This window comes from Dechloromonas aromatica RCB, from assembly GCF_000012425.1.
This window is the reverse complement of the sequence record NC_007298.1, coordinates 4,372,131-4,483,716: the sequence shown is the minus strand read 5'-3', so window position 1 is coordinate 4,483,716 and position 111,586 is coordinate 4,372,131. Positions and strand designations below refer to the sequence as shown.

General features: G+C 61.3%; 110 protein-coding genes, 1 other RNA gene and 2 pseudogenes (2 of these 113 only partly in view). 36 read left to right on the top strand and 77 right to left on the bottom strand.

Annotation, left to right across the window (positions count from 1 at the left end):
• Positions 1-319: the start of a beta-ketoacyl-[acyl-carrier-protein] synthase family protein gene (locus DARO_RS21310; RefSeq protein WP_011289905.1), read on the bottom strand. The gene continues 896 nt to the left of window position 1, outside the view; 319 of the gene's 1,215 nt are visible here — the first part of the coding sequence; the start codon lies at positions 317-319; its stop codon lies beyond the left edge, outside the window.
• 110 nt (positions 320-429) lie between these two features.
• Between DARO_RS21310 and DARO_RS21305 the strand changes: the two genes are divergently transcribed.
• From DARO_RS21305 to DARO_RS21295, 3 genes are all read left to right on the top strand, one after another.
• On the top strand, positions 430-1,563 hold the full coding sequence (locus DARO_RS21305) for an ABC transporter substrate-binding protein (protein WP_011289904.1): 1,134 nt from the start codon (positions 430-432) through the stop codon (positions 1,561-1,563).
• Between the two features lie 85 nt (positions 1,564-1,648).
• Positions 1,649-2,506: a hydratase/decarboxylase gene (locus DARO_RS21300; protein ID WP_011289903.1), complete on the top strand. Its 858-nt coding sequence runs from the start codon at positions 1,649-1,651 to the stop codon at positions 2,504-2,506.
• Positions 2,507-2,750: 244 nt separating this feature from the next.
• Positions 2,751-4,076: an anaerobic C4-dicarboxylate transporter gene (locus DARO_RS21295; RefSeq protein ID WP_011289902.1), complete on the top strand. Its 1,326-nt coding sequence runs from the start codon at positions 2,751-2,753 to the stop codon at positions 4,074-4,076.
• Between the two features lie 15 nt (positions 4,077-4,091).
• On the opposite strand, the gene DARO_RS21290 is transcribed toward DARO_RS21295, so the two are convergent.
• From DARO_RS21290 to DARO_RS23425, 14 genes are read right to left on the bottom strand one after another with little or no spacing between them, the layout of a single operon-like run.
• On the bottom strand, positions 4,092-5,264 hold the full coding sequence (locus DARO_RS21290; protein ID WP_011289901.1) for a DUF1615 domain-containing protein: 1,173 nt from the start codon (positions 5,262-5,264) through the stop codon (positions 4,092-4,094).
• Positions 5,265-5,268: 4 nt separating this feature from the next.
• Positions 5,269-5,991, bottom strand: coding sequence for a class I SAM-dependent methyltransferase (locus DARO_RS21285; RefSeq protein ID WP_011289900.1), 723 nt, complete (start codon positions 5,989-5,991; stop codon positions 5,269-5,271).
• The gene (locus DARO_RS21280; RefSeq protein ID WP_011289899.1) at positions 5,988-6,788 is read right to left on the bottom strand and encodes a polysaccharide deacetylase family protein; all 801 of its coding nucleotides are present in this window, start codon (positions 6,786-6,788) and stop codon (positions 5,988-5,990) included. The genes DARO_RS21285 and DARO_RS21280 overlap by 4 nt, the downstream gene beginning before the upstream one ends.
• Positions 6,789-6,790: 2 nt before the next feature.
• Positions 6,791-7,426 (bottom strand): alpha/beta fold hydrolase, encoded by a 636-nt coding sequence (locus DARO_RS21275; RefSeq protein WP_011289898.1) that lies wholly within the window; start codon positions 7,424-7,426, stop codon positions 6,791-6,793.
• Positions 7,423-9,774 (bottom strand): MMPL family transporter, encoded by a 2,352-nt coding sequence (locus tag DARO_RS21270; protein ID WP_011289897.1) that lies wholly within the window; start codon positions 9,772-9,774, stop codon positions 7,423-7,425. The genes DARO_RS21275 and DARO_RS21270 overlap by 4 nt, the downstream gene beginning before the upstream one ends.
• Complete coding sequence (locus tag DARO_RS21265; protein ID WP_011289896.1) at positions 9,771-10,340, bottom strand: outer membrane lipoprotein carrier protein LolA; 570 nt, start codon at positions 10,338-10,340, stop codon at positions 9,771-9,773. Before DARO_RS21265 ends, DARO_RS21270 begins: the two co-directional genes overlap by 4 nt.
• A complete protein-coding gene (locus DARO_RS21260) occupies positions 10,337-11,242 on the bottom strand; it encodes an LpxL/LpxP family acyltransferase (RefSeq protein WP_011289895.1) in 906 nt (301 codons plus the stop codon). The genes DARO_RS21265 and DARO_RS21260 overlap by 4 nt, the downstream gene beginning before the upstream one ends.
• The gene (locus tag DARO_RS23210) at positions 11,239-11,538 is read right to left on the bottom strand and encodes an ApeI family dehydratase (RefSeq protein ID WP_011289894.1); all 300 of its coding nucleotides are present in this window, start codon (positions 11,536-11,538) and stop codon (positions 11,239-11,241) included. Before DARO_RS23210 ends, DARO_RS21260 begins: the two co-directional genes overlap by 4 nt.
• A complete protein-coding gene (locus tag DARO_RS21250) occupies positions 11,531-12,907 on the bottom strand; it encodes an AMP-binding protein (protein WP_011289893.1) in 1,377 nt (458 codons plus the stop codon). Before DARO_RS21250 ends, DARO_RS23210 begins: the two co-directional genes overlap by 8 nt.
• On the bottom strand, positions 12,904-13,569 hold the full coding sequence (locus DARO_RS21245; RefSeq protein ID WP_011289892.1) for a hypothetical protein: 666 nt from the start codon (positions 13,567-13,569) through the stop codon (positions 12,904-12,906). Before DARO_RS21245 ends, DARO_RS21250 begins: the two co-directional genes overlap by 4 nt.
• Positions 13,566-13,850: a phosphopantetheine-binding protein gene (locus DARO_RS21240; RefSeq protein ID WP_011289891.1), complete on the bottom strand. Its 285-nt coding sequence runs from the start codon at positions 13,848-13,850 to the stop codon at positions 13,566-13,568. The genes DARO_RS21245 and DARO_RS21240 overlap by 4 nt, the downstream gene beginning before the upstream one ends.
• Positions 13,851-13,868: 18 nt before the next feature.
• Entirely contained in the window at positions 13,869-15,119 is a 1,251-nt protein-coding gene (locus tag DARO_RS21235; protein WP_011289890.1) for a beta-ketoacyl-[acyl-carrier-protein] synthase family protein, read from the bottom strand.
• Between the two features lie 3 nt (positions 15,120-15,122).
• Positions 15,123-15,362, bottom strand: coding sequence for a phosphopantetheine-binding protein (locus DARO_RS21230; protein ID WP_011289889.1), 240 nt, complete (start codon positions 15,360-15,362; stop codon positions 15,123-15,125).
• Entirely contained in the window at positions 15,344-15,475 is a 132-nt protein-coding gene (locus DARO_RS23425; RefSeq protein WP_497463013.1) for a hypothetical protein, read from the bottom strand. The genes DARO_RS21230 and DARO_RS23425 overlap by 19 nt, the downstream gene beginning before the upstream one ends.
• Between DARO_RS23425 and DARO_RS21225 the strand changes: the two genes are divergently transcribed.
• Positions 15,465-16,178 carry a phosphatase PAP2 family protein gene (locus tag DARO_RS21225; protein ID WP_011289888.1) on the top strand — a complete coding sequence of 238 codons (714 nt, stop codon included), beginning with the start codon at positions 15,465-15,467 and terminating at the stop codon, positions 16,176-16,178. The genes DARO_RS23425 and DARO_RS21225 overlap by 11 nt on opposite strands.
• On the opposite strand, the gene DARO_RS21220 is transcribed toward DARO_RS21225, so the two are convergent.
• The 4 genes from DARO_RS21220 to DARO_RS21205 form a co-directional block, all read right to left on the bottom strand.
• Positions 16,175-17,935: a protein-disulfide reductase DsbD gene (locus DARO_RS21220; RefSeq protein ID WP_011289887.1), complete on the bottom strand. Its 1,761-nt coding sequence runs from the start codon at positions 17,933-17,935 to the stop codon at positions 16,175-16,177. The genes DARO_RS21225 and DARO_RS21220 overlap by 4 nt on opposite strands.
• Positions 17,932-18,249: a divalent-cation tolerance protein CutA gene (gene cutA, locus DARO_RS21215; RefSeq protein ID WP_011289886.1), complete on the bottom strand. Its 318-nt coding sequence runs from the start codon at positions 18,247-18,249 to the stop codon at positions 17,932-17,934. Before cutA ends, DARO_RS21220 begins: the two co-directional genes overlap by 4 nt.
• Before the next feature lie 9 nt (positions 18,250-18,258).
• Positions 18,259-19,029 carry an ABC transporter permease gene (locus DARO_RS21210; RefSeq protein WP_011289885.1) on the bottom strand — a complete coding sequence of 257 codons (771 nt, stop codon included), beginning with the start codon at positions 19,027-19,029 and terminating at the stop codon, positions 18,259-18,261.
• Positions 19,030-19,109: 80 nt separating this feature from the next.
• The gene (locus DARO_RS21205; RefSeq protein ID WP_011289884.1) at positions 19,110-20,009 is read right to left on the bottom strand and encodes an HDOD domain-containing protein; all 900 of its coding nucleotides are present in this window, start codon (positions 20,007-20,009) and stop codon (positions 19,110-19,112) included.
• 225 nt (positions 20,010-20,234) lie between these two features.
• Here DARO_RS21205 and DARO_RS21200 point away from each other — a divergent pair, with 225 nt between their 5' ends.
• The 3 genes from DARO_RS21200 (at position 20,235) to DARO_RS21190 (ending at position 23,384) form a co-directional block, all read left to right on the top strand.
• A complete protein-coding gene (locus tag DARO_RS21200; RefSeq protein ID WP_011289883.1) occupies positions 20,235-21,809 on the top strand; it encodes a B12-binding domain-containing radical SAM protein in 1,575 nt (524 codons plus the stop codon).
• Positions 21,810-21,820: 11 nt separating this feature from the next.
• Positions 21,821-22,507, top strand: a complete 687-nt coding sequence (locus DARO_RS21195) for a 2-phosphosulfolactate phosphatase (protein WP_011289882.1) — start codon at positions 21,821-21,823, stop codon at positions 22,505-22,507.
• Between the two features lie 109 nt (positions 22,508-22,616).
• A complete protein-coding gene (locus tag DARO_RS21190) occupies positions 22,617-23,384 on the top strand; it encodes a TIGR01458 family HAD-type hydrolase (protein ID WP_011289881.1) in 768 nt (255 codons plus the stop codon).
• Between the two features lie 6 nt (positions 23,385-23,390).
• On the opposite strand, the gene DARO_RS21185 is transcribed toward DARO_RS21190, so the two are convergent.
• The 8 genes from DARO_RS21185 to DARO_RS21150 form a co-directional block, all read right to left on the bottom strand.
• Complete coding sequence (locus tag DARO_RS21185) at positions 23,391-24,305, bottom strand: ATP-binding cassette domain-containing protein (protein WP_041224582.1); 915 nt, start codon at positions 24,303-24,305, stop codon at positions 23,391-23,393.
• Between the two features lie 17 nt (positions 24,306-24,322).
• Positions 24,323-24,961: an alpha/beta fold hydrolase gene (locus DARO_RS21180; protein WP_011289879.1), complete on the bottom strand. Its 639-nt coding sequence runs from the start codon at positions 24,959-24,961 to the stop codon at positions 24,323-24,325.
• Positions 24,962-24,964: 3 nt separating this feature from the next.
• On the bottom strand, positions 24,965-25,273 hold the full coding sequence (locus DARO_RS21175; RefSeq protein WP_011289878.1) for a (2Fe-2S) ferredoxin domain-containing protein: 309 nt from the start codon (positions 25,271-25,273) through the stop codon (positions 24,965-24,967).
• A gap of 133 nt (positions 25,274-25,406) precedes the next feature.
• Complete coding sequence (locus DARO_RS21170; protein ID WP_011289877.1) at positions 25,407-28,103, bottom strand: cation-transporting P-type ATPase; 2,697 nt, start codon at positions 28,101-28,103, stop codon at positions 25,407-25,409.
• Positions 28,055-29,110 carry a VanZ family protein gene (locus tag DARO_RS21165; protein WP_011289876.1) on the bottom strand — a complete coding sequence of 352 codons (1,056 nt, stop codon included), beginning with the start codon at positions 29,108-29,110 and terminating at the stop codon, positions 28,055-28,057. Before DARO_RS21165 ends, DARO_RS21170 begins: the two co-directional genes overlap by 49 nt.
• Before the next feature lie 138 nt (positions 29,111-29,248).
• Positions 29,249-30,796: a high affinity choline transporter 1 gene (locus DARO_RS21160; protein ID WP_011289875.1), complete on the bottom strand. Its 1,548-nt coding sequence runs from the start codon at positions 30,794-30,796 to the stop codon at positions 29,249-29,251.
• A 71-nt stretch (positions 30,797-30,867) separates the two neighbouring features.
• On the bottom strand, positions 30,868-31,524 hold the full coding sequence (locus DARO_RS21155) for a pseudouridine synthase (protein ID WP_011289874.1): 657 nt from the start codon (positions 31,522-31,524) through the stop codon (positions 30,868-30,870).
• Positions 31,525-31,526: 2 nt separating this feature from the next.
• Positions 31,527-31,670: a hypothetical protein gene (locus tag DARO_RS21150; protein WP_198134082.1), complete on the bottom strand. Its 144-nt coding sequence runs from the start codon at positions 31,668-31,670 to the stop codon at positions 31,527-31,529.
• A 229-nt stretch (positions 31,671-31,899) separates the two neighbouring features.
• On the opposite strand from DARO_RS21150, the gene recA reads away from it, so the two are divergent.
• The 8 genes from recA (at position 31,900) to DARO_RS21110 (ending at position 37,797) form a co-directional block, all read left to right on the top strand.
• Entirely contained in the window at positions 31,900-32,931 is a 1,032-nt protein-coding gene (gene recA / locus DARO_RS21145; RefSeq protein WP_011289872.1) for a recombinase RecA, read from the top strand.
• Between the two features lie 133 nt (positions 32,932-33,064).
• Entirely contained in the window at positions 33,065-33,481 is a 417-nt protein-coding gene (gene recX, locus DARO_RS21140) for a recombination regulator RecX (RefSeq protein WP_497463012.1), read from the top strand.
• Positions 33,478-34,212 (top strand): LPS export ABC transporter ATP-binding protein, encoded by a 735-nt coding sequence (lptB, locus tag DARO_RS21135; protein WP_011289870.1) that lies wholly within the window; start codon positions 33,478-33,480, stop codon positions 34,210-34,212. Before recX ends, lptB begins: the two co-directional genes overlap by 4 nt.
• Positions 34,213-34,239: 27 nt before the next feature.
• Entirely contained in the window at positions 34,240-35,709 is a 1,470-nt protein-coding gene (locus DARO_RS21130; RefSeq protein WP_011289869.1) for an RNA polymerase factor sigma-54, read from the top strand.
• Positions 35,710-35,724: 15 nt separating this feature from the next.
• Positions 35,725-36,051, top strand: coding sequence for a ribosome hibernation-promoting factor, HPF/YfiA family (hpf, locus tag DARO_RS21125; protein WP_011289868.1), 327 nt, complete (start codon positions 35,725-35,727; stop codon positions 36,049-36,051).
• A gap of 51 nt (positions 36,052-36,102) precedes the next feature.
• Positions 36,103-36,549 (top strand): PTS IIA-like nitrogen regulatory protein PtsN, encoded by a 447-nt coding sequence (ptsN, locus tag DARO_RS21120; protein ID WP_011289867.1) that lies wholly within the window; start codon positions 36,103-36,105, stop codon positions 36,547-36,549.
• A 9-nt stretch (positions 36,550-36,558) separates the two neighbouring features.
• Complete coding sequence (hprK, locus tag DARO_RS21115) at positions 36,559-37,494, top strand: HPr(Ser) kinase/phosphatase (RefSeq protein ID WP_011289866.1); 936 nt, start codon at positions 36,559-36,561, stop codon at positions 37,492-37,494.
• Between the two features lie 48 nt (positions 37,495-37,542).
• Positions 37,543-37,797: a hypothetical protein gene (locus DARO_RS21110; protein WP_011289865.1), complete on the top strand. Its 255-nt coding sequence runs from the start codon at positions 37,543-37,545 to the stop codon at positions 37,795-37,797.
• A gap of 49 nt (positions 37,798-37,846) precedes the next feature.
• Here the strand turns inward: DARO_RS21110 and DARO_RS21105 are convergent, their stop codons facing one another.
• From DARO_RS21105 to DARO_RS21090, 4 genes are all read right to left on the bottom strand, one after another.
• Positions 37,847-38,746, bottom strand: coding sequence for an adenylate/guanylate cyclase domain-containing protein (locus DARO_RS21105; RefSeq protein WP_011289864.1), 900 nt, complete (start codon positions 38,744-38,746; stop codon positions 37,847-37,849).
• A 77-nt stretch (positions 38,747-38,823) separates the two neighbouring features.
• Entirely contained in the window at positions 38,824-39,687 is an 864-nt protein-coding gene (gene ttcA / locus DARO_RS21100; protein WP_011289863.1) for a tRNA 2-thiocytidine(32) synthetase TtcA, read from the bottom strand.
• Between the two features lie 104 nt (positions 39,688-39,791).
• Positions 39,792-42,542 (bottom strand): response regulator, encoded by a 2,751-nt coding sequence (locus DARO_RS21095; protein WP_011289862.1) that lies wholly within the window; start codon positions 42,540-42,542, stop codon positions 39,792-39,794.
• Positions 42,543-42,546: 4 nt separating this feature from the next.
• A complete protein-coding gene (locus tag DARO_RS21090; RefSeq protein WP_041224580.1) occupies positions 42,547-43,695 on the bottom strand; it encodes an FIST N-terminal domain-containing protein in 1,149 nt (382 codons plus the stop codon).
• A 95-nt stretch (positions 43,696-43,790) separates the two neighbouring features.
• On the opposite strand from DARO_RS21090, the gene DARO_RS21085 reads away from it, so the two are divergent.
• Positions 43,791-44,951, top strand: a complete 1,161-nt coding sequence (locus tag DARO_RS21085) for an SAM-dependent methyltransferase (protein WP_011289860.1) — start codon at positions 43,791-43,793, stop codon at positions 44,949-44,951.
• 3 nt (positions 44,952-44,954) lie between these two features.
• On the opposite strand, the gene DARO_RS21080 is transcribed toward DARO_RS21085, so the two are convergent.
• Positions 44,955-45,926 (bottom strand): hypothetical protein, encoded by a 972-nt coding sequence (locus tag DARO_RS21080; RefSeq protein WP_011289859.1) that lies wholly within the window; start codon positions 45,924-45,926, stop codon positions 44,955-44,957.
• Between the two features lie 63 nt (positions 45,927-45,989).
• On the opposite strand from DARO_RS21080, the gene DARO_RS21075 reads away from it, so the two are divergent.
• Positions 45,990-46,181, top strand: a complete 192-nt coding sequence (locus tag DARO_RS21075; protein ID WP_011289858.1) for a YjfB family protein — start codon at positions 45,990-45,992, stop codon at positions 46,179-46,181.
• Here the strand turns inward: DARO_RS21075 and DARO_RS21070 are convergent.
• Positions 46,171-46,977, bottom strand: coding sequence for an alpha/beta hydrolase (locus DARO_RS21070; protein WP_011289857.1), 807 nt, complete (start codon positions 46,975-46,977; stop codon positions 46,171-46,173). The two genes, DARO_RS21075 and DARO_RS21070, sit on opposite strands and share 11 nt — an antisense overlap.
• A 60-nt stretch (positions 46,978-47,037) precedes the next feature.
• Here DARO_RS21070 and DARO_RS21065 point away from each other — a divergent pair, with 60 nt between their 5' ends.
• Entirely contained in the window at positions 47,038-47,235 is a 198-nt protein-coding gene (locus DARO_RS21065) for a DUF2905 domain-containing protein (protein WP_041224579.1), read from the top strand.
• Here the strand turns inward: DARO_RS21065 and DARO_RS21060 are convergent.
• The 4 genes from DARO_RS21060 to DARO_RS21045 form a co-directional block, all read right to left on the bottom strand.
• Complete coding sequence (locus DARO_RS21060; protein WP_011289855.1) at positions 47,200-48,438, bottom strand: multifunctional CCA addition/repair protein; 1,239 nt, start codon at positions 48,436-48,438, stop codon at positions 47,200-47,202. The genes DARO_RS21065 and DARO_RS21060 overlap by 36 nt on opposite strands.
• 17 nt (positions 48,439-48,455) lie before the next feature.
• The gene (locus DARO_RS21055) at positions 48,456-49,418 is read right to left on the bottom strand and encodes a complex I NDUFA9 subunit family protein (RefSeq protein ID WP_011289854.1); all 963 of its coding nucleotides are present in this window, start codon (positions 49,416-49,418) and stop codon (positions 48,456-48,458) included.
• A 97-nt stretch (positions 49,419-49,515) separates the two neighbouring features.
• Positions 49,516-51,579 (bottom strand): DUF1631 family protein, encoded by a 2,064-nt coding sequence (locus DARO_RS21050; RefSeq protein WP_011289853.1) that lies wholly within the window; start codon positions 51,577-51,579, stop codon positions 49,516-49,518.
• Between the two features lie 8 nt (positions 51,580-51,587).
• Positions 51,588-53,516, bottom strand: coding sequence for a lytic transglycosylase domain-containing protein (locus DARO_RS21045; RefSeq protein ID WP_011289852.1), 1,929 nt, complete (start codon positions 53,514-53,516; stop codon positions 51,588-51,590).
• Positions 53,517-53,530: 14 nt separating this feature from the next.
• Here DARO_RS21045 and DARO_RS21040 point away from each other — a divergent pair, with 14 nt between their 5' ends.
• Positions 53,531-54,109, top strand: a complete 579-nt coding sequence (locus DARO_RS21040; protein ID WP_011289851.1) for a 5-formyltetrahydrofolate cyclo-ligase — start codon at positions 53,531-53,533, stop codon at positions 54,107-54,109.
• Here the strand turns inward: DARO_RS21040 and DARO_RS21035 are convergent.
• From DARO_RS21035 to DARO_RS21015, 5 genes are all read right to left on the bottom strand, one after another.
• On the bottom strand, positions 54,093-54,380 hold the full coding sequence (locus DARO_RS21035) for a hypothetical protein (protein ID WP_011289850.1): 288 nt from the start codon (positions 54,378-54,380) through the stop codon (positions 54,093-54,095). The genes DARO_RS21040 and DARO_RS21035 overlap by 17 nt on opposite strands.
• A complete protein-coding gene (locus DARO_RS21030) occupies positions 54,377-55,507 on the bottom strand; it encodes a PatB family C-S lyase (protein ID WP_011289849.1) in 1,131 nt (376 codons plus the stop codon). Before DARO_RS21030 ends, DARO_RS21035 begins: the two co-directional genes overlap by 4 nt.
• Positions 55,504-56,436, bottom strand: coding sequence for a cysteine synthase A (gene cysK / locus DARO_RS21025; RefSeq protein WP_011289848.1), 933 nt, complete (start codon positions 56,434-56,436; stop codon positions 55,504-55,506). The genes DARO_RS21030 and cysK overlap by 4 nt, the downstream gene beginning before the upstream one ends.
• Positions 56,433-57,248, bottom strand: a complete 816-nt coding sequence (locus DARO_RS21020; protein WP_011289847.1) for an EAL domain-containing protein — start codon at positions 57,246-57,248, stop codon at positions 56,433-56,435. Before DARO_RS21020 ends, cysK begins: the two co-directional genes overlap by 4 nt.
• A 294-nt stretch (positions 57,249-57,542) precedes the next feature.
• Positions 57,543-58,550, bottom strand: coding sequence for a hypothetical protein (locus DARO_RS21015; RefSeq protein ID WP_011289846.1), 1,008 nt, complete (start codon positions 58,548-58,550; stop codon positions 57,543-57,545).
• A 227-nt stretch (positions 58,551-58,777) separates the two neighbouring features.
• On the opposite strand from DARO_RS21015, the gene DARO_RS21010 reads away from it, so the two are divergent.
• Entirely contained in the window at positions 58,778-59,479 is a 702-nt protein-coding gene (locus DARO_RS21010) for an AzlC family ABC transporter permease (protein ID WP_011289845.1), read from the top strand.
• Complete coding sequence (locus tag DARO_RS21005) at positions 59,476-59,802, top strand: AzlD domain-containing protein (protein WP_011289844.1); 327 nt, start codon at positions 59,476-59,478, stop codon at positions 59,800-59,802. Before DARO_RS21010 ends, DARO_RS21005 begins: the two co-directional genes overlap by 4 nt.
• Before the next feature lie 104 nt (positions 59,803-59,906).
• Here DARO_RS21005 and ilvA read toward each other — a convergent pair whose 3' ends face one another.
• On the bottom strand, positions 59,907-61,439 hold the full coding sequence (ilvA, locus tag DARO_RS21000) for a threonine ammonia-lyase, biosynthetic (protein WP_011289843.1): 1,533 nt from the start codon (positions 61,437-61,439) through the stop codon (positions 59,907-59,909).
• Positions 61,440-61,525: 86 nt separating this feature from the next.
• Here ilvA and DARO_RS20995 point away from each other — a divergent pair, with 86 nt between their 5' ends.
• The 7 genes from DARO_RS20995 to DARO_RS20965 all read left to right on the top strand — a co-directional run bounded on the left by DARO_RS20995 (position 61,526) and on the right by DARO_RS20965 (position 69,842).
• Complete coding sequence (locus DARO_RS20995; RefSeq protein ID WP_497463011.1) at positions 61,526-61,903, top strand: YqaA family protein; 378 nt, start codon at positions 61,526-61,528, stop codon at positions 61,901-61,903.
• Between the two features lie 89 nt (positions 61,904-61,992).
• Entirely contained in the window at positions 61,993-65,868 is a 3,876-nt protein-coding gene (locus DARO_RS20990) for a DUF3683 domain-containing protein (protein WP_011289841.1), read from the top strand.
• Positions 65,869-65,978: 110 nt separating this feature from the next.
• Positions 65,979-66,410 (top strand): HIT domain-containing protein, encoded by a 432-nt coding sequence (locus tag DARO_RS20985; RefSeq protein ID WP_011289840.1) that lies wholly within the window; start codon positions 65,979-65,981, stop codon positions 66,408-66,410.
• Positions 66,411-66,423: 13 nt separating this feature from the next.
• A complete protein-coding gene (locus tag DARO_RS20980; protein WP_011289839.1) occupies positions 66,424-68,031 on the top strand; it encodes a cyclic-di-GMP receptor FimW-related protein in 1,608 nt (535 codons plus the stop codon).
• A gap of 64 nt (positions 68,032-68,095) precedes the next feature.
• Positions 68,096-68,518: a gamma-butyrobetaine hydroxylase family protein gene (locus tag DARO_RS20975; RefSeq protein WP_011289838.1), complete on the top strand. Its 423-nt coding sequence runs from the start codon at positions 68,096-68,098 to the stop codon at positions 68,516-68,518.
• A gap of 4 nt (positions 68,519-68,522) precedes the next feature.
• Complete coding sequence (ubiE, locus tag DARO_RS20970; RefSeq protein WP_011289837.1) at positions 68,523-69,260, top strand: bifunctional demethylmenaquinone methyltransferase/2-methoxy-6-polyprenyl-1,4-benzoquinol methylase UbiE; 738 nt, start codon at positions 68,523-68,525, stop codon at positions 69,258-69,260.
• 12 nt (positions 69,261-69,272) lie between these two features.
• Positions 69,273-69,842, top strand: coding sequence for an SCP2 sterol-binding domain-containing protein (locus tag DARO_RS20965; RefSeq protein WP_011289836.1), 570 nt, complete (start codon positions 69,273-69,275; stop codon positions 69,840-69,842).
• 78 nt (positions 69,843-69,920) lie between these two features.
• Here DARO_RS20965 and DARO_RS20960 read toward each other — a convergent pair whose 3' ends face one another.
• The 14 genes from DARO_RS20960 to DARO_RS20895 all read right to left on the bottom strand — a co-directional run bounded on the left by DARO_RS20960 (position 69,921) and on the right by DARO_RS20895 (position 81,898).
• Positions 69,921-70,346, bottom strand: a complete 426-nt coding sequence (locus DARO_RS20960) for a F0F1 ATP synthase subunit epsilon (protein WP_011289835.1) — start codon at positions 70,344-70,346, stop codon at positions 69,921-69,923.
• A gap of 27 nt (positions 70,347-70,373) precedes the next feature.
• Entirely contained in the window at positions 70,374-71,774 is a 1,401-nt protein-coding gene (gene atpD / locus DARO_RS20955) for a F0F1 ATP synthase subunit beta (RefSeq protein WP_011289834.1), read from the bottom strand.
• Positions 71,775-71,805: 31 nt separating this feature from the next.
• Positions 71,806-72,666: a F0F1 ATP synthase subunit gamma gene (gene atpG / locus DARO_RS20950; protein WP_011289833.1), complete on the bottom strand. Its 861-nt coding sequence runs from the start codon at positions 72,664-72,666 to the stop codon at positions 71,806-71,808.
• Between the two features lie 14 nt (positions 72,667-72,680).
• Positions 72,681-74,219 (bottom strand): F0F1 ATP synthase subunit alpha, encoded by a 1,539-nt coding sequence (gene atpA, locus DARO_RS20945; RefSeq protein WP_011289832.1) that lies wholly within the window; start codon positions 74,217-74,219, stop codon positions 72,681-72,683.
• A 9-nt stretch (positions 74,220-74,228) separates the two neighbouring features.
• Complete coding sequence (locus DARO_RS20940) at positions 74,229-74,765, bottom strand: F0F1 ATP synthase subunit delta (protein WP_011289831.1); 537 nt, start codon at positions 74,763-74,765, stop codon at positions 74,229-74,231.
• A gap of 4 nt (positions 74,766-74,769) precedes the next feature.
• Positions 74,770-75,240 carry a F0F1 ATP synthase subunit B gene (locus DARO_RS20935; protein WP_011289830.1) on the bottom strand — a complete coding sequence of 157 codons (471 nt, stop codon included), beginning with the start codon at positions 75,238-75,240 and terminating at the stop codon, positions 74,770-74,772.
• Between the two features lie 38 nt (positions 75,241-75,278).
• Complete coding sequence (atpE, locus tag DARO_RS20930; protein WP_011289829.1) at positions 75,279-75,539, bottom strand: F0F1 ATP synthase subunit C; 261 nt, start codon at positions 75,537-75,539, stop codon at positions 75,279-75,281.
• Positions 75,540-75,606: 67 nt separating this feature from the next.
• Positions 75,607-76,407 carry a F0F1 ATP synthase subunit A gene (gene atpB, locus DARO_RS20925; protein WP_011289828.1) on the bottom strand — a complete coding sequence of 267 codons (801 nt, stop codon included), beginning with the start codon at positions 76,405-76,407 and terminating at the stop codon, positions 75,607-75,609.
• 13 nt (positions 76,408-76,420) lie between these two features.
• The gene (locus DARO_RS20920; RefSeq protein WP_011289827.1) at positions 76,421-76,777 is read right to left on the bottom strand and encodes an ATP synthase subunit I; all 357 of its coding nucleotides are present in this window, start codon (positions 76,775-76,777) and stop codon (positions 76,421-76,423) included.
• A gap of 119 nt (positions 76,778-76,896) precedes the next feature.
• Positions 76,897-77,751, bottom strand: a complete 855-nt coding sequence (locus DARO_RS20915) for a ParB/RepB/Spo0J family partition protein (protein WP_011289826.1) — start codon at positions 77,749-77,751, stop codon at positions 76,897-76,899.
• On the bottom strand, positions 77,748-78,509 hold the full coding sequence (locus tag DARO_RS20910; protein WP_011289825.1) for a ParA family protein: 762 nt from the start codon (positions 78,507-78,509) through the stop codon (positions 77,748-77,750). Before DARO_RS20910 ends, DARO_RS20915 begins: the two co-directional genes overlap by 4 nt.
• Complete coding sequence (gene rsmG, locus DARO_RS20905; RefSeq protein WP_011289824.1) at positions 78,506-79,123, bottom strand: 16S rRNA (guanine(527)-N(7))-methyltransferase RsmG; 618 nt, start codon at positions 79,121-79,123, stop codon at positions 78,506-78,508. Before rsmG ends, DARO_RS20910 begins: the two co-directional genes overlap by 4 nt.
• Positions 79,120-81,006 carry a tRNA uridine-5-carboxymethylaminomethyl(34) synthesis enzyme MnmG gene (mnmG, locus tag DARO_RS20900; protein ID WP_011289823.1) on the bottom strand — a complete coding sequence of 629 codons (1,887 nt, stop codon included), beginning with the start codon at positions 81,004-81,006 and terminating at the stop codon, positions 79,120-79,122. Before mnmG ends, rsmG begins: the two co-directional genes overlap by 4 nt.
• 109 nt (positions 81,007-81,115) lie before the next feature.
• A complete protein-coding gene (locus DARO_RS20895) occupies positions 81,116-81,898 on the bottom strand; it encodes an alpha/beta hydrolase (protein WP_011289822.1) in 783 nt (260 codons plus the stop codon).
• 107 nt (positions 81,899-82,005) lie between these two features.
• Here DARO_RS20895 and DARO_RS20890 point away from each other — a divergent pair, with 107 nt between their 5' ends.
• On the top strand, positions 82,006-83,718 hold the full coding sequence (locus DARO_RS20890; protein ID WP_497463010.1) for a tetratricopeptide repeat protein: 1,713 nt from the start codon (positions 82,006-82,008) through the stop codon (positions 83,716-83,718).
• 130 nt (positions 83,719-83,848) lie between these two features.
• Positions 83,849-86,071 carry a DUF6600 domain-containing protein gene (locus tag DARO_RS22050; RefSeq protein WP_011289820.1) on the top strand — a complete coding sequence of 741 codons (2,223 nt, stop codon included), beginning with the start codon at positions 83,849-83,851 and terminating at the stop codon, positions 86,069-86,071.
• Between the two features lie 7 nt (positions 86,072-86,078).
• On the opposite strand, the gene DARO_RS20880 is transcribed toward DARO_RS22050, so the two are convergent.
• From DARO_RS20880 to DARO_RS20865, 5 genes and pseudogenes are all read right to left on the bottom strand, one after another.
• A complete protein-coding gene (locus DARO_RS20880; RefSeq protein WP_011289819.1) occupies positions 86,079-86,834 on the bottom strand; it encodes an ATP-binding cassette domain-containing protein in 756 nt (251 codons plus the stop codon).
• Positions 86,834-88,576 (bottom strand): branched-chain amino acid ABC transporter ATP-binding protein/permease, encoded by a 1,743-nt coding sequence (locus tag DARO_RS23420; RefSeq protein WP_497463071.1) that lies wholly within the window; start codon positions 88,574-88,576, stop codon positions 86,834-86,836. Before DARO_RS23420 ends, DARO_RS20880 begins: the two co-directional genes overlap by 1 nt.
• Positions 88,577-88,651: 75 nt before the next feature.
• Positions 88,652-89,686 (bottom strand): annotated as a pseudogene (locus DARO_RS23415) (branched-chain amino acid ABC transporter permease); the annotation flags it as partial.
• Between the two features lie 139 nt (positions 89,687-89,825).
• On the bottom strand, positions 89,826-90,965 hold the full coding sequence (locus DARO_RS20870; RefSeq protein ID WP_011289817.1) for an ABC transporter substrate-binding protein: 1,140 nt from the start codon (positions 90,963-90,965) through the stop codon (positions 89,826-89,828).
• 83 nt (positions 90,966-91,048) lie between these two features.
• Positions 91,049-92,188, bottom strand: coding sequence for an ABC transporter substrate-binding protein (locus tag DARO_RS20865; protein WP_011289816.1), 1,140 nt, complete (start codon positions 92,186-92,188; stop codon positions 91,049-91,051).
• Positions 92,189-92,315: 127 nt separating this feature from the next.
• Between DARO_RS20865 and DARO_RS20860 the strand changes: the two genes are divergently transcribed.
• The 3 genes from DARO_RS20860 (at position 92,316) to ssrA (ending at position 93,792) form a co-directional block, all read left to right on the top strand.
• Positions 92,316-92,909, top strand: a complete 594-nt coding sequence (locus tag DARO_RS20860) for a riboflavin synthase (protein WP_011289815.1) — start codon at positions 92,316-92,318, stop codon at positions 92,907-92,909.
• Between the two features lie 9 nt (positions 92,910-92,918).
• Entirely contained in the window at positions 92,919-93,446 is a 528-nt protein-coding gene (locus tag DARO_RS22045; RefSeq protein ID WP_198134081.1) for a hypothetical protein, read from the top strand.
• A gap of 14 nt (positions 93,447-93,460) precedes the next feature.
• Positions 93,461-93,792, top strand: a transfer-messenger RNA (tmRNA) gene (gene ssrA, locus DARO_RS22595).
• A 16-nt stretch (positions 93,793-93,808) separates the two neighbouring features.
• Here the strand turns inward: ssrA and DARO_RS23410 are convergent.
• The 6 genes from DARO_RS23410 to DARO_RS20825 form a co-directional block, all read right to left on the bottom strand.
• Complete coding sequence (locus DARO_RS23410; protein WP_011289813.1) at positions 93,809-94,495, bottom strand: TonB family protein; 687 nt, start codon at positions 94,493-94,495, stop codon at positions 93,809-93,811.
• A gap of 4 nt (positions 94,496-94,499) precedes the next feature.
• Positions 94,500-94,970 (bottom strand): TlpA disulfide reductase family protein, encoded by a 471-nt coding sequence (locus tag DARO_RS20845; RefSeq protein ID WP_011289812.1) that lies wholly within the window; start codon positions 94,968-94,970, stop codon positions 94,500-94,502.
• On the bottom strand, positions 94,967-96,175 hold the full coding sequence (locus tag DARO_RS20840) for a sialidase family protein (protein WP_011289811.1): 1,209 nt from the start codon (positions 96,173-96,175) through the stop codon (positions 94,967-94,969). Before DARO_RS20840 ends, DARO_RS20845 begins: the two co-directional genes overlap by 4 nt.
• On the bottom strand, positions 96,169-98,283 hold the full coding sequence (locus DARO_RS20835) for a TonB-dependent receptor (protein WP_041224577.1): 2,115 nt from the start codon (positions 98,281-98,283) through the stop codon (positions 96,169-96,171). The genes DARO_RS20840 and DARO_RS20835 overlap by 7 nt, the downstream gene beginning before the upstream one ends.
• A gap of 137 nt (positions 98,284-98,420) precedes the next feature.
• A complete protein-coding gene (locus DARO_RS20830; RefSeq protein WP_011289809.1) occupies positions 98,421-98,996 on the bottom strand; it encodes a helix-turn-helix domain-containing protein in 576 nt (191 codons plus the stop codon).
• 64 nt (positions 98,997-99,060) lie between these two features.
• Entirely contained in the window at positions 99,061-101,313 is a 2,253-nt protein-coding gene (locus DARO_RS20825; RefSeq protein ID WP_011289808.1) for a TonB-dependent receptor domain-containing protein, read from the bottom strand.
• A gap of 226 nt (positions 101,314-101,539) precedes the next feature.
• Here DARO_RS20825 and DARO_RS20820 point away from each other — a divergent pair, with 226 nt between their 5' ends.
• Positions 101,540-102,115: a tetratricopeptide repeat protein gene (locus DARO_RS20820; RefSeq protein ID WP_198134080.1), complete on the top strand. Its 576-nt coding sequence runs from the start codon at positions 101,540-101,542 to the stop codon at positions 102,113-102,115.
• 15 nt (positions 102,116-102,130) lie between these two features.
• Here the strand turns inward: DARO_RS20820 and DARO_RS20815 are convergent, their stop codons facing one another.
• On the bottom strand, positions 102,131-103,450 hold the full coding sequence (locus tag DARO_RS20815) for an ATP-binding protein (protein WP_497463070.1): 1,320 nt from the start codon (positions 103,448-103,450) through the stop codon (positions 102,131-102,133).
• Here DARO_RS20815 and DARO_RS23405 point away from each other — a divergent pair.
• A pseudogene (locus DARO_RS23405) lies at positions 103,437-103,502 on the top strand (hypothetical protein); the annotation flags it as partial. The gene DARO_RS20815 and the pseudogene DARO_RS23405 overlap by 14 nt on opposite strands.
• Before the next feature lie 520 nt (positions 103,503-104,022).
• Here the strand turns inward: DARO_RS23405 and DARO_RS20810 are convergent.
• Genes DARO_RS20810 through DARO_RS20790 form a run of 5 tightly spaced genes read right to left on the bottom strand, consistent with a single transcriptional unit; the run spans position 104,023 to position 108,188 of the window.
• Positions 104,023-104,877: a phosphate/phosphite/phosphonate ABC transporter substrate-binding protein gene (locus DARO_RS20810; RefSeq protein ID WP_011289805.1), complete on the bottom strand. Its 855-nt coding sequence runs from the start codon at positions 104,875-104,877 to the stop codon at positions 104,023-104,025.
• Positions 104,870-106,612: a phosphoenolpyruvate--protein phosphotransferase gene (ptsP, locus tag DARO_RS20805; protein WP_011289804.1), complete on the bottom strand. Its 1,743-nt coding sequence runs from the start codon at positions 106,610-106,612 to the stop codon at positions 104,870-104,872. Before ptsP ends, DARO_RS20810 begins: the two co-directional genes overlap by 8 nt.
• Positions 106,613-106,618: 6 nt before the next feature.
• The gene (locus DARO_RS20800) at positions 106,619-106,888 is read right to left on the bottom strand and encodes an HPr family phosphocarrier protein (protein ID WP_011289803.1); all 270 of its coding nucleotides are present in this window, start codon (positions 106,886-106,888) and stop codon (positions 106,619-106,621) included.
• A 4-nt stretch (positions 106,889-106,892) separates the two neighbouring features.
• Positions 106,893-107,282 (bottom strand): PTS sugar transporter subunit IIA domain-containing protein, encoded by a 390-nt coding sequence (locus DARO_RS20795; RefSeq protein ID WP_011289802.1) that lies wholly within the window; start codon positions 107,280-107,282, stop codon positions 106,893-106,895.
• Positions 107,283-107,306: 24 nt separating this feature from the next.
• Positions 107,307-108,188 (bottom strand): DMT family transporter, encoded by an 882-nt coding sequence (locus DARO_RS20790; protein WP_041224576.1) that lies wholly within the window; start codon positions 108,186-108,188, stop codon positions 107,307-107,309.
• A gap of 100 nt (positions 108,189-108,288) precedes the next feature.
• Here DARO_RS20790 and DARO_RS20785 point away from each other — a divergent pair, with 100 nt between their 5' ends.
• The gene (locus DARO_RS20785) at positions 108,289-109,191 is read left to right on the top strand and encodes a LysR family transcriptional regulator (RefSeq protein ID WP_041224575.1); all 903 of its coding nucleotides are present in this window, start codon (positions 108,289-108,291) and stop codon (positions 109,189-109,191) included.
• On the opposite strand, the gene DARO_RS20780 is transcribed toward DARO_RS20785, so the two are convergent.
• The 3 genes from DARO_RS20780 to DARO_RS20770 form a co-directional block, all read right to left on the bottom strand.
• Entirely contained in the window at positions 109,175-109,741 is a 567-nt protein-coding gene (locus DARO_RS20780) for a Tll0287-like domain-containing protein (protein WP_011289799.1), read from the bottom strand. The genes DARO_RS20785 and DARO_RS20780 overlap by 17 nt on opposite strands.
• A 57-nt stretch (positions 109,742-109,798) precedes the next feature.
• Complete coding sequence (locus tag DARO_RS20775; protein WP_011289798.1) at positions 109,799-110,713, bottom strand: branched-chain amino acid transaminase; 915 nt, start codon at positions 110,711-110,713, stop codon at positions 109,799-109,801.
• 230 nt (positions 110,714-110,943) lie between these two features.
• On the bottom strand, positions 110,944-111,586 hold the 3' portion of the coding sequence (locus tag DARO_RS20770) for a LysR substrate-binding domain-containing protein (RefSeq protein ID WP_011289797.1). The gene runs 233 nt beyond the window's last position; the window shows 643 of its 876 coding nt (coding positions 234-876); the start codon falls outside the window, past its right edge; the stop codon is at positions 110,944-110,946.

The window sequence follows — 111,586 nt, the reverse complement described above, 5'->3', positions numbered from 1 at the left end:
CAACCCGGGTCTTGCCGTAACGGGCGATGGCCTCGCGGACGCGGTCGGCGAAACCGTCCGTTTCCAGCCCCATCTGCGTCAGCCGGTTGTTGCGGCAATCGTAATCGGCCAGCGCTGCCGGCAGTTTTTCGTCGTCGACCGCAGCGACTTCGCCGATCCAGGTGGCGAGCTGTACCGTTTCGAAAGCACACGGGACCAGCCCGCTTCGCCCATTGCGCAGTGCTTCGCGCGTGGCTTCAAGCCCCCGGCCGAGGCTGGTAGTGACGGTGTAAGCGGAAATAAGCAGCGGGTTCACGGTCAGGTCCGATACGGGAAGCATAGATTTTAACAGAGGCCCCGGAAATGCCGCCGACTGTCATCCAAACGACAATATTCCGGCTGGTTAAGGTCCAGACTGCCGGGCATATTCAATAATCATCAGGAGACAGCATGCCCAAGTTACTGAAATACATTCTTACCCCCCTGTTTTTGCTGGCAATGCTTTTCAGCGGTGCGACTCAGGCTCAGTCCACGTCACTTCGCCTTGGCCAGTCATTGCCGCTGAGCGGTGCGCTGGCTGAGCTGGGTACCGAATACCGGGACGGCATGCTGGCTTATTTCAAGGTGCTGAATGCGCGGGGCGGCATCCACGGTCGACGTATCGAGCTGGTGACGCTGGATGACGGCTATGTGGTCGAGCGCAGTGTCGAGAACGCGAAAAAGCTGCTCGATCAGGAAGACGTTTTTGCTTTCATCGGCATGTTCGGATCAGCCAATTACGGCGCTTTGATGCCGCTGATCAACGAACGCGGTATTCCGTCGCTGGCGCCCTATTCCGGTTCGGACGAACTGCGGGCACAGAAGTCGCCGACGACTTTCTGGCTACGCGCCAGTTATGGCGATGAAACGGAGAAAATCATCGATCAGCTGACCACGCTGGGCATCAACCGGATTGCGGTTTTCTATCAGGATGACGCCTTCGGGCGCTCCGGCCTGGCTGGCGTGGAAAAGGCGTTGGCCAAGCGCAACCTGAAGACGGTTGCCGTTGGCTCGTTCGACAAGACGAAGAACGATGTTCACGAAGCGGTGCGCGCAATCGGTGCGGTCGATCCACAGGGGGTTGTGATGATCAGCACTTACAAGCCGACCGCCGCTTTTGTGCGCGAGATGCGCCAGGCCGGCAAGCAGTCGCAGTTCTTTGCTTTGTCGGTCGTCGGTTACAAGGCCTTGCAGGCCGAATTGGGCCAGTCGGCTGCCGGCGTCGCGATTGCCCAGGTCATGCCTTATCCATGGAACGGCATAACGCCTGTTGCTCGGGAGTTTCTGGCCTTGCCGGCCGATGCGGCGCCGAAAAGCGGAACGACCTACACTTCGCTTGAAGGCTATATCGCTGCCAAGGTCATGGCGGAGGCGCTACGGCAGGCCGGTCCGCAGCCGACCAGGGAAAAACTGGTCGCCGCTCTTGGTGGGCTGCGCAATTACGATAGCGGCGGCTTTGTCGTTGATTACGGCAAAGGCAGTCATCTGGGATCACATTTTGTCGAGGTGACCATCGTCGGCAGCGCCGGGCGGCTGATGCGCTGAAGGCTTGCCGGCGATAGCTACAACAGTCGATTATGATGAAGCTACGGTCGGTACCCTGCCCCGGCCATCGCACAGGAGATTCCCCATGCGCCATGCCCTCTGTTTTTCCCTGATCTCGGTGGTCATCGGCAGCGCCCATGCCGCCTGTCCCTCGCCCGAAACCATGTCGGGTATTGCCCGCCAATGGCAGGAGATGACTCCGGCCAGCGGCCTGGACAAGGACAAGGACATGAGCATGGCCGACGCTGCCTGCGGGCGGCAACTGCTGATCGGTGAATTCGCCAGGAACCAGGGCCGGGTCGTCGGCTACAAGGCCGGTCTGACCAACACTGCCGTGCAGAAACGCTTCGGCACCGACGCCCCGGTACGCGGCACCCTGTTCGAGAAAATGCTGGTCAGTGACGGTGTCGAACTGCCGGCCAAATTCGGTACCCGGCCGGTGTTCGAAGCGGACCTCGTGGTCGAGGTCAAGGATGAAGGCATCAATCAGGCGCAGACGCCGGCTGAGGTGCTGCAACACATCAGCAGGATCATTCCGTTCATCGAACTGCCCGACCTGCTGCTCGACCCCAAGGAGACCATCAACGGGGCCACCCTGACCGCCATCAATGCCGGTACCCGCCTCGGCGTTCTTGGCCAGCCGGTGACACCCACGGCAGCCCACCTCGAGGCGCTGGCCAGCATGTCGGTCGTCGTTCGTGATGCGGCCGACGGCAACAAGGAACTCGCCCGCGGGCCGGGGACTGCCATCCTCGATCACCCGCTGAATGCCGTGATCTGGCTGGCCCGCGACATTGCCCGCGACGGCGGCAAACTCAAGGCCGGCGACCTGCTCAGTCTCGGGTCCTTCACCCCCTTGATGCCGCCCAGGCCGGGCATGCATATCCAGGTCAGCTACGAAGGTCTACCCGGCATGCCGAGTGTGGGGGTCAAGTTCAAGTAGGTTTGAAACTATTCACGCGATATCGCCATCAATGATTTGGCGAATGGATTGTGGCGTGCCTGAAAAATCCTGCAGTTTTCGCGCTATTCCCCGCTTGGCCTCTGGATCGCCTGCTTTGCCTGATCCAGGTCAACCGACCTGCAGATTTTCCCCCCGGCCTGCCTGTTGCGGCCTTTTCCCCTGTGGCATAGTGGCTTGAAAATGTTGCGCTGCAACATATAAGCGTTTGCTTAAGGGGAACATCATGTTTGATTTCTGGATTCAGTTTGCGCTGGTATTGACGGCGATCCTGATCGGTATCCGTCGTGGCGGGGTGGCCTTGGGTCTGATTGGCGGGCTGGGCGTCGCGGTGCTGAGCTTCGGCTTCCGGGTTGCACCATCGGAGCCGCCGATTACGGTGATGCTGATCATTCTCGCCGTGGTGACCGCCTCGGCGACCTTGCAGGTGGCTGGCGGACTGGACTGGCTGGTCCAGCAGGCAGAGCGTCTGATGCGCAAGCATCCGCAGCAGATCACCATTCTCGCGCCGCTGTCCACGTTCTTGCTGACGGTGTGCGTCGGCACCGGCCACGCCGTTTATTCGCTGCTGCCGGTGATTGCCGATGTCGCGCTGAAGACCAAAATCCGCCCGGAACGGCCGATGGCGATTTCCAGCGTGGCGTCGCAGATGGGCATCACGGCCAGCCCGGTGGCGGCGGCCGTGACGACCTTTCTGGCCATGACGGCGAAGACCGATGCGCCGGTGACGCTGGCGCAAATCCTGATGGTGACCTTGCCGGCTGGCCTGATCGGCGTGCTGGCCGCGGCCTTCTGGAGCATGAATCGTGGTCTCGATCTGGACAAGGATCCGGAATTTCAGGAGCGCATGAAGGACCCTGATTTCCGCGCCTCGGTCGAAATGTCGGTGACGACGCTGGACAAGACGCTGCCCAAATCGGCCCGTCTGTCGGTGGTGCTGTTCTTCACCGGCATCCTGACCATCGTGGCGCTCGCGCTTTACCCGGCCGTCTTGCCGCTGGCCAAGGGCAAGCCAATCCCGATGACGACGGTGGTTCAACTGGTCATGCTGGCCTTTGGCGCTTTCATCCTGTTCGCGGCCGACGTCAAGGCGGCGGCTATTGCCAGGTCGGAAGTATTCACTGCCGGCATGATCGCTGTCGTGTCGATCTTCGGGATCGCCTGGATGAGCGACACCTTCGTCAAGGCCAACGAGGCCTTCCTGGTCGATAACATCAAGCACATGGTCGAGTACGCACCATGGACTTTTGCGCTGGCCATGTTCGCGGTGTCGGCCTTCGTCAAGAGCCAGGCGGCGACGCTGACCATCATGCTGCCCTTCGGCCTCGCCCTCGGCTTGAGTCCTCAGCTCCTGCTTGGCCTGATGCCCTCCTGCTACGCCTACTTCTTCTTTGCCTTCTACCCAAGCGATCTGGCGGCAATCAACATGGACCGCAGCGGCACGACGCGCATCGGCAAGTACCTGCTCAACCACAGCTTCATGATTCCCGGCTGGATCGGCGTGATTACCTCAACCATCGTGGCCTACGGGCTGGCCCAGGTTTATTTTTGAAGCGGGAGCGGCGGTCTACCAGACGCCACGCGCCAAACAGGCCTTGTAGCGTCCTTCGACCCGCCGGGCGAACCATTCGGTCGTCAGCTTGCGGGTGATTTTCGGGCTCTTCAAGTCGATCTGGGGGATGGCCTGGCGGGGCATGGGTTTGCCCTGCTTTTCGGCAAGTTCGAAGAGGCGGTTGAACAACGGGCTACGGCTGAAGGCGGCGGTTTTTTCCAGCAGCAGGTCGCGGCGGATTTGCGGGCGGCTCATGTCGAGCTTGGCGGCCAGGCCGATGGCGGCTTCTTCGACGCTACTCGGGACAGCGGCCGGCTGGCCGTTTTCGTAGCGCAGCAAGTCGCCGTCCGGGGTCAGCGCTTTGCCGCTGACCTTGCCGAGTGCCAGCTGGAAGGCGGCGTTGCGGCTGCTGTAGCGGCCGGCATTGAAATCGGCGAAGCGATAGACGATGGCGTCGTAGGGCACTTCGTAGTCAAGCAGGATGGCGCTGCCGAAATAGACGCCGCCGCGCCGGGTGAATACCTCGTTGCGCAGCTTTTTGGCGATCGGGTACGGGTAGCTGCGTTCCTTGACATGCTGGCTGGCGAATTCGACGCTGACCTGCATCGGGCCGCCGGTGCGCACCGGGTTGTAGTCGGCGAACAGCTGGCGGCCGAAAGGCAGTTCGCCGATCATGTCCTCGAACAGGTCGTTGAGCTGGGTTTCGGTCTTCAGCGCGTCGATGCGATCGTTGTAGCTCTTGCCGCTTGGCGAGTTCTTGCTCAATGCGGCGGTGACGATCAGTGACGGCACGCCGTAGCGCCCGGCCCGCGTTTCCAGTTCGCGGCGCACGATGTTGGGCAGGCCGGGCACCACCGGGTCGGCCTGGAAACTGGATTCCTGCTCGATGATGGCCATTGCCGCGCAGTAGGTCTGTGTCGCGTGCGGCACTTCCAGCGTCTTGAAGGCGGTGTGCAGGTCTTCGGCCCAGCCCGCCTTGTCTTTGGCGGAGGCCGGCATCAGGCGCGTGATGCGCTTGCGGACTTCGGCCTCACCGAGCGAGGTCGGCCAGGCGGTGGCGGTCTTGCCGTCGGCCCGGCGGGCCATGTCGGGCGGCAGTGCCGGGCCTTCGCCCTCGCCTTCCTCGAAGGTCGAACAGCCGGCCAGCAGGACGGCCGTCAACAGGGCGGGAACGACGATACGGTGCATTGGATCAGGCAGGTACGCGGCAGACCAGCATGACGTTGGCGAAGGGCTTGATGTCGTTCATCGGGTCGGTTTCCACCGTGAAGCCCAGGCTTTGCAGCAGCGCGATCCATTCGGCCAGCGGCCGGCAATAGAGGCGCGGCAGGCGGTGGCCCCGGGCGAAGGTGACGGCGTGGTCGACCCAGTTGCACAGGTGGTACGGCAGCCCGGCCGAGGCGTCGCCGACGCGGGTGAGGAACAGGCCGCCGGGCGGCAGTGCGGCGCGGATACGCTTTAGCACGTCCTTCTGGTGGGCATGATCGAAGTAATGCAGGGCGTCGAGGATGGTGATCACGTCGGCCTGGCCGAAATCGGCCGTGGTCATGTCGCCTTGTTCTATGCGGACGACCGGATGATCGGCGCCGAAAGCGCGGGCGGCGCGATCGACGTCCTTCTGCATCAGTTCGATGCCGCGCAGGCGCAGCGCTTTCGGCGCCGCCGGCCAGTCCTTCGGCCAGTTGCCGGTATCGTACTGCTTGCGGGCGGCGAGCAGCCAGGCGAACAGGCTGCCCTGGCCGCAGCCGAGGTCGAGGTAACGGCCTTCGGCAGGGAACAGGCCGCGCTTGAGGATTTCGCGGAAGATGCTGTCGGAGGACAGCTTGCCGCGCGCGTAGTGGTAGGCGAAATGACCGCCGCCGATGAAGGGGCGACTGGCATCGTCGAGCAGGGTTCTGAGGAAACGCTTGGTCATGAGGTGGCGTCGTTCAGCGTGACGGGGTTGAGTTGTCTTTCGCGCAGCGTGGCAAGCAGGCGCGGCAAGACGGCAAGGATAACCGGCTGGCCGTCCGCCGTGCGGGAGGCATGGCCATCGTGCATGAGCAGGATGTCGCCGGGGCCGAGGTCGCGGGTCAGGCGCCTGAAAACCGTATCCGGGTCGCCGCAGCGGGTGTCGTAGGGGCGGCGCGTCCAGGCGGCGAGCTTGATCCCGAGTTGGTGCAGCACCGGGTCGAGGAAGGGATTTCTCAGGCCGGCCGTGGCGCGGAAATAGCGTGGTGTCTGGCCGGTGATGCCGGCCAGCGTGGCCTGCCCAGCGGCGATGTCGGCTTTCATGCGGCGCGGGCCGAAAAAGGCGAAGACCTTGGAATGGCTGTCGCCGTGGTTTTCAACCTGATGGCCGCGGGCGACGATTTCGCGACACAGCGCCGGATTCTCGCGGGCCCGCCAGCCGATGCAGAAGAAAGTAGCCTTGGCGCCGGCGGCGTCGAGCTGGTCGAGCACCTGCGGCGTGACTTCCGGATCGGGGCCGTCGTCGATGGTGATCGCTACTGCGCGATGAGCGATGGCGGCGGCCGGCAGGCGGGTGAGATTGGGACCGAGCAGCGCCGAGCGCGGCAGCAGGCCGGCTGTGGTGATCACCGCGTGGTTGATGAGCAGTGCGACGAGTGCCCACGGCCAGACGGCCGGCGCGATCAGGCAGCCGACGGCGGCCCCGGCGTGGATGGCCAGGGTGGCTTGAATGGCAGGAGTCGGCTTCCAGGGTGTCGGCATGGTCAGGCAGTAAAGTGGCCGTGATCGAGGAAATGTTCCCACAAATGGCGCCAGGCCGGCCAGTCGTGTTCGCCGGCCACAACGTGACGGGCGGCGACCGGGAAGCGTTCGGCGATGGCCTGCATGCCAGCGGCGAAACGGTCTTCGCTGCCGTGACCGACAAAGACAGGCAGGTCGGCCGGTGGTGCCTTGAGCCAGTGGTACAGGCGGAATTCGGGGTCGCCCTGTTCGGCAGGCGTCGGTTGCCAGGCGTCGAGGCCGCCGGCCCGGGCGATGGCGTTGGTCGTCAGGCGGCTGCCCGGATAGGGGGCGATCAGGCACAGGCCGTCGATTTCACCGGGGTGGTCGGCGTTCAGGCTGAGCGCCAGCAGGCCGCCGAGCGAAATGCCGCCGAGCCAGACGCGTCGGTAGGTCTGGCGGGCCGGACGGAGGATTTGTTCGATGATGGCCGGGATGGCGTCGCCAGCGGACACCGCATCGAGGCCGAGATCGACGGCGAGCAGGTCGAGCCGCACGCCCCGTTGTTCAATGGCAGGGAAGAAGTGTTCGGCGTAGTGCTCGGGCGTCATGTAGGCGCCGGGGAGCAGGACGAGCAGCGTGTCGGCACCGCTTTGTCGGGTCACGCTGCGCAGGCTCATGCCTCGGTTCCACGTGAAACGCCTGGCTGTTTTTTCCCGACAAAGCAGGCCGAGAGCAACAAGGCGAGTACCGCGCCCGGCCCGACCGTGGCGCCGACGGCGTGCAGCACCGGCACGTTGGATAAGGCCAGGGTGCCGAAGCCGATGGCCGTGGTCAGGTTGGCGACGGTCATCGAGACCAGCGTCGGGCTGTCCAGCCCTTCCCCGTTGGCGGCCCGGTCGAAGAACAGTGCATAGTTGGAGCCGACGGCGACGATCAGCAGCATGCCGATCAGGTGCAGCAGGTGTAGTCGCTCGCCAGCCAGATGCAGGCCGGCGATGACCAGCACGACGGCAATCAGCAGCGGCAACAGCACGGTGGCCAGCCGCCGGGGGGAGCGCAGCGTGATCGCCAGCAGCACGACGATGGCGGCGAAACCGGCCAGCGAGAGCAGTGTCGCCTCGTGCAGGTAGTCGTTGTACAGCGTGTCGAACTCGTTTTTCATGTCGATGAACAAGGCGCCGCTGCCGGCCAGCGCGGCACGTACCGGTTCGATGGCGAAATCGATCCCCTTCTCGCCACCGGGCGGGCGGAGCGGCAGCAGTACGCTCCAGCCGTTCGGGCGTTGGAGCAGCAGCGAATCGACCACCAAGGCCAGGCTGGTGCCATTCAGCGCTTCGCGGGTCAGGCTGCCTTGCTCCCGGGCTTTGGCCACGTCTTCAATGAAGCCCCCCAGCTTGTTGGCAGCCAGTGGCGAATCGGTCAGTGCCACTTGCAGGCGGGATTGCAGTTCGTCGCTCGTCGGCAGGCTGGCGCGGCGGCTGCTCTGCATGGCCTGGCTGGGCAGGAAGCGAGCCGGACTGTCGTAGCCACCGATAATGCCTTGGGCGATCAGCCCGTCGAGTTGCTGCCCGGCTCGTTCGGCTGCCTGCAGCGCGGCTTCGCGGTTTTCAGCAGTGATGACCGCCATGTAGCGGGAATCCGGGGCGGCAATGTCGGCGCGCAGGGCCTGGTCGACGGCGCCGTCTTCGGCGCTGACCGTACTCAGCGCCGACAGGTTCGGGTGCCACAGGTGATCGTGGTTGGCGGCGAGAAAGCCCGTCGCAACCAGGGTCAGGAGGAGTACTGGCCAGCGCAGTGCTTGCAGCATGGTGATGCAGCGCTTGAGCACCGGGCCGAGATGACTGAGGTCACGCATGGCAAAATTTTGTCCGGCCAGCGGCGGCAGGATGAAACGGGTGACCAGCGCGGCAGTGAGAACGCCGCTCAGCGAATAGAGTCCGAGCTGTGAAAGGCCGGGGAAGCCGGAAAAAAGCAGCGCGGCGAAACCAAAAATCGAGGCCAGTACGCCGAGCCGGATGGTTGGCCAGAAGCGTTCACGCCATTGATCGACGCCGAGCCGGCTGGACTGGACGAAAAAGTAGATCGAGTAATCGACTGCCTCACCGATCAACGCCGAGCCGAAGCCGACGGTGATGCCGAAGACCGTGCCATAAGCCAGGCTGACCGCGACGATGCCGGCCAGTGCGCCGCTGACGACCGGCAACAGGCCAAGCGTCATCAGGCGAGCCGAGCGATAGACGAAGAAGAGCACTGCGATGATGGCCAATGTGCTGATCGTGGATAGCCGGCTGACTTCCGCCTTGATGGTTTCCCGCGATTTGACCGCGAACAGGCCGGGGCCGGAGAGCTGCACCTTCAGTTCGCCACCGGGCGTGCCTGCCGAGAACTGGCTGCGGATCAGGTCGATGGCCTTTTCCTGACCGTCAGTATCGGAGCCGAGGGCGGCCGTCTGGATCAGCAGCATGGCGCGTTCGCCATCGCGCGAGGCCCAGACGCCATCACGGACATTCGGTTGGGCGCCGGCGTTGAGGCCGGACAGCATCTCGACCAGTTCGCCGGTCGGGTCGCGCGCCAAGAAGGGCTTCAGCATCATGCCGGCCGGTGAGGCGAGCAGGTCGATGCTGTTGGCCACGGCGTCGCGCAGGCCGTCCACCGTGAAACGCTCCGGCTTGACGGCCGGGCTGAGCAGGTAGCGGTGGTGGAACAGAAAATCGCGGTCGGCGTCCAGGCTGGCGGTCTCGCCGTTCTGCACCGAGGCGAAATCGGGCAGTTTTTGCAGTCGACCGCGCAGGTCGCGCGAGGCAGTGGCCCGTTGCCCTGCATCGCCGCCTTCGATAGCAACCATCAGCAGGCGGGAAACGACCCCTTCCTTGAGCTGGTCGACCAGCACCTGCTGTTCGGCACTTGGCTTGGCTGGCAGGAAGAAGGACATGTCGGCCGAGAAATGGCTGTTCCAGACGACCAGCCCCCCGGCCAGCATGGCCAACAGCCAGATCAGCAGAGCACGGCCGGCCGGTCGGGTCATTGGGTTTCGATCGGATCGATGCTCAGCACTGAGCGGTCACCGTCGGCCTGCAGATATTCGATATTGCGGACTTGATTCTTGCTGCCGCTGACCGTGATGCGCTGGACCATGGCGGCGATTTTTTGCTCGCTGGGCAGCAGCGTCAGCACCCACTTGTCCGAGTTGCCAGATAGATAGAGCGCATAATTTTTTTCCAGCGCCGCCCGGTTGCCGGCGAGAGTGCCGCGGATGCTGTCCACGAAGGCCAGTGCCTCGGGCTGATTGGCCAGGTTGATGCTCAGTTTCTGCTTCTCGCGCTCGATGGACAGGATGTCCTTGTCGAGCAGCAGGGTTTCGACTTTGGGCGTCAGCGTCCGTTTTTCCAGACGGTCGGGCGCGGTGTAGGTCATTTCGCCGGTCGAGACGACGGGCTTGTCGAGTAGCGAAATGTATTTCTTCTCAACGAATTTAGCCTTGCCACCCTTGTGTTTGGCCAGGTCGCTCATCAGCTGGCCGACATCGAATGCGGCGCTGGCCGGCAAGGCCAAGGCGCATAACAACAGACCGCCAAGTAGTCGTTTGATCATTTTTTCTGCCAGAAATCGAAGAAATTAAACCAGTTGTACGGCGCCAGATGGCAAAAATGGGTCAGCCGGTCGGCGTAGTGCTGCATGGCGCTGCGGATTGCCGCCTCGCGTTCTTCGCGCGGGGTCTGCGAAAAATCGGCCAGAGGCTCGAAGTGCAGCTGGTAGCGGTTGCCGCCAAGGTAGAGGCCGGTCATGAAGAAAACGGGTCGGCGCAGCATGGCGGCCATGCGGAAAGGGCCGAGTGGAAACGGGGCCGGTTTGCCGAGAAACTCGCAGTCGACCGTTGGGTCGCCGCCGAGCCCACGATCAGCCAGCATGCCGACGACGTAGCCCTCGTCCAGTCGGTCGCGCGCCTGCAACATCGAGTCCATGCGGCCAAGCGGGATGATGTCCTGGCTGGCCGCCGGGTTGATCGCTTCCAGCGTGGCGTTGATCTTGCGGGCGTTTTCCTCATACATCACCATCGCCACCTTCAGCCCTTCCCTGCCGCGGCCGACGGCGCGCAATACCTCGAAACTACCGAGATGAGCGCCGATCAGCAAGGCGCCAGGATGTCTGAGGGCGGCTTCATTGATCGCTTCGGCGCCGATCACCTCAATATCGAACAGGTCGAAACGATCATTGAGCAGGTAGATGCGGTCGTGGATCGTGCTCGCGAAGCTGAACACATGGCGAAATCCGTCCGCCCATTCGGCCCAGCGATTCAGTGCCAGGTGCAGGTAGTCGCGGCTGAAACGGCGGGCCTTGGGTGAGAACAGCACGAAATAGGCGGCGATCCCGTAGAGCACGATGCGCCCGATGGCCCGGCCGAAGGTCAGCGAAATCCACACCATCAGCTTCAGGATGACCAGATTGCTGCGCTCCTGCTGACGTAACCAGTCGGACTCGCTTTTCTCGCTCATGGCGTTGGCGGTTTCAGGCTGCCCGAGGCCACATCGCGGTCGGCGGTGCGAACGGTGAAGGCGATGCTGCCGCTGGCCTTCGCTTCCAGTGCGAAAATCAGGTTTTCGGCCGGGCCGACCGGACTGAAGAATTTGGCATTGCCGACCTGCCAGGCCAGATTGGGCTGGCCGAGCAGTTGTTCGGCGAACAGAATGGCCCGGTCGAGCAGCACGACGCCCGGCACGATGGGTTTGCCGGGGAAATGGCCGGCGAAGGCCGGGTGGTCGTTCGGGACGATCCAGTGAAAATCAGCCATGGCTGACCTTTTCGGCATACAGCGCCTGCAGTTCGCCGCGCGGCAGCTTGCCGGTGCTGTTGCGCGGCAGTTCGTCGACCAGCACCAGCGGTCGCGGCAGGAAGATGGCGTCGATCCGTTCGCGCAGGGCGATGGTGACTTGCCGCGCGCTCAGCCCTGGGGCCACGACGAAGGCCGTGAGGCGGGTAATGCCATCCGGACCTGCCTCGTCGGGCAGGAAGAAGGTGCCATCGATGACACCGGGCACGGCGCCGAGCTGGTGGTTCAGATAGGCCAGCGAGGTGCGTTTGCCGGCGATGTTGATCAGGTCGGCGTGGCGCCCATGCAGTAGGAAGCGGTGCTCGGGCAGCAGTTCGATCAGATCGGAAAGCGCGACACGTCCTTCTACATGGTCACCGCAGGCAATGGTCCTGTCGTCCGCTGTTTCCAGGCGGACGCCAGGCAGCAGCGTCCAGACCGGACCGTCGGTGGTGCGTCGACTGGCCAGCTGGCCGGATTCGGTCGAGCCATAGATTTCCAGCAAGGGAGCGCCGGTGCGGGCTTCGGCTTCGGCGGCCAGTGTCGTCGACAGTGGTGCGGTGGCCGAGAGCAGCAGGTCGACCGGTGGCAGGTCGAGGCCAGCAGCGAGCAGGGTCGACAAATGGAAAGGCGTGGTGACCAGCAGGCGCGGCTGCGGCACGGCGTCGAGCGCCGTGGCGATATCCTGCGGGAAGAAGGGTTTGCCGGCCCAGAAAGCCCCGCCACCGTGCAGGGCGAGCAGGAAGGTCGATTCAAAACCGTAGCTGTGCTGGACCGGCACGGTGCCGACGATGGCGTGCGGCTGGCGCTCGAGACCGAGCGCGATGGCCTCGGCCCGGCCGTTCTGTACCAACTTGCCCCAGGTCTTGGGCTGGGCTTGCGGCAGGCCGGTTGAGCCGGAGGTAAACAGGATGGCGGCAACGTGGTCGGCCGGAATCTGCGGGGCAGAAAATTCCGTTTTGGGCTCGTTTTTCCGGTTGTCTGCACCCTGCAGGAATTCCCCCCGGGGAACGGCCAGGTTGGGAAAGTCGAGGCGGGGCAGATCCAGCGTTTCAGTCTCCCCGTCGCACAGGCAGACGAGGCCCGGATAATCGGCCTGCAGGCGGCGCAGAGTCTCGGCCGATTGCGATGAGGGTTGCAGGCTGGTCATGCCGCGCAGCAGGCCGGCGGCAAAGCCAACCGCGAAGCGGTAACGGTCGTGGCACAGGTTGAGCAGGTAGCCGGTGGCTGGCAGTTGACCGGCCAGCGCCGCAGCATCGGCCAGATATTCGCCAACGCTGACCGGGCCGTCCGGGCGCCAGGCGAAGACTGCCTCGGGATCTTTGTGGGCGAGCAGCGGCGCGCTGGTCATGACGGCTTGGCCGGCGGTGTCTGCTTGCCGTGCATGCGATAGGCGCGGGCCACTTGGGCAATGCTTGGCCGCTCTTCCGGCGGCAAAGCGACTACCCGCCAGAAGTGCTCGGCGATGAACATGGCCGCCAGCAACGGCATCGACAGCAGGTTGGCGAAGACTGACCAGGTGGATTGCGACGCCAGCAACCAGAGGATGGTGGAGATCAGCGCGTTGCCGAGGAAAAACAGCGTCCAGGCTAACGTGGCCTTGCGCGTGTAACGCCGTTTGTGCTCGGAAATTTCACCGTGATGCACGGCTTTGGCCAGTTGGGTGATCAAGGCTTCGCCGCTACCCAGCAGGCTGCGACCAAACAGCGTGCCGAGCGCCAGATTGGTGCCCAGGTGCTGGATGAAGAAAAGTAGCGGGATGTTCTGACGCATCGTCGGCCATAGCCAGGTCAGTCCGCCGAGCATGAGCACGATGCCGCTGCCAATCAAGACAGGATGGGTGGTGCGCCAGAGCATCAGACAGAGGGCAGTAACAATGGGGGCGACGCCAAGCACTACGGAGAGATCGGCCGAGCTCTCGCCAGCGCTGCCGAAATGGGCCAGCACGGCCCACAGCACGAGAAAGACGACCACGGCCAGGCCGCGCAACAACTGGCCCGGGGTGATGGTCATTTGGTTCGCTGGCTGGCGATGTGAGCGGTCAGGGCGCGCAGCGAGGAAAAGATACGGATGTTGTCCTCGTTGTCGGACTTCAACTGGAAGCCATATTGCTTGGAAATGACCAGCGCGATTTCGAGCACGTCGATCGAATCGAGGCCGAGGCCATCTCCGAACAGGGGCGCGTCAGCCTCGATTTCACCCGGTGCCATGTCGAGATTGAGCGCCGAAATGATCAGTGCAGCGACTTCCGGCAACAGGGCTTCGACAGCTTCCGGGGTAAAGGCTTCAGACATGGTGGTACTTCCGTGGTTTTACTGGACGACGGCACGGAACGCGAGCACCGCGTTGCTGCCGCCAAAGGCGAAGGAGTTGGATAATGCAGCCCGCAGCGGCTGGCCGGTCCGGGCAGTGGTGACGTGGTCGACGCCAGTGCACGCCGGATCCAGTTGCACCAGATGGGCGGTGGGTGGAACAGTCTGCTCACGCAGCGCAAGCACGGTCGCAATGGCCTCGATGGCGGCAGCAGCGCCCAGCGAATGGCCGTGCATCGACTTGGTTGCACTGACTGCCAGACGCTCGGCATGATTACCGAAAACTGTCTTCAGCGCGGTGATTTCAACCGGGTCGCCCTCGGTCGTCGCGGTGCCGTGGGCATTCACGTAGTCGATATCGGCGGGGTTCAGACCGGCATCGGCCAGCGTCAGTTGCAGGGCGCGCACCTGGCCAGCGGCTTCCGGGCGAACCAGATGACTGTGGTCGCAACTGGTGCCATAGCCAACGATTTCGCCGTGAATCCGGGCGCCGCGAGCAATGGCGTGCTCCCAGTCTTCGAGCACCAGGGCTGCGCCGCCCTCGCCCAGCACCAGGCCGCGCCGGTCGACCGAGAACGGCCGACAGGCGACAGCAGAAGTCTCGGCGTCGCCAGGCGCCATGACGCGCAAGGCTTCCCAGGCGCGGGCAACGCCGTAGGCCTGCGGTACGTCGGAGCCGCCGGTGAGCATGATCGTCGCCTCGCCGCTACGGACGCGACGGAAAGCTTCGCCGATGGCGATGGCCGACGAGGCACAGGCCACGGTATGGCTCATGCTGACGCCACCCAGCCCGAGCTGGATCGACATGTGAGCATTGGCCGCATTGTTCATGCCGAGTATGACCGTCAGTGGCGACAGGCGTTCACGGCCTTGCTGCCACAGCTCGCGGTAGCCTTTTTCGTAAGCCAGTGTGCCGCCCAGTGCCGTCCCCCAGGCGACACCCCAGTCGTCGCGGGATTCGCCGTCCGTCTGGCGCGCCAGGCCGGCGTTGTCCCAGGCCTCGAAGGCCGCTGCCATGCCAAGCTGGGCGAAGCGGTCCATCATGCTGGCCAGCGGCTTGCCGAGCGCGACATCGGGATCGAAGCCAGAACAGCTGACAAAGGGGATGGACAGCGGGCGTGGCACATCGTCGGTCAGCAGATGACCGACCGCCGACTGGCCGGCGCACAGGCGCGTAAAGAAATCGTCGGTGTTCCCGCCATAAGGACTGACCAGCCCGAGGCCAGTGATCGCAACCCGCCGCTGGCTCATGCCTTAACTCTTCGACTGGGAATACAACCCGTCCATCAGCGTGACCATCTCGCCAACCGTCCGGGGGGTTTTCAGGTCACTGGAAAGCTTGATGCCGAAACGATCTTCGAATTCGAACATCAGTTCAAGCATCATTAGCGAGTCGACGCCCAGGTCGGCCAGCACCGCACCGGAAACAACGTTTTCCGGCTCGACACCAAGGCGGTCCTTGAGAAAATCGCGAATCAGGCCAATCGAATCCATAGCTTGCCAATTTTAGCTGAAAGCCCATGTTTTCCAAAGATTTGCCCGAAACGTCTTGTCCATTCACGGCAAATTTCGGTCATGGCGAAGTGATTTGCTACCATGCGGTTCATTCATTCCTCCAGGCTGTTCGAATTATCGATGCGCCCACTCTCCAGAACGCACTGGACACGCCAGATCGCTTCCCGCATGGTCTATCTGATGCCGCTCAAGGCCGTCGGTACGGCCGCCTTCATGATGCTCTTTTTCTGGGCCTATTTCGGGGTCTTGCGTAGTCCGCTGTTTCCACCGACGGTTATGCCTCTGACCGTGCTTGACCGGTGGATTCCGGTGACGGCGCAGGCTTTCCCGGTTTACGCTTCGCTGTGGATTTACGTTTCGTTGCCAGCGGCTTTGCTCAAGGAATTCCGGCCATTGATCATGTTCGGTTTGTGGATGGCGGCGATGTGCCTGTTTTGCCTCGGCATTTTCTGGCTGTTTCCGACCGGGGTGCCACCGGCCGGCATCGACTGGCGCCTTTATCCGCAAATGGCGATGATCAAGGATGTCGATGCCAGTGGCAACGCCTGCCCTTCCCTGCATGTCGCTGCAGCGGTATTTGCCGCCATCTGGCTTGATCGGCTGATCAGGGCGATCGGCGTACCGCTGGTGGCACGCTGGGTGATCTGGCTGCATTGCCTGGCGATTCTGTGGTCAACGGTGGCGACGCGTCAGCATGTGGTGCTCGATGTGCTGGCTGGTTCGGTGGTCGGCGCCGTATTCGGCATTGTCAGCCTGCGCCACGCGATTCGCAGTGCGCCGTCGCGGGAGCTTTAGCCGGCGCTGGCTGCCTGCTGCACCGATTTCAGGAACTGGGCGGCATCCTGGAAGCCGACAATGCGTACTTTCCTGCTTTCCTGCCCATTGGCATCGAAAAAGATGATGCCCGGCGGCCCGAACAGGCCGAAACGGGCGAGCAGCGCCTTGTCGTCCTCGCTATTGGCCGTGACGTCGGCCTGCAGCAGCTTGAAGCCGGCGAGTTTGGCCTGCACAGCGGGGTCGGTGAAGGTGAGCTGCTCCATCTCCTTGCACGACACACACCAGTCGGCGTAGAAATCGAGCATGACCGGTTGGCCGGCGGCCTTCAGTTTTTCTTCCAGTACCTGCAGTGAGGCGATGCGCTCGAACGGCAGGCGCTTCTCTTCGGCAGCCATGGCCTGGCCGCGCAAGCCAGCCAGCGGCTGCAGCGGGTTGCGGCTGCCGGACAGGGCGCCGATCAGCAGCGCGGCACCGGTCAGCAGCATGACGATACCGATGCCCTTCCAGAAACGCGACCAGCCCTTGGCGTGCGGCGGCAGCGGGTCGAGGGCATGCAGGTAGATGGCCGGGATGATCAGCAGCATCGACCAGGCCAGCATCGACACCACGGGCGGCATGACCGGCGAAACCAGCCAGACGGCGGTGGCCAGCAGCAATACGCCGAAAGCTTTCTTGACGCCTTCCATCCAGGCGCCGGTCTTGGGGAGCAGAGAACCACCGGCAATACCGACGGCGATCAGCGGGGCACCCATGCCGAGTGCCATGACGAACAGCGCCGTACCGCCGAGTACGGCGTCGCCGGTCTGGCCGATGTAGAGCAGCGCGCCGGCCAACGGCGCGGCGACACAGGGCCCGACGATCAGCGCCGACAGTGCGCCCATCAGGAACACGCCAATGCCGCGTCCGCCCTGCAGGTGGCCGGACTCCTCGGACAGTTTGCTCTGCAGCGAGGTCGGCAACTGCAGTTCATAGAAGCCGAACATCGAGAATGACAGCACGACGAAGACCAGCGCGAAGCTGCCGAGTACCCACGAATTCTGCAGGGCGCTGGAGATCAGCGTACCGGTCATGCCGGCGGCGACACCCGCGGCGGCATAAGTCACGGCCATGCCCAGCACGTAGGCCAGCGACAGCGCAAAGCCACGGGAATGCGAGTTCTTGTGGCCCTGCCCGGCGATGATGCCGGAGAGGATGGGAATCATCGGGAAGACGCAGGGGGTCAGCGACAGGCCCAGCCCGGCCAGGAAGAAGAAAGCGAGATTGGCCCAGAAGCCGGCATGTTTCAGCGTCGAGGCGATCTGGCCGCTTTCGTCGCCCTCGGTGGCCGCGGGGGTTAAAGCGGGCGCACTGGCCGGATCAGGCAGTTCGACGCTGAGCGGCTGGGTTTGCGGCGGGTAGCAGACACCGGCATCGGCGCAGCCCTGTGCCGTCACATTGAGCTTCAGCGGCAAGGGGCCGGAGGCATTGCGTTCGACCGGGATGCGGATGGCGACCGTCTTGTAATAGACCTCGACCTTGCCGAAATTCTCGTCGTTGTGCTCCTTGCCTTTGGGGAAGCTTGGCGTACCGAGCGTGACGGATTCACCCTCGACGCGAACCCGGAATTTGTCACGGTAAAGGTAATAGCCCTTGGCGATTTCGTAGCTGACCTCGATGGTCTGGCCATCAAGGGCGCGCACTGACGGCTTGAAGGCGACGGCCGGATCGAGGAACTCGTCGGCGTGGGCCAGCGAGATGAAAAAGGCAAAGACGAGAAAAAGGAGGCGCATGGTCATTGGATCGTTTCAGCCGTCACCCAGTTCAAATAGGCGGGCAAGCCGTGGGTAACCGGCAGGGCGATGATTTCCGGTAGTTCATGAGGGTGGAGTTGGCGAATCTTCGCTTCGAGGGCCGGGTAATTGGCACTGGTCGCCTTGATGAACAGAGGAATTTCCGCTGCCGATTCAACGACGCCTTGCCAGCGAAAGATCGACTGGACGCGCGGCAGGATATTGACGCAGGCAGCCAGCTTCGCCTCGACCAGCGCCAAGGCGATGGCGTTGGCGGTTTCTTCATCGGGGCAGTTGGTGATGATGAGCAAGGTATCCATTAGCGAATTCTACTTGAGCAGGCGGCGGCGGGTCAGGTGCAGCGCGATGGTGAAGGCTATGGCGGCGGTGCCGAGCAGCGCCATGATGTGGATCAGGGCGTTGGCTGGCACCTGCCCGGCCAGTAGCGGGCGGACCAGTGCGACACCTTGGGCCAGCGGCAGCCACTGGCCGATGAAGGCCAGCCAGCCGGGCAGCTGGTTAGTCGGGAAGAAGACACCGGAAATCAGTGTCATCGGCGTGATGAACAGCGTGAAGTAGTACATGAAGAAATCGTAGCTCGGTGCCAGCGCGTTCCAGATCAGGCCGAGCGCGGCGAAGGCCAGGCCGGTCAGCACGATGGCCGGCAGCGCCCACAGCATCAGCGGGCCGTTGGTCAGGCCCATGCCGGCGATGACGACCAGAATGGCGGCGCCGGAGAACAGCGATTTGGTCGCCGCCCAGAACAATTCACCGGCGACGACATCGCCCAGCCCGAGCGGCGTGTTGAGGATGGCTTCCCAGGTTTTCTGGACATGCATGCGTGAAAAGGCCGAGTACAGGGCCTCGAAGGTGGCAGCGTTCATGGTCGAGGCGCAAACGGTACCGGCCGCCAGGAAGGCGACGTAGGGCTGGCCTTCGATGCTCGGCAGCATGGCGCCCAGGCCGTAGCCGAGGCCGAGCATGTAGATCAGCGGGTCAGCCAGATTGCCGAGAATGGACGGCAGGGCCAGCTTGCGCCAGACCAGGAAATTGCGTTGCCAGACGGGCAGCCAGCCGGTGATCGAGAATTGAAGCAGCATTGGGTGCGGACAGAATGCAGGGGTGAGGCAGCATTCTAGCGCCTGCTTGTGTTGGCCGCGCTGCCGTCTGCGCGGCGGTCTTAATTGTCCTGGCGGGAGATGTGGAATTCGTCGCAGAGCGTCTGGAGTTGATCGCTTCCGATGTCGAGGCAGCTCAGGCTGGCCGGGCCCAGTTTTTCCCACTCGCAGCTCTGGCCGCGTCCGGCTTCCTGCTGCATCAAATATTCGGCCAGGTGGGCGATGGCGATCAGCGCCTTGGTACGTTCGGGGATGACCGCGGATCCATCGGCAAAGATACTGGCGTCGTGGTGATGACGAATCGCCAGGCAGGTTTCTTCCGGTAGCAGCCAGTTTTCAGCCAGATCGGCGCCAACGTTTGCATGGTTGAGGCCTATCGCCTGATCTTCAACATCGGTGAAGGAGCGCTCCCGCTCATTGTTGGCTTGGGACAGGATCGCCTGGTATTCCGGAAACGGGCTCAACAGAACGGGAATGCCACAGTCCCGGAACAGGGCAAAAGTGTAGGCATCCTCCAGGCGGATAGCCCATTTCTTGCCGAGTTGGCGAGCCAGCCAGCCGGATATCTGGGCATTGGTCGCCGAGCTGTCCCAGAAGCGTTCCATGTTGGGGAGGTGCTTGAAGACTTGCTGCAGCGCGAGCCCGGCCACGGTCTGGACGACAAGCTTGAGACCGAGGACGAGCATGGCTTCCTGGACGGTCGGTACTTTCTTGCCGAAGGAAAAATAGGGGGAGTTGGCGACCTTGATCAGGCTGGCCGAGAGACCGACATCCTGGCTGAGCAGCTTGGCCAGATTGATGAAATCCGGTTCTTCCTTGGCGGTTTCCTGCTCGATCTGGCTGAGGATGGTTGGTCGCGGTGGAATACCGATCTCGCGGATCTCGATCTTCATCCGTTTTTCGATATCGTCAGAGGGCACCTGTGCTTTCCGCAGGGCGTCGCCAGCAGCCTTGGATTCCATTCGAAGCATCTCCCTCTGTGACAGGACTCAAGATCCAGATATGTTACTTTGGTGAGCTGCGTTTTGTGCCAGCTTCCTGAGGATGCTGGTAATTTATAGCCGAGCGTTTTCGCTTCGCCATCGATGCCGGCCATCGGGGGGATCGGCAGCCAGCAGTTTTCCTGAAAGCATTGCTGTTGTTACCTGCGTTGTCGCATTTGGTCACTTGGCTGTCAAAATGCCGATATGCAGAAGCCGCCCTCCATCATTCTCAGTACCCTCAACGCCAAATACATCCATGCTTCCCTCGGCTTGCGCTACCTGCTGGCCAACATGGCCCGGCACGGTGGTGCCGATCTGCGGGCGCGGACGGTTTTACGCGAATTCACCATCGCACGGCCAGTACAGGAAATCGTCGATGCCCTACTGGCCGAACTGGCTGAGCCGGTCGATGGCATGCCGCAGATCATCGGTTTCGGCGTCTATATCTGGAATGTCGTGCCGACGACCGAAGTCGTTCGTCGGCTCAAGCAGGTTCGCCCTGCCCTGAAAATTGTCGTCGGCGGGCCGGAAGTCAGCCGCGAATGGGAGGATCAGGAAATCGTCCGGCTGGCGGACCATCTGATCACCGGCTGGGGCGATGTCAGCTTGCCCAAGCTGTGTCGCGCCCTGCTTCACGGGCCGCAACCCTTGATGAAAGTGATCCCCGGCGAGCAGCCGACGCTGGCCGAGATCGACTTGCCCTACGCCGAGTTCAGCGCCGACGATCTGGCCCATCGCCTGCTCTACGTCGAAGCCTCGCGCGGTTGCCCCTTCAAGTGCGAGTTCTGCCTCAGTTCACTCGACAAGACCGCCTGGGCGTTCGAGCAAGCGCCCTTCCTTGCCGCGCTGGACGGCCTTTACCAGCGCGGGGCGCGCAACTTCAAGTTTGTCGACCGCACTTTCAATCTCAAGATCGACAGCTCGCTGACCATCTTGCAGTTCTTCCTCGACCGCTTGACGCCAGACCTCTTCCTGCATTTCGAGGTCATCCCTGATCACCTGCCGGAGCGCCTGAAGGCAATGATCGCCCGCTTCCCGCCCGGCGTGCTGCAGTTCGAAGTCGGCATCCAGACCTTCAATCCCGACGTGCAGCAAGCCATCTCGCGCCGTCAGGACAACGACAAGACCTGTGAAAACCTCGCCTGGCTGGTCAATCACAGCCATGCCCATCTGCACACCGACCTGATCTTCGGCCTGCCTGGTGAAACGCTAAGCAGTTTCGCCGCCGGCTTTGACCGGCTATACGCTCTGGGGCCGCACGAAATCCAGCTCGGTGTCCTCAAACGCCTGCGCGGCACGCCAATCACCCGCCACAGCGCGGTCCACGGCATGGTCTACGATGCCGAACCGCCCTATACCGTCAAGCAAACAGCTGTCGTCGATGTCCTGACCATGCAGCGTTTCACCCGTCTGGCCCGCTACTGGGACCTGCTCGCCAACTCCGGCCGCTTTCCCCAGACCTTGTCCGTACTCCTTGGCGGCCCCTCGCCTTTCGCTGCCTTCCTCGCCTTCGCTGACTGGCTATGGCAAAGCACCGGCCAGACCAGCCGCCTGACGCCGGAAAAGCTGGTCGACCATCTGTTCGATTACCTGACCGGCGTCAGCGGCCGGGAAAAAGAAAGCATCCGTCAAACGCTGCTGGCCGACTACCAGTCCAGCGGTGCCCGGGCCAATCCGGCCTGCCTGCAGGGGCTGTTGAAGGATCGTGAGAAACCGATGCCCCGCACGGCAAGGGCCCTGGCACAACGCCAGGATCGCCATGTCAGCGCCGGTGAGTGACAATTATTGCCATGAAATTTTCTCGCCTCTTCCTGAACCGTCTGCAGAATCAGCCGCCAGCCACCGACACCGTCGTCGTGATCGATGTGCTGCGCTCATTTACCACCGCGGCGGTGGCGCTCGCCAAGGGGGCGCGGGCAATCTATCCGGTCGAAGGCCTGTCCCAGGCGCTAGCCTTGCAGGGCGGAATCCCGGACCCGGTCTCGATAGGCGCCATCGGTGGGGGCGATCCGGCGCCGGGATTCGACTTTGGCAATTCGCCTTCCCAGCTGATGCAGGTCGATCTGACCGGGAAGAATATCGTGATGAGTACGGCGGCCGGTGTGCGCGGCCTGCAGCGTTTTCGCCAGGCGCAGCGGCTTTATGCCGCCAGCTTCGTTTGCGCGCGAGCAACGGCCGAGGCGATTCGGATGGCAGGGGCGGAAGAGGTTTGTTTCGTCATCACCGGTGAATGGGTCGATCGGGATGGCGACGAAGACGTCGCCTGTGCTGACTACATCGAATCCCTGTTACGCGGCGATCCGACCGCGCCGGAAGCGTTCGCGCAGCGGATACGGGCGTCGGACTTCGGGCGGCGCTTCATGGCCGGCAGCTGGCCGAATCTGCCTCGGGCCGATCTTGATCTCGCGGCCCAGGCCGATCTTTTCGACTTTGCCATGCCGGTGCATTGCGAACAGGAACATCTGGTCATTCGCTGAGGTGCAACTTGGCATCGATCAGGACTCCGCCAAGGCCGGATCGCCATCGCCTAAACTTTAGTGACGAACGGTAATCGAATCTCTGTCGAGGTTCTTCAAGGGAGCGGAAATGGCGCCAATAATCTCACCAAAGGCCGTATTGATCGATCTGGCCGGCGTGCTGCATACCGGAGACGAGGCTTTGCCGGGAGCCGTCCGGGCCTTGGATCGCCTGCGTGCTTCGGGTTTGTCCCTGCGTTTCCTGACCAATACGACGCGGACGCCCAGCACCATCCTGTTTGCCAAGTTGCAGCGCATGGGTTTCACGCTGGCCGCCAACGAAATCCAGACGGCTGCCCTGGCTGCCCGAACGCTGGTGCGTAGCCGGGGTTTGCGTCCGCTATGGCTGGTTCACCCGGATATCGCCGGCGAAATGGGTGATAGCGACGCCGATCCGGATATCGTCGTGCTGGGCGACATGGGAACGCACACCACCTACCCGATCCTGAACCATGCCTTCCGGCTCCTGATGCAGGGGCTGCCGCTGATGGCCATGGCGCGTAATCGCTATTTCATGGAGCCGGACGGCCTGTCGCTGGACATGGGGGCCTTCGTCGCCGGGCTGGAGTATTCGGCCGGAATCAAGGCCGAGATTACCGGCAAGCCGGCGCCCTCCTTCTTCGATGCGGCGCTGGCTGAACTCGGTGTGGCTCCCGCCGAGGCGGTGCTGATCGGCGACGATCTGAGCGACGATATCGGCGGTGCGCAGGCGGCGGGTATCCCCGGCATTCTGGTACGAACCGGGAAATATCGGGCTGGCGATGATGCCCATCCGGACATTCGCCCGGCCGCTGTTTGCGATGACTTTGCCGCAGCGGTTGACGGACTGATTGGCTGAAAGACCTTAGTCGCGCAGTTCCCTGCCGGTCAGCTTGATGAAGACGTCTTCGAGGTTGGAGGCGCGGTGCACGTAACGCAGGCCTTCGGCGTCGGCCAGTTGGGCCAGCAGTTGGCGCGGATCGCGGCAGTAGAAGAAGGCGGTTTCGCCGCTGGTTTCGACGCGCTCGGCCAGATGCTTGTGGTTCTGGACGAAAGCTTCCAGTTGACCATGTGCTTCGTCAAACACCTCGACGACCTGCGGTTCGATCTGCTCGGCGATCAATTGCCGCGGACTGCCTTCGGCAATCTTGCGGCCATGGTCGATGACGATCAGCGTGTCGCACAGGCGTTCGGCTTCGTCCATGAAATGCGTGGTCAGGATCAGCGTCTTGCCGGCCGATTTGAGCTGTTTCAGTCGCTCCCAGATCAGGTGGCGGGCTTGCGGATCGAGACCGGTCGTCGGCTCATCGAGAAAGATGATGTCTGGGTTGTTGACCAGGGCGCGGGCTAGCGTCAGGCGACGCTTCATGCCACCGGACAGCGTGGCAATCCGTGCATCGGCCTTGCTCGACAGGCCGGCAAAATCGAGCAACTGCGGGATCTTGGCGCGGATGTCGGTGTCCTTCAGTCCGAAATAACGACCGAAGACGAGCAGGTTTTCGGCGCAGGTGAAATCCGGGTCGAGATTGTCGAACTGTGGCACGACGCCGATCCGTGCTCTCGCCGCTTGCGCATCATCCGGAATGACGTGGCCGTTCAGGACGATGTCGCCGCTGTCCGGCCCGGTCAGGCCGAGGCAGAGGCGCAGTGTCGTCGTCTTGCCGGCGCCATTCGGGCCAAGCAGGCCGAAGCAGGTGCCGGCTTCAACGGCGAAAGACAGGCCGGCAACGACTTCGTTGCCGGTGTAGGTCTTGTGCAGATTGCCGGCGCTTAGTGCCATGCAACCAGAGGCTGGTGCTAGTGCCGCCATGCGCGGGTCACGATGTCGCGAATCAGGTGCAGGCGACGGTGGAAGAAGTGATCGGCGCCGGGCACGACGACGACCGGCAGGTCGAGCGGTTGCGCCCATTCCAGCACGTTGACCAGCGGCACGGTGTCGTCGGCTGAGCCGTGGATGACGATGGTGTCGTGCGGCACGGCCTCGGTGTCGTATTGGCGGGTGCCTTCGACGAAGCCGGCGGCGGTGCCAACCAGCACCAGGCGCTGGGCCGGGTGACTGGCTTCGGTCAGCCGCTTGGCGACCCGGGTCTGGCAGAAGGCGCCAAAGGAAAATCCGGCCAGCGCAACGGGCAGGTTGCCGCAGCGGCACTTGGCGTCTTCGAGCACGGCGAGCAGGTCATCGACTTCGCCGTTGCCTTCGTCATGCACGCCTTCAGTGCCGCCCACGCCCCGGAAATTCGGGCGGAAAGCGGCATAGCCGAGCGCGACGAAGGTGCGGGCCAGCGTGTAGGCGACCTTGTTGGTGTTGGCGCCGCCACCGATCGGGTGCGGGTGGGCGATCAGCGCGATGCCTTTCGGGGCATCCGGGCGCTCCATGATGACTTCGATCTTGCCGACCGGGCCATCAACGAAAATTTTCTCTTCAACGACGCGCATGGTTCAGATCTTCAGGCGGTCGACGACTTTGCCGCCGATCAGGTGTTCCTGGATGATTTCCTCGACGTCTTCCTTGTCGATGAAGGAATACCAGGTTTCTTCCGGGTACACGACCATGACCGGCCCGTTGTCACAGCGGCCGAGACAGCCGGCCTTGTTGATACGGACAGCGCCGGCACCGTTCAGTTTCAGCGCGCCGATGCGGTCCTTGGCGTAGGCAAACATGTCGGAACCGCCGACGTTGTTGCAGCATTGCTCGCCGCCTTCGCGCTGGTTGGTGCAGACGAAAACGTGGTGTTTGAAATAGCTCATGCGGGGTCTCCTGTGCAGAGTCGCATTATAGGCGAGGCGGTTTCGCGTGGAGTGCGCTGGCGATATTTCGAATATTGGCGGTTGTTTGGGGGCCGCGGGAAGGGGCGCGGCAAGGCAGACTGTTTGGCAGGGTTCAGTGTGCGCTCAATTGCTTCTCGATCCCGATCACCAGCGAACATGAGAAGGCCACGGCGACAATTTCCAGCCATTCTGTCGGACCGATCGGTGCCGTCTGGAATAGCTGGTTCATTACCGGCAGGTAGGTCAGCGCCATTTGCAGGCAGAGCATCGTACCGACGCCGGCCCAGATCCATGGATTCGAAAACAGGCCTTGGCTCCAGAATCCGCGAGTGAGCGAGCGGCAGTTGAACAGGTAGGTCATTTCAACCATGACGAAAACGTTGACGGCGACGGTACGCGCTTCGGCCAGCGTATGGCCTTGCTTGAGTTCGAGCAGGAAGAGGCCGAAGGCGCCAGCCAGCAGCAGCAGCGAAACGAGCACGATGCGGCGGATCAGGTGGGCGTCGAGGACCGGCATGTCAAGTCGGCGGGGTTGCCGGTGCATGATGCCGCGCTCGATCGGCTCGAAGGCAAGCGGCAGGCCGAGCAATACGGCGGTGGTCATGTTGATCCACAATATCTGCAGTGGAGTGATCGGCAGCGTGGCGCCAAACAGGATGGCGGCGACGATGACCAAGCCTTCGCCGAAGTTGGTCGGTAGCGTCCAGGTGATGAACTTGATCAGGTTGTCCCAGACGCCCCTGCCTTCCTCGACTGCCGCCTCGATGCTGGCGAAGTTGTCGTCGGTCAGCACCATGTCGGCTGCCTCCTTGGCGACTTCGGTGCCGGCCAGCCCCATGGCAATGCCGATGTCGGCCTGCTTCAGGGCCGGGGCATCATTGACGCCGTCGCCGGTCATCGCGACCACTTCGCCACGGGTCTGCAGGGCGCGAACGAGGCGCAGCTTTTGTTCCGGCTCGACACGGGCGAAGACGTCGACGGTGTGTGCAGCTTCGGCCAGCGCACTGTCGTCGAGGCGGCTCAGTTCCCGGCCGGTCAGGGCGTGCTCGGCGTTCAGGCCGATCTGCCGGGCAATCGCCAGTGCCGTGGCCGCGTGGTCGCCGGTGATCATCTTGACCCGGATGCCGGCCGAATGGCAGTTGCGAATGGCCGAGATCGCCGCCTTGCGGGGTGGGTCGATCATGCCGACCAGGCCGATCAGCGTCAGCTTTTCGATGGATTCCGTGCTCAACCCGGCGCTTTGACCAAAACTCATATTCCGCCGCGCCAGTAGCAGCACGCGCATACCCTGCACCGCATAGGCGCTTGCCACCTTCTCGATGAGCCTATGGTCGATCGGAACCGGCTGGCCACTGGCCGACAGTTGATCGACGCAGAGAGGCAGTAGCCGTTCCAGGGCGCCCTTGACGTAAACAACTCCCTCGCCATCGCCGCCATGCGCCGTTGCCATGAACTGCTGGCTGGCATCGAAAGGCAATACGTCATGACGCGGGAAAATCGCCAGCAAGGTGTGCTCGTCCAGCCCCCCCTTGCGGGCCGCGACCAGCAGCGCGGCTTCGGTCGGGTCGCCGGTAATTTTCCAGTGCTGGCCTTCGCGGCTCAGGCTGGCATCGTTGCACAGCGCGCCGGCAACCAGGCATTCGCGTACGGCGCCGTCGATGACGGCGGGCATTTCGTCGTGGCTGATCTCACCTTCCGGGTTATAGCCATGACCGCCGAGCGCATAGCCTTCCCCGCCGCACCACAGGACGCGGACGGTCATTGCGTTTTCAGTCAGTGTCCCGGTCTTGTCGGAACAGATGACCGTCGTGCTGCCCAGCGTCTCGACCGCCGGCAAGTGGCGGATGATGGCCCGGCGCCTGGCCATGCGGGCGACGCCGATGGCCAGCGTGACCGTGACGGCGGCCGGAAGGCCTTCCGGAATGGCGCCGACGGCCAGTGCCACTGCCGCGATGAACATGTCGAAAGCCGAGCCGCCGCGGGCCAGGCCGACGCAGACCGTGAGCAGCGCCAGTCCGCCGATGGCCCACAGCAACCAGTTGGAAAAGGTCGCCATCTTGCGGGTCAGTGGTGTTGCCAGATCGGGGGCGGCGGCGATCAGGCCGGCGATACGCCCGGTTTCCGTGGCATCGCCGGTGGCGATGACCAGCCCGGCTCCCTGCCCGGCGACTACCGTGGTACCGGCATAGGCCATGTTGCTGCGTTCGGCGAGCAGCGTATCGGTTGCCATTGTGTCGGTGTGCTTGCTGACCGGCAGGGATTCGCCGGTCAGCATCGAGTCATCGGTATGCAGTTCACGCTGATGGAAGAGGCGCAGGTCTGCCGGGATGCGGTCGCCGGCGGCGAGGATCACGACATCACCGGGAACCAGCTGGCTGGCGTCGAGTTGCCGCCGATGGCCGCCGCGCCGGACGGTGACCGGCGTGACCACGCTGCGCGCCAGCGCGGCCAGGGCCCCCTCCGCCTTGGCCTCCTGCCAATAGCCGATGATGGCGTTGGCCAGCACGACGCCGAAAATCACGCTGCTGTCGGTCCATTCGCCAAGCGCAGCGGTGATCATGCCGGCGCCGATCAGGACCAGCACCAGCGGCTGCATCAATTGTTCGAAAAAACGCCGCCAGGCTGGCTTGCCCGGCTTTTCGGTCATCAGATTCGGGCCGTGGCGGCTCAGACGTTCAGCGACGTCGGCCTCGCTCAGGCCGCTCAGGCAGTTTACCGCCAGTGCCTGCGCGACCTGCTCGCCGGTCTGGGCGTGCCAGGCTAGCGGCGTGACGTCAGGAGCAGGAATGGCAGGGTCAGGAAGGGCCATAGTGTGGCAACCAGACGGGTCAGACCATTGAAGTTGAGGAAATGCCCCTGTCGCCAGGTGGCCAGCGCCGCTGCCGAGTAGGGGTTGGGTGGCGCAAGGTTGACGAGGACTGTGCCGGCCATCAAGGCCAGTGCGGCAATCATCAGGCGTGGGGTGGCGGGCAGCGCTAGCGCCCCGGCAAGGATGGCGATGCCGACCATCAGCCCCAGTCGCACGCCCGGGGTGAGCCAGGCCAGTGCATCGGCTGGGCTGATCAGAATGGCGGCCGCCAAGGTGGCCACGGTCAGACAGAGAAGCATGAACAGCGGCACGATCAGATAGGCGACCAGCAGGCGGGCGCACAGCATACGGACAATCAGGCCGACGGCGACGGCGTTGAAGGCCGTGATGCAGGCTTCGATCAGGACGAAACTCTCGGCAGCGAAAGGCATGGTGCCGGTCAGCCCGAGCATCTGGCGCAAATCGCCGGCGCCGAAGAGCAGGGTTTCCGGCGACAAGGGGACGAGCAGCCACAGCCCGAGCAGCGTCAGGCCGAGTTCGGCGTGTGGAATGGGCGCGATCAGCTTGTGTTCAAGGGCTGCGATCCGGGCAAAGATCCGTGGTCCGACTGACTGGGCCCACAGGGCACCAAGCAGGCCGCCAAGCGTGTTGCAGGCGAGGTCCAGGTTGGAGGGCACGCGGGAAGGCAGCCAGGTCTGCAGGGTTTCCATGCAGAAACTGACCCCACCGGCAAGCAGCGTGGCCAGCAGCAGCGCGGTGAATCGGCCAGGGACGCCGCTGAGCGCCAGGGTCAGGAAGAAGCCCAGCGGCAGATAGACGGCGACGTTGGCCACCAGATCAAAAACGGTCCAGTAACGTGGCCAGCCGCCTTCGAGAAAGGCGATCGGCGAAACTCCGGTATCGCGCCAGCCGGAGAAAGGATGCAGGCTGCCATAGACAACTAGCCCGAACCAGGCGAGAGCCAAATAGCGGGAAAGCAGGATGGGGCCACGACCGTGATGAGGCATGAAGCTGATTTTAGGGGCTATCCGCCAGTCCGTCAGCCCTTATGTTTGGTAACAATGATTGCACCGGCCGGCCTTGCCGCTCTTTGCTCCGTTACATTGTCAGTGGAATTCGACGCCGGGTGACATGCCCGGCGGCCATTAATGATGATGCTGGTGTTCCGTTGCGTGGTGAGTTTCAGCTGCGGCGCGATGACGCAGTGCTTCGTGAATGTCCTGTTGCGGCAGTGGATGGCCGACCCATTGTGGCAACAGTGAGCCGGCAACCATACCGAGAATGCTGACGCCAAGTCCGATCAGTTGTGGCGGTACCAGTTGCCCGGCATTGGCCAGCGCATAAGCATAATCGCCGCGACCAGCAGTCTCGCCGCTTACGCTAACCAGCACTTCGACCAGGATCCACGATGACAGGCCACCGAGGATTGCCGCCAACGCCCCTTGCGTGGTCGCCCGTTTCCAGAAAGCGCCAAAGAAAAGTGGCACGAATGCGCCGGCCAGCGTGATCTTGTAGGCGTTTTCCACCATCTTGAAGATGCTGGCATTGGAATACAGTGCGAAGCCGAGCACGATGCCGGCAAAAACCACGATGGAAGCGCGCATGACGCGCAGGAATTCGTGATCACCCATGTGCGGGAACAAGCCGCGGACGATGTTTTCCGAGAAGGCGACCGACGGAGCGAGCAAGGTAGCCGAGGAACAACTCATGATCGCCGACAGCACGGCGCCAAAGAAAATGGCCTGGGCGAAGACGGGTGTGTGTTGCAGGACCAGTGTTGGCAAAACCAGTTGCGAGTCGGTCTCGAGCAGGCCCTTGAACAGATCGGGGTCGATCAGCGTGGCCGAGTAGGCGATGAACATCGGCACGAAAGTGAAGCAGAAGTAGATCGAGGCGCCGAGGAAGGATCCCCACAGCGCGATTTTTTGGCTCTTGGCCGAGGTGATCCGCTGGAAGACGTCCTGCTGCGGAATTGAACCGAGCATCATGGTGATCCAGGCGCCAAGGAAGGTCAGCCACTGCCATGGGTCGGGCGGCGGGAAAAAGTCGAGCTTGCCGGCGCTCGAGGCATGCTGGATCACCGTTTCGATGCCGCCGGCCGGGCCGGAAATGATCCAGGCAATGAACAGCATGCCACCCATGATGACGCCCATCTGAACGAAATCGAGGATGGCGACCGAGAGCATGCCGCCGAAGGTGGTGTAGGTGAGGACGATGGCGGCGCCGAGGATCATGCCGGCTGTCTGGCTGATGCCGTCATTGGTGACGACATTGAAGACGAGCCCGAGGGCCTTGATCTGGGCCGATACCCAGCCGAGATAGCTGGCCACGATGCACAGCGTGGTCAGCACTTCGACCGTCCGGTTGTAGCGCATCCGGAAATAGTCGCCGAGCGTCAGGATGTTGAGCTTGTAGAGCTTGCGCGAGAAAAAGACGCCAGCAATGATCAGGCACATCGAGGAACCGAACGGATCGGCGACGACGCCGCGCAGGCCATCCTTGACGAAGGTGGCGGACACGCCGAACACCGCTTCAGCACCAAACCAGGTGGCAAACACGGTCGCCGTAACGACCGGCAGCGGCAGATGGCGGCCAGCGACTGCGAAATCCTTGGCGCTATGGACGCGGGTCGCGGCGAACAGCCCGATACCGATGGAAATGAGCAGGTAGAGAACGACGAACCAGATCAGCATGATCGTGCGATCAATGATGGTAAGAGGTTGAAAACGCGAGGATTATAAGGTTATTGTGTGTTTTCGCAGCGTCAAAACGGCGCGTCACTGTGAAATTGCACGGGGCTGCCGGTTGCCGGGTGGACAAAGGCCAGATCCATGGCGTGCAACAACAGACGCCCGGCCTTGCCATGGGCCTCGCCGCCATAGAGGTCGTCGCCCAGGATTGGGTGGCCGAGCGAGGCCATATGAACACGCAATTGGTGCGAGCGGCCAGTGATCGGTTCCAATTCAAGGCGTGTCGTATTGGCGACCGTGTCGTGGCCGTTGACGCGAAAGCGCGTCAACGAGGGTTTGCCGATCGTGAAGTCCACCATTTGCCGGGGGCGGTTCGGCCAGTCGCAGATCAGGGGCAGATCAATCTCGCCGACCTCCTCGGCCAGCAGTCCATCGACGACAGCGATATAGCGCTTGCTGACCTGCCTGTCCTGAAACAGACGTGACAGCTGCCGGTGTATTTCCTTGCCGCGGGCCAGGACCAGCAGGCCGGAGGTGGACATATCCAGTCGATGGACGCTGAGCGCATCCGGGTATTCGTTCTGGACGCGTGTCACCAGGCAATCGTCCATGCCAGCACCCCGACCGGGCACGGACAGAAGCTCGGCCGGCTTGTCGGCAACAATCAGCCACTCATCGGCAAAAATGACCGGCGAAATACCGGCCGGTGGCGGCAAATAAGCGATCGCCACGCTCAGAGCCGAACGCGGCAGCGGGCGTCCTTGAAAGGCGTCGGCTCCCAGGTCCAGCCGCTACCAAGCGAGGTCTGGTTGCAGACCCTCGTGCCGTCCAGCTGGCTGACCCACCAATACCAGGGGGCCGGTTCAGCAATTGCCACGGCAGACGCAAAAAACAGGGCAAAAATGGATAAGCATCTGATCAGCATGAAGAATTTTCTTGCCAAGAAAAGGTGGAACAATGTACTGTATTTATACACAGTAATTCTGAATTCGGTTCGGCGAGAAATATACCGCGTTCGTCGCCCGGCGAAACAAAACGATTCCTGCAATTTCTATTCCATCTTCGGCCCCTGTGCCATAATCCGCTCAAATTTTCGAGGTAACACCATGGACGACAACAAGGCAAAAGCGCTCGCCGCAGCACTGCAACAGATCGAAAAGCAATTCGGCAAAGGCTCCATCATGAAGATGGGCGATGCCGAAATCGACGAAGGCATTCAGGTCGTGTCGACCGGTTCGCTCGGTCTGGACATTGCGCTGGGCGTTGGCGGTCTGCCACGCGGCCGTGTCGTTGAAATCTATGGTCCGGAATCCTCCGGCAAGACCACGCTCTGTCTGCAGGTCGTGGCCGAAATGCAGAAGCTCGGTGGCGTTGCCGCCTTCATCGACGCCGAACACGCGCTCGATCCGCAATATGCCCAGAAGCTCGGCGTCAATGTCGGCGACCTGCTGATCTCGCAGCCGGATACCGGCGAACAGGCCCTCGAAATTGCTGACATGCTGGTCCGCTCCGGCTCAGTCGACATCATCGTCGTCGACTCGGTCGCCGCCCTTACCCCGCGCGCCGAAATCGAAGGCGAAATGGGCGACCAGATGGTCGGCCTGCATGCCCGCCTGATGTCGCAGGCCCTGCGCAAGCTGACTGCCAATATCAAGAAGACCAACACGCTGGTCATCTTCATCAACCAGATCCGGATGAAGATCGGCGTCATGTTCGGTTCGCCGGAAACCACCACTGGTGGCAATGCGCTCAAGTTCTACGCCTCCGTCCGCCTCGACATCCGCCGTATCGGCGCGATCAAGAAGGGTGACGAAGTCATCGGCAGCGAAACCAAGGTCAAGGTCGTCAAGAACAAGGTCGCCCCACCCTTCCGCGAAGCCATTTTCGACATCCTCTACGGCGAGGGTATTTCCCGCCAGGGCGAAATCGTCGAAATGGGTGTTGCCCACAAACTGGTCGACAAGTCCGGTGCCTGGTATGCCTACAAGGGCGAAAAGATCGGCCAGGGCAAGGACAATGCCCGTGAATTCCTGAAAGCCAATCCGGAAATCGCCCAGGAAATCGAAGCCGGCATTCGTGAGGCTGCCAGCACCAACGTGATCAAGCCGGTCAAGGCGGCCAAGGCAGCGGATGCCTGACCAGGCGTCGAGCGGAAGTCCCGTCGTTAATGACGGGCTTCGCGAGACAGAGCCCGACTCTGGCGCTGTCGAGCGCCGCTCAAAGTCAGGGCGAGGAAGCGCCGGGCTGCAGTCCGGCGCGACGCAGTTGCGCGTGCGCGCCCTGCAACTCCTGACCCGGCGTGATTACTGCCGGGCCGAGTTGAAGGCCAAGCTCGCGGCGCACGCCGAGTTCGAGGAGGAACTCGACGGCGTACTCGACACCCTGCAGGCCGAACGCCTGCTTTCCGATCACCGCTACGCCACCCAGCGTGTCGTGGCGCGAGCCGGTCGCTACGGAAATGCCCGCCTGAAGCAGGAGCTTCGGCAAAAAGGCGTCGGTGATGATGACATCGCCACCGCCTTGCCGGAAGCCGGCGACGAGACGGATCGCTGCCGGGCTATTTGGGCAAAGAAATTCGGCCATCTGCCGGAATCTGCCGAAGAGCGTGCCAAACAGATGCGTTTCCTGCAATATCGCGGTTTTTCCGGTGATGCCATTCGCCGGGTGATGCGCGGAGTCGATCAATGAATAGCCCAGTCGCCAAACTTTCGGCCAACAACCTGAAAAAACGCTACAAGACGCGGACGGTCGTCGAAGATGTTTCCTTCGAGGTCAAATCCGGCGAGGTTGTCGGCCTTCTCGGCCCGAATGGCGCCGGCAAGACCACCTGTTTCTACATGATCGTCGGTTTGGTGGCGGCCGATGGTGGCGAGGTCTACATCGACGACAACCGACTGACCCATCTGCCGATGCACAGTCGGGCCCGTCTCGGTTTGTCCTACCTGCCGCAGGAAGCCTCTGTTTTCCGCAAGCTGAACGTCGAGGAAAACATCCGCGCCGTTCTCGAATTGCTCAAGCTGCCTGAGGCTGAATTAAATGACCGGCTGGAAGGGCTGCTCAACGAACTGCACGTTGGACATGTCCGCCACGTCAATGCCTCTGCATTATCCGGCGGTGAGCGTCGGCGGGTTGAAATTGCCCGCGCCCTGGCCACCAATCCGCGTTTTATCCTGCTCGATGAGCCTTTTGCCGGGGTTGACCCGATTGCCGTGCTCGAAATCCAGAAGATCATTCGCTTCTTGAAAGAGCGTGGCATTGGTGTCCTGATCACCGACCACAATGTCCGCGAAACCCTTGGTATCTGCGACCACGCCTACATTATCAACGCCGGAAATGTATTGGCCGCTGGACGGCCGGCCGAAATCGTGGAGAATGAAAGCGTACGGAAGGTTTATCTCGGCGAGCATTTCAGGCTCTAACCGACAGACCCCACCCGACACTATCCGATGAAGCCCGCTCTCCAGCTAAAACTATCCCAGCATCTGGCGCTGACTCCTCAGCTCCAGCAGTCGATCAAGCTACTTCAGTTGTCGACGGTGGAAATGCAACAGGAAATCGAGCGTTATCTGCTCGAAAATCCCATGCTGGAACGCGAAGACGAGCATGGCGGGGATAATTTCTCAGCCGCCCAGCAGTTCGACGCGCCCCAAAGCAACGAAGGTGAGCGCGAGCAAAAGGTTGAGCGGGAAGAACGGGATGCCCGCGAGGAACGCGAGCAGGATGTGCCATCGGCTCCGTCGGAGGTGGACGATGACCGCTGGGCCTCCGATGCCGGGACCTTTACCGGCGCCGGTCGCGATGAAGACGACGATAGCGATTCCCGCGACATCCATGCGGCCAACGTCAGCCTGCGTGACCATCTGGGCTGGCAACTGGGCATGACCCAGCTATCGGAGCGCGACCGCAGTCTGGTGCGTTTCCTGATCGAAGCACTCGATGATGATGGCTATCTCTCGGCGCCGCTGGTCGAGTTGTGGGAAACCCTGCCGCCGGAATACGAAATTGAAATCGAAGAGCTGGAAATTGCGCTGCGCCATATCCAGAATTTCGACCCGATCGGCATTGGTGCCCGCAGTCTTCAGGAATGCCTGCAGCTTCAGCTCAAGGTTTTGCCGGTATGTGCCGAACGTACACTGGCCCTGGCTATTGTCGACAAGCATCTCGAACTGCTCGCCGCCCGTGATTTCGCCAAGATTCGTCGTCTGACAGGTTGCGATGACGAGGCTTTGAAGGCGGCGCACAGCCTGATCACCAGCCTCAACCCACGGCCAGCTGCCGGGTATGCCCAGATTGAAGCGCGCTACATCACGCCGGATGTGATCGTGAAGAAGCTAAAGGGCAAGTGGACCGCCTACATCAATCCGGATGCCTACCCTCGGTTGCGCATCAACCGTCTGTATGCCGAAATTCTCGCCAAGCAGCGGCGGGGCAACGGCAATCTATCTACGCAGTTGCAGGAGGCGCGCTGGCTGATCAAGAATGTCCAGCAGCGCTTCGAAACCATACACCGTGTCACGCAGACCATTGTCGATCGCCAGCGCCAGTTCTTCGAACACGGCGAAGTGGCCATGCGGCCGCTGGTGCTGCGTGAAATCGCCGATATTCTCGGCCTGCACGAGTCGACTGTATCGCGGGTGACCAGCCAGAAATACATGGCGACACCGCGCGGTATCTTCGAACTGAAATACTTCTTTGGCAGCCATGTCTCCACCGATAGCGGTGGTGCTTGTTCTGCTACGGCCATCCGCGCCCTGATCAAGCAATTGATTGCGGCTGAGGATGGCAAGAAGCCCTTGTCGGATAGCCAATTATCCGAAATACTAGGCCAGCAGGGAATCGTAGTTGCCCGACGGACGGTTGCCAAATACCGCGAGTCGCTCAACATCCCCCCGGTCAATTTACGCAAGACCCTGTAGAGAGAGGAGAAAAAAGTGAATCTGCAGATTAGTGGTCACCACATCGAAGTTACCCCCGCCCTGCGCGAATACGTCGAAAACAAGCTGGATCCCGTGGTCCGTCATTTCGACAAGGTAACCGGCGTTAGCGTCGTTTTGTCCGTCGAAAAGCTGAAGCAGAAAGCGGAAGTGACTGTGCACGTGCCAGGCAAGGACATGCATGCCGAAGAGTCCGGCGACGACCTGTACGCTGCCATTGATGCGCTGTTCGACAAGCTGGACCGCCAAGTTCAGAAATACAAGCAAAAGGTTCAGGATCACCATCGCGGTGACAAGCCGGGACTGATTGACGCTGCTGAATAAGCGCCGACAGGCCGCAGCCATGGCTGCGGCCTTGCTTTATTACCCTTCCCTATGAACCCTCTTATCAATCTTCTGACCGCTGACCAGGTATTGCTCGATCTTGAAGCGAGCAGCAAAAAACGGGTTTTCGAACAGGCGGGAATTCTCTTCGAAACTCGACTCGGACTGGCGCGCTCAACAATCTTTGACAGCCTCTTCGCCCGCGAAAAACTGGGCTCTACCGGACTGGGTCAGGGGGTCGCGATTCCCCATGGCCGGATTAAAGGTCTCAAGCAGGCAGCCGGTGCATTTATGCGCCTGGCGACACCTGTTCCCTTCGATTCGCCGGATGGTCGTCCGGTCGATCTTCTTTTCGTCCTGCTCGTTCCCGAGCAGGCTACCGAGCAGCATCTGCAGATTCTTTCCGAACTTGCCCAGCGTTTTTCCGATCGGGCATTCCGCGAAAAGCTGCAACTTGCCCCTGATTCTGCGGCCGTCCTTGCACTGTTTCAGTCCTGAGAAACGTCTGTGCGTCACGTTAACCTTGTACAGCTCTATGAGGACAACCGCGACAAACTGCTATTGAACTGGCACATTGGCCACCAGGCTGATCGCCGGATTGAAATCAAGGGGTCGAACAACTACGGCGCAGATCTGGTCGGCCACATCAACATCATTCATCCGGAACGTCTGCAGGTCCTGGGCCTGGCCGAATACGAATGGGCGATGCGCATTGGTGAGCGGCGTTTTGCCCAGATGCTTTCTGATCTGCTCGGTGCGCAGCCTCCAGCACTGATTGTCGCCGATGGTCTGACGCCGCCGCCGCTGGTTGAAGAAACCTGCATGCAGTTTTCGACGCCGCTGATCTTTTCACCGAAGCCCTGCTCGGCGGTGATTGATCTGCTCCGCATCTATCTATCGGCCCGTTTGGCCGATACCGTCAGCCTCCATGGTGTATTCATGGATGTTCTGGGCATGGGGGTTTTGATCACCGGCGATTCCGGTGTGGGCAAGTCCGAGCTCGCGCTTGAGTTGATCTCACGGGGCCATGGCCTGGTCGCCGACGATGTGGTCGAGATGGCCCGGATCGCACCAACCACCATAGAGGGGCGTTGCCCGGGAATGTTGCGCGATTTTCTCGAAGTGCGCGGCCTCGGCTTGCTCAACATTCGAACCATTTTCGGTGAAACCGCCTCACGCCGGAAAATGAAGCTCAAATTGATCGTACATTTGCAGAAAACCGTTGCTGCGGCAGATGCGCCGAGGTTGCCGCTGGATGCGCAAACGCAGGAAGTGCTTGGCGTACCGGTTCGCAAAGTGGTTATCCCGGTGGCGGCCGGGCGCAATCTGGCCGTCTTGTTGGAGGCCGCGGTTCGTAACACGATCCTGCAATTACGCGGCATTGATAGCCTTCAGGATTTCATGGATCGCCAGCAGCGCACGATGCTTGACGATGATGCATGAATGGCCGATAGTACGTTGGCCTTTTCCATTCGACCAAGGGGACATTCAATGAAGAAACTGATCGCTCTGCTGCTCGTTACATTCTCAGCCACTGCGGTTTACGCCGCTGACGATTGCGCTGCCCGTGCCGCCGAAAAGAAGCTGGCCGGAGCTGCCAAGAACAGCTTCATGAAGAAGTGTACGGCCGACGCGGCGCCGGCTGAAAATTCTGCCTGTGCTGCAACCGCCAAGGAAAAGAAGCTGGCTGGCGCTGCCAAGAACAGCTTCATGAAGAAGTGCACGGCTGACGCTGCCGCCAAGTGATTTACTAGGAATTCGTTATATCGGCCATCTGCGGATGGCCGGTTTTCGTTTACAGGTGCTCGAATTCCGCCGTGTCGGCCACCGGGTCGTTACCGGAGTTACCGAAGCTGATGCGGCCCTTGCCGTCGAGCTGTAGCTCATGGCGGCGCACCATCACTTCCTGGCGGCCAGTCAGTGAGACGAAGGTGCCATTGGTGCTCGAATCCACCAGATAAAATCCATCACCACGCCGTTCGATGCGGGCATGCTGGCGCGAAGCTTTGCGATCATCAACGATCAGTTTGCAGTTGAGGTCGCGGCCAATGGTCAGCACCGGTGTTTTATCATCGACCAAGAAGGCCTTGCCGTGGTGGCGGACGCACAGGCGTTCGACCGGAAGCTGGCTGCTTTGTCCAAAAGTGGAGTGCGGGTAGGATCCTCCGCCCTGATAGCTGGGCCAGTGAATCTGGAATAATGGAAGTGCAATTGCATTTTCAGTGACGGTACCCAGATCCGGCATGGCATCGGCGGTGATGACGCCTGGCTGCGGGATCTCCTCGACCAGAACTGAACTGCACAAAATCTGGTCACGCCGGGCAATGCCCGCAATTCGTGCCGCCGTAGCGACTGCTGGGCCACTCAGCTTGTCGCCACTTTCAGTGACCATGCCGCAGTGCAGGCCAATACGAATGGTTAGCTTGAGCCCGGAAACCGGCGGCAGGTCGGCAATCCGCTGCTGCATGTCGATGGCGGCTTGGCAAGCTTCTTCGCCCGACTCGAAGGCGGCCAGCAACTCGTCACCGACAATCTGGATTGTTCGTCCCTTATAACCATCGATGGAACGCTTCATGCGCTTCAGGCAACGCTCAACCGCGTGCATCGCCTCCTTGTCCCCGAGCCGCTCGAATAGAGCTGTGCTGCCGGAGACATCGGCAAACATGACGATCAATTTGCGTTGGGTGGAGCTCATGGGCTGCCGGCAACCTGAGGTTGGGATTTAATATTGTATCGGACTTGCATTATATGACGACTCGCTTGTAAAGCCCATTATGCAGTCTGGCTTATCGGGATCATGCCGCTGATCGGCATCTCCGGCGCGTCAAAGGCGATATCGCCCTCGTCGACCGGAGTGTCCAGCGTCAAACCCCGGAAATCGAACAGGTCGGCATCAGCGAGATGCGATGGGACGACATTTTGCATGGCGGTGAAAACGGATTCCGTGCGACCGGGGTAACGTTTATCCCATTCCTGCATCATCTCCCGGATTTTCTGGCGCTGCAGGTTGTCCTGCGAGCCGCAAAGGTTGCACGGAATGATCGGGAATTCCATGCCGCGGGCGAATTTGGCAATATCCGCTTCCGCACAATAGGCGAGCGGACGGATCACGACATGCGACTTGTCATCGGTCACCAGCTTCGGCGGCATGGCCTTGAGTTTCCCGCCAAAGAGCAGGTTCAGGAAAAGTGTATGCACCATGTCGTCGCGATGGTGTCCCAGCGCGATCTTGTTGGCGCCGAGCTCCTTGGCCGTCCGGTAGATGATGCCGCGTCGCAGTCTTGAGCAGAGCGAGCAGGTCGTCTTGCCTTCGGGAATCTTTTCCTTGACGACGGAATAGGTGTCGGCCTCGACGATGCGGTATTCGATACCGATCGATTCGAAATAGCGCGGCAAGATATCGGCCGGAAAACCGGGCTGCTTCTGGTCGAGGTTCATCGCGATCAACCGGAATTTGACCGGAGCACGCTGCTGGAGGGCCATCAGCATGGCGAGCAGCGTGTAGGAATCCTTGCCGCCGGAGACACAGACAAGAACGGTATCGCCATCTTCGATCATGTTGTAGTCGATGATCGCTTTGCCGGTCCGGCCTTCGAGATATTTGCGCAGCTTTTGCAGGGTGTTCGAGGGTGTCATGATGCCAAGAGGAGTGCTTTCGATGTGGACACAATCCGGCCACTCGGAAAAATAGCGAGTTTACCTCGTGTGCTTGGCAAGTTAGTGGATTTTCAGCCCGTTGATTATGGGGCGGAAGTGTAGGCAAGCAGCAGTGCTTGCAACTCCTTGACCTTGATTGGTTTTGCCAGATAGTCATCCATTCCGGCAGCCAGGCAAGCATCCCGGTCGTCTTGCATGGCTGCGGCAGTCATCGCGATGATGGGGGTGCGCGGTAGTTGCATGGCCGCTTCGCGCGCCCGAATGCGCTGGGTCGCCTCGACACCACTCATGACGGGCATTTGCATGTCCATCAGGATGATGTCGAAGGATTGGCTGGCAAGGATATCGAGGGCTTCCTGTCCATTTTGGGCCAATGTTCCATGGTGCCCCCATTTGTTGAGGAGGCCGAGCGCCAACTTCTGGTTGGTCGGATGATCTTCGACCAGCAGGATGTTCAGGACGCGTTGCGCCTCGCGCAGGGAGTGGCGTGTCAGTAGCGGGCTGGGTTCCGGTGAGGATTCCTTTGGGCTGTTATCGAACAGGCGGCCAAGGGCGGAGAGCAATTCGTCTGATGAGATCGGCTTGGCGAAGAATCCGGCAATGCCGGCCTCCTGACAACGTAGCGCATCACCCCGCAGGGCACCCGAGGAGAGCATCAACATTGGGGGCAAAGCGGGATGCTCGGCGTGCAGATGGCGGGCAAGCTCATAACCATCCATCTCAGGCATCTGGGCATCGAGCAGGATGCAATCGAACTGGCTGCCTTGCTCACGCATCAGCGCTAGTGCTGTCTTTCCCGAGTCGGCTTCCTGGCAAGTGACATGCAAGGTGGCCAGCATGCCGCGGAGAATGCGCCGGTTAGTGGCGTTGTCATCAACGATAAGCATGTGACGGCCCGTCACGTCGACAGGGTGAATCACGAGCGGAATAGCGTTTTCCGAGATCTGCAACTGGACTGAGAAATGAAAGGTACTCCCCTTGCCCGGCTCGCTATGTAACCACAACGTACCGCCCATCAACTCGACCAGGCGGCGACAAATCGAGAGGCCCAGGCCGGTGCCTCCGTATTTCCGGGTGGTCGACGAGTCTTCCTGGGCAAAGGCATCGAAAATCAGCATCTGCTTGTCGGCCGAGATGCCAATCCCCGTATCGCGCACTGCGAAGTGGATGACAGCGTGGCCGTTCTGAAGCTGCATCAAGTCAGCTTGGAGGGCAATCTCGCCCTGTTCGGTGAATTTGATGGCATTGCCGACCAGGTTAACGAGTACCTGCCGGATCCGGCTGGGGTCGCCCTTAACAAATCGGGGAACGTCATGCACTACGTCACTGAGTATCTCGATGTCTTTCTCATGGGCCCGCAGCGCCAGCGGTTTCAGTGTGTCGGCAATCAGACGATGCAGGTCAAAGGGGATGTCTTCGACCTGTAGCTTCCCGGCTTCAATCTTCGAAAAATCGAGGATGTCGTTGATGACGGTGAGCAAGGATTCGGCCGAGGATTTTGCGATGTTTAGGTATTCACGTTGTTCCTCGGTCAATGCGGTTTCGAGGGCGAGATCCGTCATGCCGATGACCCCGTTCATCGGTGTCCTGATTTCGTGGCTCATGTTAGCCAGAAAATCACTCTTTGCCCGGTTGGCCGCTTCCGCCGCTTCCTTGGCCCGCAGCACCTCGATCTCTGCTCGTTTCCGGTCAGTGATGTCGACAATGATGCCGAGTAATCCCGAAACGCTGCCGTCGCGGCGGGTCAATACCGCTTTGCGGTAAATTGTTTCGTGAGCGATGCCGTCCTGGCTATGGACTGTGGCTTCGTAGGTTTGCGTGCCCTTGGCGGCAAAAAGATCAGCATCCATTTCTGCATGCTGACGAGCGTCTTCTGCTGGCAAAAGATCGTGCAGCGTGCGCCCGATGAAGGCTTCGCGGCGAACCTCAAAGAACTGTTCGAAAGCGCGGTTGAGTCTGATATAGCGCCCGCTGCCGTCTTTCAGGTAGATCGGCAGGGGAATGTTTTCGATCAGTTCTTCAACCAGGTGCAATTGTTCCGACAATTGCGCCTCCATGCGCTTGCGGTCGGTGATCTCGGTACGAATGGCGATATATCGCTCAGGCTCACCCTTGGCATCGAGCAGCGGCACGACCGTCGCATTGACCCAATAAAGGTGCCCATCGCGTGCGCGGTTGCAAACTTCACCGTGCCAAACCTTGCCCAGTACGATGGTGTGCCACATATCGCGAAACAACTCAGGCGGATGGATGCCGGAGTTGACGATCCTGTGGTTCTGCCCGATCAGTTCTTCCCGTGCGTAGCCACTGATGGCGCAGAAGCGGTCATTGGCATAGGTGATAATGCCGGCCGTATCAGTGATGCTGACGATGGCATGCTGGTCGAGAGCAAACTTCTGGTTGGCCAGTTCCCGTAAGCCATGTTCGCTTTCGGCGACCATGGCCGCGACGCGCCTGGAAAGTACCGCGATATCCTCTTCGGCCAGTGTCTCGGCATCTTCATTGGCTTCCGGCAGATGGTCACGGATGGTTTTTCGGAGCGAGCGCAGTGCGTTATCCCGCCCGGCAAGGGACTGGCGGAGTTTTTCGTTGGCGGCTGAAAGTTCGGCCGACGAAATCTCAAGGCTGCGCGTGCGCAGTTCAAGATCACGTTCGTACTGTTCGTAACTGGCATCGACCCTGCTCAGGAGGTCGCCCAGGCCTTCAAGAATCCCCCGGAAAGCCGGCTCTAGCGTCGTGCCAGCAGTCCGTATCGACGCGAGCAAGTCTGCCAGTTCGGCTTCGCTACCGACACCGATACTGCGTTTGAGCTGGCGCAAAAGGGTTTTCTGCATTGCTTTAAGCTTGGTTCTCGCTGAGGCAGGTAATGGTCATAGTTTGGTTATGCAGCTTGCAGGATGCGCCCGGCGTGAAAGGGCTGATCTCGCCGTAAGAATAGAAGCCGGTCAGGACCGCCTTGTTGCCAAAAACTTCGCCAACGGCCTCTACTTCCTCATCTACGCGGTTGCCCATGACCAACTTGCGGCCGACGCAACTGACCAGAATGGCCAAAGTGGTACCGCTTGATTGCAGCATGGCTGCGGCCGCTTCCGCAGCGGCCTCGGCGCCATTGACCAGCTTGTCGGTGCTGGCGTGCATCAGTCGAAGGTAGCCGTCGGGATCGATTTCGCCGGCCAGGATAAGGCTGCCCGTCTCTTCATCAATACCAAGAATGGTCCGGATCAGACCGATGGCATTATGGTCTTCGCCGAGCATGGCAAACGGGAAAAGTAGGCCGGAGGCCGGCAGGTTCCTGGCATGATCGCCTAGATAACGCCGGTAAATTTCCAGTGCCGGTTCGCCATCCAGTTCATGCAGAATATTGCCTGTACAGCGTGTTACCTTGCGGGCCGGGCCAAAAGGCTCCCAGCCGCCGAAGGAGCCGTGGCCGAAGCGGAGCCCTTCGCCACAAAGGCCCACTGCCACAATTTTATCGTTGGCGACCCCCTCGGGGCCGATGGTGAAGGTTTCCCTGAAGGCGCCGCCATCCCCGGCGAGGCCCCCGGTAATCGGGATTCCGTTGCCGATGGCGCTGGCAATGCCACTGACCAAGGCGCTGCCATTGATCTTGACGCCAGGACCGAACACGAGCACTGCCTTGAGATCTGTTGCGCCAATTTGGCGGCCCACTCGTTCTCCGGCGGCAAAGGAGTCGTCCATGCCAGTCAAGCGGGTGCTGCCATGTGTCAGGCGGGTTTGTTCAAAATCGATCGCAGTGACGGTGCAGGTGCCATCATCAACACCATCAGGCGTAATTTCGCCAGCGGTTGAACAGCCGAGCAGAATGGCGCGGGGAAAAGCCTCATTCAGGGTTTGGCTCATGCCAGGAGCGTTGAAATGATCGATACTGCCAAAAATCAGCAGAAAATCGGCCTCCAGCCCTTGTAGTGCGGTCATTGCGACGGCGAGGTCCGCCGGCTTGCCACAAGTAATTTGTTTGATGCGCAAGTTTGATCTCCTCCTTGGACGCAGTATGGAAAAATAGCATAGGGTGCGACGGAATTCTCATTCCGGTCGTAAAATTGACACTTTTTGAACTTGCTATGAACAATCTGCCGATTCCCGCTCCGGAGGCCCTGGCGCACAGCCAGCGCTTGCACCAGGCCATTGCGGACGAAATTGCCGCAGCCGACGGCTGGGTGTCGTTTGCCCGCTTCATGGAGCTGGTGCTCTACGCACCTGGTCTCGGCTATTACACAGCCGGGGCACGAAAGTTCGGGGCGGCTGGAGATTTTGTCACATCACCGGAAATGACCCCCTTGTTCGGACAGGTATTGACCCGTCAGGTGGCTCAGGTCATGGCTGAATCAGCGCCGGTAGTGCTGGAGGTCGGCGCTGGCTCCGGGCGCCTTGCCGCCGACCTGTTGCTTGCTCTTGAGCGGATGGGGGAGCTGCCCGAACACTATTTCATTCTCGATCTTTCCGCCGACCTGCGACAACGCCAGAGACAGACGATCGCCGAGGCTGCACCGCATCTGCTGAGCCGGGTCGAATGGCTGGATCGATTGCCCGAGACTTTCTCCGGGGTGGTCGTGGCAAACGAGTTGCTCGACGCGATGCCGGCGAATATCGTTGCCTGGCGCGAGAATGGCATTTTCGACCGGGGGGTTGTCGTTGATGAAGCCGGGAGTTTCATGTGGAACGAACGTCCGGCCACGGGAACCCTGCTCGCAGCGGCCGAGGAAATTGGCGCGCAATGTAGCCTGCCACCCGGTTTCGAGAGTGAGATCAGTCTGACTGTCCGGGCCTGGCTCTCGGAATGGGGGCGTCGCCTGGAAAAAGGCGCCCTGCTACTGATTGACTATGGTTTTCCCCGCCGCGAGTTCTATCATCAGCAACGTGGTCGTGGGACGTTGATGTGTCATTACCGCCACCATGCACATCCCGATCCGTTTTACCTGCCAGGCTTGCAGGATGTCACGGTCCACGTCGATTTCACCGCAGTCATTGCGGCGGCGCATGCGGCCGGGCTGGATCTGCTCGGCTATACAAACCAGGGGCAGTTCCTGCTCAATTGTGGAATATTGGATCAGTTGGCTGAAATTCCCAATGGAACTCCAGAATATATCCGGGCGGCCGGGGCAGTTAACATGCTGCTGATGCCGCACGAGATGGGCGAACTATTCAAGGTGATCGCAGTTGGTCGCGGCATTGATGAGCCGCTATGTGGTTTTGCCAACGGTGATCAGGGCTGGCGCCTGTAATAATCAGCGCTTGGCCAGTTCGCGAAAATGGTTGGGTTGAGCGAGGACAAGCCGGCCGAAATCGTCGAGCAGCGCTTGGTCAACCGCGTGTGGACGAACCGTATAGAGCGCACTGCCCAGTCGTTCTAGGTTGCGCGTTTCAAGCAGGATGACCCCCTTGGCAAAATCAGCGCGCCAGCGGGCACTGACGCTGACGTCGCAGCGAATGTCGAATTCAGCGCGTTCGACGTAGCTGCGCTCGTTCTTGAATTCCTTGCAGGTACATGGCAGACCGAAGTCGAACAGGGTAGTGCGGAATCGCTCGACCGACGGGCCGTCGCGTTCGATGCACAGGGATTTTGGACCTTTCAGGTGGTAGGAGAAGGTAACCAGTTCGACCAGCGCACCGGCACTTTGGCTTTGCGTGCGGTAATCGGAAAACCCCTCCTGCCACTCCAGTCGGTTCAGGACGTACTGCTCAATCAGCGGGTAGTCGCGTGGGATGCCCGGTTTGACAATATTGAGTTGCTGGACCAGCTCGTGCAGGTAGAAAAACAGGTGCTTCAGGGCCTGGTCGATGGCCTCGTTGGTTGACGTGCGTTCAGCCAGAGCACTATGGATTTCGCGCTGGCGAACCTCGGCCTGCTGGCGTAGCTGATCGAGCAGGCTGGTACCTGCTTCGGGTCTTGGCGTCGGTGGTGCGGCATCGAAGTTTTCTACGGCTTGAAGCTGTTTTTCGGGCGAGGTTGCTGCGGGCTTGCCGGGAGCGATCTCCGGAAAAACCAGCGTCGGATCGGCCATGCCAACCTCCGAGTTGGCCAGGTATTCGCGTTTCGCCCGGCGCTCGGCAGCATCCAGATCGAAATTCTCGATGTCGGCAAGCAAGGCCGCTTCAAGCTCCGCGATGCCCTGAGCCGTGCCGGTCTTGCGTTCGCGCTTGGCGCGGATCGCTTCGGCTATGGAGGACAGCGGGCCGGACTTTTCAGAATGACTCATTGATCTGGCAGATAGGTGGACTACACTGGACTAATAATGTGTCCTAATTGGAGCTAGCGCAAGATGGATGTTGCTTCTGTAAGCAGTTTGACGACCGCCCTGTCTCAGGCAAAGACCGGCGATGCTGTTGGCACCTTGGTGCTCAAGAAGGCGATCGACATTCAGGCTCAAAATGCGATGCAGTTGTTGCAGGCATTGCCGCAGGTGGCGAATAACCCGCCAAATCTGGGCAACAGCATCGACGTCAAGGCCTGACTTCTTCCAACCAGTCCCGCAAGGTGGCCGCCACGAGCGGCCATTCCTTTTCGTGGGTGACGGCATGGCCCATGTTCCGGAAGATGTGGGCATGCTGACCATAGGTGTTTGCCGTGGTCTGGACCAGGAAGGCGGGGACCAGAACGTCATCTTCGGCGCCGAGGATCAGCATTGGCGGCTTGTGCATGGCGTAGAGATTGGGCAGGCTGAACATCGACATGTCCCACAGGGCGCGATGCGATTCCGGTTGCATGCGGCTTAGCCAGGCGGCGAGCATCGTTTCGTCGACTTCGCCAGCAAACAGGGTTTCACGCAGCGTGCCGGTGTCGGTGTATTTGCCGTCCATGATCTGATTGATTTCCTGGAACAGCTGCGGCTTGTTGAACATCAGATGGAATTGCGAGGCAATCAGGCCTTGCGGCGGGACCGAGCAAATCAAGGCGACGGCCGGCGCTTTGCGGTGTTCCAGGTATTTCTGGACGACGAAACCACCCATCGAATGACCGATCAGGATAGGCTGCTCGTCCAGCCAGTCGACGACGGTTTTGACGTCATCGACGTAATCGGCCACCGAATGCGCATCCATGTGTTCCCTGCCCGCGCTGCCACCATGGCCGCGCAGTGATAGGGCGTAACAGGGGTAGCCGGCCTTGGCGAGGAAAGGCATGAAGGTTTCGGTCCACATCCAGCCGCCGGCGAAGGCACCATGCACGAACAGCAGCGCGGGTTTGGTGGACTTGCGGGCCGGCAGGCAGGAGAAGACTTCGAGGCCTTCGACGATCTGAGTTTTTAGCATGAGGGTCTGTTCGGGGCGAGGCGTGATTTAATGCGGCTTTCACCCTGTGGTGCAAGGCAAATGCTGAAGTGGATTTTGACGCTGGTGGTGGCGATTTTCCTGCTGGGCATCATGGGCCCGCATCTGGCGCGTTTCATTCGTTTCGGCAAATTGCCGGGCGATTTCGCTTTTCGGTTTCGCGGTCGAGACTACACGTTTCCGATCGCGACCACGATCATTTTTTCATTGTTGCTCTGGCTGCTCTCCCGGATTATCTAGCAGCTGTTTGATGGCATGAACGCGCGCGGCGTGGATGCGCTCGGGAATTTTGGTCTTGTCGGCACAGGCGACGGCGATTTCGCCGGCATTCAGGCTAGCGACTGCGGCCAAGGCCCCTAAAAGATACTGCGGACTGTCGTAAGGGCGGTTTTCCCAGCCCAGGCGGCCCGTGAAGTCGCACAGGCAGGCATCGAGCAACTGCCGGAAGCGTTCCGGCCGGCGCAGCGCATCGGTTTTTTCAAACAGGGTGACGATGGTGCTCGCCTTCAGGTCGGCGGCGCGATGGATGTTGCCGTGGTAGCGGGCCGTCAGCAGGGCGAGATCGCGACAGTCGTTGGGAACCCGCAGACGGGCGCACAGTTGCTCGGTCAGGCGGACGCTGCGTTCCTCGTGGCCGATGTGGCGTGGCAGGATGTCGGCCGGCGTTTCCGCCTTGCCGAGATCATGGGTCAGCGCAGCGAAGCGTACCGGCAGCGTGAACGTCCGTCGTGCCGACTGGTCGATGACCATCATCGTGTGGATGCCGGTATCGATTTCCGGGTGGTAATCGGCCCGTTGTGGCACGCCGAACAACTTGTCCACTTCCGGCAGCAGGCGCGCCAGGGCACCGCAGTCGCGCAGCACCTCGAACATCCGTGACGGTTTCTGCTCCATCAGGCCCTTGGCCAGTTCCTGCCAGACCCGTTCGGCGACCAGATGATCGACCTCGCCGCAGGCCACCATGCTGCGCATCAGGGCCAAGGTTTCGGGTGCCACCGAGAAGTCGCTGAAGCGTGCGGCAAAACGGGCGATACGCAGGATACGGACCGGGTCTTCAGCAAAGGCCGGGCCGACATGGCGGAGCGTTTTGCTGGCCAGGTCTTGCTGGCCGTTGAAGGGGTCTACCAGCGTGCCATCGGCTGCTTTGGCCATCGCATTGATGGTCAGGTCGCGGCGAGCGAGGTCTTCTTCAAGCGTAACGTCGGCGGCGGCGTGAAAGATGAAGCCGTGGTAACCGTGGCCAGTCTTGCGCTCGGTACGGGCCAGCGCATATTCGTCGTGCGTATTGGGGTGCAGAAAAACCGGAAAATCCTTGCCGACCGGCCGGAAACCTTGCGCCAGCATGGTTTCCGGGGTGGCGCCGACGACTACGTAGTCGCAGTCGGCATTGGGCCGGCCGAGCAGTTCGTCACGGACGGCGCCGCCGACGATATATATCTGCACGGCCGGTTGGCGCGGCCTCAGCGGCCGGCGCGGAAGCGGAAGCTGTCGAGCTTGCCCTTCGGCGTATTGAGCGCGATGTAGGTCGGTGCGATGGCTTCCAGCGCCGTCGGGCGCCAGTTGGTCGGGGCATTCCAGCTACCTTCGCAGACGCTGTCGATTTCCATCGAGCGCAGGTTGTCCGGCGACATCATCGGGTGCGGGGCCAGCCACATCAGTCCAGCCTGCAGGTAGGCCCAGCCTTCGGAGAGCGGGATGATCGTGGCGGTGCTGCCGGTCAGTTCCTTGGTGTAGTCGACCAGTTCGCGCAAGGTGTAGATCTTCGGGCCGACCAGTTCGTAGGCCTGGCCGTAGGTGGCGGAATCTCCCAGGCTTTCGACGAAAGCATCGGCCACATCGGCGGCCCATACCGGCTGGAAGCGGGCATGACCGAAGCCGAGCGGGAAGAAAGGAAGTTTCTTCAAGACCGAGGCAAACATGGACAGGAAGGAGTCGCCGAGGCCGAAAATGACCGACGGACGGAAAACGGTGACATCCAGCTCGCCCTGAGCGGCCATGACGAGGGCTTCGCCATCGCCCTTGGAGCGCAGGTATTCGGACGGGCCCTTGGGGTCGGCGTGGAGGGCGCTCATGTGCACGAGGCGACGGACGCCGCTCGCCTTGCAGGCGGCGATGATCTTTTTCGGCAGTTCGACATGGGTTTCAGCAAAATCGCGGCTGTAGGGCAGCACGACATCGCGGCTGTGCAGGACGCCGACCAGATTGATCACGGCATCATGACCACGCATCAGTTCAGTCAGCGTCTTTTCGCAGCTGATATCAGCTTCCGGCATTTCGACACCCGGCTGCATGATCAGCGCCTTGGTACGTTCGCGGCGACGCGTCGGTACGGTTACTTCGATACCGCGCTGCGACAGGCGGTTGACGATGTAGGTACCGACGAAACCGCTACCCCCCAGCAGCAAGACTTTCTTGATGTCCATGTTGAACCCCGGAAACTTGATTCGTAAAACTCGGATTTTAAGGCAATTTGAGGGTTTTCGGGCGGGCCTGTGGCCTAACTTGCAGTGTCCGCCAGTCTTAGTTCGTTGTCGTTTTCTGCAAGGCCCGGCTGGCGGCAATTTCGAACAGCGAACTGGCAGAACGGATACGCGCTTCACCGGCGCGTAGCTGTCGATCCAGAATGGCCGGATGGATAGCCAAAGCAAGGCCGAAATCCGGGTTGAGCAGCAAAGTTCGCTGGCTGTTGGGGCTGATGTAGCAGATGCGGGCGACCCGTGTTGTGCTGTCGTCGATACGTAACTCCAGCCAGTCGCCAATTGCACAGGACAGCGAACGGGCCGGACCTGGCTGATAGTCCGAGAAATCCAGGGTGTTCAGGACGAACTGGCCTGACTGCACGTCGCCGTAAACTGTTTCGCTTCCCGAGGCGTGCAGACCGGTGGCAGCGATCACGGAAGTGGCTCCCGTCTCTGCTGCCGGCGCAGCGCGCAGGGCTTGGGTTTGCAGCGTGAAGCAATCATCCAGAAAAGCTTCCTGGGCTTCCGTAGGCAAGCCGATGCGTTCCATGCCCGTCTTGAGCAGTTTCAGGATATTGGGCAAGCGATGAGCCAGGGACTTGCGTTCCGCCGGGTCGGTCTTTGGCTGGAAAGACCAGAGCAGTTCTTCGATGGCCGTGACGTGCGCTTGCCATTGGCTGCTGTCCGGGCCGTTTTCAAGCCAGACGAGTTGCAGTACCTTGCGCCACGATTCGTTAAGGAATGCCTGAACGGCTTCTGGTGGCTTTTGCTCGATCAGCTTGTCGAGAATGTGTCTGGTCTGAATGCTCGCTTCGTCGCGTCGGTCGAGCTGGCGCAAGAGCGGCAGGTAGGCTGCTGCGGATTTGGCCAGCTCGTTATTGCGCTCGGCGACCAGTGCGTCGAGTTGAGTCAGTGCTGATTGAAAGGCGCTGATATCGCCATTCCCGCTGCGTAGCTGCGAGGCGATTTCGAACAGGCGGGCACACACCGGATGGCGGGCGGGAACGTCAGTGGGCAAACCGAGGACCGCCTGCCCCATTCGATCAATCACCAGTCTGGCCGGATGCTTGTCGTCGGTAAATAGCGAAGCATCCTTCATCGCCATTTTGAGCAAGGTGATCTGCAGGCTGGAAATGGCTGCCTTCAGGGTGTCCGGAAGTGTGGGTTCGCTGAAGATCGCTTCAAAGATTATCGCCAGCGTGTCGATGGCCAAACCTTCGGTGGCCGTGCTCGGAATGCCGAGTTCAGCCGAGTTCAGCGCTTTTGGCAGCGATGCCTTGGCCGTGCTACCGGAGAATAGCTCGGGAATCAGGCTCTCCGTGGACAGGCTGGTGCCCGGTTTGAACTGCGCCCTGAAGGCGCCCTGGCGATCGAGTTCGTTGAGGCGAAAGATCAGTTGCTCCAGGCTTGCCTGGCTGAGCAGAGAGGCTGCAGCCCCGCCTGTGCCGGTTGGCGGCTGGATTGATGCAATGCCACCGGGTAGTCGGGCCAGCAGCTGCTGCTGCAAGGCGAGCAAGGGATTTGCCGAAGATTGATCGGCTTGTTTCGGTCCGTCCGGAGAGCCAAGGATCGTCGCCTGGGCCGCTTCTATGCCGCCGCGATCGAGGAAGTCGTTGATTTCGGCATAGAGGCCGGGCAGATTTGCCAACAGGTAGACTTCGATGCGATCAAGTAGCGCCAGCTTTTGCTCGATACTGCTTGCTCCCGAGGCGGCGAACATGGTGGTCAACCCTTGGCAGATGCCTTTGGGGCCGATCGGGTTGGCGCTTTTCGGCAGGTCCGGGCGCCTGAGCAGGGTGACGAAGCGCAGGTGGGTTCGCCACAGACTACCGCCGGTTGTTTCGAACAGCCGGGCACTCAGGTTGTCGAGACGGATACCCAGTTCCAGGTCATCTTCACCGACCAGCGTGATACGCGAAGAGGTCAGTCCATGAGCTTCCTCAGAAAAACTGCCGCGCCGTGTGGTCGATACCATTTCGTCGAAATAGGCCCCTGCTCCCTCCTGGATGGCGCGGATGGCACTACCGGAAATGATTCCGCTGTCCAGCAGCAGGGCGCCCAGGTGCTTCAGGAAGAGGGCCCGACAGTCACGGAGGATTTCGAAGGAATCAGAGCGTAGTGACATAGTGGAATTCAAGGAAGATCAGCATCTTTCATGGTATCGGAGGTTTTCGCTCCGACGGTACCGAGACGAGCCTTCAACGAATCGGGCTTGCCGTTGAAGATGGCCGAATAATAAACCGCATTGCTCATGACCTTTTTGACGTAGTCCCGGGTTTCGCTGAACGGAATGGTTTCGGCGTAGATGGCGCCTTCCAGCGGTCGGTCAGCGCGCCATTTCTTGGCTCGGCCGGGGCCGGCGTTGTAGGCGGCGGAAGCCAGCACCGGGTGGTTGTCGAGGTTTTCCATGACCAGTCGCATGTAGCTGGTGCCGAGCAGCACATTGGTTTCGGTGTCATTGACGCGACCATGGCTGAAGTCGCGCAGGCCGATCTTCTTGGCCACCCATTTGGCGGTCGCCGGCATCAGCTGCATCAGGCCGGAAGCGCCGACATTGGATTTGGCGCTGGTAATGAAACGGCTCTCCTGACGCATCAGACCATAGACCCAGGCATCGTCCAGCGACTGGTTCTGGGCTGCGGGCCGAACCGTCTCACCGTAGGGCGAGAGGAAGCGCAGCGTGAAATCGTGTTCGTTCTTGGTCCGGTCGGCCGTGTTGATGGCGCGGTCCCAGATCTGGTTGCGCTTGGCGAGATTGGCCACGGCGAGCAGTTCGCGATCTTCCATCCCACGCAGTGCCCAGTTCCACTCCTTGACCGCTTCGGTTCGCAGATCAACACGGAAGAAGGCCAGGGCGCGGCGGATGCCCGGATTATCCTGGGCGGCTTTTTGCTCTTCGGCGGTGGTGGCCTTGGCCTTGGGCGGCGGCGCTACCGTGCGGCCGAGTTCTTCATCGGCCAGGTTGCCGTAGAAACTGGCTTGGCCGGCGATCTTTTCGAACAGGGCGTTGCCTTCGGTTGTCCGTCCGCCGGCATGCAGGGAACGGCCAAGCCAGTAAATCCATTCCGGCTGCGCAGCCAAAGCGGGCGGCATGGCCTGGATGGTGTCGCGGACAGTACCCCACTCCTGGGCGCGCAAGGCGGCGCGAACTTTCCACTGGGCGACTTCATCCGACAACGGTGTCTTGCCGGCGCTGGCGTACCAGCCACTGGCTTCGGTCATGTGCTTCTTGGCACCCTGCAGGGCGATCTGGCTCCAGGCCCACTGACGCTCGGAGTCCTGCAATTTGCTTTTGATCTTTTCCAGTTCGTCGGCAGCAACGCGCGGGTCGTTGACCGCCAGGCGCTGGATGGCAAAGGCGGCGAGTTCACGCCCTGCCCGGTTGCTGTTCCAGTTGGCCGGCTGGCGGACAAGATAGCTCATCGCACTGCTGATCGCGCTGTCGAGCGAGCGGCTGTCCGGCATCTGGCTGTCCGGCAGGTAATTCAAAGTGGTTTTTGTCCAGCTGGGGCGATTGGCTTCCAGCTGGCGACGGGCGCGGGCCCAGACATCGTCGGCAGTCATTTTCTGGCTGGCGACCAGCGCATCAAGAATCGGCCGGCAGGGTTCCGGCGGTTCAAGCATGGTCAGCCAGAGTTTCTCGGCTTCGGCCAGCACGCTGCGGTCATCATGAGCCAGTCGGGCTTGCTGGTTGTAGCAGGTGACATCGGGTTCGGGGGCGAGCAGCTTGGGAAATTCGCTTTCCACCTCGTTCCAGGCGGAACGCTTGCCGAGAAAACGAATCCAGTCGGCGCGCAGCTTTTCGGCCACGTAGCTGCCATCGTTGCGCTGCAGGAAGTCGCGCAGGTTGTTCGGGTCGCCCTTGTCCATCCACATGCGCAGGCGGTAGCTCTCGGCATACGGTGCCAGCTCGTGGTTGCCGAGCTGGCCTATGGCGCGCTCCAGCTTGTTGATGTCGCCGGCCCGGAAGGCGTCACGGGCGGTCAGGAAGGCTGTGTCGTTGACTTGGGCGAACAGGGAAGACGAAAGCACAAGGCTGGCGAGGAGGACGTGAAACTTCATGCTAGATTATTGCCATGGTTGAACCGAACGAGGATAACACGGCCTGGCGCCGGGTATTGCGGCGCGAGATGGTGGCGCGTCGTGGGGCGTTGAGCGATGCCGAGCATGCTGGCTTGTCGGCACGCATCGTCGAACAATTGCTGGCGGCTTTGCCGACGCCCCGCGTGTTCGCTTTTTGCTGGCCGATCAAGCATGAGCCGGATGTCCGTGCAGTGGTCGAGTCCTGGGCGATGCGCGGTGCGCAGGCGGCGCTGCCGGTCGTCATGGCCGAGGACACCCCCCTTGCCTTCCGCCTGTGGACGCCTGAAATGGTGCTGGAGATGGATCGCTACGGCATTCCGACCCCGACAGCCGGTGATCTCGTGGTGCCCGACATGATCCTGTTGCCGCTCAATGGCTTTGACGCCGCTGGTTATCGGCTGGGCTACGGTGGCGGCTATTTCGACCGGACACTGGCCGCCCTTTCCCCTCGACCGCTGGCGGTTGGTGTCGGGTTCGAGGTGAACCGCCTGGCGAGCATTCGTCCGGAAGTTCACGATCAGCGGCTGGACTGGATCGTCACCGAAGCGGGGGCAGTCAGGCTCGCTGCCTGAAACCGTAGATTCCCAGCGCAAAGAACAGCGAGGCCAGGGCGACGAGCACGCCCTGCCGGGTGTCGTACAGGCCGGTGCGCAAGGCCAACTCAAGCGAGTAGCCGTGGTGCAGCGCCAGCGGCATCGAGCCGATGGCAATCGAGAGCCACGACCAGCGCAGAGCGCGGTCGTGCGTATTGCGCAGATAGCCCTCAATGGCGAGGGCGAGCACAAAGATCTGGATGACCATGGCGCCGAGCAGGACCAGCAAGGTGAGCGTGTAGGCGTTCATGCGGCTCGACAGGCGGTAGCGAAGCGTTGCAGGGCCTCTTCCAGCATGCTGCGCGGGCAGCCAAAATTGAGGCGTAGCCAGCCCGGTGCACCAAAATCGGCGCCATCGGAGAGGCCGAGGCCATGTGCCTCGAAATGCGCTGCCGGTTTGCTCAGCCCGAGTTCGCGGACATCGATCCAGGCCAGATAAGTGGCTTCGACCGGTTGCATCTTTGCGCCGCTGGCCGCGTTAACCGTGGCCAGTACCCGGTCGCGGTTACCGGCCAGGTAAGCAATCAGTTCGCGGTGCCAGTCGGCGCAATCGCGGTAGGCCGCCTCGCAGGCGGCCAGGCCGAGTACATTCACATGCGGCACAATGCCGTGCGTGGCTTGTTCAAAGCGGTGACGCAGCGCGGCATCGGGAATCACCGCGAAGGCGCAGCCCAGGCCGGGGATGTTGAAGGTCTTCGAAGGCGCCATCAGCGTGATGCTGCGTTTGGCCGCTTCCGGCGACAGGCTGGCAAACGGAATGTGCTGCTTGTCGGCGTCAAGGATCAGGCCGCAGTGGATTTCGTCGGAGCAGACGATCAGGTCGTTCTGCTCGGCAATGGCGGCCAGGTCGTGCAGTTCGTCGCGGCTCCAGCAGCGGCCGACCGGATTGTGCGGGTGGCAGAGCAGGAACAGTTTGGTCGCCGCAGTCGCCGCCTGTTGGAGGGCATTCTTGTCCCAGTGCCAATGCTCGTCGGTACAAGCCAGCTCGACGCGATTCAGCTTGCGGCCGGAAAAATGCGGGGCCGACAGGAAGGGCGGGTAGATCGGCGTGGCGGTCAGCACGTCGCCGTCGACGGCTCGGCAGGCGATGTTCAGGCCAGTGACCAGCCCCGGCAGCCAGACGATCCATTCCGGCGCGATACGCCAGTCGTATTCGCTTTCAAGATGAGTGAGTACTGACTCCGTCAGTGATGGCCAGGGGCCGCCATAGCCGAAGACGCCATGATCGATACGGCGATGCAGAGCCGCCAGCACGGCCGGCGGTGCAGCGAAATCCATGTCGGCCACCCACAGCGGCAGGATATCGCGACCGGCGTACTTACCCCATTTGTAGGAGTCGGAATGTCGCCGGTCGATCGGCGTGTCGAAGCGACTCAAACTTCGAGGTGCTGATACAAGGGGGTGGACAGATAGCGTTCGCCAAATGAAGGAATAATCACGACGATCAGCTTGCCGGCGTTTTCGGGGCGCCTGGCCAGTTCCAGCGCGGCCCAGGTGGCGGCACCGGAGGAAATGCCGACCAGCAGCCCCTCTTCCGTGGCCATCTGACGGGCAATGGCAAAGGCGTCGTCGTTCTTGACGCGAATCACCTCATCGTAAACCGCCGTGTTCAGCACGCCAGGCACGAACCCGGCGCCAATGCCCTGGATCGGGTGCGGGCCCTTCTGGCCGCCGGACAGCACCGGCGAGGCATCCGGCTCGACGGCGACGATCTTGATGCCCGGCTTCTTCGCCTTGAGCACTTCGCCGACGCCAGTGATCGTGCCACCGGTGCCGACACCGGAAACGAAAATGTCGACCTGGCCATCGGTATCCCGCCAGATTTCCTCGGCTGTTGTGTTGCGGTGCACTTCCGGATTGGCCGGGTTTTCGAACTGTTGCGGCACGAAATATTTCGGGTCGCTTTCGGCCAGCGCCTTGGCCTTGGCAATCGCACCGCCCATGCCTTCGGGGCCGGGGGTCAGAATCAGTTCAGCGCCGTAGGCCTTGAGCAGCAGCTTGCGCTCGCGGCTCATCGTTTCCGGCATGACGAAAGCGCACTTGATGCCGCGCGCCGCGCAGACCATCGCCAGGCCGATGCCGGTATTGCCGGAAGTCGGCTCGAGAATGACGGTATCCGGACCGACCTTGCCGGCGGCGATGGCCGCATCGAGCATGGATACGGCAATCCTGTCCTTGACGCTGTGGCCGGGGTTGAAGAATTCGAGCTTGGCGGCGATGGTGGCACCAGCGCCTGCGGTGACGCGGTTGAGCTTGACCAGCGGCGTGTTGCCGACCAGTTCGGTCACATTGTTGGCGATTTTCATTGGCGTACTCCGTTCGAGGAAAGCGAATTGTAGGGGTTTCTCAGTGAGCTGTGGGTAGGCCGACAATCTGCTGCCGGATTGCCGAACAAGGCACCCTGGGCAAGTTCGATGCCGTCGAGCTGAGCAGCAAGGAAATCGGCGCCATTGTCGATGCCTGTCAGTTCGACAGGCAGGCCAGCCAATCGTGCTGCCTGTTCCAGCCCGGCATGGCGGGCCGGCAGACGCAAAATGTCCGGGCGCAGGGCGAGAAGGGAATCGACAGGCGGCTGCCAGTCAGGCGGCGAACTGATCGCCAGCCGGTAGCCGCGCCGGCGGTAGCTTTCCAGCGCGTGGGCCAGATGCCCGTCCGGCGCTATGCTCCTGGCGTCGATATCGAGCACGATATCGACCGGGGCCAGCCCGCAGCGCTTCAAAATCGCTTCATAGACCAGACCATGCTGGTTCTGCACTGCCTGCAGGTGGCGCGGGTGAACTGACAATTGCAGATAGCCACCGGTACTTCTTCGCTGGGCGAGAAAGTTCAGCGCATGCAAGGTTCGGCACAAGCGGTCGAATTGCACGACGGCTTGTCCGGTGTCGCACAAGGCATAGGCGGTTTCGCTGCTGACTGCGGTGCCATCGTCCCGGCGTGCCGCCAAGCTTGCCTGATGGCCGACGACGCGCTCGCTGCGCAGATCGACGATGGGCTGGAACAGTGAAGCAAAACGCAGCCCGTCATGCCATGCCTCGACCCGCTCGCCGGCCACGTACAGCATGTTGTCGCCCGCCGTGTCGGCAGCGTTGAAATAGCGGATCAGATCTTCGACGGGCATGGCCTACTCCTGCGGCGCGTAAACGGATCGAAGCCGCGACTGGGGCACCCTGCAGGTATCCTCAATCACAACAGTTGGCCCAAATGCCAATCGGGCGGCTTCGACAATGGACTGGTGAACGCTAGAGTCTGCCGGTCACTGCGTATTCTTAAAAAGAATGATTTCTTAAATGCTTATATTGAATCGCTATCAATAGGTATCAACGAAACCGGGGTATGGCGCCGGGAAAGCCCCGACCAGCACGGCCCTTGGAGCAGGCAGAAGAAGTGGCCAAAACTGCAATCCGCCGCAGCTTCAGGCAGTCGGCGCGGGGCTGCCCAGGCAGTCGGTGATCAGATCCTGCAAATCTGGGTGTGCGGCGGTATCGGCCAGCAAATCATCGTGCAACGGACGAATCGGCTCGGTGATGGTTGCCGGCGCAGTCTCCCAGGCGGTAAGCAAGGCCCAAGGGTCTTGGGCAAGCACGACGGCGGCGAGCGTGAGCGCCAGTCGGCGTTCCGACGCTGCATGTGGTGCGGCGAGCTGGTGCCAGACGAGCCGGGCGGCTTGTGGCAGGCGAACGGGAATGCACTGGCCGCCGGCAAGCAGCGCGCCGGGTGCGGGGCCGGCGATCAGGTAGTCGTGATCGGGAATGCTGATGGCCGACCAGCCCGGCCCCGGCACGGCGCTGCCGAAGCAACTGCCGGCAACGAGAATGTCGGTCAGCATGAGGACCTGGCCGGGCAAGGTGAAGGCGGTCTGGGTGGTGGGGGCGTTGGTCGATTCGGCGGCAGTGACCAGAGGTAGCTTTGCAGCCAGCGGTTGGCTGAGGAAGCTCGGCGGCGCGACCAGTTCAAGACGTGGTGAGCTAGCTGGCTTGCCCGCCGGCAGGCGGAGGCGGGCGCCGAGTTCATTGAGCCAGGCGATGCAGCCGAGCTTGCCGGCGAGTAGCAGTCCGCCTTCAAAAGCGCCGAGCTTGTGCAGTTCGACCAGCACGCGGGCGGTGATCTTGTCAGCGACTTGAAAGCCCAGCTTGCGGAGCATGCCGACCTGCCGAGTCATCGATTCAGCGAATTCCATCTGGGCGCGCATGGCTTTTTCGGCGGCGCTATCGCTTTCGCGCCCGACCAGCGTTTCGGCCTGCTTGCCCGGCACCGGGTAATAAACCCGGTACCAGTAGGCGTAGCCGGTACCACGACGCAGTTGTAGCGTGCCAGGAGTTCCTGGCAGCAAGGCGCCGGCAGTGAGTGATTGCTCTTTGATGGCCGCGTATTGCTGGCGGAAAGCGGGCTGGTTGGGGCAAAAAAGTACCGCGGGTTTCATGACTTACCCAATAAATACGATATTCGTTGGGTAAGTGTAGTGCCTGCGCAATAATTACCCAACGAAATATTAATTTATAGGGTAATTGTTCGCGGGGAAGAGCGTTTTTCTGCGGCCAGTCTGGCGGAGCTGCTTTCTTGTCCGATCAAGTTCTTGAGGCGCTGGCCGAATACTCCGGTGGTGATCGATTAGCATAGCGCCTGTGCTGGTCTCCCCTGCCCGATTCGATGTTTGATGATTCTCCTCGTGCCGAATTTTTCGGCGGTGTTCGCGCCGAGTTGCCGCTGCTGCTCGGCGTGGTGCCGTTCGGGCTGATTTTTGGGGTCCTCGGCCTGGCCGTGGGAATGCCGGGCTGGGCGGTGGTGCTGAGCTCGTCGCTGGTGTTTGGCGGTTCGTCGCAGGTGGTGTTTGCCCAGTTGTGGGGTAGTGGAACGCCGCCTCCGGTCATGGTGACGACGGTCGGGGTGGTCAATTTGCGCCACCTGCTGTACAGCGCGGCGGTGGCTGATTATTTGCGCGCCCTGCCCTGGCGCTGGAAATTGTTGCTGGCCTATTTGCTGACCGATGAGGCTTTCGCCGCAGCAATCGGACGCTTGCGTGACGGACCGGTAGCGCCGCATCGCCACTGGTTTTTGTGCGGCACCGGCCTGACATTGTGGACTGGCTGGCAGTTGTCCACACTGACCGGGGTGCTGCTTGGGACGGCGATTCCGGCAAGCTGGTCGCTGGATTTTTCGATTGCGCTGACTTTCATCGCATTGCTGGTGCTATCGGTGCATCGTCGCAGCGATGCGTGGGCGGCGATGGTGGCCGCGGTGGTGGTGTTGCCGGCGCTGGCCTTGCCACACAAGCTCGGTCTGCTGGTGGCAGCGGGGGCGGGCATCGCTTTCGGTTTGGTCATGCGCCGTTTCGACAGGAAAAACCGATGAGCACGCCGCTTCTGCTACTGACGATGGCGGTCTGCGGACTGGTGACTTTCCTGATCCGGCTTTCGTTCATCGCTTTCGGCCATCATTTGCCGGACGACCCACGCATTGAAGCGGTGTTGCGCTACGTACCACCCGCCATCCTCGGCGCCTTGATCGCACCGGAGATTTTTACGGGAGCCAATGGCCTGTTGCTGCCGCCGGATAATCCGCGCCTCTGGGCGGCGCTGGCCGCACTGCTGGTCGCCTGGCTGACGCGCAGTGTGCTGGCAACGATTGCGGCAGGCATGGCCGCGCTGTGGGCGGTACAGGGCTGGGTGGGCTGAAATCCTGGTCGCCAGGATTTGATATTTGGCCGCATTTCTCCGGCAGGCCAAAATAGATTGGCAGATGGTTCTTTGACGCCGTCTGCCAATCCGGAACGCGGTTTTTAACCCAGGAACAGCTTGTATGCCGGGTTTTGGCTCTCGTCCCAGTGGGCGTAGCCGAGATTGGTCAGGAATTCCTTGAATTTCCCCATGTCGTCCGGCGGTACCTGCATGCCGACCAGGACGCGACCGTAGTCGGCGCCATGGTTGCGGTAGTGGAACAGGCTGATGTTCCAGCCGGCGCTCATCTGGGTCAGGAAGTTCATCAGGGCGCCCGGCTTTTCCGGGAATTCGAAGCGATAGAGCAACTCGCGCATGCCCTTTTCGCAAACCGCCGGGGCATGGCCGCCGACCATGTGACGGATATGGTTCTTGGCCATTTCGTCATCGGTCAGGTCGAGCGTCGGGTAACCGTGTTTCTGCAGGCTGTCGACCAGCTTCAGCGATTCCTTGCGGTCGGCCACCTGAACGCCGACGAAGACGTGAGCTTCGCTGGCGGTGTGGAAGCGGTAGTTGAATTCGGTCACATTGCGGTGACCGATCAGCCCAAGGAATTTCTTGTAGGCACCCGGCTTCTCGGGCAGCGTGACCGCGAAGACGGCTTCACGCTGTTCGCCGAATTCGGCCCGCTCGGCAACGAAGCGCAGGCGGTCGAAATTCATGTTGGCGCCGGAGGTGATGGCGATCAGGTTCTTGTCCTTCAGTTTGTGCTGACGGGCATATTCCTTGGCGCCGGCGACGGCCAGCGCCCCGGCCGGTTCCAGAATCGAGCGGGTATCCTCGAAAACATCCTTGATGGCGGCACAGATGGCATCGGTGTCGACCAGGATGACCTCGTCCAGGTATTCCTTGCACAGCCGGAAGGTTTCTTCGCCGACCAGCTTGACGGCGGTGCCGTCGGAGAACAACCCGACCTGATCGACGCGAACGCGCTTGCCGGCGGCCAGCGACTGCTTCATGGCGTCGGCGTCGAAGGTTTCGACACCGATCACCTTGATTTCCGGACGCAGGCGCTTGATGTAGGCGGCCACGCCAGCAGCCAGCCCGCCGCCGCCGATGGCACAGAAGACGGCGGTGATCGGGCCGTTGTGGCGCGAATGCTGGCGCAGGATTTCCATGGCGACCGTGCCCTGTCCGGCGATCACCTCCGGATCGTCGAAGGGATGAACGAAGGTCAGCTTTTCGGTTTTTTCCAGTTCGACCGCATGGGCGTATGCTTCGTCGAAGGAGTCGCCATGCAGCACCACTTCGCCGCCCCGCGATTTAACGGCGTTAATCTTGATGCCCGGCGTCGAGGTCGGCATGACGATGACCGCCCGGCAACCCAGTTTGCTGGCCGACAGGGCGACCCCTTGGGCGTGGTTGCCGGCCGAGGCACAGATGACACCGCGCTTCAGCTTTTCGGCCGACAGGCTGGCAATCTTGTTGTAGGCGCCACGCAGCTTGAAGGAAAAGACAGGCTGCATGTCTTCGCGCTTCAGGATAATCTTGTTGCCGACCCGGGCGGAAAGGTTGCTGGCCAGGTCGAGCGGCGTTTCGATCGCCACGTCGTAAACCTGTGCGTTGAGAACTTTTTCGAGATAATCCGGGTGCATTGGGCGCAACTCATTAAGGCAAAAGGGAGATTCTACGGGTGGAGTGGCTAAACGTCACGGCGGAAAGTGGGCTTTGGGGCCTGCTGGTGAGCAGTTTTCTCTCGGCTACCGTGCTGCCCGGCGGTTCGGAAGCGCTTTTGTGGGGATTTTTGCGCCTGCATCCGGCCGAATATGGCCCGGCGCTGGCTTTGGCCACGCTGGGCAACACCCTTGGCGGCATGACGTCCTGGTGGTGTGGCTATGCCCTGCCCCGCGGGCAAAGGGTTAAAAACCTGCCGCACAAGGACAAGCTGGAGCGCTGGGGTAGTCCGGCCTTGCTGCTGGCCTGGGTGCCGCTGATCGGCGACGCGCTGTGTGTTGCCGCTGGCTGGTTGCGTTTGCACTGGCTGCCTTGCTGCCTGTTCATGGCCCTCGGCAAGCTTGTCCGCTACTGGCTGGTGGCCCAAAGCGCGTTACCAAACTGAACCCGTGTTCTGCTTTGGGGTCTACCTGCCCCGCGTCTTGCGCCGCAATACGCTAAAATCACCCTTTTGACGGACCCCCGGCTGCTCCCATGACTGCCCGCCTGCGCGAAATCCCCTACAACTACACTTCGTTTTCCGATCGCGAGATCGTTATCCGCCTGCTCGGCGCCGACAATTGGGCGGTGCTCGACGAGCTGAGGGCCGAACGCGTTACCGGTCGCTCGGCACGCATGCTCTACGAGGTGCTCGGTGACATCTGGGTTGTTCAGCGCAATCCGTATCTGGAAGACGATCTGCTCGACAATCGCGACCGCCGCGATGCGTTGGTCAATGCCCTGCGTCATCGCCTGAAGGAAGTCGAAAAGCGCCGGGCCGAGAGCGAGCAGGAAGACCCGCTCCGCTCCGCCAAGGTCAAACAGCTGGTCGAGGCCGCTCAGTCTGCGGTTAACCAGTTTGCTCTGCATTTCGAAAAGACCTACGACCTGCGTCGCAAGGTGCTGAAAGTTCTCGGCAAACACACCCGCAAGGACAATATCGCCTTCGACGGATTGGCCCGTGTTTCGCACGTGACCGATGCCACCGACTGGCGTGTCGAATACCCCTTCGTCGTTCTCTATCCGGACACCGAAGAGGAAATCGGCCATCTGGTGCGCGGTTGTATCGAAGCCGGCCTGACGATCATTCCGCGTGGGGGCGGCACCGGCTATACCGGCGGCGCCGTGCCGCTGACGCCTTACTCGGCCGTGATCAATACCGAAAAGCTGATCGATATCGGCCCGGTCGAAGACTTGGTGCTGGCCGGTCATGAAACGCCGTATGCCACCATTCGTACTGGTGCCGGGGTGGTGACTGACCGCGTTTCCGAAGCCGCCTCGCTGGCCGGCCGCGTCTTTGCGGTCGATCCGACGTCCGCTTCTGCGTCCTGTATTGGCGGCAACATCGCCATGAATGCCGGCGGCAAGAAGGCCGTGCTGTGGGGCACCGCGCTGGACAACCTGGCCTGGTGGAAGATGGTCGATCCGGACGGCAACTGGCTGGAAGTCGAACGGGTCAATCACAACTACGGCAAGATCCACGAGCAGGAAAACGTCGAATTCCGTCTCAAGCGCTTCGATCCGAGCGGCAAGAAGCTGCTCGGCGAGGAAGTGCTGACCATGCCGGGTGCCGCCTGCCGCAAGGTCGGCCTCGGCAAGGACGTTACCGACAAGTTCCTCGGCGGCGTGCCGGGCGTGCAGAAGGAAGGCACTGACGGCATCATCGTGGCCGCCCGCTGGGTTCTGCACAAGATGCCGCCGGTCTCGCGGACTGTCTGTTTGGAGTTTTTCGGTCAGGTGCGCGAAGCCGTGCCGGCCATCGTCGAGATCACCGACTACTTCAAGCCGGGTGGTGCCGGTAATGCCGCCGGCGTGCTGCTGGCCGGTCTGGAGCACCTCGATGAGCGCTACGTGAAGGCCGTCGGCTACGCGACCAAGGCCAAGCGCCACGGTCGCCCGAAAATGGTGCTGATCGGCGACATCGTCGGCCATGACGAAAAGGCCGTGATGGCCGCCGCGTCTGAAGTCGTCCGTATGTGCAACCTGCGCGCCGCCGAGGGCTTCATCGCCGTCGACGCCGAAACGCGCAAGAAATTCTGGCTCGACCGTTCGCGTACCGCTGCCATCTCGCGCCATACCAACGCCTTCAAGGTCAATGAAGACGTGGTTATCCCCTTGCCGCGCATGGGCGAGTACTGTGATGGTATCGAGCGCATCAACATCGAGCTGTCCACGCAGAACAAGCTGGCCCTATGCGACGCGCTGGCCGATTTCCTGCAAGGCGAACTGCCGCTGCATGAAGGCGATTCCAACGTCGACAAGACGGTGCTGCTCGGCGACCGTCGCCAGGCCGCGCTTGACTATGTGGCATCGGTTCGCCGCCGCTGGGCCTGGCTGCTCGAAAACCTGGACATGCCGCTGGCCGAAGCCGAGGCGCTGTTTGCTGAATACGGCGTCCATGCCGGCGAGCTGACCAACAAGGCGGCCAATCCGAAGCTGTTCCACCGCCTGCAGGACTACTCCGTTCGCACGTCGTGGAAGCTGGAGTTGAAGGCGCGCTTCGACAAGATATTCGATGGCGCTGTCTATCGCCCGATCATCGAGCGTGTCGAGGTCATTCACAAGGAAGTGCTGCGCGGCCGGGTCTTCGTGGCACTGCACATGCACGCCGGTGATGGCAACGTGCACACCAACATCCCGGTTAACTCCGACAACTACGACATGCTGCAAACGGCGCACAAGGCCGTCGAACGCATCATGCACATTGCCCGGGGTCTGGATGGGGTCATTTCCGGCGAGCACGGTATCGGTATCACCAAGCTGGAATTCCTGACCGAGGAAGAACTGGGGCCCTTCCGTGCCTACAAGCAGAAGGTCGATCCGGAAGGCCGCTTCAACAAGGGCAAGCTGATGCCCGGCGGCGACATGGGCAACGCCTATACGCCGTCGTTCAGCCTGCTCGGTACCGAGTCGCTGATCATGGAACAATCCGAGATCGGCAAGATTTCCGACATGATCAAGAACTGCCTGCGCTGCGGCAAGTGCAAGCCGGTCTGCTCAACCCATGTGCCGCGCGCCAATTTGCTCTATAGCCCGCGCAACAAGATTCTCGGTACTTCGCTGCTGGTTGAGGCCTTCTTGTATGAGGAGCAGACCCGGCGCGGCATTTCGCTCAAACATTTTGACGAATTCAACGACGTGGCTGACCATTGCACGGTCTGCCACCGCTGCCTGAAGCCCTGCCCGGTTGATATCGACTTTGGCGATGTCTCGGTCGCCATGCGCAATTTCCTGCGCAAGCAGGACAAGAAGCGCTTCAGCCCAGGCACCGTCGCGGCAATGACCTACCTGAACCTGAAGGACCCGGCGACCATCAAGCTGATGCGGGGCGTCATGATGGATTTCGGTTTCAAGGCCCAGCGTCTGGCGCACAAGGTGGCCAAGGCCATCGGTCTGGTCCAGGACACCCGGGCCCACCCGCCGGCCACAGTAGGTGCCCCGACGGTCAAGGCGCAAGTCATCCACTTCTTGAATCGGCCGATGCCGGGCAATCTGCCCAAGCGGACCTCGCGCGCGCTGCTCGATATCGAGGACGACAAGGTGATCCCGGTCATCCGCAATCCGCGCAAGACGACCGAGGAATCGGATGCCGTCTTTTATTTCCCGGGCTGCGGTTCGGAACGACTGTTCTCACAGGTCGGCCTGGCCACGCAGGCGATGCTCTATGAAGTTGGTGTGACCACCGTGCTGCCGCCGGGCTATCTGTGCTGCGGTTATCCGCAGACTGCCTCCGGTGACGAGGACAAGGGCGTCAAAATCACGACCGACAACCGCGTGCTCTTCCACCGTGTCGCCAATACACTGAATTATCTCGACATCAAGACGGTGATCGTTTCCTGTGGCACGTGTATGGATCAGCTGCAGAAATACCAGTTCGAGAAGATCTTCCCGGGTTGTCGCCTGCTCGATATCCATGAGTACCTGATGGAAAAGGGAGTCAAGCTGGAGGGCGTGAATGGCACTCGCTACATGTATCACGATCCCTGCCACACGCCGATGAAGGCCTATGCCCCGCTGGCGGTGACCAAGGCGCTGATGGGCCAGGAAGTGCCGCTGACCGACCGCTGTTGCGGCGATTCCGGATCGTTTGCCTATTCCCGCCCGGACGTCGCTACCCAGGTGAAATTCCGCAAGCAGGAAGAAATCGAAAAGGGCGCCGCCAAGTTGCGGGCAGATGGCTTCAAGGGGGACGTCAAGATATTGACCTCCTGCCCGGCCTGCCTGCAGGGCCTGTCCCGCTACGATGACGATGCCGACACCAAGGCGGACTACATCGTGGTCGAACTGGCCAAACACCTGCTTGGCGACAACTGGATGGCGGATTACGTCGGCAAGGCGAACAGCGGCGGCATCGAACGCGTCCTGCTCTGACCTGTGCGGCTTTCGGCCGCCGACCGTGAAATTGTTCTTTCGTTTGCGGCGGCGGCCTATGCTATTTAAACTCCGGAGTAGTCCCTTTTAGCTCACCGGAGCCTCATAGCGTGGAAATCGGCCGTCAAACCTGCGAACTTTGCAACAATCCCGGGGGCGCCGTCCTCTGGCAATCGGCGGAATGCCGAGTCATCCGGGTTGATGACCCCTATTACCCTGGCTTCTGCCGCGTCATCTGGAACGACCACGTTCGCGAGATGACCGATCTCGACCCGGCCGCGCGGGATGCGTTGATGCGTATCGTCTACGCTGTCGAAACGGTCGTCCGTCAGTTGTTTTCTCCGGACAAGATCAATCTGGCCAGCTTTGGCAATGTCGTTCCGCACGTCCATTGGCATATCATTCCCCGTTGGGAGGATGACCGGCATTTTCCCGAGCCGGTCTGGGGGGCGGTGCACCGTGATGGGGTCGCGCCACGAGCCGTGGTGAGCAACGAAGAAATAGCCCTGGTATTGGGCCGTGTCCTGGAAAAAAACGAATAAGGCAGGATTGACCATGAACACAATCGCCACAGAAATGCCGCTGGAGATTCCAGATTTGCGAGCAGGGATGGATTATCTCTCCCAGCTGTCCCTGGCCAATCCGGTCGTTGCTGAGCGCCAGTTGATGCGTTTTCTCGATGGATTGCTCCTGGCCCCGCCTGATCCAGGCGTTTTGCTGGCCTTGCTGGAGCAGGCCCGGGCACCGATCTGCTTCGTCGAAGAGGAAATGTCTCGACGCTACCACAACAAGTCCCTGCCCCTGGCGGATGAAGAAGAGTCCTATTTCCAGCAGGTGGTTGCTGCCTGGCGCAAAATGGGCAAGGCCTATGCCTTGTGTGCCCGTCTGGAAGAGCCGGATACACAAAATGCCCAGTATGTTGCATTGGTTGCGACCATTCTTCATCGCTGCCTCTACTACACCGGCATGGTAATTCTTGAGCATTTCCGGGCGCGACGCGAACTGCCGCCGGGCATCTGGCTCGAACTGCACGGTTATTACGAGAGCGCCGAGGAGTGGGGGGTGGCTTACACGCCAGTGGAGGATGTGCTGGAGAGCAATCTGCAAGCGACCCATTGCGCCGCCGCCTATACGACGCTGATGTTGATCGACATTGCCAGCCCGTACAGCAACAGTGTCCGCAACCTGAACCTGATCCGCCGGTGGGCGGGCATGTGGGCGCCGCTCGTTTCTATCCACAAACTGGACGATGACCTTGAAGTTCCACCCTATGTCATCGAGCTGATGAAGGATTTTCCGCTCCATCCCTCCTCGGTCGCCGATGAATCCGGACCGGATACGAGGCGTCTCGATACCTCGCGGCTAGGTTTGCAGATCAATCACATGCTGAGTCAGCTACGACAGCGCATAACGCCATCCCAACTAGGGCTGGGTGAAGAAACGTCAGCCCATGTGATCGCTTTGCTGGATCACCTTTCCCGGCCCTGGACGCAGTCGGCTTCGCCGCGTCGTTTCCGGCGTTTTGCCACGGAAGGCGTGGCGCGGGTGGCCGTCGGTTTCGAGGCGATGCATTTTTGCGTGACCAGCAAGGCGTTCGAGCAACCGGATTCGGCGGCGACCTACTCGCGTGGCGAATGCGACGAGTTGTTCACTTTCGGGGAACGCGCAGAACCCGGGCAGACGCTGGCAATCAAGCCGAAAATCAGTTTTCCGGTGGATGAATGGACTGTCATCAACCACTCGGCCAATGGTTTCCGTCTGGCCAGAAGTTGTGCCGGCATGAAAATCTCGCATGGCCAGCTAATGGTGATTTGCCCGCACGATGGCGATCGTTTTCTGTTGGTCCAGGCAACCTGGCTGATGCAGGAAGATGCAGGTGGACTGATCGTCGGCGTCGCTACCCTGCCTGGTATGCCGGTCGGCATCGGCGTACGGATGGCGACTCAAACCAGCGGCAATAATGAACGTTATGTGCAGGCATTCATGCTGCCAGCGCTGCCTGCGATCAGGGAAGAGGGTTCCATTGTCTTGCCGCCTGGCATGTATCAGGCAAGTCGTATCCTTGACGTCTATTCCGAGGATGGCAAGAGCTGGCAATTGCGGATGAACCACATGCTGCAGCGTGGAACTGATTTCGACCGAATCAGCTATCAGGTACTTTGACCTATCTTGAGCCTGACACGGGATGAGTGCGCTAAACTAGCGGTCTTATCCCCCGGAGGACACCATGGCTGGTATTGACCGCGATACGCCGATACCGAGCGAGATCAAGTTGCACCAGAAATCCCGCCGTCTCGAACTGATTTACGATAGTGGCGAGGCATATTCGCTCGACTTCGAATACCTGCGCGTCTATACCCCCTCGGCCGAGGCGCGGGGGCATGGCCCGGGACAGGAAACGCTGCAGACCGGCAAGCGTAACGTCGCTATCGATCGAATCGAGCCAGTTGGTACCTACGCGCTGCGCCTGATATTTTCCGATGGCCATGACAGCGGTCTGTACTCATGGGACATGCTCTACAACCTCGGCAAGCATCACGACGAGCTGTGGCAGGAATACCTGAAGCAGATCGAAAGCCAGGGCCTGTCGCGCGATATCGATACCTCCTCACGCCCCGCCGCCAGTGGTGGCTGCGGTCATCACCACTGAAATCATGAACGACGACAAAACACATTTCGGCTACGAAACCGTTGCCGAGCAGGAAAAGGCCCGCCGGGTCGCCGACGTATTCGACTCCGTGGCGAGTCGATATGACCTGATGAACGACCTGATGTCCGGCGGCATGCACCGCTTGTGGAAGGCATTCACCATACAGCGCAGCGGAGTGCGGGAAGGCTCCCGCGTACTGGACGTCGCCGGCGGCACCGGGGATCTGTCTCTGGCCTTCTCCAAGAAGGTCGGCAAGAGCGGCCAAGTCTGGCTGACCGACATCAACAATGCCATGCTGGCCCGGGGCCGTGATCGCCTGCTCGACAAAGGCTACATGCTGCCGGTTGCTCAGTGTGACGCGGAAAAACTTCCCTTCCCCGACAATTGGTTCGATTGCGTCACCGTGGCTTTCGGCCTGCGCAACATGACCCATAAGGATGCTGCGCTGGCCGAGATGTACCGTGTGCTGCGTCCGGGTGGTCGCTTGCTGGTCCTCGAGTTCTCGCAGATCTGGAAGCCGTTGGCACCACTCTACGACTTCTACTCCTTCAAGGTAATTCCTCAAGTTGGAAAACTCGTCACCAACGACGCCGATAGCTATCGCTACTTGTCCGAATCGATCCGGGTGCATCCGGGGCAGGAAGAATTGAAATCGATGATGGAAAAAGCCGGCATGGAAAAAGTCGAGTACTTCAACCTTGCCCTCGGGGTTGTTGCCTTGCACCGCGGATTCAAGTTCTAGGCTTTCAGACATATGAATGCGCTCAACGCTTTTGCGCTTCGTAGTCTCAATCATCTGATTCAGGGCGAGGCATGGGCGCAGGAAAGGTTGCGTCAGCATGCCGGCGCGAGAATATTTATCGAAGCCGGTGCAATAACTATCTGCCTGGAGATTGATAATCAGGGTCGGTTTTTCGGCATCGACTCGGCAAGCCAGCCCGATGTCACGGTAACACTGCCCTCGGATTCGCTTGCTCGTGCCTTGTTTGAACGGGATAAATTGTTCGCCTCCGCCAAGCTCGAAGGATCGGCCGATGTGGCCGAAAGTTTTGCCTTCGTACTCCGCAATCTGCGGTGGGACGTGGAGGCAGATTTGGCAAAGGTGTTAGGCGATATACCCGCTCGCCGCCTTAATTTGCTGGGACTTTCCTTGTTCAAGGGCGTTCGGGATAGCCTTCGCAATCTCGCCGAAAACATCAAGGAATATGCAGTCGAGGATTCGGCTCTGCTCGCTCCTCCACGCGAAATTTCATCGTTTGGCGCTGAAGTAAATCGCTTGAGGGATGACATCGCTCGCCTCGAAAAACGGATCCTCAAGCTTTAGCAGTATGCCTTGCCGGACAATTGGAGCAATAAAAAAGGCAGCCTAGGCTGCCTTTTTTGTCCGGGGTACTTTTCCGGATTAGTGCGTATGTTTGCGCAAACGCTGGATTGCTTGCAACTGGGCGACAGCTTGAGCCAATTCGGCTTCGGCTGCGGCATAGTCCATTTCTGCATTCCGATTGGCCAGGGCTTCTTCGGCACGCTTCTTGGCTTCCAGTGCTTTGGCTTCGTCCAGATCGTGGGCGCGAATCGCGGTATCAGCCAACACAGTAATCATGTCGGGCTGAACCTCCAGCATGCCACCGGACACATACACCAGCTCAAACTCGCTCTGGTCGGGCACCTTCAAACGAATGGTGCCCGGCTTGATACGAGTCAGCAGCGGCGTGTGACGCGGCAGGATGCCCAGTTCCCCGGCTTCGCCGGGGAACACTGCGATTTCCACCAGGCCGGAGAAGATCGATTCTTCAGCACTGACGACATCACAATGAACAGTCATAGCCATTACTAGCTCCTTTGCAGACGCGGATGATTACAGCGTCTTGGCCTTCTCGATGACTTCCTCGATACCGCCCACCATGTAGAACGCTTGTTCCGGCAGGTGATCGTATTCGCCGGCACAAATGCCCTTGAAGCCCTTGATCGTTTCTTTCAGGGAAACGAACTTGCCCGGCGAGCCGGTGAAGACTTCAGCCACGTGGAACGGCTGCGACAGGAAGCGCTGAATCTTGCGGGCGCGGGACACGGCCAGCTTGTCTTCCGGAGACAGTTCGTCCATACCCAGAATCGCGATGATGTCACGCAGTTCCTTGTAGCGCTGCAGATTCATCTGCACGGCACGGGCAACGGAGTAATGCTCTTCACCAACGACCTGCGGGTCGAGCTGGCGGGAAGTGGAGTCAAGCGGATCGACAGCCGGGTAGATACCCAGCGAGGCGATGTCACGCGACAACACAACCGTGGAGTCCAAGTGCAGGAAGGTGGTAGCCGGGGACGGGTCGGTCAAGTCATCGGCAGGCACGTAAACGGCCTGGATGGAGGTGATCGAACCAACCTTGGTCGAGGTGATACGCTCTTGCAGACGACCCATTTCTTCAGCCAGCGTCGGCTGATAGCCCACGGCGGAAGGCATACGGCCAAGCAGTGCGGAAACTTCCGTACCAGCCAGCGTGTAGCGGTAAATGTTGTCGACGAAGAACAGAATGTCACGACCGTCGTCACGGAAACGCTCAGCCATGGTCAGGCCGGTCAGCGCGACGCGCAGACGGTTGCCCGGCGGCTCGTTCATCTGACCGAACACCATCGCGACCTTGTCGAGAACGTTGGAGTCCTTCATTTCGTGGTAGAAGTCGTTACCTTCACGGGTACGCTCGCCCACGCCAGCAAACACGGACAAGCCGGCGTGCTGCTTCGCGATGTTGTTGATCAGTTCCATCATGTTAACGGTCTTGCCGACGCCGGCGCCACCGAACAGGCCAACCTTGCCGCCCTTGGCGAACGGGCAGATCAGATCGATAACCTTGATGCCGGTTTCCAGCAGATCGACGGAAGACGACAGTTCGTCAAACTTCGGAGCCGGCTGGTGAATAACGCGCAGCTCGGTGGAATCGATCGGACCGGCTTCGTCGATCGGGCGACCCAGCACATCCATGATGCGGCCCAGGGTGCCCATACCGACAGGCACGGAAATGCCGGCGCCGGTGTTGTTCACCTTCATGCCACGACGCAGACCGTCGGACGAACCCATGGCGATGGTGCGGACGACGCCGTCACCCAGTTGTTGTTGCACTTCGAAGGTCAGGCCATCTTCTGCCATGCCGTTTGCTTCGGAAGCATCCAGCTTGAGAGCGTCGTAGACCTTCGGCATCGCGTCGCGCGGGAAGTGGATGTCCACAACGGCGCCGATGCACTGAACGATTGAACCTTGACTCATATTCAAATCCCCAAAAATAAAAATCTACGCGTCACACCGCGGCGGCGCCGCTGACGATTTCCGAGAGTTCCTTGGTAATCGCAGCCTGACGGGCCTTGTTGTAAACCAGCTTCAAGTCGCCGATAACGGTCTTGGCGTTGTCCGAAGCAGATTTCATGGCAACCATCCGAGCGGACTGCTCGGAGGCCATGTTTTCTGCGACGGCTTGATAAATCAATGCTTCGACGTAACGGATCAGCAGATCATCAATGACCGACTTGGCTTCCGGTTCGTAGACATAATCCCACTTGGTCTTGGCAGACCCGACGGCATCGCCGGACAGCGGAAGCAGCTTTTCGAACACCGGCTCCTGTTTCATCGTGTTGATGAAGCGGGTGTAGCCGATATATAGCGCGTCAATTTCGCCGTTCATGTAAGCGTCTAGCTGAACCTTGACTGCCCCGATCAGCTTTTCCAGATGGGGCGTGTCGCCCAACCCGGTTACGTGCGAGACGATCTTGGCGCCGGAGCGCTGCATGAAGCCGAAGCCCTTGTTGCCGATGCAGGTAGCCTGCAGTTTCTTGCCCTGGGACTCGAACTCCTTCATCTTGCTGACTGCAACACGAAGGAGGTTGGAGTTCAGACCGCCGCACAGTCCCTTGTCCGAGGTGACGAGAATCAGGCCGACAGCAGCCTGTTCGCGATTCACCAGGAACGGGTGACGGTACTCGGTCAGAGCATGAGACAGGTTGCCTGCAACGCGCCGGATCTTCTCGCCGTAAGGACGGGCAGCCCGCATCCGGTCCTGCGCCTTGCGCATTTTGGATGCGGCCACCATTTCCATGGCCTTGGTGATCTTGCGCGTGTTTTCGACGCTCTTGATCTTGTTGCGAATTTCCTTGCCGCTAGGCATGGCGTTCTCCTAGATCAGACCCAGCTGCTCTTGAAAGCGGCGATGCCGGCGGCAAGTTGCTTCTCGGAATCAGCGCTCAGATCAGCGGTCGACTCCATGGTCTTCATGAGGTCGGCACAGTTGGTCTTGAGATAACCGATCATGGCCTTTTCGCATTCCAGAGCACGCTTGACTTCGACATCATCGAAATAACCCTTGTCAGCTGCGTACAGCGTGACGGCCATTTCAGAGATGCTCATCGGAGAGTACTGCGGCTGCTTCATCAGCTCGGTGACCAGGCGGCCACGTTCCAGCTGCTTGCGGGTCGCTTCGTCGAGATCGGAAGCAAACTGGGCGAAAGCAGCGAGTTCGCGGTACTGGGCCAGGGCCAGACGGACACCACCACCGAGCTTCTTGATCAGCTTGGTCTGGGCGGCGCCACCGACGCGGGACACGGAGATACCGGCGTTGATCGCAGGACGGATACCGGCGTTGAACAAGTCGGTTTCCAGGAAGATCTGGCCGTCGGTAATGGAGATCACGTTGGTCGGAACGAAGGCGGAAACGTCACCAGCTTGCGTTTCGATCACCGGCAGAGCGGTCAGCGAACCGGTCTTGCCCTTGATGGCGCCATTGCTGAGCTTCTCGACCCAGGCGGCGGAAACGCGAGCCGCGCGTTCGAGCAGACGGGAGTGGAGATAGAACACGTCGCCCGGATAGGCTTCACGGCCCGGCGGACGGCGCAGCAGCAGGGAAACCTGGCGGTAGCCCCAAGCTTGCTTGGTCAAGTCATCATAAATGATCAGTGCGTCTTCGCCGGTATCGCGGAAGTATTCGCCCATCGTGCAGCCGGCGTAGGGAGCCAGGTACTGCAGCGCAGCGGATTCGGAAGCCGGGGCAGCGACGACGATGGTGTATTCCATCGCACCATGCTCTTCGAGCTTGCGCACGACGTTGGCGATGGTGGAAGCCTTCTGGCCGATAGCGACATAAACGCAGAACAGGCCCTTGCCCTTCTGGTTGATGATGGCGTCGACGGCGACGGCGGTCTTACCGGTCTGGCGGTCGCCAATGATCAGCTCGCGCTGGCCACGACCGACCGGAACCATGGAGTCCACACACTTCAGACCGGTTTGCACCGGCTGGGAAACGGACTGACGCCAAATAACGCCCGGCGCGACCTTTTCGATCTTGTCGGTCAGCTTGGCGTTGATCGGACCCTTGCCGTCGATCGGCTGGCCGAGAGAGTTAACCACGCGGCCGAGCAGTTCCGGGCCGACGGGGACTTCCAGAATGCGACCGGTCGTCTTGACGATGTCGCCTTCGGAAATGTGCTCGTATTCACCAAGAACCACGGCGCCGACGGAGTCACGCTCGAGGTTGAGCGCCATGCCGAAGGTGTTGCCGGGGAATTCCAGCATTTCGCCCTGCATAACGTCTTGCAGGCCGTGCACACGACAGATACCGTCAGTAACGGAAACTACCGTGCCCTGCGTGCGCACTTCCGATGCGCCTTGCAGGTTCTGGATCTTGCTCTTGATCAGTTCAGAAATTTCGGAAGGATTCAACTGCATGAAATTCTCCTAGTTGTTCAGCGCCGTAGCCATGGCGTCAAGCTTGCCGCGGACTGAAGCATCCAGCATCTGGTCGCCAACGATTACCTTGATACCGCCGATCAGGGTCGGATCAACCGACACTGCGGCCTCGAGCTTGGTCTTGAAGACGGCTTCGAGTTGGGGTATCAGGGCTTTCACCTGATTGTCATCGATCGGGAAAGCCGAAACGATATCGGCTTGTTTGGTGCCTTCTTCGGCGCGCTTGTAGGTTTCGTACAAGCCGGCGATTTCCGGCAACAGCCCCAGACGGTCATTGTTGGACAGCAGCTGGATGAAGTTCGACAGCTCCGCATCTACCGCCGTACCGCAGGCAGACCGGAAGAGGTCGACCAGTTGCGGGGCTGCCACGTTGGGATCACCGATGGCAGAAGAGACATCGGGATTGGCAGCCACCTGTCCAAGCAGGGAGACCTGCTCGGACCACTTGGCCAGATTGCCGCTTTCCTTGGCCGTGCGGAACAGGGCTTCGGCGTAAGGGCGGGCGATAGTGACGGATTCAGCCATTTGCTTACAGGTCCTGTTTCAGAGCGGCCAGCATGTCAGCATGCGCGGACGCATTGATTTCCTTGCGCAGGATCTTTTCGGCGCCGGCAACGGCCAGTTCAGCAACGCGCTCACGCAGTTGTTGCTTGGCACGTTCGACTTCCTGTTCGATTTCGGCTTTGGCGCCAGCGACAACCTTGTCGGCTTCGATCTTGGCGGTACCCTTGGCTTCTTCGACGATCTGCTGCGCACGCTTTTCGGCTTGTGCTACGAAGTCTGCAGATTTCTCTTTAGCTTCGCGAAGCGCATCGGCGGAACGTTTTGCGGCGAGCTCTTGCTCGTGCTTGCCACGTTCGGCCGCAGCCAGGCCTTCAGCGATCTGTGCCTGACGGTCCGCCATTGCCTTTTGCAGCGGCGGCCAGACGTACTTCATCGTGATCCAGATGAAGAGAGCAAACCAGATTGCCTGGCCAATCAGTGTAGCGTTGATGTTCACGCCAACCTCCTGGTAATTAGAGTTTCAGGCGGGGTCTATTAGTGCAGCAGGGCCAGGAACGGATTGGCGAAGAGCAGGAACAGGGCGATACCAACACCGATCATGGTCACGGCGTCGAGCAGACCGGCGACGATGAACATCTTGACTTGCAGGGTGGGGATCATTTCCGGCTGACGGGCAGCGCCTTCCAGGAAACGGCCGCCGAGAATACCGAAGCCGATAGCGGTGCCGAGAGCGCCGGCGCCGATCAGGATGGCTACAGCAATAGCGGTGTTGGAGAGAACGGTTGCGAGTTCCATGTTTACTCCTCAGTAAGGTAGGTTAATGCGGGGTTAAAAGTAAAAACTACAAGAAAACAGGTACGACTTAGTGCGATTCTGCTGCCATCGACATATACACGATGGTCAACATCATGAACACGAAGGCTTGCAGGGTGATGATCAGGATATGGAACAGTTCCCAAGGCAGGGCCAGCGGCAACTGATACAGGCCGAGCAGTGCGATCAGGATGAAGACCATTTCGCCAGCATACATGTTGCCGAAAAGACGCAGGGACAGCGAGATCGGTCGGGCGATTTCTTCAACGACACGGAACAGGAAGTTGATTGGAGCCAGTTTGATACCAAACGGGACCGCGAATACTTCGTGCATGAAGTGGCCGAAACCCTTGACCTTCAGACCCATGAACAGCGAGATCAGGAACACAGTGATCGACATGCCGAAGGTCAGGTTGGGGTCGGTGGTCGGGACAAACTTGAACGGCAGGTGGTGATTGCCGGTGGCAGCTTGCAGTGCGACCGGCAGGAAATCAACCGGGATCAAGTCCATGGCGTTCATGACGAACACCCAGACGAAAATGGTGATGGCCAGCGGGGTAACCAGGGCGCTACGGCCGTGGAAAGTGTCGCGAACCTGCTGGTCGACGAGGCCGACGACCATTTCGACGAAGTTCTGGCCGCCGGAAGGAATGCCGGCGGTTGCCTTGCTGGCAAATTTGGCCATCAGGCCGAAAACAACCAGACCAAGAATGCCGGACACCAGCAGGGTGTCAAGGTGGAATGTCCAGAAACCCGTACACACACCATCTACTTTTGCGCTGTCTGCGCAGACAGCCAGATTGGTGAGGTGGTGTTGTATGTAACCTGCGGTACCGCCTTCAGCGCTCATGATTTCTCCAGACCTAGCGTTGCTTCAAGAGTGCCATCCAGAAGATGACCAATGTTGATGCGTAACCAAGGAAGAGCGGAAAGACTGCCACTTCCTTGAACTTCAAAAACACAAGAGCGAAGCCAATGAGCGTGAGAAGAAACTTGAACCCCTCGCCCGCTGCCTGCGCCCGGTAAGCCTTTACCGGGTCAAGGCCGGCATTCATTCGCATGGCTCTCAGTACGTAGCCGATATTTGCGATGACGCCGATTGATCCCCCGATCAAGACCGAGATGGCTGCATTTACACTGAAAATCACCCAGGCCAAAATTCCCAGGACAATTGTCAATGCCGCTTGGCGACTGATAATCCAGCTTACCTGCGGATGCAAAACATACCTCGGTCAAAAACCTCGCAAGTGTAAACAACTCTTATAAATGAGTCAATTTCCGCGGCGCACAAATTAAGGGTTTTCCCTGAAAGACAAGTGGTTACGATTAGTACCATTCGTTAAACGGATAGCCGGGAAATCAGGCCGTCGAGTTGGTCGAGGCTGCCGAACTCAATGGTGACTTTGCCGGCCCCTTTCTTGTTCGTTCGAATCTGGACGTTGGCGCCGAGACCGTCTGCGAGGTTTTCCTGTAGGCGCAGCAAGTCTCGATCAATGGGAGTTTCACCGGACTTTTTCGGTGGGTTGGTGATTTGCTGAACGAGGCGTTCAGCTTCCCGGACCGATAGCCCCTTCTGCACGATGCGCTGGGCGACGGCGACTTGCTGGGCGCCGGTCAGCGGCAGCAGAGCACGAGCATGGCCCATGTCCAGTTTGCCGGTCATCAGCATTTCCTGAACCGGTGTGCTTAGTTGTAGCAGGCGTAGCAGGTTGGTGGCAGCGGGGCGTGAGCGGCCGACGGCATCGGCGGCCTGCTGGTGGGTCAGGCCGAATTCGTCGATCAGGCGTTGCAAGCCCTGAGCTTCCTCGAGCGGATTGAGGTTTTCGCGCTGGATATTCTCGATCAGCGCCATGGCCAGCGCCTGTTCGTCGGGAATGCTGCGTACCAGGACCGGAACTTCGCTCAGGCCAGCCAGTTGCGAGGCGCGCCAGCGGCGTTCGCCGGCGACGATTTCGTAGCGCTCGGCGCCCGGCGTGTGGTCGACGGCGCGGACCAGGATCGGCTGCATGACGCCCTGGGTCCTGATCGAGGCGGCCAGTTCGGCCAGCGACTCCTGGTCCATATGGGTGCGTGGCTGGTACTTGCCGGGTCTCAGGCGTTCAACGGGCAGGTTGCGTTGCTCGTCACCCTGCGGTTTGTCGCTGCCGGAAAGCAGTGCGTCGAGGCCGCGGCCGAGTCCTTTCATCTTGATCATTGGGCGACCCTTTCAAGAATTTCCTGGGCGAGTGCGGAATAGGCCTGCGCACCCTTCGAGTTTTTGTCAAAGGCGATGACCGGCTTGCCATAGGACGGCGCTTCGGCCAGGCGAACATTGCGCGGCACGATGGTCTTGTAGACCTTTTCGCCGAAGTGGCTTTCGAGTTCGCTGGAGACTTGTTGGGTCAGTGTGCTCTGGCTGTTGTACATGGTGCGCAGCAGCCCTTCGATTTCGAGTCGTGAATTGAGGTGCTGGCGCACCTTGCGCAGGGTTTCCACCAGGTCGGACAGGCCTTCCAGCGCGTAGTACTCGCACTGCATCGGAATCAGCACGGAGTCAGCGGCGACCAGGGCGTTGACGGTCAGCATGTTGAGGGCCGGTGGACAGTCGATCAGCACGAAATCATATTCGGCATGGTTTTGCGCCAGGGCTTTTTTCAGGCGGTATTCGCGCTGCTCGAGCTCGATCATTTCGACTTCGGCACCGGCCAGTTCGCGGTTGGCGGGAAGGATGTCGAAGTAGAAATCAGTCTTGATGCAGACATCGATCAGCGTTGCGGCGCCGATCAGTAGCTGATAAACCGTGGGCAGCGCTTCTTTCTTGGTGATGCCGGACCCGGTTGTCGCGTTGCCCTGTGGATCCATGTCGATCAGCAGGACGCGCTTGCCCTCGGCCGCCAAGGAGGCGGCCAGATTGACCGCCGTCGTCGTTTTGCCGACGCCGCCTTTCTGGTTGGTAATGGCGAGTACTTTCATGACCCGGCTTTCAAAATGATCAAATGTCGTTCGGCATCCAGCCCCGGCACGGTCAGCGGGATGATCGCTTCGACCGCGATATCGGCCGGCAAGGCCTTGAGCTCGTCGTCCGGCCGCACACCTTTCATGGCCAGCCAGCGGCCGTTCGGGGCCAGCAGGTGGCGGGTCAGGCTGATGAACAGGCCGATTTCGGCAAAGGCGCGTGAGCTGATCTGGGCATACTGTCCCTGCATTTCTTCAACCCGGGCGTGGTGCACCGTAACATTCCTGAGCGCCAGTTCGATGACAGCTTGCTGCAGAAAGGTGGTTTTCTTTTGCACGGTGTCGACCATGCTGACTGAAAGCTCGGGGCGGGCGATAGCCAGAGGGATGCCGGGCAGGCCGCCGCCGCTGCCGACGTCGAGCAGATTGCCGCTGCCGACATGCGGCAGGATGGCCAGCGAATCGAGCAGGTGGTGCGAAATGGCCTGGGCTGGATCACGCAGTGCGGTCAGGTTGTAGGTCTTGTTCCACTTGAGCAACAAGTCGCGGAAGGCGAGCAGTTTCTGCTGCGCCTCGTCGGGCAAGTCGATTCCGAGGTCGGCGAGGCCCGCCGCGAGTGCTTTCCGGGTCATGCGGCTTGCGACAGGTTATGGCGTTTCAGGTGAATCAGCAGCAGCGAAATCGCGGCCGGAGTGATGCCCTGAATGCGCGAGGCCTGGCCGATGGTCTGCGGCTTGTGCTGGGCCAGTTTTTGTCTGACTTCGTTGGACAGACCGGCCACCGAGCTGTAATCGAGTTCGCTTGGCAGTACGGTGTTTTCGTACGACGAAGACTTGGCGACTTCTTCCGCCTGACGATCGATGTAGCCCTGGTACTTGGCGGAAATCTCGAGTTGCTCGACGACCAGTGGATCGGTCTGGGCCTCACCGGCACCGGGCAGGGTGAGCAGCGAAGTGTAGGTCACCTCGGGCCGGCGCAGCAGTTCGAACAGGTTGTACTCGTGGTCGATGGCCTTGCCGAGGACGCGGATGCAGTCATCGGCCGGGGTGATCTTCGGATTGACCCACGTGGACTTCAGGCGTTCCTGTTCGGCGGCGATGGCGTCGCGTTTCTGGCAGAAGGCGGTCCAGCGCACATCGTCGACCAGGCCGAGTTCGCGGCCTTGTTCGGTCAGGCGCAGATCGGCGTTGTCTTCGCGCAGGCTCAGCCGATATTCGGCGCGGCTGGTGAACATCCGGTAAGGGTCGGAAACGCCGCGGGTGATCAGGTCGTCGACCAGCACGCCGAGGTAGGCCTCGTTGCGTTTCGGGCACCAGCCGGATTGGCCGCGGACGTAACGGACGGCATTGATGCCGGCGAGCAGGCCCTGAGCGGCCGCTTCTTCGTAGCCGGTGGTGCCGTTGATCTGGCCGGCGAAAAACAGGCCGTGGATGGCCTTGGTTTCCAGCGTGTCCTTGAGGCCGCGCGGATCGTAGAAGTCATATTCGATGGCGTAGCCGGGGCGCAGGATGTGGCAGTTTTCCATGCCGCGGATCGAGCGCACCAGGGCCAGCTGGATGTCGAAGGGCAGGCTGGTCGACACGCCGTTGGGGTAGATCTCGTGCGTGGTCAGGCCTTCCGGTTCGAGGAAGACGTTGTGCTGGTTCTTGTCGGCGAAGCGGTGGATCTTGTCCTCGATCGATGGGCAGTAGCGCGGGCCAACGCCTTCGATGACGCCGGTGTACATCGGCGAACGGTCGAGGCCGCTACGGATGATGTCGTGGGTGCGTTCGTTGGTTTCGGTGATCCAGCACGGCAGCTGTTTCGGGTGCTGCGCGGCGTTGCCGAGGAAGGAGAAGACCGGCAGCGGATCGTCCGAATGCTGCTCTTCCATCACCGAGAAGTCGATGGTTTTGCCGTCGAGGCGCGGCGGCGTACCGGTTTTCAGGCGACCTTGCGGTAGCTTCAGTTCCTTCAGACGGCTGGCCAGCGAGACGGACGGTGGATCGCCCATGCGGCCACCGGTGTAATTTTCCAGCCCGACGTGGATCTTGCCGTTCAGGAAGGTGCCGGCGGTGAGGACCACGGCCTCGGCCATGAAGCGGATACCGAGCTGGGTCACCGCGCCGCAGACCTTGTCGCCCTCGACGATAAGGTCGTCGCAGGCTTCGGCGAAGATGGTCAGGTTGGGCTGGTTTTCCAGGCGCGTGCGAATGGCCTGCTTGTACAGCACACGGTCGGCCTGGGCGCGGGTGGCGCGAACGGCCGGGCCTTTCGAGGCATTCAGAATGCGAAACTGGATGCCCGCTTCGTCAGTCGCGGCAGCCATGGCGCCGCCCAAGGCATCGACCTCGCGGACCAGGTGGCCCTTGCCGATGCCGCCGATCGACGGGTTGCAGCTCATCGCTCCGAGGGTGTCGAGGTTGTGCGTCAGCAGTAGCGTGTTCGCACCTGCCCGCGCTGCGGCGAGCGCGGCCTCGGTGCCGGCGTGACCGCCGCCGACGACGATGACATCGAAACGGGTGGGATAGAGCATCGGGATGGGTTTGTTGCAGCGCAGTATCGGACCGCGGATTTTACGTCAGGTCGCTGAAAATTCACAGAATTGTCGGCGTGTCAGCGGCAAGGCCAGCTAAGGCGGTTGGCTATTTTCCGGAGGCCAGAATCCAGTCGGCAATGTGTCCGACGACTTCTTTTTCCAGGCCGTTGTAGCCGTGGTAGGCGAAGGCATCGCAGGGGTCGCCGCGGTTGGCGCCGCCCTTGATGGTAAGCAGTTCATGGCGTGGCAGATGAGCTAGCTTGTCCTTGAGCGGGCCGATATCGGCGTAGAAGCAGTGCGAGCAGCCGTCCTGTTCGTGATGGACGACCAGGGTCGGGATGGCAAGCTGCTCCAGTGGCATGGCAGGCACGGGGCGTCCTTTGTCGTCCTTGAGGATGGTTGACGTCAGAACCAGTCCGTCCGGACCATCCGGCTGGCGCAACTGCGTGGCAACGAAGGCGGCGGACTGCGTTCCCCGGCTGGTACCGACCAGCCAGACGGGTATCTTGTCCTGTTCGCGGGCCCAGGCGATGACGGCCTTGAGGTCAGCCAGGTGCTCGGGCGTCTGTCGGAATCCGGCCAGGTTCTGGCGGTCCGAGGGGGCATCGACGATGACGACATTCAGGTTGCGTTCAGCAAAATACTGGCGGCTGCGAATCAGGAAGTTGCCGTCGCCCCATTTGAATGAACCATTCGGGAAGATGCCCAGCCCACCGTGACCACCGGCGAAAAGGATGACGGTGGCCGTAGGGTTGCTGGGCTTGATGACCAGCAGGCGTTGGGTGACGCCCGGGCGGGTCGGAATGTCGATGACGGATTGACTGTGGGCGAGGCCGGCAAAAGCAACACAGAACAGGAAGACAAGTGCGTGTAACAGGTCTTTCATCATCGATTTCTCCGGGAAGTGGATTGCTCAGCAGAAAGAGTCGCCCAGTATAGGCGTTGCCCTGCCCGAGACGGTTGCCCTGTCTGGCGTTCTCAAGTAACTTGATGACAATGAACGCCAGCCCAACCAGCGGGGGGAGCCCGCTGGACAACGAAGAGATGCTGCTCGTCCTGCAGCAGTCGTTGTCCAAGAAACGTGTCCTGATTGTCGACCGCCATTCGCCGGCGCGGGATTCGATGCGCCTGATGCTCGGTGCGCTGGGTGTCACGATGGTGCATGGGGCGGGCAATTCGGCGGAAGTGATCCGTCAGGTCAAGGGTAATCGTTTTGACATCATCCTGTCGGATTTTGTCCTCGACGATGGGCGGGATGGTCAACAACTCCTGGAAGAACTGCGCCACGCGCACCTGATTCCGCTGTCCACGGTCTATCTGATCATCACCAGCGAACGCAGCTACACCAATGTCGTGGCACTGGCTGAACTGGCGCCGGACGATTACCTGATCAAACCGTTTACGGCGGAACAGTTGCAGGCCAGGTTGGTCAAGGCCGTCTACAAGAAGCATGTGCTGCGCAAGATTTATGAGCAGATCGAAAACGGTGCGCTGCAGGAAGCGATTGCGGCCTGTGATCGCGTCATCCAGCAGCAACCGGTTTACATGTACGACGCACTGCGCTTCAAGGGGGAATTGCTGCACCAGCTTGGGCGAACCAGCGAAGCCGAAGAAGTGTTCAGGCGGGTGCTTGAAGGGCGAGTCGTGCCGTGGGCCAAGATGGGACTGGCGATGGCCTTGCGCGATCGTGGCGCATTGGATGAAGCCGAACAACTGGCCGAGCAGGTGACGCAGGACACGCCGGAGTACCTGTCGGCTTACGATTTTCTGGCTTCGGTGCACGAGGCCCAGGGGCGCCTGCATGAAGCCCAGAAAACGCTGCAGCGGGGCGCCGATGCTTCGCCGCACAACACGGTACGGCAACGCCTGGTCGGCGATGTCGCCGCCCGCAACAAGGACCTGCTGGCGGCTGAAAAGGCTTATGGCAAGGTGATCGAGCGCAGTCGGGGCTCCAGCCTGCGGACGGTGGACGATTTTGCCAATCTTTCACGGGTGCTGGTCGAGCGCGGTGATGTGGCAGCTTCGCGCAAGATTGCCACGGAGATGAAGCGGGAGTGGCGCGGTGACAAGCAGGCCGAGTTGGCCGCCATGGTGACTGAAAGCCTGTGTCTGCATGCCGAAGGCGCGACCGAGAAAGCCAGGAATTTGGTCGATCAGGCGCTGGCGCTGCAGAAAACCATCGTTGCCGAGGCGGTCGGGAAGGATCGCCACACCTCGCAGCGACTGGCCGTCGATCTGGCGCATGCCTGTTACGCCGCCGGGAAGGAAGACGATGCGGGCCGGATCATGCGCCAGGTGGCCGCGGAAAATCACGAAGACCCGCACCTGATCGACCATATCACCAGCGTTTTCGAGAAAACCGGCCAGCCCGATGCCGGCAAGGCACTGCTCGATCAGGTCAGCAAGCAAATCATCGATCTGAACAACAGGGGCGTCATGGCGGCGCGCAGCGGCGATCTGGAAGGCGCGGTAAAACTGCTGATTCAGGCGGCCGAGCAGGTGCCCAACCTGCAATTTCTGGTGAATGCTGCCAAGGCAATCTTTACGCTGATGGACAAGAAGGGGTGGGACAACGAACTGGCGGCCCGGGCGGTGGATTATTTGCAGCGGGCCCAGCGCAAGGATCGCAAGAGTGCCAAGGTGGCCTCGGCACGCGAGCTCTATGTTACGGTAGCCAAGAAGTACGGTATTGCGACCGACAACACCTGATTTGGTCTCCTCGGCAACATTTTGAAACCATTTGCCTCGCCTGGCGATCATCCGTTTGGCACGATCAAACGTTGATTGTCTATCGGCCCGCCAGATCGCGCAGGGCCTGCCTTTTCAACGGGAGTACCTGATGCTGCAATCACTGCATCGAATTTTTGCCGCGGCGGTCTTGATGATTGCGTTGCCTGCCTTGGCGCAGAGCGATCCGCCAGCCCGCGTCGGCCGCTTGGCCCATATCGAGAATGAGGTCTTTTTTCGGGTAGACCGTAACGATCAGGGGGGCGCGGCTACGATCAACTGGCCTATCAGCAGCGGAGCCATCCTGGAAACCGGGCGGCGTGGCCGGGCCGAGGTCTGGGTCGGATCAACAGCCTATCGGCTGGCCGATGAGAGCCAGATCGAGTTTTCGCGAGTAGACGACAGCCTGGTCGATGTTCGCCTGAACGAGGGAAGCCTGGCCGTCACGGTGCTCGATCGGGATCAGGCCGACGATGTCATGGTCGTGACGCCGGATGGCCAAGTGCGTTTCCAGACGCCGGGGCGTTACCGCATCGATGTCCTGGCCGATCACTCCGAGCTGAGCGTGCAGGCCGGCCGGGCGACCTTCGAGGATCGCCAGCGGGTAACGCCGGTGGCTGCGGGTCAGAAGGCGAGTCGCTGGCGCGACGGTCGCGAGCAACTCGATGGTGACTGGGATCAGGATGCTTTCGATCAATGGGTGGCCAACCGCGAAAATGCCACGCTGGCGGGTATGGCGCGTCGCCATGTATCGCCCCACATGACCGGCTATCAGGATCTGGATGCCTATGGCGACTGGCGGACGGCGCCCGACTACGGCACGGTCTGGTATCCACGGGCAGTGGCCGATGACTGGGCCCCCTACCGCTATGGGCGCTGGGCCTGGGTTGCGCCGTGGGGATGGACCTGGGTCGACCAGGCTCCCTGGGGCTTTGCCCCCTTCCATTACGGCCGCTGGGCGATGATTCAGGGTCGCTGGGGTTGGGTGCCGGGGCGTCTTGTGCCGCGCCCGGTCTATGCGCCGGCGCTGGTTGCCTGGATCGGTAATCCAGGCTGGAACGTCAGTTTCGGCTTTGGCGCCGCCCCGGCCGTGGGCTGGTTCCCGCTGGCGCCGCGCGAGGTCTATGTGCCGGGGCATCGTTACACTCCCCAGTATGTCCGGCAGATCAATATGGCCAATGTTCGCGATGTGAACTTGATCGATCGGGCAATGCGTCCCGGACCGCGCCAGCCGTTTGCTTATAACGGTTTGCCACGTGCGGTGACCGTGGTTCCCGCCCATCTGGTTCGTGAAGGGCGGCCGATCACGGCCCGCGAGATTACGCCGCAGCAGCGTCAGGAATTGGGTCGCGCACCGCTGGCCAGTCGCGCCCCCAGCGCCGATTGGCTGGCGCCGGCACCGGGGGCGGTACGCTCGCATGATGGCGAGCGGCGTACCCTTGAGAGTCGCCAGCCGCGTCGCGACTTCGATGCACCAAGGCCGAATGGCCCGGAACGTGGGGCGCCCCGCGGCGAGGTGATGCCACGCAATACGGATCGCCCGGCATTCCGCTCGCCGACGCCAGAGGCAATCAATGGTCGCGGGAGTGAGTCGCGCCCCGAAGTCTTGCGCCCCATGCCTGAACGTCGTCAAGAAAATGAAAACCGTGGCCGGCCAATCGAGGCAGCGCCAGCCCCGGAGTCGATGCCGCGTGGCTTGCCATCGCCGGAAAGACGCCAGGCAATGCCGGAGGCCAGTCGTGAGCCAGTACCTGAATCGCGTCGCGAAAATTTCCGGCGACCGGAAGGTGATCCGCGCGGACGTTCGCCAGAGCCCTTGCCCGTGCAGGTTCCGCAGCGTCGGGAAATGCCGTCCCCGGAAGTCCGCCAGGCGGTACCGGAAGCGCCCCGTGTGCCGGCGGCCGAACCGCGTCGCGAAATTCTGCGTCGGCCGGCCGAAACGGCACCCAGCGTCGAGCCACGGGGGCGCTCGTTTGAGGCAGCGCCGGCGCCGGTCCCCATGCGCCGCGAGATGCCGCCTCCGGAAGTGCGGAGTGAGCCGCGCCAGCCGCAAGCAACGATGCGTCCGCCGGAACAGCGCCGTGATGCCGGTGACTTCCAGCGCTTGGAACGACCGATGCAGCGGGAAAGCATGCCGCAGCCGATGCAGCGTCAGCCGGAAATGCCGCGCCCGGCACCACCTCCGGAGGTCCGGGCGCCAGCGCCGCAGCCGATGCCTCAGGCAGTGCAGCCACCGCGGGTCGAGCCACCGCGACAGCCACCGGCTCCGCCGGCGGGCGGCGGGCAGAACAACGACCCGCGTCGCCGTCATGACGACGAGCGCGGGCCGCGTTGAGTTCGCGCTAGTGTTTCTGGCCGAGGCCGAGATAGGCCTCGATCACCCGCGGGTCGGCGGCCAGTTCGGCGCTCGGCCCGGCGAGTGAAATCTCGCCGGTTTCCAGCACGTAACCGTAGTCGGATATCTGCAGCGCGGCCCGGGCATTCTGCTCAACGAGCAGGATGGCGACGCCGGTTTCCTTCAGCGCCGAGATGGTGCGGAAGATTTCCTTGATGATCAGCGGCGCCAGACCCAGGCTGGGTTCGTCGAGCATCAGCAGCTTGGGCTTGGCCATCAGGGCGCGGCCCATGGCCAGCATCTGGCGTTCGCCGCCGGACAGCGTGCCGGCCAGCTGGGCGCGCCGTTCTTCCAGACGCGGGAAGAGTTCGAAAACCTCGTCCATCGTTTCCATCTGGTCGCGATGGCCGGTGCGGTAACGGTCGAAGGCACCGAGCAACAGATTGTCCTCGACGCTCATTTCGGCGAACAGCTCGCGTTTTTCGGGGACCAGCGTCATGCCATGGCGGACCAGATGCTCGACCGAGCGCTCATGCTTTTGCGGCTGGCCCATGTAGACGATGTCGCCATCCGAGGGCAGCAAGCCCATCAGGGCCGAAAGCAAGGTGGTCTTGCCGGCGCCGTTCGGGCCAATGACAGTGACGATCTCGCCGCGGCGGATGGTCAGGCTGACCTCGTGCAGCGCCTCGACCTTGCCGTAGGCGACGCGCAGATTTTTGACGTCGAGAATGACCTCGTTGTCGTGCAGGTGGGTCATGCTCATTATTCGACCCCTCCCAGATAAGCTTCAAGTACCTTCGGATCCTGCTGGACTTGCTCCGGCAGACCTTCGGCGATCTTTTCTCCGAATTCCATGACGACGACCCGATCGGCCAGTCCCATGACGAAGTCCATGTCGTGTTCGACGAGCAGGATGCCCATGCCTTCGGCGCGCAGCTTGCGCAGCAGTTCGGCCAGCGCCTGCTTTTCCTTGTAGCGCAGACCGGCGGCCGGTTCGTCAAGGAGCAGCAGGCAGGGATCGGAAGCCAGGGCGCGGGCGATTTCGACGATGCGCTGCTGGCCAAGGGCCAGGCTGCCGGCGGCGTCGAACATGTGCTCGGCCAGGCCGACACGCTCGATCTGGCGGGCGGCTTCGGCGAGCAGACGGTTTTCTTCGGCCCGGTCGAGGCGCAGCGCGGCGGCGAGGACACCCTTGCTACCGCGCAGATGGGCGCCGATGGCGACGTTTTCCAGCACGCTCATGTTGCCGAGCAGCCGCACGTGCTGGAAAGTCCGGCTCATGCCGCGCCGGGCGATGTCACGGGCGGCCAATGCGGCCGTCGATTCGCCGAGGAAGGCGATCTTGCCCTCGGTGGCCGGATTGACTGCCGAGATGCAATTGAACATCGTGCTCTTGCCGGCGCCATTCGGGCCGATCAGCGCCATCACTTCGCCAGCCTGCACGGTCAGGCTCATGTTGTTGTTGGCGACCAGTCCGCCGAAACGCTTGGTCACCTCGCTGGCTTCCAGCAACAAGCTGCCGGCAGCGGTCGGCTGGCGCTTGGGCAGGGCCTCGGCCTGCGGCACTTCGCGGATGATGCTGCGCGAAGGCAGCAGACGCAGGATGACGGGCCACAAGCCTGCCCTCGCCTTCTGCAGGATCAACACCATGGCGATGCCGAAGACGATGACCTCGAAATTGCCGCTTTGGCCGAGCAATTGCGGCAGCAAGTCCTGCAGCCACTGCTTGAGGATGGTGATCACGCCGGCGCCGAGCACGGCGCCCCAGACGTGGCCGATGCCACCGACCACCGCCATGAACAGGTATTCGATACCCTGGTTCAGCGCGAACGGCGTCGGATTGACGAAGCGCTGCAGGTGGGCATAGAGCCAGCCGGAAATGCTGGCCAGCAGGGCGGCGATCAGGAAGATGATGATCTTCTCGCGGGCCGTATTGACGCCCATCGCCTCGGCCATCACCGTGCCGCCCTTGAGTGCCCGGATGGCCCGGCCGACGCGGGAATCGAGCAGGTTACGGATGCTGACGATGGCCAGCAGCACGACCAGCCAGATCAGGTAGAAGAATTCCCGGCCTGATTTCAGCTCCCAGCCGAACAGCGAGACGGCCGGGATGCCGGTGATGCCGGTGTGGCCGCCGAGAAATTCGACGTTGCCAAACAGGAAATACAGGCTGATGCCCCAGGCGATGGTCCCCAGCGGCAGGTAGTGGCCGCCCATGCGCAGCGTGATGAAGCCGAGCGACAGGGCGACGGCGGCCGTGATGGCCATGCCGATGAACAGGGTCAGCCACGGCGACAGGCCATAAACCGTGGTCAGCCAGGCCGTCGTGTAGGCACCGAGGCCAACGAAAGCCGCTTGCCCGAACGAAGTCAGACCGCCGACACCGGTCAGCAGGACGAGACCGACGGCGACGACGGCGTAGAGACCGATGTAGTTGAGCAGCGTGATGGTGAATTCAGGCAGTAGCAGCGGACTGATGCCGAGCACGGCAACGAAGGCCAGCATCGGCAGGTGACGGATCAGGCTGGCGCTGCGCTTGCCGGTGGTGATCTTGCCAGCCGGTGCCTCGTCGCCCTTTTCTTCCTCTTCCTCAATGTGGTGCGCGGTCAGCGAGCGCCACAACAGCACCGGGATGATCAGCGTGAAAACGATGACTTCCTTGAAGGCGCTGGCGTAGAAGGACGAATAAGATTCAAGCAGGCCGACCAGGATGGCGCCCAGTGCCGCCAGCGGATAGGAGGCCAGGCCGCCGATGATGGCGCCGACGAAACCCTTGAGGCCGATCAGGAAGCCGGAGTCGTAGTAGATGGTGGTGATCGGGGCGATCAGGATGCCGGAGAAGGCGCCGATGGCGGCGGCCAGCGTGAAGCACAGCTTGCCGGCCAGCACGGGCGGAATACCCATCAGGCGGGCGCCGGTGCGGTTCATCGCGGTGGCACGCAGCGCCTTGCCGTAGATGGTGCGTTCGAAGAAGAAATACAGCCCGATGATCAGTAGTGCCGAGGCGACGACGACCAGGACGGTTTGCCCCTGCAGCGGGGCGCCGGCCAGTTCGAAGCTGAGATCGGTAAAGGCCGGGGTGCGCCAGCCTTCGGCCCCGAAGAAGAGCAGGCCGAGGCCGATCAGCGCCAGATGGACGGCCACTGCGACGATCAGCAGCACCAGTACCGGCGCGCTGGCCAGGGGTTGGAACGCGATGCGGTAGATCATCGGGCCGAGCGGTACGACCAGCAGCATGGCGATGACCACCTGCGTCCACAGTGGCAACTGGGTTGGCGGCATGGCGAACAGCCCGGCGGCGAAGAGCAGCGGGATACCGACATTGACGATGAGCAGCGGCGGCAGCTTGGCGTAGCGGCCTTCACGCAACAGGCGGTAACCGTCGAGGATGGCGACGGTGGTACCCAGGCCGAGCAGCAACCAGACCGTGCCCGGTACCTTGCCGGCCTGCAGTGAGGCCAGCGTCAGCGCGCCAAAGGCGACGAATTCGCCCTGGGGAATGAAGATGACGCGGGTGACGGCAAAAACGAGCACCAGCGCGAGGGCGAGCAAGGCATAGATGGCACCGTTGGTGATGCCATCCTGGCCGAGAAGAAGGAGAATCTGGAGGTCCATCTGCGACCTAATAAAAAGAGAAAAAGCGCGTTATACGCGCTGGATAGCCATTCGAATTGGCAGGTGGGTCAAGCGAAGCGACCGCCTGGCGCTACCGTCGCAGGTACTGCGAGGGGTAACGCCGCGGTCGCCAGCCCGGTTATTTCAGCAGTTTCCAGGTGTTGTTTTCGATGGTCACCATGACGCGGGCGCGCTGGTCGAAACCCTGGTGGTCGTTCGGCGTCAGGTTGAAGATGCCGTGGGCGCCGGCGACGTTCTTGGTGTTCTCCAACGCGTCGCGCAGGGCACGACGGAATTCGACCGTACCCGGCTTGGCTTTCTTCAGGGCAACCGGAATGGCGCTGCCGAGCAGTACGCCGGCATCCCAGGCGTGGCCGCCGAAGGAGCTGACGCTGCCCTTGCCGTGGGCAGCTTCGTACTTGCTCACATACTCCAGTGCCGATTTCTTGACCGGGTTGTCATTCGACAGCTGCGCTGCAACGACCATCGGGCCGACCGGCAGGAAAGCGCCTTCGACATCCTTGCCGCCGACGCGCAGGAAATCATTGTTGGCCACGCCGTGCGTCTGGTAGATCAGGCCCTTGTAGCCTTTTTCCTTAAGCACCTTCTGTGGCAGGGCGGCCGGGGTACCGGCACCGCCGACCAGAACAGCATCCGGCTTGGCGGACATGATCTTGAGAATCTGGCCGGTCACCGAGGTATCGTTGCGCTGGTAACGCTCGCTGGCGACGATCTTCAGCTTGCGGACCTCGGCGATCTTGGCGAATTCCTTGTACCAGCCTTCGCCGTAGGCGTCGGCAAAGCCGATGAAGGCGACGGTCTGCACGTTCTTGTCGGTCATGTGCTGGACCAGCGCGGTGGCCATGTGGGCATCGTTCTGGGCCGTCTTGAATACCCATTTGCGCTTGTCGTCCATCGGTTCGACGACGATGGCGGAACCGGCCATGGAAATCAGCGGGGTTTCGTTCTCGACGGCGACATCCATCATGGCCAGCGAACTCGGCGTGGTCGACGAGCCGACGACGACGTCGACCTTGTTTTCGCTGATCAGCTTCTTGATGTTCTTGGTCGCCGCGGTCGGATCGGTCGCGTCATCGAGGATGATGTAATTGACCTTCTGGCCGCCGATGGTGGTCGGCAACAGGGCGAAGGTGTTCTTTTCCGGAATGCCGAGCGAGGCGGCCGGACCGGTGGCGGCGACGGAAACGCCAACATTGATGTCGGCCAGCGCCGCGGTGGAGATGGTGGCGAGTACGGCGAGGGTCAGCTTCTTGATCATGATTTCATCCCGGAAAAGGAAAGGGGGAAGTCTACCATGCAGTGCCCGGCCGCATCCGGGCCGGGCACTGCGGTTCGTTGGTCTTACTTGGCCAGCTTCCAGCCGCCGTCCTTGATATTGACCATGACACGGGCGCGCTGATCGAGGCCGAGATGGTCGTTGGCGCTCATATTGTAGACGCCGTGCGAACCGGCGACATTCCTGGTGGCTTCCAGCGCATCGCGCAAGGCAGCGCGGAATTCCTTGCTGCCCGGCTGGGCCTTCTTCAGCGCGACGGGGGCGGCGTTGGCGAGCAGGATGCCGGCATCCCAGGCATAGCCGCCGAAGGCGTTGACGCTGCCCTTGCCATGGACGGCTTCGTACTTGCCGACATAGTCCATGGCCGATTTCTTGACCGGGTTGTCAGTCGGCAGCTGTGCCGCAACGAGGACCGGGCCGGTCGGCAGCACGGTGTCCTCGCAATCCTTGCCGCAGACGCGCAGGAAGTCGTTGTTGGCGACGCCGTGCGTCTGGTAGATGATGCCCTTGTAGCCCTTCTCCTTCAGCGATTTCTGCGGCAGGGCGGCCGGCGTGCCGGCGCCGCCGATCAGTACGGCATCCGGCTTGGCGGACATCACCTTGAGCACCTGGCCGGTGACCGAGGTATCGACGCGATTGAAGCGCTCGTTGGCAACGAGCTTGATCTTGCGTACCTCGGCCAGCTTGGAAAATTCGTTCCACCAGCCTTCGCCGTAGGCATCCGAGAAGCCGATGTAGGCCACGGTCTTCACGTTGTTGTTGGTCATGTGCTCGACGATGGCGGTCGACATCTGGGCATCGTTCTGTGGCGTCTTGAACACCCATTTGCGCTTGGCGTCCATCGGTTCGACGATGCGGGCCGAGGCGGCCATGGCGATCATCGGCGTTTCCGCTTCGGCGGCGACGTCGACCATGGCCAGCGAGTTTGGGGTGGTCGTCGAGCCGATGATCAGGTCGACATTGCTCTCGCTGATCAACTTCTTGGTGTTCTTGACGGCGGTTGTGGTGTCCGAGGCATCGTCGAGCACGATGTAATTGACCTTCTGACCGGCAATGGTCTTCGGCAGCAGATCGATCGTGTTCTTTTCCGGGATGCCGAGTGAAGCGGCCGGGCCGGTGGCCGACAAGGTCACGCCGACATTGATGTCCGCCATGGCTGTCGCGGCAAGCGTTGCCAGCAGCGAGGCAAGCATGGTTTTTTTCATTTATTGTCTCCTCCAGGTAAATCGATTACGCAAAGGTGAAAACCTATGGCCAAACCTGCTTTTGCGCAAGCCGAGTGGTCAACCGGGCGTGATAAAGTCCTCTTTTATGCGTAAAACAGGGTCTGCCATGTTTTCTGGAATCATCGCGGCGGTTGGCCGCATTATTGAAATTACCCCCCGTGAAGTCGGCTGCCGCCTGCATGTCGATGCCGGCAAACTCAAGCTCGACGATGTCGCACTTGGCGATTCGATCGCCCACAACGGCGTCTGCCTGACCGTCGTGGCCCGGGAAGGCAACACCTTTGCCGTCGACGTCTCGCCGGAAACGCTGTCCTGCACCGTCGGCCTGGCCGAGCCTGGGCCGGTGAACCTGGAAAAGGCGCTGCGCCTGTCAGACGTGATCGGCGGCCACCTGGTCTCCGGCCACGTCGATGGGGTCGGCGAAGTGTTGCGCTTTGACGCGATTGGCGACAACCGCCTGCTCGAAATCCGCGCTCCGAAGGAAATCGCCAAGTACATCGCCCGCAAGGGTTCGATCGTCATCGATGGCACCAGTCTGACGACCAATGCAGTCAACGGCACCGATTTCACCATCAACCTGATCCCGCACACACTGGAAAACACCACGCTGAATCGTCTGAAGCCAGGCAGCAAGGTCAATCTGGAAGTGGATCTGATCGCCCGTTATTGCGAGCGCCTGCTGACGGCAGAACGCGAGTAAATGCTCACCATGGCAGGCCGCCTTTCAGTCTTGCTTCTGGTCGGTGGCCTGTTGAGCAGTTGTGCCAGCTACGATGGCGCCGGCCGAATCCCCGCCGATGCCGGCCTGATCGACGTGGAACGTACCATGGGCGTGCCTTCCCTGCGCTGGCGGGAGGCCGACGGGGGTGAAACCCTCGTCTATCCCTTCGGAGCGATGGGCTACCACACCTTCTTCGTGCGCGGCGATGCCAATGGCCGCTTCCTGTCCCGCGAAAATGTGCTGACCATGAAGCATTTCGCCCGCATCCAGGCTGGCATGACGCAGGAGGATGTCGTTCGCACCATCGGTCCCCCCGTTCCGGAATGGACTGTCTATTTCAAGGCCCGTGACGAGCTGGTCTGGGAGTGGCGCTATTGCGACGACTGGAACGAGCCGGCCCGTTTCGATGTGCTGTTCGACGGTACCTCAAAGCGCGTTCGGTCGACGCTCACTTCGACCGAACGCTCGCGCGATGCATTCGGCCGTGGCGACCGGCGTGGCTGGTGCGGCCACTGATATCTGCTGCCAGTGGCGAAACCGGCTCTTGAAAAACCACCCCCCCGCCCCCATAATTGAAAGCATGGTTGTAATTCCGGCAATCTGGAGGCGTTCTGGACAGGGGTTCGATTCCCCTCACCTCCACCCAAGGGCATTCCGCTGAGTGTTTTTGGATGGGGGTGTACTGGTCTCGACAGGGCGGACAAAGGTGCGCAGGCAACTCGTCAGGCGATCGACGTTAATGAAGCAAATCCATAATTGCCAATGATGAGCAATTCGCTATTGCCGCCTAAAAACGGTTAGCCGGGGCTGCTAGAGCCTTGTTACCAAAGATAGCCGGCGGGGACTTCGGTCCCCGTCGTCACGTCCACATTCCAGAATCAGCCATCCAGCCGGAAAACGATAGGCACGATGACCGATGCCTCGATTGGCTCGTCGCCACGCTTGGCCGGGATGAAACGCCAGCGGGCCACGGCCTGGCGCGCTGCTTCGTCGAGGCGGTCGTAATTGCTGCTTTTTTCCAGATCAACCGTCGCGGCGGTGCCGTCGCTGCTCACCCGGACTTTGAGCAGGACCTTGCCCTCTTCACCAAGGCGGCGCGACAGCGGCGGGTATTTGGGTTCCGGATTGTTCAGGTAGGCCGCATTGAAGCGGGCAGCTGTCACCGGAGCGGCTGAGGGCGCCGCCGGGGTGGGGTTGGCCGCGACCCGGGCGACGGGTTCGGGGGCAACCGGGGCTGGCGGGGCGACCGTTGGTGTGCTTGCCGTGACCGGTTTCTGATCCGGTGTCATGGCCAGGACCGGGCGCGGCTTGGGGGCAGCGGGGGCGACCGGTGCCGGTTGTGGTTTCGGCGTGCTGACCGGCTGCACTACCGGCGCCGGGCGCAGGGCTTCGATCAGTTTGACGGTGAGTGGGCCGGGTGGCGGGATGTCGAGCTGGCTGACGACCTTGCCCAGCGGGTAGGCGAGCACGACAGCGTGCAGGCCGATGGCGACCAGGAAAAAGCGACCGCTCCTGCGCCATTCAGGCAGTTCTGGTTCGAAATGGAGAAGTCGCTCGGCAGACATTTTTCTATTTTACGTGTTCGCTGGCCCACTGTTCGAGTTGTGCTGTCGGCAGGACCCCGGAGTGCCCTTTGCGCTGCTGCCGTCCATCGTAAAAGTAGGTGCGCGGCAATTCGCCATACCAGCGGCGGTCGATTTCATAACGCAGCCGTTCGGGCTGGGCGTCGGCGAAGACCCAGCGTGCCTGGGGGGCGACGCCGTAATCCTGGGCCAGTTGCTCGAGTTCAGGGGCTTCGGCCGGCGTATCGGTGGCGACCAGGATCAGTTCCAGTTTCGGATATTTGCGGACCAGTTCGCCGAGGGCCTTGAGCTCGGCCGGGCAATGCGTGCAGCTGGCCGACCAGAAGCCGAGGATGAAGGGTTTTCCTTTTTGTGCCCGTTCGATTTTTTGCAGGGATCCGCTGACGAAGGGGCGCATCTCGGCCTGGGCCAGACCGGCGATCAGCAGTGCGGCGATCAATATGGCGAGGCGCTTCATGGCGCAATCCGCGAGCGTTTCAAACCATCCTCCGTGGTATTCCAGACCAGCCAGGGGATACCACGGTCGGTGAGCAGCAATGGATCGTCGGCGGCACCGGCGGTGCGGGCCAGACTGGTCGGGGCCGACCAGGTCTGGCCCCGGTCGCGCGAGGTCATCAGGCGGATGTGATTGAACTTGCCGTCGAATTCCCGCCAGACGAGTACGACCTTGCGCCCGACAACCGCCACTTGCGGGTGTCCGGACTGGGCATCAAGGTTGCCGAAGTGGAACGGACGGCTCATCGTCTCGCCGTCGATGCGGCGATAGTGCAGGCCGGGCGATTTTTCGGCGCCGGTAAACCAGGCGATGTGGCGACTGCCTTCGTTGTCGATAGCCAGTGCGCCGCCATGGTGCGGACAGGCATCGATTTCCCAGCCATCTTCAGAAACGCGGCGTAGCGGTTCATCGAGGCGGGCCAGCGCGAAGTCGCGGACGTTCTTGCCGAAAATCTGGCGCCAGAAAACGACCGGGGTGCCGTCGCTGTCAGCGGCCAGGCCCAGGCGGCAGCATTCGCAGGAGTTGTCGGCCAGCTTGCGGTTGGTTAAGAAGCTGCGCCCACCATCGGTCGAGCGGGCGGTGTAGATGGCCGCACCGCGATAGTCCGAGTTGCCGGTGCCGTCCCGCTTGTCGATCCAGGCCAGCGTCACGCCGCCGGCATCGGCCAGCATGGCGTTGAAGCGATGCGTGATCGGGCGGCTGTCGTCATTGACGGTGACGGGTTCGCTAAACGTCTGGCCGCCATCTTCGGACACCGAGAAGCGGACGTGCCCGGCAAACGGTTGCGGCAACGCCTGCGTCCAGCTGAGATAAACCCGCTGCCCGGCAACAGCGATCTGCGGGCGGGCTTCGCCATCGGCCGAGATCAGCTCGGGCTGGCGGTTGACCGTCACCGCATCGCTGAAGGTCTTGCCGGCATCCCTGGAATGGCTGACGAAAATCTGTTGGCCGATCACGCGGGCCAGCCAGAGTTGGCCAGTTGCGTCGAATTGCGCGGCAATGGCAAGGCGGGGCGCCGTCTGTTGTTTTTCCAGCCAGACCTTGGCGTAGTCGGCTTTGGGCTTGGCGTCGTGGGCCGAGTGGTCGGCATGGTCATGGGCGGCCGCCGTGCCGGCGAGCAGCAGTGCGGCCAGCAAGACGCTAGCGCGTGCCGAAGTCTTTACCATTTGGCCTGGATCCCGACGGTAAAGGTGCGTGGCAGGCCAGGGGCGAAGGTCGGGTAAATCACGCCACCGGCGGTTTGTGTTCCGGTACTTTCCGCGTAACGACGGTCGGTCACGTTATGCACGTTGCCGAACAGGCTGATATCGCGGTACAGCGGATAAGCGCCGCGCAGGTTAAGCAGGTCGTGACCATCGTACTTCGTGGTGTTGGCCTGGTCGGACCACCAACTGCTGAAGTGCAGCCATTCGGCCTGGACCATGCCGGTCTTGGCATCGCCCCAGGTCAGGCGGGTATTGGCGATGGTGCGGGGGGCGAGTTCCATTTCCTTGCCAGTGTAATCGATCGTGCCAACGCGCCACTCGCCATAGGTGTGCTTGGCGTGTGAGAGGGCGGTGTCGAGTCGCCAGGCAGAAGCGATCTGGATGCCGAGGCCGATCTCGATCCCTTTGTGCAGCGTCTTGCCGGCATTGGTCGAGGTCGTGATGTTGGTGACCGGGTCGCGGTAGCTCAGGATGTCGTCGGTCTTGGTCATGTAATAGACCGAGACCTCGTAGTTTACGGAACGGTTAATGTTGCCACGCAGGCCGGTTTCGACGCTGTCGACCTTGATAGGTTTCAGGTTGCTGGCGGCGATTGCTGCGGCATTTGCTGCAGCGGCGCTGGCGGCGACGGAAGGGCGGAAGAGCTGGCCTTCGGACGGGGCGCGGAAGGCGTGGTTGTAGGCGGCGAAGGCGTTCAGAGAATCGCTGAAGGCGTAGGTGGCACCCAGCTTGGGACTGAGGTGGTTGAAGCTCAGGTCGCCATCGGCGACCTGGCCGTAATAGGCCGAACCGACGACGACCGGCGAGGTGCCGTAGCGGTTGTCGAAACGGTAGGAGACATGGTCCTGGCGCAGGCCGGCAGTGATGCGCAGCTTTTCGATCGGCGAAATCTCACCATGCACATAGGGCGAGATTCCCTGATAGGTCACGTCGTAGTCATAGACCCGGGCGCCCGTTGTGTAGCCGGTGTAGATCTTGGTGTAACCGCTGCCGGTCGAGGTCGTGTTGATGCGGTTTTCGATGCGGCTGCCCGGACTGTGGTCGAGGTCGATACCGACAATGAAACGGGTGCGCAGCGGCTCGAAGTCGTGGCGATACTTGATCTGGGCGCCGAAGGACTGGTTCTCGGTGGTGTAGATGGTCGGGTCGTAGGACAGCGACCAGTTGGCCAGCAGATCCATCGAATCGTTGCGGTAGTAGGGGGTGATGCTGAGCAGCGAGTTGCCCCACTCCTTCTCGTAGGCGGTCGACAGGCGGAAGGCGTCGACCTTGCGCAACGAGATCGGGGTGTAGTTGGCCTTCGGGTTGTTGTCGTAATCGTTCTTCGAGATGGCCGAGCTGCCGGCTGTCTGCTGGTCGATCTTGGAGAAGGTGGCGACCGTCTTCAGGGTTGCATCATCGCCGATAGCGCTGTCCCAGCGCAGGGTGCCGCTCTGCCGGTCGTACGCGGTCTTGTCGCGCCAGCCGTCGGTGTGGCTCAGGTTGAGGTCGGCCCGGAAAGCGTGGTCGCCAAAGGCGCTGCCGCCGGAAACCATGGTCCGCGCCCAGCCGTAGCTGCCGCCTTCGAGCGAGCCTTCGATTTCCGGTTTGGTCGGTGGCTTGCGGGTCAGCACATTGACCACACCGCCGATGGCATCGGAGCCGTAGAGCGCACTGCCTGGCCCCTTGTTGATCTCGATGCCGCCGGCCATCGGCAGGTTCACCTCGTACAGGGCGTTGTGGTTGAAGAAGCCAGTGGAACGGGTCGGGATGCCGTCTTCCAGATAGAGATAGACGGGGTTGGTGGTCAGCGGCTGGCGGATGGCCGTCTGATGGCCCTCGCCACCGGTGACGTTGACCCAGACGCCGGCGACCTGGCCCATGATTTCGCTCGGGTGCGTTGGCTTGACCTCGCGCAACGTTTTTTCCTTGATGACGCCGACCGTGGCCGGCGTTTCGCTGACCAGTTGCCCCTCACGCGTGGCGGTAACGGTGACTTCGGCCAGAGAGGTGTCAGCTGCGACTACTTGGGTAGAGGCAAAGGCCGAAAGGACCGCCAGCGCCAACGGCGCGAGTGCAAAACGCTTCATCATCGAATCCTAATTGATTTGTATCAAAAAATACTTATGAAACAGATGGTTAGGAGCGGATGATACGGAGCGCACCGGTGCGCGTGAATGTGGCAAATTGTCGCACCCCTGGCGCCATACCTTGGGTGGCAAGCTTTTCAGGGGATTGCTACGCCGAGCGCGAAGCTGCGGGTGGCATGGACGCCGTTGATGCGGATCGAGCGGATCATCTCGCTACGCTCCAGTTGTTTGACGATGCGCGAGATCGTTTCAAAACGCAGATCGGTAATATCGGCGATGTCCTGACGGGTGGGCAGGACGACACGGCCAGCCTGATCGGCGAGTAGCCGAATCAGGCCGAGGACGCGGTCAGTGGCCTGGCCGCCGCGCAGGGCCACCAGTTCGGCCGCGCGTTGCTGAGCCTTGGCCAACGAGGTGAGCAGCGATGTGCTGTCGGCTGCTTCGGCACCTTCCGGCCAGGGGGTCAGGCGACACTGAGTCAGTGCGGTAGCACGGAAGGTATAGCAGCCAAAGAGGAGGGTTTCGCAGCCGAGAATGTCGCCAGCGATGGCCAGGCTGGCGAACGTGGCCAGGCCATCGTTCGCCATGTTGTCCAGACGGACGACGCCTTCACGCAGGCGCCAGCCATTCCCCGGGACGCGGGCCGAGTAGATCAACGCACCCGCTGGTATATGTCCTTGGTTATTGGATGAGGTGGCAGACGTTGCTCCCATGGTTTTTCCTTGTCCAAAAATGATAAAGCCCCGACCAGGGCCGGGGCTTGCCAGGTTCAATGGCTTAAAACTTGACGTTGAGTCCAGCGTAAATCGAACGCCCCATACCGGGAACTACAATGCCCCAGGCCGGCGAATAAGTGCCAGTAGTACTCATGGTGGTGCCCTGGCCGGTGTAGGCCCCCCCGAGCGGCAAGTAGTAGAAACGGTCGAAGAGGTTCTCGACACCGAGGTCAATACGGACGTTTTTCCACGTGTAGCTGGTACGCAGATGGGTCAGACTGTAGCCAGCCGTGTGGATCTCGTTGCGGGCCGAGGAAACATCGTTCTTGCCGCTTACCCCGACCAGTTCAAGTGCGTTACTCCAGCTGCCGTATTGGTGCGTGAGTGCCAGTTTTCCGTTGAGCGGCATGATGTTGTACAGGTTACCGCCGGTGTCGCGGTTTTCACCTTTTGTGTAGTTCATCAAGCCGCGCAGGCCGAACTCACCCAAGCCGGTTTTAGCCAGCGGCATGCGGCCGGAGAGGTCGAGGCCGTAGAGGCGGGCGGACTGGTTGGCGTATTTGAGGACGACAAACTGGTTGTTCGTGTTCGCGAAAGCAGTCAGGCGTGTTGCATCGATGTAGTCATCGACATGGGTGTAGTACGGGGTTGCCTTCAGTTCCCAGCTACGGTCTGCTGCATGCCAGTCGAAGGTGAAGGAAGCGGTGTAGGCCTTTTCCGGTTTCAGATCGAGGTTGCCGACATAGCCGTTGCCATCGCCGACGAAGTTGTTCATCAATGCGGCCATGGTCGAAGTCGACCAGGTGTAGCGCTCGTACAGGTTGGGCGAACGAACCTTGCGGGCCAGTCCGAACTCTATGTCGGACATGTTGTTCGCCGTGTACCGGGCGAGGGCTGTCAGGTCGACATTGTTGTCGCTGCGGTTATGGTCGCGGTTGTTGAAGGTGTTCGCATCCGTAGCGTAACTGCTGCTATAGCCCTGAATATCACCGGCATCGGTTTCAACCCGCTCGTACCGAGCGCCGAGCAAGGTTGTCCATTGCTTGCCGATACGGCGTTCCCATTCCGCAAAAGCGCCGAGGCGATCACGCTTGCCATCCTTGATATTGTCGAAGGTATTGGGGTACATGCCGCCGCCGGAGGCCGGCCACCAGTCGTTGAGCGTGTAGTGCTGGTACAACGTACCGATGCGCAGCAGATCATTGGCGCCGAGCTCGATATCGGCTTTCAGATTGACACCTGTCGTTTTGCTGCTTGTGTACATCGGCATGCCTGCAGCACAGCCTGACATGCCGCCCGTGATTGGTGAGCAGGGGGTGCCGTTAAGAGAGTTCGACCCACCCGACATGCCGCTGTACCAATACCGCTTGTCTGCCCCGAAGTCCATGAAGTGATCCACCGTCTCATGGTAAGCGCGAGCTTCGAACGTACCCCAGTCGTACTGGCCGAGATAGCGCAGGTTGATGCGCTTCTGCTCGTTATCCAGCATGTCCATCCGCTGGTTGGGGTAGAGCTGGTAGGGAACGTCCTGATAACCGAACTTGGCTTCGACCAGGTGGTTGCCGCCACGCACGGCGAAGCCGAGGGTGTGGGTGCGGCTTTCGTAGGCCGTCGAGCCGACTTCGTCGAGGGCCAGCGTGTGGCCAATGCGGCCAGTCGTTGTCCACGTCTTGAAATTGCCGCCAGCCTTGTAGTTGTCAGCCTTGGCCAGGGCGCCGGTATAGCTGATGCTGATGTTTTCGGTTGCTAGCGTGGCAGAAAGGTTGCCGCCCTGAGCATTGTTGTTGCTGTGGAAGAAGGCGCCGATTTCACCCTTGGCCAGGAGGCCCTGGTCCGGTGTCGCGAATTGGGGAGCGGCCGACTCGGCAACGATGGCGCCGCCGATACTGTCCCCGCCAACGCTGACTGGAGAGATGCCAGCAAATACCTTGATCTTCGATACGTTGGTTGGGTCAAGGTAGGAAAGCGGTGGGTTCATGTGGTTGGGGCAGGAGGCGATGAAGTCCATGCCATCCACGGTGATGCGCAGGCGGTCGTCGGCTAGGCCATGGATGACGGGCAGGCTGGATACACCGCCGGCACCGTACAGGCTGACGCCGGGTACATCGCGCAGCAAGGCCGCTGTATCGCGGGTGATGGCATGCTGGGCGGCAATTTCCGCTGAGCCGATTTGCTGCGGCGTGGCCGCGTCACGAATCTTGCTCGCGCTAACCACTACCTCATTCAATGTTGTTTGGGCGGCTGCCTGTTGCGCTGCCAACGATGAAAAGGCGACGGCCAACGCCGCCGCCAACGGATGGATGCGATACCCCATGAAGCTCTCCCTGATTTATTGGTATTTAAGTGGGCGCTAATTGTCCGGGAGTTGCAGGGGGGCGGGAATGTGACAAATTGTCGCGCGACAATTTGTCTAATTCCAAAGAAGGAAGATCGAACCTAGGATGCCGGCATTCCTGCGTCTTTTGCTCAAGCGTCGATTGCCCGCCGATGTCTGTTTTGGGCGTCAGAGCGTTTTTTGGAGAATTGCCATGTCCGGACCAATGCTGCGGTTTTGCCTTGCCCTCTGCCTTTCCCTGTTTAACCTGAGCAGTTTCGCCGCCAGCGTGGACGAGGAGATGCGGGAGGCTGCCATGTTGCTCAAGGGCGGTGAAGCTGGGCGCGCGGTGGCGATCTGGGAAGCGCAGGCGGCCAGAGGCAATATCGATGCTGCCTACAACCTGGCGGTCATCCACCAGCATGGCGATGGCGTTCCGCTCGACTACGCGAAAGCGATGCGCTGGTACCACCAGGCTGCCGACCAAGGGGACAAGGTTTCACAATTCCAGATCGGGCTGATGTATCAGATTGGTCAAGGCGTGCCGGTCGACGAAGCCGAGGCGCACCGCTGGTTTACCATGCATCGCAAACACCATCTGCACCATGAGCATGAGCCGAAGATGGTTGCCTGGCGTCAGCAGGCGCTGGCCTTGATCGATGAGCGCGATCGCCGTGAACAAGTTGCCGCTTCGCGCGCCAGTTCGGTTCAGGTGCTGGCCGAACTCAGGCGGCGGGCCGGGATGAGTAGCGAGCGGCCGATGGAAACGGCGGCGCTGGAGCCTGCATCAAGCATCCGCTGATTTGGTGCGTTTAGCCTAGAGGTAACGCAGCAGCATGCTGATCACTTCGTCAGCCCGGAAGGGTTTCGCGATGAAGTCGTCCATGCCGGCGGTGATGCATTGTTCCCGATCTTCCTCCATGGCATTGGCGGTCATGGCGACAATTGGCTGGCGTGGCAGCTTGAGTTCTGCTTCCCGGATGCGCAGGTGCCGGGTTGCTTCGACGCCATCCATTTCGGGCATCTGCATGTCCATCAGGATCAGATCGAAGGTGTCGCGTTCGACAGCGGCCAGCGCTTCCAGACCATTGACGGCAATGGTCACGCGGCAACCATAGCGGGAAAGCAGCTTTTCGGCGATTTTCTGATTGACCGGCGTGTCTTCGACCAGCAGGATTTGCTTGTTGGTCAGTTTGCACTGCGCCGCTTCCTTGTCGAGTTCGGCGATCTTCGGGGTCGATTTTTCGGCCTGATCGAGATGGATCAGCAAATGAAAGCGGGTGCCTTCGCCCACCGCACTTTCAACGCGAATCTCGCCATGCATCAGCCGGACAAGACGCTCGACAATCGAGAGCCCGAGGCCGGTGCCGCCATACTTGCGCGTTGTCCATTCTTCGGCCTGGGCGAAGGGGTCGAAGATATTGCCCAGTTTGCTGGCCGGGATGCCGATGCCGGTATCGGCGACGGTGAAGTGGACACGCCACACCTTGCTGTTTTCGAGGGTTTTCTCGCAATGCACGCGAATGGCGACCTCGCCATGCTCGGTAAATTTGAGTGCATTGGACAGCAGATTGTTGAGCACTTGCTGGATGCGCACCGGGTCGCCCAGAAGGTGCTCGGGAAGTTCGGTGTCGGCGGCCCAGTAGAGGCGCAAGCCCTTGTTGGCAGCCACCGATGAATAGAGCGCGACCACGCTGTCCAGCAAGCTGCTCAGGTCTAGCGGTATGTGTTCGAGGTTGAGTTCACCGGCATTGATCTTCGAGAAATCGAGGATGTCGTTGAGAACACGCATCAGGTTGTCACCCGAGGATTTAACCCAGGTCAGGTATTCGCGTTGTTCCTCGGTGAGATCGGTGGCCAGCGTCAGTTCGGTCATGCCCAGGATGCCATTCATCGGCGTCCGTATTTCATGACTCATCGTGGCCAGAAAGGACGTCTTGGCGCGGGCTGCCGTCTCGGCGCTTCTGGCCAGTCGGGCCTGTTCGTCGCGTGAGGCAGTGAGTTCAAGAATGCGCTCGGCCACCGCCCGTGACATGGCGTTGAAGGCGGCGCCAAGGCGCCCTACCTCGTCGTTGCCTTCGGGCACCGGTGGCGGGGTCAGGTTGCCGGCGGCAACTGCTTCGCTGGCCTGGGTCAGGCCCGCCAGATGGCGGGTCAGGAAATAGCCGAGCAGGATCATCAGACCGGCCGAAAGCAGCATCTCGATCAGGGCGATGAAAATGCCTTGGGAGAACAACTGGTTATGGGCGGTCCGGATTTGCGAGAGATCGATGCCGATGTGCAGCGAACCCATTTTCTGGCCATAGGTAACGACGGGAACCAGCACGTCGTAGCGCGGTTTCTGCTTGTCGGCATCAAAGATATTGAGGTGCGGGTCGGCTGGCGGCAGGGCTGCGCCTTCCGGCCAGCCGCTGCTGGCCACCAGTTTTCCGTCATTGTTGGCAAGCGCCAGGTAATCGATGCCGCCAACCTTGGTGCTTTCGTCGAACACCGCCTGCACGGTGGCATAGTCGCGCTGGGCCAGTGGCGCCACGATGGCGGCGATCAGCACGGGGGCGATTTCCTCGACATGCTGCTCCGCCTGTCGGCCCATATGGGTGGTCAGCAGGCGCAGGCTGTTGGCGACCAGCAAAGTCAGCATCACCGCTTCGATGGCAATGGCGACGATCAGCAGCCGACCTCGCACCGAGCGAAGCGGCGATGTGAATTTCATTTTGAGCTCAGCGCCTGCCGCGTTTCAGCGACATACGGGTCCATCGCCTCAAGTTCGCGCGGCTTCAGGTTGCGATAGCCATCGAGCTTGTTCTGCTCGAAGTAGGCCTTGCCTTCAGGCGTGGCGGCAAATGCCCAGAGGGCCTTTTCTATACCTTTGCGCTCCTTGCTCCAGCGCTTGTTGAGCATATAGACCCGCCCGGCCATCGGTTCGCTTTCGGCCAGGATGCGCATGCGGGGGCGGATGTCCGGCGGCAGCTTCTGGTAATTGGCCAGCGACGTAAAGGCGGCGGCGGCCTCGCCGGCCAGCACTTGCCGGCTGACGCTGTCGGCGGCCGAAACGTAGCGGACGGGAACGTCGCCGAGATTCTGCTTTTTCAGCCATTGCTGGCCCCACAGGGTGACCAGCGAAGTGGGCGACAGTCCGAGGACGGATTTCCCTTTCAGGTCGGCCGCTGTGTGGATCGGCCCATTCTTGTCCACCAGGGCTACTGCCTTGAATTCGGCGACATAGGTCAGCAGCGGCAGGTAGGCGGCATCGGTCTGGTAGAGGCGGGCCTGGTGCCCGGTCGTGACGGCGATGTCGTATTCCTGATTCAGGGCGCGGCGGGCAAATTCGCTGAAATCAGGGGCAGTCTGAACTTCCACGGGTTGCTTCAGGGCTGCTTCCAGAGACTGGCGCAGCGGCTGGTACATTTCCAGAATCACCCGGGCGCTGGTGTGGGGGGCAATGCCAAGTACGAAGGGGCGGGGTTCCTCTGCCCATGCCGGGCCAAGGATGGTGGCGCAGGCCATGCCAAAGAAAAATTTCAGGAAAAAGCGGCGCAAGGTGGTGGGATTCCGGTCAGGCATTCAACTTGTCCAGTGCCTCGCGCAGCTTCATCGGTTCGTCGAGGCGCAGGATGCGGCGGACGTTGGGGGCGAGTTCATTGACTTCGGCCTTCAGCACGCGATTCTTGACCTTGAGGATTTGCGACGGGTGCATAGAGAAGATGCGCAGGCCCATGCCGAGCAGCAGGCGGGTGAGGTCCGGGTCGCCGGCCATTTCACCGCAGACAGAAACCGGAACGCCGACTTTTTCCGCCATCGACAGCGTATGGGCGATCAGCATCAGCACGGCCGGGTGCAACGGGTCGTAGAGGCCGGCCACCTGCTCGTCTGAGCGGTCGATGGCCAGCGTGTACTGGATCAGGTCATTGGTGCCGATCGACAGGAAATCGAGCCGGCGCAGGAAAAGACCGACGGCCAGTGCGGCAGCGGGGATTTCGATCATGCCGCCGACTTCGATGTTTTCGTCGAAGGTGGCTTTTTCGCCGCGCAGGCTGGATTTGGCTTGCTCCAGTGCCGCCAGCGTCTGGTCGATTTCGTGGGCATGCGCCAACATCGGGATCAACAGCTTGATCGGGCCGTGTTTCGAGGCGCGGAGGATGGCCCGTAACTGGGTCTGGAACATCCGGGGCTCGGCCAGCGACAGGCGGATGGCCCGCCGGCCGAGGGCCGGATTGGTCTTGACCCGGTCGCCGGCATTACCTTGCGGGTTCAGATCCTTGTCGGCGCCAAGGTCGAAGGTGCGGATGGTGACTGGCCGCCCGGCCATGCCCTTGACCACTTTTTTGTAGGCCTCGTACTGCTCCTGTTCGTCCGGCATGTCGCCGCGGTCAAGGAAAAGGAACTCGGTACGGAACAGGCCGATGCCCTCGGCGCCGCAATCCAGGGCTACCGGAACGTCATTTGGTAGTTCGATATTGGCGAACAAATGCACCGAAACACCATCGATCGTCTCCGATTTTGCAGTCTTCAGGCGCTTTAGTTTGGTCTTTTCGAGCTCGATCTGTTCTTTGCGCAGCTGGTACTCGTCAAGCACCCGCTGATCCGGATTGACGATGACAACGCCGCGCATGCCATCGACGATCAATTGCTCGCCATCGCGGATCAGCCCGCGCGCATTTTCCAGGCCGAGCACGGCCGGGATCGCCATGCTGCGGGCGAGGATGGACGTGTGCGACGTGGCACCGCCCACGTCGGTAATGAAGGCGGCGAAACGGTGTTCCTTGAAGGCGATGGTGTCGGCCGGCGACAGGTCGTGGGCGACGACGATCAGTGCCTCTTCCTTGGAACGTTTGGCCGTTTTCAGGGCATTTCGGCTGCGGTGGCCGAGCAGTTCCTTGACGACGCGTTCGACCACCTGCACCACGTCGAATTTGCGCTCGCGCAGGTAGGGGTCATCGAACTGCTCGAATTGCCCGACCAGATGCTCCATCTGCTGGACCAGCGCCCATTCGGCGTTGCAGCGGCGCTCGCGGATGATGTCGCGCGGCTTGACGGCCAGTTCCGGGTCCTCGAGGAACATCGTGTGAATGTCGATGAAGGCATTGAGCTCGGCCGGGGCGTGCTCGGTGTTCTCCTTCATCAGGATCAGCTCTTCTTTGACGGCATTGACTGCCATGTCGAAGCGCTCGATTTCCTTGTCGACCATGCGCGGCGCCAGGGTCAGGTGCGAGACCTCCAGCGTGGCGTGCGACATCAGCATGGCCCGCCCGATGGCGATGCCCCCGGAAACTCCCAGGCCGTGCAGTGTGAAGCTCATGGCGGCTTATTCTCCCTCGCCGAAATAGTCGGCGATCAGCGCCAGCAAGGCTTCCATCGCCTCGGCTTCGTCGGCGCCATCGGTTTCCAGCGTGACCTTCGAGCCTTTGCCGGCGGCCAGCATCATCACGCCCATGATGCTCTTGGCGTTGATGCGGCGCGTGCCCTTGCTCATCCAGACTTCGCACTTGTACTTGCCGGCGAGCTGGGTCAATTTGGCGGAAGCGCGGGCATGGAGGCCCAGCTTGTTGATGATTTCGGTTTCGGTCGTCAGCATGTTCTTAATGTTCCCGCATGTTGAAAATGCCGTCACGACCGCCATCGCGGGCTCTGACGAGCAGGGTTTCCATGCCTTTGTCGCGATAGGTCAGGGCGCGCAACAGCATTGGTAGATTGACCCCGGTCAGGCCTTCGACGCGACCGGGTTCGAGCAACTTGAGGGCAAGGTTGGCCGGCGAAGCGCCAAATATGTCGGTCAGCACCAACACGCCCTCGCCGTTATCGAGCGGTTTGAGCATCTCTCGTGCCAACGCCAGCAGATCCAGCGGGTCATCCTGAGCCGAGACGCCAAGCTGGTTCACTTGCGCCGGACGCTTGTTCAGTACATGACAGGCATTCTGGATGAGTGCCTCGCCATAACTACCGTGAGTGATAAGCAGAATTCCGATCATGCTTCAGATTCTAACCGAAGCATTTTACCTGCGGCTGACGATCAATATCCCAATAACAACAAAAGTGGCTCCGATCGTCTGTTCCGGCGAAATATGTTCGCCGAGTAGCCACCGGCCGAAGCCGATGGTCAGCATCGGGCCGACCATGCCGAACAGCGAAGCCCGCCCTGCCCCGATCCGCCGAATGGCCGCCGACTGGGCGAACACCGGCACGATGGTGGCGAAGATCGCCATCGCCAAGCCCCAGCCATAGACCGGCATGGGCTGGATGAAAGCCGAGAACGGTTGGGTCGCCATGAAGTGGAGCAGCGTGACGGCTGACGAGACCAGCATGGCCAGTGCCGAGAAGCGCATCGCGCCGAGCCGGGCGATCATCGGTGCACTGCCGGACAGGTAGAGCGCATACGAAATGCTGGAACCGAAGACCAGGGCGCCGCCGATCAGCACATTGCGCGGTTCGCCCAGCCCAAGGTCGTGGATGAAGGCGAAGCCGATGCCCGTGTAGCACAGCGCCACCGCGATGCCCTCGCGGCGGGTGAAAGGCTTGCCCTGGAACAGCACGCCGATCAGGATGGTCAGCGTCGGGTAGGTGAACAGGATCAGCCGTTCCAGCCCCGCCGAGATGTATTCCAGTCCCCAGAAATCGAGAATGCTGGCGCCGTAATAGCCCAGGCAGCCGAGCAAGACCAGCTGTCCCCAGTCGCGCCGCGACAGGCTGGCGCCCGCCTTCTGCCCGGCCAGCCCGACCCACAGGAAGACTGGCAGCGCAAAGCCCATGCGCAAGGCGAGCAAAGTGATCGCATCGACGCCATACGGATAGGCCAGCTTGACGAAGATCGCCTTCAGCGAAAAGCCGAGTGCTGCCAGCAAGGCCAAACCTGCGCCATAAGCATTCGTTTTTTCCAAAGTCGTTCCCGGGTGGTTTGTGGCAGACCGTATTAAAAGCCGCGCCAGCAGGCAGGGCAATTGGTATTATTCAAATCAAGCATTCGTTCTGGACGAAACCATGCGTTACGATCTTCCCGACCTGCGGCTGGTCGCCGCGATCGCCGATTCCGGCAGCCTGACCCGTGCCGCCGAACAGGTGCATCTCGCCCCCTCCTCGGCCAGCCACCGGCTGACGCAGCTCGAAGCCGCCCTCGGCATCCCGCTTTTTGCCCGCCATGCCCGCGGCCTGACGCCGACGCCGGCCGGCGAATCGCTGCTTCGTCATGCCCGGCAGGTCTTCGCCCAGCTCGAACAGATGCATGCCGACCTGGCCCCCTACGCCAGCGGGCTGCATAGCCAGGTCACTGTTTTCGCCAATACCAACGCCATCAACTGTTTCTTACCGGAAGACCTCGGTGATTTCCTGCGCGAACATCCGCACATCCGGGTCAGTCTCGAAGAGCAGCCCAGTCCGGCGATCATCCAGGCAGTGGCGGCCGGGCAGGTGGAAATCGGTGTGGTCGCCTCGGAGGGCGGTCTGGCCGGTGTCGAAACCCGGCCCTATCGGCAGGACAGGCTGGTGCTGATCGTTGCCCCCGGCCATGCGCTGGCCGAAAAGTGCGAACTGGCCTTCGCCGATGTGCTGGCCGAGCCTTTCGTCTGCTTGCACGCCGGCAGCGCCATTCACACCTTCATGATGAACCACGCGGCCCGGCTTGGCGGCCGGCTCGATGTGCGGATTCAGGTCCGCAGTTTCAACGCCGTTTGCCGCATGGTCGCCGCCGGGGTCGGCATCGGCATGGTGCCGCGCTCGTCGATCGGCGCTGCCGATGCCGTGAAAACCATCGAAATTACTGATTCATGGGCGCCGCGCGACCTGCAGCTCTGCATTCGCTCACGGGTTGCCCTTGCTCCGGCGGCAGCTGCCCTGTTCGACCATCTGGCCGGCAAGGGCAGTGCTGAAATTACAGCGGGCGCTTGACCGTCAAGGCGCCGCGAATCTGGCCCTTGGTATAGCCGGTGGCCTGATCATGCGGGTAGCTTTCAGCCAGCTTGGCCTTCAGGCCAGCATCGAAAGACTCGGCGGCGCCGTGGCAGTTCAGGCAGACATCACCGACTGGCAGCGCCTTCATGTAACGGAACACCTGCTTGCCGTCGATGGTGACGATCTCGCTCTTTTCCAGCGTGTCGATTTTTTCACCGTTGGTGGCACGGATATTGAAATCGGCCAACTGGCGAACTTCCCACAGATCCGGCGTACCGCGCTCGGCATTGCGGGTCTTCAAACTGACGCGGCGAATGTCCCAGCCGGTCTCCTGACGCTTTTCCTTGATCAGTGCCGGCGCCTGTTCCTTGCACACCGGAATCGCTCCCGCCACACCCTTCGCGGCGACGGCTTCCTGCATGGCATTCACTACCTTGGGAACGACAGGCAGCACGGTCTTCTTGGTGTCGGCGGTCAGCGTGCCAATATCCTGCGCCAGGGCAGGCAGAGCGGCGAAGAGCAGCGACAGGGCGAACAGGGGTTTCATGGCGATCCTAACTAAATCATAAAACGCTAATGCTACTCCGGCTCGCCCTTGCCGTCATCATGCCATTGTCAGCCAATCGCCATGGGCGGCGTCTTCGCCACGGACGCAGGCGAAATAGGCCTTCTGCAGACGCCGGGTCAGCAGCCCGGGGCGACCCGTACCGATGCGCCGGGCATCGACTTCGATCACGGGCGTGATCTCGGCCGCCGTGCCGGTCAGGAAGACCTCATCGGCGCAAACCACCTCGTCGCGGGTCAGGCGCTTGCTGCGCACCACCAGGCCGGCCTCCGCGGCCAGCGTGCAGACCGTACGACGGGTGATGCCGTCGAGCGCCGAAGCACTGTCCGGCTGCAGCAATTCACCATCGCGGACGATGAACAGGTTTTCGCTGGAGCCTTCGGAAACATAGCCATCGGTATCGAGAAGCAGCGCTTCGTCGTAACCGTCGCGGCGCGCCTCGCGCACGGCGAGGATGGAGTTCGAATAGGTCGAAATCGCCTTGGCGCGGCACATCTGCACGTTGGGATGGTGCCGGGCATAGGACGACACGCGGACGCGGATGCCCTCCTCGATCGCCTTGCCGCCGAGGTAGGCGCCCCACGGCCAGGCGGCGACCATGACGTGCGCTGCCGCACCGGCCGGATCGACGCCCAGTTTTTCAGCACCGAGAAAGACCAGCGGCCGGATGTAGGCGCTGCTGAAATTGTTGCGCGTCACCGCCTCACGGCAGGCGGCGGCCAGTGTTTCGCGGTCAAAAGGCAGGTCAATGGCCAGGATGTGAGCCGAATCCTCCAGCCGGCGCAGATGCTCGGCGAGCCGGAAGATGGCCGGCCCGCGCGGTGTTTCATAAGCACGGATGCCCTCGAAACAGCCGTAGCCGTAATGCAGGGTATGGGTCAGCACGTGCACCTTGGCATCGCGCCAGGGCAGCCACTGGCCGTCGAGCCAGATAAAGCCGTCGCGGTCTTGCATGATGGATTTCCTCAAAATGGGGTGAAACCGGCAGTGGCCGGAGGGCCGCGTGAGGGTGGCGCGGTGGGTTCCGTCGGGGCCGCTGCCGGGTGGGCGGGCTGCGAGCGGAGCTTGGGGGTGAGGCAAGGATGGGCCGGTTTTCGGCCTCGCTCAAACGATTTGAATTGTCGTTAGATGAATTCAGTTCATCTGATGGCCAACCTTGGCGTCAAGTCATCCGGCGAAAAATTTCATTTTTGGCTGGCTTTTCGGGTGGAGTGCAGCAGCCAGCGAATGAAGGCCATGATCGCCGGTTTTTCCTGCACGGCTGGCGGAGCGACGATGTAAAAGCTGCGGTCCGCGCAATCCTGCGGAAAGGGTCGAATCAGCCGGCCTTCGGTCAGATAGGGGGCGGCCAGCGTGCCGGCCATCAGGGCCACGCCGTGGCCGGCGACAGCGGCTTCAAGCATGAGCAGGGCGTCTTCGTAATTCGGGCCGGTCGACGGTTCCGGGTGCTGGATGCCCGCCGCCGCGAACCAGCGTTGCCATGACAGCAGCGGATGGCGCAGCAAGCGGACCTGATCGAGAGCCTGCGGCGTATTCAGGCTGGCCGCCAGTCCCGGACTGCACACCGGAAAAACCCGTTCCTCGAACAGTTTCCAGGCGAGCAGACCGGGCCATTCCTCCTCGCCATAACGCAGCCCGATATCGGCCTCGCCGTTGAGCAGCGGGCCGAGGCCGGTGGCGGTGCCGAGGCTGAATTCGAGGTCCGGGTGGGCCTCCTGATATTCCGCCACGCGCATGACCAGCCACTTGCTGCCGAGCGCCGGCGCTGCCGAAATGCGCAGCCGTTCGCGCTGCGGCGCGCGCAGTACGGCGCTGGCTTCGTCGAGC

Coding starts and splice junctions, on each gene's coding strand:
- DARO_RS21305 (WP_011289904.1), top strand. CDS start 430: ATGCCCAAGTTACTGAAATACATTCTTACCCCCCTGTTTTTGCTGGCA.
- DARO_RS21300 (WP_011289903.1), top strand. CDS start 1,649: ATGCGCCATGCCCTCTGTTTTTCCCTGATCTCGGTGGTCATCGGCAGC.
- DARO_RS21295 (WP_011289902.1), top strand. CDS start 2,751: ATGTTTGATTTCTGGATTCAGTTTGCGCTGGTATTGACGGCGATCCTG.
- DARO_RS21290 (WP_011289901.1), bottom strand. CDS start 5,264: ATGCACCGTATCGTCGTTCCCGCCCTGTTGACGGCCGTCCTGCTGGCC.
- DARO_RS21285 (WP_011289900.1), bottom strand. CDS start 5,991: ATGACCAAGCGTTTCCTCAGAACCCTGCTCGACGATGCCAGTCGCCCC.
- DARO_RS21280 (WP_011289899.1), bottom strand. CDS start 6,788: ATGCCGACACCCTGGAAGCCGACTCCTGCCATTCAAGCCACCCTGGCC.
- DARO_RS21275 (WP_011289898.1), bottom strand. CDS start 7,426: ATGAGCCTGCGCAGCGTGACCCGACAAAGCGGTGCCGACACGCTGCTC.
- DARO_RS21270 (WP_011289897.1), bottom strand. CDS start 9,774: ATGACCCGACCGGCCGGCCGTGCTCTGCTGATCTGGCTGTTGGCCATG.
- DARO_RS21265 (WP_011289896.1), bottom strand. CDS start 10,340: ATGATCAAACGACTACTTGGCGGTCTGTTGTTATGCGCCTTGGCCTTG.
- DARO_RS21260 (WP_011289895.1), bottom strand. CDS start 11,242: ATGAGCGAGAAAAGCGAGTCCGACTGGTTACGTCAGCAGGAGCGCAGC.
- DARO_RS23210 (WP_011289894.1), bottom strand. CDS start 11,538: ATGGCTGATTTTCACTGGATCGTCCCGAACGACCACCCGGCCTTCGCC.
- DARO_RS21250 (WP_011289893.1), bottom strand. CDS start 12,907: ATGACCAGCGCGCCGCTGCTCGCCCACAAAGATCCCGAGGCAGTCTTC.
- DARO_RS21245 (WP_011289892.1), bottom strand. CDS start 13,569: ATGACCATCACCCCGGGCCAGTTGTTGCGCGGCCTGGCCGTGGTCGTC.
- DARO_RS21240 (WP_011289891.1), bottom strand. CDS start 13,850: ATGTCTGAAGCCTTTACCCCGGAAGCTGTCGAAGCCCTGTTGCCGGAA.
- DARO_RS21235 (WP_011289890.1), bottom strand. CDS start 15,119: ATGAGCCAGCGGCGGGTTGCGATCACTGGCCTCGGGCTGGTCAGTCCT.
- DARO_RS21230 (WP_011289889.1), bottom strand. CDS start 15,362: ATGGATTCGATTGGCCTGATTCGCGATTTTCTCAAGGACCGCCTTGGT.
- DARO_RS21225 (WP_011289888.1), top strand. CDS start 15,465: ATGCGGTTCATTCATTCCTCCAGGCTGTTCGAATTATCGATGCGCCCA.
- DARO_RS23425 (WP_497463013.1), bottom strand. CDS start 15,475: ATGAACCGCATGGTAGCAAATCACTTCGCCATGACCGAAATTTGCCGT.
- DARO_RS21220 (WP_011289887.1), bottom strand. CDS start 17,935: ATGACCATGCGCCTCCTTTTTCTCGTCTTTGCCTTTTTCATCTCGCTG.
- cutA (WP_011289886.1), bottom strand. CDS start 18,249: ATGGATACCTTGCTCATCATCACCAACTGCCCCGATGAAGAAACCGCC.
- DARO_RS21210 (WP_011289885.1), bottom strand. CDS start 19,029: ATGCTGCTTCAATTCTCGATCACCGGCTGGCTGCCCGTCTGGCAACGC.
- DARO_RS21205 (WP_011289884.1), bottom strand. CDS start 20,009: ATGGAATCCAAGGCTGCTGGCGACGCCCTGCGGAAAGCACAGGTGCCC.
- DARO_RS21200 (WP_011289883.1), top strand. CDS start 20,235: ATGCAGAAGCCGCCCTCCATCATTCTCAGTACCCTCAACGCCAAATAC.
- DARO_RS21195 (WP_011289882.1), top strand. CDS start 21,821: ATGAAATTTTCTCGCCTCTTCCTGAACCGTCTGCAGAATCAGCCGCCA.
- DARO_RS21190 (WP_011289881.1), top strand. CDS start 22,617: ATGGCGCCAATAATCTCACCAAAGGCCGTATTGATCGATCTGGCCGGC.
- DARO_RS21185 (WP_041224582.1), bottom strand. CDS start 24,305: ATGGCACTAAGCGCCGGCAATCTGCACAAGACCTACACCGGCAACGAA.
- DARO_RS21180 (WP_011289879.1), bottom strand. CDS start 24,961: ATGCGCGTCGTTGAAGAGAAAATTTTCGTTGATGGCCCGGTCGGCAAG.
- DARO_RS21175 (WP_011289878.1), bottom strand. CDS start 25,273: ATGAGCTATTTCAAACACCACGTTTTCGTCTGCACCAACCAGCGCGAA.
- DARO_RS21170 (WP_011289877.1), bottom strand. CDS start 28,103: ATGGCCCTTCCTGACCCTGCCATTCCTGCTCCTGACGTCACGCCGCTA.
- DARO_RS21165 (WP_011289876.1), bottom strand. CDS start 29,110: ATGCCTCATCACGGTCGTGGCCCCATCCTGCTTTCCCGCTATTTGGCT.
- DARO_RS21160 (WP_011289875.1), bottom strand. CDS start 30,796: ATGCTGATCTGGTTCGTCGTTCTCTACCTGCTCATTTCCATCGGTATC.
- recA (WP_011289872.1), top strand. CDS start 31,900: ATGGACGACAACAAGGCAAAAGCGCTCGCCGCAGCACTGCAACAGATC.
- lptB (WP_011289870.1), top strand. CDS start 33,478: ATGAATAGCCCAGTCGCCAAACTTTCGGCCAACAACCTGAAAAAACGC.
- DARO_RS21130 (WP_011289869.1), top strand. CDS start 34,240: ATGAAGCCCGCTCTCCAGCTAAAACTATCCCAGCATCTGGCGCTGACT.
- ptsN (WP_011289867.1), top strand. CDS start 36,103: ATGAACCCTCTTATCAATCTTCTGACCGCTGACCAGGTATTGCTCGAT.
- DARO_RS21110 (WP_011289865.1), top strand. CDS start 37,543: ATGAAGAAACTGATCGCTCTGCTGCTCGTTACATTCTCAGCCACTGCG.
- DARO_RS21105 (WP_011289864.1), bottom strand. CDS start 38,746: ATGAGCTCCACCCAACGCAAATTGATCGTCATGTTTGCCGATGTCTCC.
- ttcA (WP_011289863.1), bottom strand. CDS start 39,687: ATGACACCCTCGAACACCCTGCAAAAGCTGCGCAAATATCTCGAAGGC.
- DARO_RS21095 (WP_011289862.1), bottom strand. CDS start 42,542: ATGCAGAAAACCCTTTTGCGCCAGCTCAAACGCAGTATCGGTGTCGGT.
- DARO_RS21085 (WP_011289860.1), top strand. CDS start 43,791: ATGAACAATCTGCCGATTCCCGCTCCGGAGGCCCTGGCGCACAGCCAG.
- DARO_RS21080 (WP_011289859.1), bottom strand. CDS start 45,926: ATGAGTCATTCTGAAAAGTCCGGCCCGCTGTCCTCCATAGCCGAAGCG.
- DARO_RS21075 (WP_011289858.1), top strand. CDS start 45,990: ATGGATGTTGCTTCTGTAAGCAGTTTGACGACCGCCCTGTCTCAGGCA.
- DARO_RS21070 (WP_011289857.1), bottom strand. CDS start 46,977: ATGCTAAAAACTCAGATCGTCGAAGGCCTCGAAGTCTTCTCCTGCCTG.
- DARO_RS21065 (WP_041224579.1), top strand. CDS start 47,038: ATGCTGAAGTGGATTTTGACGCTGGTGGTGGCGATTTTCCTGCTGGGC.
- DARO_RS21055 (WP_011289854.1), bottom strand. CDS start 49,418: ATGGACATCAAGAAAGTCTTGCTGCTGGGGGGTAGCGGTTTCGTCGGT.
- DARO_RS21050 (WP_011289853.1), bottom strand. CDS start 51,579: ATGTCACTACGCTCTGATTCCTTCGAAATCCTCCGTGACTGTCGGGCC.
- DARO_RS21045 (WP_011289852.1), bottom strand. CDS start 53,516: ATGAAGTTTCACGTCCTCCTCGCCAGCCTTGTGCTTTCGTCTTCCCTG.
- DARO_RS21040 (WP_011289851.1), top strand. CDS start 53,531: ATGGTTGAACCGAACGAGGATAACACGGCCTGGCGCCGGGTATTGCGG.
- DARO_RS21035 (WP_011289850.1), bottom strand. CDS start 54,380: ATGAACGCCTACACGCTCACCTTGCTGGTCCTGCTCGGCGCCATGGTC.
- cysK (WP_011289848.1), bottom strand. CDS start 56,436: ATGAAAATCGCCAACAATGTGACCGAACTGGTCGGCAACACGCCGCTG.
- DARO_RS21020 (WP_011289847.1), bottom strand. CDS start 57,248: ATGCCCGTCGAAGATCTGATCCGCTATTTCAACGCTGCCGACACGGCG.
- DARO_RS21015 (WP_011289846.1), bottom strand. CDS start 58,550: ATGAAACCCGCGGTACTTTTTTGCCCCAACCAGCCCGCTTTCCGCCAG.
- DARO_RS21010 (WP_011289845.1), top strand. CDS start 58,778: ATGTTTGATGATTCTCCTCGTGCCGAATTTTTCGGCGGTGTTCGCGCC.
- DARO_RS21005 (WP_011289844.1), top strand. CDS start 59,476: ATGAGCACGCCGCTTCTGCTACTGACGATGGCGGTCTGCGGACTGGTG.
- ilvA (WP_011289843.1), bottom strand. CDS start 61,439: ATGCACCCGGATTATCTCGAAAAAGTTCTCAACGCACAGGTTTACGAC.
- DARO_RS20990 (WP_011289841.1), top strand. CDS start 61,993: ATGACTGCCCGCCTGCGCGAAATCCCCTACAACTACACTTCGTTTTCC.
- DARO_RS20980 (WP_011289839.1), top strand. CDS start 66,424: ATGAACACAATCGCCACAGAAATGCCGCTGGAGATTCCAGATTTGCGA.
- DARO_RS20975 (WP_011289838.1), top strand. CDS start 68,096: ATGGCTGGTATTGACCGCGATACGCCGATACCGAGCGAGATCAAGTTG.
- ubiE (WP_011289837.1), top strand. CDS start 68,523: ATGAACGACGACAAAACACATTTCGGCTACGAAACCGTTGCCGAGCAG.
- DARO_RS20965 (WP_011289836.1), top strand. CDS start 69,273: ATGAATGCGCTCAACGCTTTTGCGCTTCGTAGTCTCAATCATCTGATT.
- DARO_RS20960 (WP_011289835.1), bottom strand. CDS start 70,346: ATGGCTATGACTGTTCATTGTGATGTCGTCAGTGCTGAAGAATCGATC.
- atpD (WP_011289834.1), bottom strand. CDS start 71,774: ATGAGTCAAGGTTCAATCGTTCAGTGCATCGGCGCCGTTGTGGACATC.
- atpG (WP_011289833.1), bottom strand. CDS start 72,666: ATGCCTAGCGGCAAGGAAATTCGCAACAAGATCAAGAGCGTCGAAAAC.
- atpA (WP_011289832.1), bottom strand. CDS start 74,219: ATGCAGTTGAATCCTTCCGAAATTTCTGAACTGATCAAGAGCAAGATC.
- DARO_RS20940 (WP_011289831.1), bottom strand. CDS start 74,765: ATGGCTGAATCCGTCACTATCGCCCGCCCTTACGCCGAAGCCCTGTTC.
- atpE (WP_011289829.1), bottom strand. CDS start 75,539: ATGGAACTCGCAACCGTTCTCTCCAACACCGCTATTGCTGTAGCCATC.
- atpB (WP_011289828.1), bottom strand. CDS start 76,407: ATGAGCGCTGAAGGCGGTACCGCAGGTTACATACAACACCACCTCACC.
- DARO_RS20915 (WP_011289826.1), bottom strand. CDS start 77,751: ATGATCAAGATGAAAGGACTCGGCCGCGGCCTCGACGCACTGCTTTCC.
- DARO_RS20910 (WP_011289825.1), bottom strand. CDS start 78,509: ATGAAAGTACTCGCCATTACCAACCAGAAAGGCGGCGTCGGCAAAACG.
- rsmG (WP_011289824.1), bottom strand. CDS start 79,123: ATGACCCGGAAAGCACTCGCGGCGGGCCTCGCCGACCTCGGAATCGAC.
- mnmG (WP_011289823.1), bottom strand. CDS start 81,006: ATGCTCTATCCCACCCGTTTCGATGTCATCGTCGTCGGCGGCGGTCAC.
- DARO_RS20895 (WP_011289822.1), bottom strand. CDS start 81,898: ATGATGAAAGACCTGTTACACGCACTTGTCTTCCTGTTCTGTGTTGCT.
- DARO_RS20890 (WP_497463010.1), top strand. CDS start 82,006: ATGAACGCCAGCCCAACCAGCGGGGGGAGCCCGCTGGACAACGAAGAG.
- DARO_RS22050 (WP_011289820.1), top strand. CDS start 83,849: ATGCTGCAATCACTGCATCGAATTTTTGCCGCGGCGGTCTTGATGATT.
- DARO_RS20880 (WP_011289819.1), bottom strand. CDS start 86,834: ATGAGCATGACCCACCTGCACGACAACGAGGTCATTCTCGACGTCAAA.
- DARO_RS23420 (WP_497463071.1), bottom strand. CDS start 88,576: ATGCTGGCCTTCGTTGCCGTGCTCGGCATCAGTCCGCTGCTACTGCCT.
- DARO_RS20870 (WP_011289817.1), bottom strand. CDS start 90,965: ATGATCAAGAAGCTGACCCTCGCCGTACTCGCCACCATCTCCACCGCG.
- DARO_RS20865 (WP_011289816.1), bottom strand. CDS start 92,188: ATGAAAAAAACCATGCTTGCCTCGCTGCTGGCAACGCTTGCCGCGACA.
- DARO_RS20860 (WP_011289815.1), top strand. CDS start 92,316: ATGTTTTCTGGAATCATCGCGGCGGTTGGCCGCATTATTGAAATTACC.
- DARO_RS22045 (WP_198134081.1), top strand. CDS start 92,919: ATGGCAGGCCGCCTTTCAGTCTTGCTTCTGGTCGGTGGCCTGTTGAGC.
- DARO_RS23410 (WP_011289813.1), bottom strand. CDS start 94,495: ATGTCTGCCGAGCGACTTCTCCATTTCGAACCAGAACTGCCTGAATGG.
- DARO_RS20845 (WP_011289812.1), bottom strand. CDS start 94,970: ATGAAGCGCCTCGCCATATTGATCGCCGCACTGCTGATCGCCGGTCTG.
- DARO_RS20840 (WP_011289811.1), bottom strand. CDS start 96,175: ATGGTAAAGACTTCGGCACGCGCTAGCGTCTTGCTGGCCGCACTGCTG.
- DARO_RS20835 (WP_041224577.1), bottom strand. CDS start 98,283: ATGAAGCGTTTTGCACTCGCGCCGTTGGCGCTGGCGGTCCTTTCGGCC.
- DARO_RS20830 (WP_011289809.1), bottom strand. CDS start 98,996: ATGGGAGCAACGTCTGCCACCTCATCCAATAACCAAGGACATATACCA.
- DARO_RS20825 (WP_011289808.1), bottom strand. CDS start 101,313: ATGGGGTATCGCATCCATCCGTTGGCGGCGGCGTTGGCCGTCGCCTTT.
- DARO_RS20820 (WP_198134080.1), top strand. CDS start 101,540: ATGCTGCGGTTTTGCCTTGCCCTCTGCCTTTCCCTGTTTAACCTGAGC.
- DARO_RS20810 (WP_011289805.1), bottom strand. CDS start 104,877: ATGCCTGACCGGAATCCCACCACCTTGCGCCGCTTTTTCCTGAAATTT.
- ptsP (WP_011289804.1), bottom strand. CDS start 106,612: ATGAGCTTCACACTGCACGGCCTGGGAGTTTCCGGGGGCATCGCCATC.
- DARO_RS20800 (WP_011289803.1), bottom strand. CDS start 106,888: ATGCTGACGACCGAAACCGAAATCATCAACAAGCTGGGCCTCCATGCC.
- DARO_RS20795 (WP_011289802.1), bottom strand. CDS start 107,282: ATGATCGGAATTCTGCTTATCACTCACGGTAGTTATGGCGAGGCACTC.
- DARO_RS20785 (WP_041224575.1), top strand. CDS start 108,289: ATGCGTTACGATCTTCCCGACCTGCGGCTGGTCGCCGCGATCGCCGAT.
- DARO_RS20780 (WP_011289799.1), bottom strand. CDS start 109,741: ATGAAACCCCTGTTCGCCCTGTCGCTGCTCTTCGCCGCTCTGCCTGCC.
- DARO_RS20775 (WP_011289798.1), bottom strand. CDS start 110,713: ATGCAAGACCGCGACGGCTTTATCTGGCTCGACGGCCAGTGGCTGCCC.